Genomic DNA, 115,343 nt, shown 5'->3' on the forward strand with positions numbered 1-115,343 from the left:
TGGTGGTGTCGATCGCGGCCGGGTACTTGGCGAGCTCCGGGTAGGTCCTGCCGTACACCGGGACGGACGCCAGGCCCTGGCGCGGGGTCAGCACGGTCTGCCCGGTGCGGTTGTCGGCGGCGCCGGAGCGGCCGTTCGGGTTGAAGAACCAGGCCTTCTGGCTGCTGTACCAGATCGCCGTCCAGTCGCCCTGCTGGTCGGCCACCACGAAGCTGCTGCCGGCCACGGCCTTGGCCCGGACGTCCGCGGCCTGGGTGGTGCCGCCGTTGACCAAGGCCGCGTCGGCGGCGGGCTGGGTGCGCAGGTAGACGAAGTTCTGCGGGCGGGTGGCGCTCTGGTCGACCGGCGGGGTGTTGCTGGCGTCGAACGCCGGGGCGATGGTCACCTTGCCGCCGACCAGCAGCGGGCCGCCGGTGTTGCCCCGGACGGGAGCACCCAGCAGGTCCATGTAGTGGTTCCAGTCCCAGAACGTGCCCGGGTCCCAGTGCATGCCGGAGATCCGGTCCTGGGTCGGGCCCGGGACGTCGTCGTGGCCGATGATGTGCTGCCGGTCGAGCGGGACGCCGAACCGTTCCGCCAGGTAGCGGGTCAGCGTGGCCGAGGACTGGTAGAGCTGCTCCGAGTACCAGGTCGGCTGGGTGGTCGGGAAGGCGAAGCCCTCGTGCTCGATGCCGATGCTGTGCATGTTGACGGTCTTGTTGCCCGCGTGCCAGGCGACGTCCTTGGTGGCCACCAGCTGGCTGACGTGCCCGTCCGAGGAGCGCACGATGTAGTGGGCGCTGGCCTGGGTCGCGGGGCGCTGGAAGGTCGCGATGGAGCCGTCGAAGCCGCCCTCGGTGTCGTGGATCACGATGTACTGGATCGTGTCGCCGTCACCGGGCCGGTCGGCCACGCTGTAGTTGCCGAACGAGCTCGGGTCGGCGGGGTTGGTCAGCTGGTACGCGGCCGGCCGGGCGTCGCAGCCGAGACCGGGCGGGCACTCCACGCTGCCGGCGTCGAGGGCGGGGGCCGTGCCGAGCGTGCTGCGGCTCACGGCCGTGCCGCGGGAGGCCGGGGAGCTGGTGGCCCGCGAGGGGGTGGTCGACGGGCTCGCCGTCGGCGCCTTGGTGGAGCCCTTGGTGGGGGGCTTGGCGCCGGTCGGGGCCGGGGCGGGCACCGGCGCGAGGCCCTGGCCGTCCGCACTGCTGCGCGGGGTGAGCGCGGTGGCGCTGCCGGCCGGCACGGAGGGGGCGGCGGCGAGGGTGACCAGCTGGCCGTCGGCGGTGGTGCGGACCGCGCCCACCTTGACGGTGTCGAAGACCCGGTCGGCGAAGGCCTGGCCGCCCTCGGCGTCGGTGGACTCGCTGAACCGGGCGACCGCCTCGTACCAGGCGGCGGGGTCGTCCGAGGCCTGGCGGCCGGCGTCCTTCTGGTACTTGGCGAGCAGTGCGGCGGCGCCGCGGATGCTCTGGGCCGGGTCCGACCTCAGCTGGCCGGCGGGCCGGCCGAGCAGCTTCGCGGCCTTGTCCAGGGTGTGCAGCGCGGGGCTGTCCTTGACCTCGACGGCGGGCGGGTCGGTCCGCACCGGTGCGTCGTCGCCGCGGCCGTCGGCCTCCGGACCGGGGCCGGACGCGATCGCCTTGGCCACCGCGGCGGGGTCGACCTGGGTGAGGCCCATGACGTTGTAGTTGCCGGTGGTGCTGGGCTCGCCGCCGTGCGACTCCCAGCGGGTCTGCTGGTAGGAGAGCGCCAGCAGCACGCTCTGCGGCACGTGGAACTCCCGGGCCGCGTCGGCGAATCCGCGCTGGAGGACGTCCGGGCCACTCGCCGTGGGCCTGGTGGTGTCGGCGTCGGCCAGCAGGGCGAAGGCGGTGGTGGAGGCGACCACGCCGGCCAGCACGGCCAGCGGGATCCGCAGGGGCCGTCTGCGTCGGTGGGAGGAGGGCGAGGCGCCGCTTGGGGCGGCGCGGTGGCCGTTCGGCGGGGTGCTAGTCAACGGAGTGGGCAGACCTTCCGGAATCCGTGACCGGCGTTGTGGGCCGGTCAGGGTTGAGCGGCCCGGGGGCGCACTCCGGCGCGAGGCGCCACCACCGTGCGCCGCACCGTCCAGCGGGTTCAGGCGACGCTAGCACTGGCCCGAACCACCCGGTGCGGGTGGGGGCACGGAGGCGGCAAGGTGTCGCCGGGCGCGGCCGGCGGGGTCTCTTACGACGGCCCTACCAAACCGCTGAATAGGATCGGTATCCATGAGTCTCGGTGGGGCATGGCGGAGGTGGCCGAAGGGCCGGCGGGCGGTGGTGGCCGGCCTGCTGCTCGCACTGCTGGCCGCGCTGGGCGGGCTCGGTGCGGTGGCGGCCGCCGGGTCGCAGCAGGCGGTGCGGCAGGAGGACCGCTTCCTCGACCTGCCCGAGACGCCGGGCGGCGCGCAGACGGTCCGGATCGACACCTCCTTCTTCACCACCGGCTCCACCGCGCGCCCGGCCGTCCTGCTGGCGCACGGCTTCGGCGGCTCCAAGGAGGACGAGCGGGCCCGGGCCGAGCAACTGGCCAGGGCCGGCTACGCGGTGCTCACCTGGTCGGCCCGCGGCTTCGGGCACTCCGGCGGGAAGATCGGCCTGGACGCGCCCGACCGCGAGGTGCAGGACGTCCGGCACCTGGTCGACTGGCTGGCCCAGCGCCCGGAGGTCCGGCTGGACGCGCCCGGCGACCCCCGGGTCGGCATCACCGGCGCCTCGTACGGCGGCGGGGCGGCGCTGCTGGGCGCCGCGTACGACTCCCGGATCGATGTGGTGGCCACTCAGATCACCTGGTGGAACCTGGCGGACGCGCTGTTCCCGCAGGGTGTGCAGGGCGGCGGGGCCGCGGACGGCGTCTTCAAGAAGCTGTGGGCCGGGATCTTCTTCACCACCGGTTCGGCCGGTGACCTGGCGGGCGGCGACCGGGCCGGGGCGCCCGAGGGCCCGATCGGCTGCGGCCGGTTCCTGGACGAGCTGTGCGCGATGTACAACCGGGTCGCCACCGCCGGGCACGCCGATCCTGAGGCCGTCGCGATGCTGGAGAAGTCCAGCCCGTCCTCGGTCGGTGACCGGATCAAGGTGCCCACCCTGGTGGTCCAGGGCCAGCAGGACTCGCTCTTCCCGCTCGACCAGGGCGACCGGATCGCCCGCGCGGTCGCGGCCAACGGCGCACCGGTGGCCGTCGACTGGTTCGCCGGCGGGCACGACGGCGGCACCGAGGGCAGCGCCCGGGTGGACGACCGGGTGACCGCCTGGTTCGACCACCACCTCAAGCAGCGGACCGCCGAGGCCACCGGCCCGGCCTTCCGGGTCACCCGCACCGGCGGGGTCGACTCGACCGGCTTCCAGGCCGTGCTGCGCGGGGCCGACGCCGACACCTACCCCGGGCTGGGCGGCACGGGCTCCCGGACGGTCCGGCTGACCGGCCGCGAGCAGCAGTTCGCCAACCCGCCCGGCGGCACCCCGCCGAACATCTCCACCGTGCCCGGCATCGGAGCCCTCGCCCAGGCCTCCGCGCTCGGGGCCGGGCTGGCGCTGGACTTCCCCGGCCAGTACGCGGCCTTCGACTCCGCGCCGCTGGCCGGCGGGCTGCACCTGACCGGCGCGCCCACCACCCGGATCACCGTGCACGCCGACCGGCCGGACGCGGTGCTCTTCGCCAAGCTCTACGACCTCGGCCCGGACGGCAAGCAGTCGCTGCCCCAGCAGCTGGTCGCGCCGCTGCGGGTGACCGGCGCCGACGCGCCCGGCGGCCGCGCCGTCGACATCACCCTGCCAGCCGTCGACCACACCTTCGAGTCCGGCCACCGGTTGCGGCTGGTGCTGGCCAGCACCGACCTGGCGTACGCCTCGCCCGGCGAGAGCGCCACCTACCGGGTCGCCGCCGCCGGGCCGCTGACCGTACCGACGGTGGACGCGCTGCGCACCGAGGCCGCCCCGCTGCCCACCCGCACCTGGCTGCTGCCGCTGCTGGCGCTCGGTGCGGCCGCCGCCCTGCTGCTGGTGCGCCGTCGCGGCGGGCAGCCGGCCCCCGACCCGGCGCTGGCCGGGGTGCCGCTGCAGATCACCGGCCTCGGCAAGCGCTACCGCGGCGCCGCCGACCGGTACGCGGTCCGCGAGCTCGGCTTCCGGGTCGAGCAGGGGCAGGTGCTCGGACTGCTCGGGCCGAACGGCGCCGGCAAGACCACCACCCTGCGGATGCTGATGGGCCTGATCCGGCCCGACGCCGGCGAGATCCGGATCTTCGGCCATGCCGTCCGGCCCGGTGCCCCGGTGCTCTCCCGGGTCGGCGCCTTCGTCGAGGGCGCCGGCTTCCTCCCGCACCTCACCGGCCGGGCCAACCTCGAGTCGTACTGGCGGGCCACCGGCCGCCCGGCCGAGGACGCGCACCTGGCCGAGGCGCTGGCCATCGCCGATCTCGGCGAGGCCCTGGACCGTGCCGTGCGCACCTACTCGCAGGGCATGCGCCAGCGCCTCGCCATCGCCCAGGCCATGCTGGGCCTGCCCGACCTGCTGATCCTGGACGAGCCGACCAACGGTCTGGACCCGCCGCAGATCCGCGAGATGCGCGAGGTGATGATCCGCTACGCCGCCGCGGGCCGCACCGTCATCGTCTCCAGCCACCTGCTCTCCGAGATCGAGCAGAGCTGCACCCACCTGGTGGTGATGGACCGGGGCAGGCTGGTGGTCGCGGGCGAGGTCGCCGAGATCGTCGGGGCCGGCGAGCTGCTGCTGGTCTCCACCCCCGCGGGGTACGGCGCCGACGAGCGGGCGGTGGCCGCCGACAAGGTGGCGGCGCTGGCCGGGGTCGGCTCGGCGGAGGCCGTCGACGGCGGACTGCTGGTGCGCCTCGACGGATTGACGGCCGGTGCCCTGCTGGTCGAACTGGTCCGGCTGGAGGTGCCGGTCGAGCGCTTCGGGCCGCACCGCCGGCTGGAGGACGCCTTCCTGTCACTGATCGGAGGAGCGGCATGACCGCCACCGCCACCCCCGCCGCGCCGGGCTACCGGCCCGGCCGGACCCTGCCGCTGCGGGTGGAGGCCGTCCGCCAGCTGCGCCGCCGCCGGACCATGGTGATCGGCGGGGTGCTGGCCGCGATGCCCTTCATCGTGCTGGCGGCCTTCCAGATCGGCGGTCCGCCCGGCCGGGCGGACCGGACCAGCTTCATCGAGCTGGCCACCGCCTCCGGGCCGAACTTCGCGGCCACCCTGCTCTTCATGGGCACCGGCTTCCTGCTGGTCATCCCGATGGCGTTGTTCTGCGGCGACACGGTGGCCTCGGAGGCCAGCTGGTCCTCGCTGCGCTACCTGCTGGCCGCGCCGGTGCCCCGGGCCAGGCTGCTGGCCCGCAAGTTCACGGTGGGCCTGGCCTTCTCGGCGGCGGCCGTGGTGCTGCTGCCCCTGGTCGGGCTGGGGGTGGGCACCGCCGCGTACGGCTGGGGCGATCTGCGGCTGCCGACCGGGGCCAGCCTGCCGGCCTCGGTGGCGCTGCCCCGGCTGGCGCTCGCCGTGGCCTTCGTGGTGCTCGCCGAACTGGTCGTCGGGGCGCTGGCGTTCTGGCTCTCGACCGCCACCGACGCGCCGCTCGGGGCGGTCGGCGGCGCCGTCTTCATCTCCATCGTGACCGGTGTGCTGGACGCCATCACGGCGCTCGGCGGGCTGCGCGAGTGGCTGCCCGCGCACTGGCAGTACGCCTGGGCGGACGCGCTGCAGCCGCAGCTGGAGTGGGGCGGGATGGTGCAGGGCGTCTCGCTGTCCCTGAGCTACTCGGTGGTGCTGCTGGCGCTGGCGTTCCGGGGCTTCGCCCGCAAGGACGTGGTGTCCTGACCTGCGTGGTCGGCCCCGAGGGTGGGGATCCGGCCGCGGCCCGGGGGGCCGGAGGGTACGGTGGACCGCGCCCACGGGCCCGGTCCCGGGCATTCGGGCGGCTGGTCGGGCAGTCTTGACGGCCACTTTGTTGACGATGCATCAACGTACGAAATACTGTCTTATGTCATGGCCACATCCAATAGGCGACTGCTGATCGGCCGCACCGTCGCGGCGCTGGCGACCGCCCTGATCCCGATGACCCTGACACTCGCGCTGGTGCGCACCGGTTCTGCGGGGAACCTGGGACTGGTCCTGGCCTGCGAAGTCGTCCCGATGATCGTGCTGCTGCCGGTCGCCGGCGTGGTGGCCGACCGCTTCCCGCCCCAGCGGACGGTGCTCACCGCCGACCTGGTGCGGGCCGCCGCCCAGCTGGCGATCGGTGCCGAACTGCTCGGCGGCTCGCCGCGGATCCCGGACCTGGCGGTGCTCGCGGCGGTCACCGGCGCGGCCGTGGCCTTCGGTATGCCCGCCGTGCGGACCCTGGTCGCCGGCGTGGTGGAGGCCTCCGAGCGCCTGCGGGTCAACACCCGGCTCGGGGTGGGGCAGGCGCTCGCCCAGGTGGCCGGGCCCGCGATCGCCGGCACCCTGATGCTGCTGGTCGGTGCGGGCTGGTCCTCGCTGCTCACCGGCGGGCTGTTCGTGGTGTCCGCGACCACGCTCGGCGGTCTGCGGCCCCGGCCCGGGCCGGACCGGCCCCGCCGGGCGCCGTTCTTCGCCGAACTGGCCGAGGGCTGGACCGAGACCCGCCGCCACCCGTGGTTCCTGGCCAATGTGCTCGGGCACGGCGCGATCCACCTCGCGATGGGGATGGTGCTGACCCTGGGCCCGCTGATCGCCGTCCGCAGCCTGGGCGGTGAGACCTCCTGGGTGGTGATCGCCCAGGTCGCCACCGTGGGGCTGGTGGCCGGGGTCTTCGCCGCACCGCGGCTGCCGATCCGGCACCCGCTGGTCGGCGTCGCGCTCGGGGCGGCCGCCTACGCCGTCCCGATGGTGGCTTTCGCCCTACGGCTGCCGATGGTGGTGGTCGCGGTCACCTACAGCGTGGCCGCGTTCGGCATCGGCCTGCTCGGCCCGCTCTGGGAGACCACCCTGCAGCGCCGGATACCCCCGGCGGTGCTCGGCCGGGTGGCCTCGCTCGACACGATGATCTCCATGGTCGCCCGCCCGGTCGGCCTGGGGATCGCGGCCCCGCTCGCCGCGCTGGTCGGCACCGGCGCGCCGCTGCTGATGGGGGCGGCGCTGGTGGCCGTCTCGAACCTGGCGATCCTGCTGCTGCCGGACGTCCGGGAGGCGCCCGCCGTGCTGGCCCCCGGCGAGGGCCGGGCGGTGCAGCAGGCGTAGCGCGTGCCGCGCCCGTGGCCGGGGCCGCCGGAGCCGGATCCGGTTCGGGACCGCCCTGACGGCGGGCGCCGCCGCGAGCGCGGGCGGCGGGGAGGCCCGAGGGGTGCTCCCCGCCGCCCGGGCGTCACTTGACGGGGGAGTAGACGCGCTCGATCTGCTGCGTGCCGGAGCGGGTCCGGTACGAGCGGGTCCACTTGGAGGTGGCGTCCTTGCTGGTGCGGTCGGACAGCACGTAGTAGTCCATCTGCGCGGCCTGCGGGGTGATGTCCAGGACGCCGTAGCCGTGCGAGTCCAGGTCGATCCACTTGATGTGCCGGTTGGCGGCCTCCAGCGCGGCAACCCCCAGCAGGGAGAGGGTCTGCGGGGCGACCTTGAGGATGTCGTCGATGTTGTCGGAGGTGACCGAGGTGACCACGAACTCGGTGGCCGCGCTGCCCGAGGCCGGGTAGGTGGCGGCCTCGAACGGCACGTCGGCGGCCCAGGCGGAGTGGATGTCGCCGGTCAGGAAGACCGTGTTGGTGATGCCGTGCTGCTTGAGGTGGCCGAGCAGCTCTCTGCGGTCGTGGGTGTAGCCGTCCCACTGGTCGGTGTTGACCGCGATGCCCTCGCCGGGCAGGCCGAGCAGCTTGGCCAGCGGGCGGAGCAGGAAGCCGGGCAGCGACAGGAAGGCCACCGGCGAGATCATCACCTCGTTGCCGATCAGCCGCCAGGTGGTCTCGGAGGCGGACAGGCCGGCCTTCAGCCAGTCCAGCTGGGCGCGGCCGGTGATGGAGCGGTCGGCCGAGTCGACGTCGCCGTTGCCCACCTTGACCTGCTCGGAGCGGAACGAGCGCAGGTCGAGCAGGTGCAGGTCGGCCAGCTTGCCGTAGCGCAGCCGGCGGTAGGTGGTGCCGGCGATGGACGGGCGCACCGGCATCCACTCGAAGTAGGCCTGCTTGGCGGCGGCCACCCGGTCCGCCCAGGTGCCCTCGGTGCCCGGGGTGTGGTTCTCCGCGCCGCCCGAGTAGGCGTCGTTGGCGAACTCGTGGTCGTCCCAGATGGCGATCGTCGGAACGGCCGCGTGCAGCGCCTGGAGGTCCGGGTCGGTCTTGTAACGGCCGTGCCGGGTACGGTAGTCGGCCAGGTCGATGATCTCGTGCGCGGGCGCGTGCGGGCGCACCACGCTGCCGCGGGCGCAGAACTCGCCGGACTTGTACTCGTAGATGTAGTCGCCGAGGAAGAGGAAGGCGTCCAGGTCGCCGCGGGCCGCCAGGTGCCGGTACGCGGAGAAGTAGCCGGCCTCCCAGTTGGCGCAGGAGGCGACGCCCAGGCGCAGTCGGGAGAGGGCGGCGTCGGTGGCCGGGGTGGTGTGGGTGCGGCCGACCGGCGAGCTCACGCCCGCGGTGGTGAAGCGGTACCAGTAGCCGGTGTCCGGGCGCAGGCCGCGGACGTCGGCCTTGACGGTGTGGTCGGCGGCGGCGGTGGCGGTCACCGTGCCGCTCGCCACGATGTCGGTGAACGCCTTGTCGCTGGCCAACTGCCAGCGCACGTCGGTGTCCGGGCCGATGCCGGAGCCGGGCACGGCCTCCGGCGCCGGGGTGACCCGGGTCCACAGCAGGATGCCGTCGGGCAGCGGGTCGCCGGAGGCGACGCCGTGCAGGAACTGGGGCGCGGGCGCCGCGGTGGCGGTGGCCCCGCCCAGTGCCAGCGGGACGGCGACGGCGCCGGCGGTCAGCGCGGCGGCCTTGAGGACCCGGCGGCGACGCGGCCGGGCAGCGGAAAGGGCATCGGTAAGCTCAGTCACGTCGCCACAGGCTACTAGCGGGTAATCAGCTGTAAAGCCCCTAGGACTGACTGTTCGTCGACTCTTCACCCGGCGGTCCGGGGCCGGTCGACCGCTGCGGCGCGCGGGTCGACGATCGGTTCGCCCGCCAACTGCTCGGCACTGCGGGCAACTTGTCGTATCCAGGGGCTTCCCAAAGCCATGTGATACGTGCAATTGTACATGTCACACCCCCTGTCGGCCGCGCCGGCGCGGTTCGCTGCCGCGCCGTCCCGCCGAGGTTCCCCTGGCCGCACCCCCACCCGGCCGCCCCCACCTTCCCCCCCACACGGTCGCGTCCGCACGCGGCCATCCACCGGCCCGGAGGCCCCCACGTGAGATCCTTCCGGACAGATTCGGCACGCCTGCTCACCACAGCCGTCGCCGCCTGCCTCGCCTTCGGCCTGTTCTCCCCGCAGAGCCAGGCCGCCACCCCGGGCGCGGGTCGCGCCCCCTCCTCGCCCTCGATCGGCGCCCCGCAACCCGCCACCGGCACCGCGCTGACGCAGGACCAGCACCTGGGCCGCACCGTTCCGCTGTCGGAACGCGCTCCCCGCAGCGCCTCGGTCGCCGCCGTCCGCGCCGACTACGCCCAACCGAAGGCCCTGGCCGCCCCCCGGGCGCTCGACGCCGCGGCCTGCAACGTCTCCGACTTCGCCTCGAAGACCGGCAGCGCGCTGGTCCAGCAGGTGAAGGCGGTCCCGGTCGACTGCGTCAACAGCCTCTTCGTGCTGACCGGCACCAACGCCAACGCGGTCTTCCGCGAGGCCCAGATGGTCAGCGTCGCCAACGCGCTGCGGGACGTGTCCGCGTCCTACCCCGGGAACAACACCACCTCGGCCGGGCAGCTGGTGCTCTTCCTGCGGGCCGGCTACTACGTGCAGTGGAACCACCCGACGGACGTCGGTACCTACGGCAGCTCGCTGAAGACCGCCATCCGCGCCGCCCTGGACGCCTTCTACGCCTCCGCGCACTCGGGCGACGTGACCGACGCGAACGGCGAGACCCTGGCCGAGGCCGTCACCCTGATCGACAGCTCCGGCGAGAACGCCCGCTACCTGTACGTGGTCAAGCGGCTGCTGAACGGCTACAACGCCACGTACAACAGCAGCTGGTCGATGGTCAACGCGGTCAACAACACCTACACGGTGCTCTGGCGCGGCCACCAGAACGCCGACTACCAGGCCGCCGTGCAGGCCGACCCGAGCATCACCGACACCCTGGCCGCCTTCGCCTCCGCGCACTGGGACCTGCTCGGCACCGACCGCGGGTACCTGGCCGCCAACTCCGGCCTGGAGCTGGGCCGCTTCCTCCAGTACAGCGGCCTGCTGAGCAAGGTCCGCCCGCTGATCCGGGACCTGATCGCGCGCGGCAGCATCACCGGCCCGAGCTCCGCGCTCTGGGTCAACCTGGCGGTGGCGACCGACACCTACGACAAGGCCAACTGCGCCTACTACGGCACCTGCGACCTGGGCCCGCGGCTCAAGGCGGCGGTGCTGACCATCAACTACACCTGCAGCCCGAGCATCAAGATCATCGCGCAGCAGATGAGCCAGACCGACCTGGCCGCCAGCTGCGCCAGCCTGACCAACCAGGACGCCTACTTCCACTCCCTGGTCAAGGACACCGGCCCGGTCGCCAACGACGGCAACTCCACCATCGAGGTGGTGGTCTTCCACTCCAGCAGCGACTACCAGACCTACGCCGGCCCGATCTTCGACATGGACACCAACAACGGCGGCATGTACCTGGAGGGCAACCCGGAGCAGGCCGGCAACCAGCCGCGGTTCGTCGCCTACGAGGCCGAGTGGGTCCGCCCGACGTTCCAGATCTGGAACCTCAACCACGAGTACACCCACTACCTCGACGGCCGCTACGACATGTACGGCAACTTCGACGCCGGCATGACCACCCCGACCGTCTGGTGGGTCGAGGGCCTGGCCGAGTACGTCTCCTACTCGTACCGGGGCGTGCGCTACGACGACGCGATCAACCAGGCCGGGCAGCACACCTACAGCCTGCGCACCCTCTTCGACTCCACCTACGACAACGCCGACCAGACCCGGATCTACAACTGGGGCTACCTGGCGGTCCGTTACATGGTCGAGAAGCACTGGGCGGACGTGAACACACTGCTCGCCAAGTACCGCGCCGGTGACTGGAACGGTGCCCGCACCTTCCTGACCAGCACCATCGGCACCCGGTACGACGCGGACTTCGCCGCTTGGCTGACCGCCTGCAACACCGGCGCCTGCGACCCCGGCACCCCTGCCAACCAGCCGCCGGTGGCCGCCTTCACGGCGCTGGTCAACGACCTGTCCGTCACCTTCGCCGACACCTCCACCGACCCGGACGGCACCATCGCCGCCCGCTCCTGGAACTTCGGCGACGGCACCACCTCCACCGCCGCCAACCCCAGCAAGACCTACTCCGCGGCCGGCAGCTACACCGTCACCCTGACCGTCACCGACGACAAGGGCGCCACCGCCACCCGCAGCCAGACCCTCACCGTGGCCGGGCTGCCGCTGTGCAGCGCGCCGGACGTGCGGCAGTACGACAAGAACTGCCGCCGCACCGGGGTCGCGGCCACCACCGGCAACTACAGCTACATGTTCGCCTACCTGCCCGCCGGGGTGAAGCAGCTCAAGCTCACCAGCAGCGGCGGCACCGGCGACGCCGACCTCTACTACAACGGCACCAACTGGGCCACCACCGGCTCCTACCTCAGCAAGTCCGCCACCACGGGCAACGCGGAGAAGCTGACCGTCAACACCCCGCCGGCCGGCTGGGTCTACTTCAGCCTCTACGCCAAGAGCTCCTTCAGCGGCGTGACCATGAAGGTCGAGTACTGACCGGCACCCGCCGGTAGCCGCCTCGACCTGCGGCCGCCGCCCGCCCCCTGCGAACCGGGAGGGCGGGCGGCGGTGGCCGTGCGCCCGCCGGGCGCGGGCGGGATGGGGGATCATGGAGGCGGACCCCTCCCCGCGAGCCGTAAGGAACCGACCCCGTGGCCCAGATCCTCCTGCTGCACTCCGTCTACGGGCTGCGCCCCGCCGTGCACGCCGCCGCCGACCGGCTGCGGGCGGCCGGGCACCAGGTGCACACGCCCGACCTGTTCGACGGGAAGACCTTCGAGGACGTCGAGCAGGGCATGGCGTACAAGGAGGAGGTCGGCAGTGACGAGCTGCTGCGCCGGGCCGTCACCGCCGCCGCCCCGCTGATCACCCCGGGCGGGCCGGGCCTGGTCTACGCCGGCTTCTCGCTGGGCGCCGCGCTGGCGCAGAACCTGGCGCTGGCCGACGAGCGGGCACGCGCCCTGCTGCTCCTGCACGGCACCTCCGACCTGCGGGAGGACGCGGCCACCGAGATCCCGGTCCAGCTGCACGTGGCGGAGCCGGACGCCTTCGAGAGCGAGGACTGGCTGAACGCCTGGTACCTGCTGATGACCAGGGCCGGGGCGGACGTGGAGGTGCACCGCTACCGCGGCGCGGGCCACGTCTACACCGACCCCGACCTGGCCGACTTCGACGCCGAGGCGGCGGCCCGCACCTGGGGCGTCGCGCTCGACTTCCTCGCCGAGCTGGACGGCTGAGCAGCGGTGCCGGCCGGCTACTCGGGCACCCCGCTCGCCCGGAAGCTGGGCATCCGCGCCGGTGACACCCTGCTGCTGGCCGGTGCGCCGGCCGGGTTCGAGGTGCCCGGACTGCCGGCGGACGTCCTGCTCCGGCGGGCGGTCGACCCGGGAGAGCCGTTCGACGTCGCGCTCTGGTACCCGGCGGACCGGGCCGAGCTGGCCGCCCGGCTGGCGGAGTTCCGGGCGGCGATGCGGCCGGCCGCCGGGCTCTGGGTGGCCTGGCCCAAGCGGGCCTCCCGGGTGCCGACCGACCTGACCGAGGACGTGCTGCGCGGGATCGCCCTGCCGACCGGGCTGGTGGACAACAAGGTCTGCGCCGTCGACGCCACCTGGTCGGGCCTGCGGCTGGTGATCCGCCGCGAGCTGCGCGGCTGAGACCTCAGACGCCGGGCGGCCCGGACGGCGCCGGCGGGGTGCTCGGGTAGCCGGGCGGCGGGGTGCTCGGGTAGGCGGGCGGCGCGGCGTACGGGTAGAGCGTCTGGTACGCGGCCTGGTGCTGGGCGGGCGCCGGTGCGGCCGGACGCCGGGTGGCGGCGACCACGGCGGCCACCACGACCGCGATCAGGATCGTCGCCACCACCGTCAGGTTGAGCACCAGGTTGCGCACCGGGGAGGTGAGGTTGTCGACGCCCTGGCTGACCAGCACGGTGCCGGCCCCGTAGGCGTTGACGCCCAGCAGGGCGACCGCCGCCGGCCGGGCCCAGCGGCCGCCGCTGAAGGCGCCGACCACCAGCACCACCAGCGCCACGCACAGCGCGGCGTCCTGGCCGAAGAAGCCGACCGGCGCGGCCACGTAGTGCTCGAAGGTGAAGCCGAGCGCGGTGGTGAGGTAGCCGGCGCCCGCCTGGCTGAGGTCGTAGCCGAGGATGCCGAGCTCGATGGCGAGCTGGGCGAGCAGCAGCACGGCGACGGCGATCAGACCGCCGTCCGCCGGCTGCCGGGCCGGGCCCTGCGCGGGCTGGTAGGACATGGCTCCCCCTTCGAGTGGTCGGCAGCCGACAGTAGCGCGCGCGGGGGCGGGGCGGAACGGGTTCAGAGACCGGGGATCCGCCCGTTGCGGAAGAGGTCCACGAAGATCTGGTGGTCGCCGCGGGCCCGGGCGCCGTAGGCGTGGGCGAACTCCACCAGCATGTCGACAAAGCCACTCTCGTCGGCGGCGACGGCCGCGTCGATCGCGTGCTCGGTGGAGAACGGCACCAGGGTGTGCCCGCTGGAGGACTCGTCGGCGGCCGCGTGCATGGTGGCGGTGGCCCGGCCGAGGTACTCGGTCACGGCGAGCAGGTCGGCCGGCTCGTTCAGGTCGGTCCAGTCCAGGTCGGCCGCGTACGGTGAGACCTCGGCGACCAGCTGGCCCCGGCCGTGCAGGGTGGCGTAGCCGAGCCAGGGGTCGCTGTGCGCCTGCAGGGCGCGCTGGGAGATCACCGTGCGGTGGCCCTCGTGCTCGAAGTAGCCGCGGATCGAGGGGTCGGTGACGTGCCGGGAGACCGCCGGGACCTGGCCCTGCTTCAGGTAGATGATCACGTCGTTCTCCAGGGCGTCGGTGTGCCCCTCCAGCAGCAGGTTGTACGAGGGCAGCCCGGCGCTGCCGATCCCGATGCCGCGGCGGCCGACCACGTCCTTGACCCGCAGCGCGTCCGGCCGGGTGCGGGAGGCGGGCGGCAGGGTCTCCAGGTACGTCGCGAAGGCGGCCAGCACCTCGGCCCGCTCCTGCTCGGCCAGCTCGATCGCGCCGTTGCCCTTGCGGAAGCGCCGGTCGTAGCCGTCGATCACGGTCTCCTGGTCCAGCAGCTCCACCCGGGTCTGCAGCCGGGCCCGGCGCAGGGTGTCCAGGATCGGGCCGGTGGCGGTGTCCAGGGTGTACACCGCGCCCTCCCCGGGCCGGCGGACCAGGGCGGAGATCTGGCCGCGGTAGGCGGCGGCGAAGGCCCGCACCAGCTCGGTGATGGTGGCGTCGGACAGCGCCTTGGCGTGGCCGATCAGGGCCAGGCTGGCGGCCAGCCGCTGGACGTCCCAGGTGAAGGCCCCGACGTAGGCCTCGTCGAAGTCGTTGACGTTGAAGACCAGCCGGCCCTCGGCGTTCAGGTAGGTGCCGAAGTTCTCCGCGTGCAGGTCGCCGTGGATCCACACCCGGCTGGTCCGCGGGTCGAGGAAGTGGGCCCCGTAGCCCTCGAACGGCGGCGTGGTGAGGTCCGCGTAGAAGAGCGCGGCGGTGCCGCGGTAGAAGGCGAAGGCGGAGGCGGCCATCTTGCGGAACTTCACCCGGAAGGCCGCCGGATCCTGGGCGAGCAACTCGCCGAAGGCCGAGTCGAAGACCTGGAGGATGGTCTCGGCGCGGTCGGCGGCGGTGACCTGGTCGGACATGCGGCGCATCCTTTGCAACGGTCAGGAGCCTCGGCGGGACTCCTGCGACAGGAGGCTAGAGTAGTTCCGTGAATGCGTGAGAGGTGGGTCCGGGCCGGTTGGGCGGCTCGGGCCTCTGCTGTTTCCAGCCCCTGTGACCTGCGCGTTCGCCGGCCAACCAGACCGCACCAGCCTCCGGAGGCCCCGCCTTGAGCGACCAGCCGTACGCGCACCTGCACGTCCACACCGAGTACTCGATGCTGGACGGCGCCGCCCGGCTGAAGCAGCTCTTCAAGGAGGTCGAGCGGCTCGGTCAGACCCATGTCGCGATGACCGACCACGGCAACATGTACGGCGCGGCCGAGTTCCACAAGCAGGCCACCGCGGCCGGCATCACCCCCGTGATCGGCATCGAGGCGTACGTGGCGCCCGAGTCCCGCTCCAACACCAAGCGCATCCTGTGGGGCCAGCCGCACCAGAAGCGGGACGATGTCTCCGCCTCCGGCGCCTACACCCACAAGACCATCTGGGCCCGCGACAAGCAGGGCCTGCACAACCTCTTCAAGCTGACCTCGCGCTCCTACGCCGAGGGCTGGCTGGTGAAGTGGCCCCGGATGGACAAGGAGATCATCGCCGAGCACGCGGCCGGCCTGATGGCCACCACCGGCTGCCCCTCCGGCGAGGTGCAGACCCGGCTGCGGCTCGGCCAGTTCGACGAGGCGGTCCGCTCGGCCGGCGAGTACCAGGACATCTTCGGCAGGGAGAACTACTTCCTGGAGCTGATGGACCACGGCCTCGACATCGAGACCCGGGTCCGCGACGGCCTGATCGAGATCAGCAAGAAGCTGAACATCCCGCCGGTGGTCACCAACGACTCGCACTACACCACCGAGGCCGACGCCGGCGCCCACGACCTGCTGCTGTGCGTGCAGACCGGCAAGAACCTCTCCGACCCGGACCGCTTCCGCTTCGACGGCACCGGCTACTACATCAAGTCGGCCGCCGAGATGTACGGCCTGGACACCTCCGACGCCTGGCAGGAGGGCTGCCGCAACAGCCAGCTGCTGGTCGCCGAGCGGGTCGACACCGCCGGCATGTTCGAGTTCAAGAACCTGATGCCGCGCTTCCCGATCCCGGAGGGCTTCGCGTCCGAGGCGGACTTCTTCAAAGCCAAGGTCTGGGAGGGGATGGACTGGCGCTTCCCGAACGGGTACGACGAGGAGCACAAGAAGCTCGCCGAGTACGAGATGGACACCATCATCCAGATGGGGTTCCCGGCGTACTTCCTGGTGGTCGCGGACTTCATCATGTGGGCCAAGAGCCAGGGCATCGCGGTCGGCCCCGGCCGCGGCTCGGCGGCCGGCTCGCTGGTCGCCTACGCGATGGGCATCACCGACCTCGACCCGATCCCGCACGGCCTGATCTTCGAGCGCTTCCTCAACCCCGAGCGCATCTCGATGCCCGACGTCGACATCGACTTCGACGAGCGCCGGCGCGGCGACGTGATCCGGTACGTGACGGAGAAGTGGGGCTCCGACAAGGTCGCCATGATCGTGACCTACGGCACCATCAAGGCGAAGGCCGCCATCAAGGACTCCTCCCGGGTCCTCGGCTACCCCTACGCGATGGGCGACCGGATCACCAAGGCGATGCCGCCGGACGTGATGGGCAAGGGCATCCCGCTCTCCGGCATCACCGACTCCGCGCACCCGCGCTACGGCGAGGCCGGCGAGATCCGCGGCCTGTACGAGAGCGACCCCGACGTCCGCAAGGTGATCGACACCGCCCGCGGCATCGAGGGCCTGATCCGCCAGCCGGGCGTGCACGCGGCCGGCGTCATCATGTCCGCGGAGCCGCTCACCGACCACATCCCGGTCTGGACCCGGCACACCGACGGCGTCACCATCACCCAGTTCGACTACCCCACCTGCGAGGGCCTCGGCCTTCTCAAGATGGACTTCCTCGGACTGCGCAACCTCACGATCATGGACGACGCCGTCAAGGCGATCGAGCGCAACAAGGGCATCAAGATCGAGCTGCTCGAGCTGCCGCTGGACGACCGGCCCACCTACGAACTCCTCGCCCGCGGCGACACGCTCGGCGTCTTCCAGCTCGACGGCGGCCCGATGCGCTCGCTGCTGCGGCTGATGAAGCCCGACAACTTCGAGGACATCTCCGCCGTCCTGGCGCTCTACCGGCCCGGCCCGATGGGCGTCAACTCGCACACCAACTACGCGCTGCGCAAGAACGGCCAGCAGGAGATCACCCCGATCCACCCGGAGCTGGAGAAGCCGCTGGAGGAGATCCTCAAGCCGACCTACGGCCTGATCGTCTACCAGGAGCAGGTGCAGAAGGCCGCGCAGATCCTGGCCGGCTACTCGCTCGGCCAGGCTGACCTGCTGCGCCGGGCGATGGGCAAGAAGAAGAAGGAGATCCTGGAGGCGGAGTTCGTCCCGTTCCAGAAGGGCTGCCGCGAGCGCGGTTACTCGGACGCCGCGATCCAGGCCGTCTGGGACGTCCTGGTCCCCTTCTCCGGCTACGCCTTCAACAAGGCCCACACCGCGGGCTACGGCCTGGTGTCGTACTGGACTGCGTACCTCAAGGCCAACTACCCGGCCGAGTACATGTCCGGCCTGCTCACCTCGGTCAAGGACGACAAGGACAAGTCCGCGGTCTACCTCAACGAGTGCCGCAAGATGGGCATCCAGGTGCTCCCGCCGGACGTCAACGAGTCGGACGCCGACTTCACCCCGCACGGCAACGAGCTCGTCCGGTTCGGCCTCACCGCCATCCGCAACGTCGGCGGCCCGGTGGTGGACTCGATGATCCGCACCCGCCGGGCCAAGGGGAAGTACGCCTCCTTCCCCGACTTCCTGGACAAGGTGGAGTCGGTGGTCTGCAACAAGCGGACCGTCGAATCCCTCATCAAGGCGGGCGCGTTCGACTCGCTCGGGCACACCCGCAAGGGCCTGACCGCGCAGTTCGAGCCGATGATCGACAACGTGGTCGGGGTCAAGCGCAAGGAGGCCGAGGGCCAGTTCGACCTGTTCGGCGGCGACGTGGTCTCCGACGAGCCGAGCTTCGGCCTCGACGTGGTCTTCTCCGAGGAGGAGTGGGAGAAGGCCTTCCTGCTCACCCAGGAGCGCGAGATGCTCGGCCTCTACGTCTCCTCGCACCCGCTGCACGGCATCGAGCACGTGCTCGCCGACAAGGCCGACTGCGCGGTCGCCGACCTCGCGGAGCGCCCCGACGGCGCGATCGTCACCATCGGGGGGATCATCTCCGGTCTCCAGCGCAAGATGACCAAGCAGGGCAACGCCTGGGCCATCGCCACCGTCGAGGACCTGGCCGGCTCGATCGACTGCATGTTCTTCCCCGCCAGTTACCAGCTGGTCTCCTCCCAACTGGTCGAGGACTCCGTGGTGTTCGTCCGCGGCAAGCTCGACAAGCGGGAGGACGTGCCCCGGCTGATGGGCATGGAGCTGTCCGTCCCGGACCTGTCCAACGCGCACGCCGACGCGCCGATCGTCATCTCGATCCCCAGTGCCAAGATCACCCCGCCGCTGGTCGCCCGGCTCGGCGAGGTGCTCGCCCACCACCGCGGCAAGACCGAGGTGCGGCTGCGCCTGGAGGGGGCCCGGCAGACCACCGTGCTGCGGCTGGACCGGCACCGGGTGAAGAGCGACCCGGCGCTGTTCGGCGACCTCAAGCAGTTGCTCGGGCCGAGCTGCCTGGCGGGGTGACGGGTGGGGGGCTCTGCGGTGTGGCCGGCTCGGCCTGGGGGTCCTGTGGGTTCTGTCGGTCCTGCGGCCTGGCCGGCTCGGTCGGTGGTGTGGCCGGGAGCGGCTCGGGGGTGGCGGCCAGCCAGTCCTGGAACTCGCGGTGCCTGAACTGGTAGGCGGGGCCGGTCAGCCGGAGCAGACCGGCGTCCGTCGCCCAGTCCAGGAAGGCTCCCAGCCGCAGCGGCAGGGCGCCCCGGCCGAACAGCAGGAAGGTGAGATACCGCTGCCCCACGCCGCCGACCAGGGCGAACGCGGCGAAGGCCGCCCGCGGTAGCGCCAGCAGGATGCCGTCCCGCACACCGCACAGGCCGATCAGCGGCCCGGTGAGGGCGACGCCGATCGCCGCGCCGAGGACGGCGCCGAAGACCAGGTCGCCGCCGACGAGCCGGCGGGGCCGCAGCACCGCCCCGGGCACGACGGTCAGCGAGCGCGCCAGCAGACCGGGCACCAGCACGCCCAGGAAGGCGAGCAGCGCCGCGAGCCCGCCGAAGGCCACCCAGTTGGCGGCGCCGGTGAGCAGGGCCGCGGCGAGGGCCACGGCCGTGGCCGGCCAGGACATCGACCGCACCGCGGTGCCCAGGCGCAGCGTGCGCGGCCTGGTCTCCATCGGCGGACCCCACCGGATCAGCGCCAGGACGACGGGCAGTACGGCGAGTGCCTGGCCGCTCAGCAGGCCGACCCGGTGGGTCAGCGGCAGCAGCCGGTCCGCCCCGGCGACCGCGAGGGCGGCGAGGACGACCAGCACCGAGCGGACGGCGACGATCCGGGTCGCGCCCCGGTGGCACCAGAGTTCGTGCAGCACGACGGCGGCGCGCGGCCGGGCGCCGCCGTCGAGGTGCCCGGCCAGCTGGTGCAGCCGGCGGTGCACCGCCTCGGGCCGGTTCCCGCGCCGGGGGTGCAGGGCCACGGCCGCCGGAACGAGCCGGGCCAGCAGGTGCCGGTCGAGTGCCCGGGCCGACCGGTACCGGGTCAACTCACCGGGCTCGCCCTCCTCGGCGTACACGGTGGCGACCAGGCACAGCCGCCACGGCGTGGAGAGCAGCGCGGCGAGCGGCGAGCCGGACCGGGCGGCGAGGTCGTCGAGCAGCGGTTGCCAGCGGGTGCGGTCGGTGGCCCGGGCGCGCAGGTAGGCCAGCGCGTCCTGCGGCCCGACCGGGTCGACGGTGATCCGGGCGGCGTCCAGCAGGCGGCTGTCGCGCCCGTCGCCCGGCCCGCCGCTGTGGCCGCAGTCCTGGCCGCCGTCCTGGCCGGATGGCCCGCCGCCCCGTCCGAGCGCCTCGTAGGCGTCGGTGCGGACGGTCAGGACGACGGCCCCGGGGTGCCGTCCGGCCTGGTACGCGTTGAGCAGCCGCAGGGCCGCGCGGGCGCGGGGGGCGGCCCGGTCGGGCCGGCCGTCCGCCCGGGGCGGATCCATCTCGTCCAGACCGTCCAGGACCGGCAGCACCAGGCCGTGCCGGACCAGCGCACGGGCCATCCGCCGGGGCCAGGCGTACGAGCGGGTGAGCTCCTCGGTGAGGTACGTCGTCAACGGGACCCGGGTGTCCCAGCCGGCCAGCTGCAGGCGGACCGGGACGGGGTCGTCGGGCCCCCGGCCGTCGATCAGGGCGAGCATCAGTTCCAGGGCCAGCACGCTCTTCCCGGCCCCGGCGGCTCCGGTGATCACCAGTCGGCGCGGTTCCAGCGCCCGGAAGTAGCCGAGGACGCCGGCCGGCCCCTGCGGCGACCCGAGCAGCCGGCCGCCCTCCGCGGAGTTCCGGGCCTCTCGGCCGGCGGCGGCGGTCCGGGTGTAGCCGAGGTCGATCCGTTCGGTGTCGTCGCCCAGCAGCCGCCGCCACTCGCCCTGTTCGAGCCGCTCGACCTGGTGGGCGAGGGCCTGCGCCCAGCGCTGCTCGCGGCTCGGGGCCAGCAGGACCGTCCCGGCCTGGACGACCTGGCCGTGGAACACACCGCCGAGGATGACGTTCCGGTGGGCCGCCGGCCGGGCCGGTGCCGGGCCCGGCCGGCGGGGTGTCCGCGGTGCCATCCGACTCCCCCCGGGCCGTGGTCGAGGGGGACAGCCTACGGCGTCAGCTCCAGCGGTAACGGCGCTTCAGGTTGTCGACGACCAGGTTGAACCGGGCCCGGTCCAGTGCGCAGGCCTCGCGGCGCATGCCGCCGTCGAAGACCCGCATCACCCGGTCCAGGGCCACCCAGGAGTCCCGGCCGGACTTGTCCCACGGGCCGGCGCCGATCGGCACCCAGTCGGCGTCGTGCGCGTGGCCCTTGCTGGAGAGCATCACGGCGAGCAGCGAGCCGCCGGCCTCCCGGGCCACCACCAGCACCGGGCGGTCCTTGCCGCGCCCGTCGCGCTCCTCGTACGGCACCCAGGTCCAGACGATCTCGCCCGGGTCCGGGTCGCCGTCGTGGTTCGGTGCGTACTCGGTGCGCACGGCGCCGACCTGGTAGGCCTCCACCTCCACGGTGGCGTCGGGGCCGAACCGGCCCGGGGCGTCGTCCTGCTGCTCTGTCCACTGGGTCATGGGGGACAGGCTAGTGGAGCGTCTCAGGGCCGCGGCCCCAGGGCCGTCCTGACCTCGCGGCGGGTGGGCACCCGGAGTTTGCGCAGCACCTTGGCCACGTGCTGCTCCACCGTGCGCGGGGAGAGGAACAGCACCTGGGCGATCTCCCGGTTGGTGCGCCCGGAGGCCAGCAGCCGGGCCACCTCCAGCTCGCGGGGCGTCAACTCCTCGCCGTAGCCGCGCCGGGCGTGCGCCCGCGGGTCGCCGATGCCCTGCTCGCGGAGCACCATCGCACAGCGCGAGCTGTCGGCGACCGCGCCGAGCCGCTCGTACTCCTCGGCGGCCTCCACCAGCCCGGGGGTGGCCGGTCGCTGACCGGCCGCGAGCCGGGCCAGTGCGGCCAGTTCGGTGGCCCGGGCGCGGGCGTACCGGCGGCCGATCCGGCCGTGCACGGCGGCCGCGCGCTGGTAGTGCTCGGCGGCGGCCGCCGGGTCCTGGTCCACCGCCAGGTGCCCGAGAGCGAGTTCGACGCCGGCGGCGACGGCCGGTGCCGGGTGCTCGGCGCAGGCCCGGGCGAACTCCTCGGCCAGCCGCCGGGCCTCGTCGGGATGCCCGGCCGTCAGGGCGGCGAGCACGGCCTCGGGGACGAGCTCGCAGCCCCAGGCCCAGACCGCCTTGGTGCGGTAGAGCTCAAGCACCGGGCCGAGCGCGTGCCAGGCCTGCTCGGCGTTGCCGTTGCCGAGGGCGAGCCTGGTGGCCAGCGCGTGAGTGTCGAAGAACGGCATCGGGTCGGGGCCGTGGCCGCCGGTCAGCACCGGCTTCAGGGTGGCCGCGGCCTCGTCGAACTCGCCGTGCAGCGCGTGCAGATGGGCCAGTACCAGGAGCACGTCGGTGCGCAGGGCGGGCATCTCGGAGATCTCGCCGAGCAGCGCCCGGGCGCGCGCCTCCAGGCCGTCGAGGCGGGCGGTGTGCCAGTCCAGGACCAGGGTCATCGCCCGGCCGACGCCCTGCATGAAGTCCATCCCGGTGGCCTCGGCCAGATCCAGGCCCTCGTCCAGGTAGCGCCGGGCCTGCTCGTTCAGGCCCCAGCCGACCGCGCCGCTCGCCGCGTTGCACAACGCCCGTGCGGTCTGCCGGAGTTCGGCCTGGTCCCGGGTGCTGCGGGGCAGCTCGGCGAGCAGCTCCCAGGCGGTCGGGTCGCCGACGCAGGCCAGCCAGGTGACCCGGCTGGCGAGCACCCCGGTCCGGGCGACCGGATCGCCGCTGAGCCGGGCGGCCCGCTCGGCGCGGTCCAGCCAGCGGGCCTGCTGGGTGGCGTGGACGGCCAGGATCGGCGCCGCGAGGGCGCCCATCGCACGCGCGGCGAGATCCGGCCGCTCGCGCAACTCCGCTACACAGCGCTCCAGTTCGCGAAAGCCGGCCTCGGTGTCGCCCTCCTGGTTGAGCAGCAGCAGGCCGAGCGAGAGCCGTACCTCGCCCCTGGTCACCACCGCCAGGTCGGCCGTGGTGACGATCCGCCGCAGCACCCCGAGCACCTGCTGGTGGTCGAGGGTGTTCACCGACACCCGGGCCAGCGACAGCGCCGCCCGGGAGCGGTGCTCGGGCGGCAGCGAGGGCTCGGCCAGCAGCTGGTGCAGCAGCTCGGTGGCGGCGGCGAAGTCGCCCGCGGCGACGGCCTGTTCGACCGCGGCCTCGGCCTCCTCGCGCCAGCCGGTCAGATCGCCGGCGGCCCGCAGGTGCCGGGCCAGCTCCGCGGCCGCGACCGGCTCCACGGCCAGCAGCGCCTGGGCGGCGGCCAGGTGCGCGCGGCGGCGTTCGGGGCCGGGGACGGCGAGGTGGACCGCCTCCTGGACGAGCGGGTACGGCAGCCCGTACCGGCAGTCCGGCCCCTCGACGAGCCGGCCGCTGCCCAGTGCCTCCAGCAGGGCGGCCCCGGCGGCCCCGGGTGCCAGCCCGGCCACCGTGGCCAGCAGCTCCTGGTCGGCCGGCCGCCCGACCACGGCGCAGGCCGTGACCAGTGCCCGTGCCTCGGCGGAGTCGGTCTCCACCGGGTGCACCAGGGTGGCGGCGGCCCGGCGGGCGGCCTGCTCGACGGGCCGCTCGCCGCTCACGCCGTCGAGCCGGTCGAGCAGTTGGACCAGCAGGTAGGGCGCTCCGCCGCTCCAGCGGTGCAGCTCGGCCACGACCGGGGCCGGCCGGCCGCCGCTGGCCTGGGCGACCTGCTCCTCGTCCAGCGGTGCCAGCGTCAGCTCGCCGCCGCCGACGCCGGGCGGCCGGTGCGGGGCGGCGGCGGTGCGGACCCCGCAGGGGCGTTCGGCCAGCAGCAGTCCGAGGGTCGGCACCGGGTCCAGGGTGAGCGCCCGCAGCAGCTCCAGGCTGTCCGGGTCGGCCCACTGCAGGCCGTCGACCAGCAGCACGGTCGGCCCGAGAGCGGCCAGCACGGCCCGGACGGCCCGGAAGACGCGGTGCCTGGCCAGGTCGGGATCGGTGCTGGGCGCGGGGGGCGGCGGCAGGAACGGCGCCGCCTCGGGCAGCAGTTCGGCCAGTGCGCCGGTGATCGGGTCCAGTTCCGCGGGCAGCTCGGGGCCGACCGTGCGCAGCAGCTCCGCCACGGCGCCGAACGGGAACGGCCGCGCCAGCGGCGGGCAGCGGGTGCCCAGCACGCGCAGCCCGTCCGCGCGCAGCCGTACGGCGGCCTGCTCGACCAGCAGCGTCTTGCCGAGGCCCGCCGGGGCGCTCACCCGCACCACCGCGGGCAGCCGGCGCAGGCCGGCCAGGATCGCGGCGAGCTCCTGCTCCCGGCCGACCATCGGCCGGTCCGCCGCCGGGGCGTGCACCGGCTGGGCGTGCGCTCGCTGGGCATCCGCTCGCAGGGCGTCTGCTCCCGGGGCCGCGTCGAGGCGGGCCACCGGGCGTCTGGCTGTGTCCACTCCGGTCTCCCCGGGACGCGCGGCCTGGCTGGGCGTCAACCGACGCTCGGCGTCAGCCGGTGCAGGGCTCGGGCCGATGCTCCGGCGTCAACCGTTCCCACCGTAGTGGGCCCGAGGCGCGGGCACCGCGCCGGCCGGGACCGGGCGGCCGGGCGCGGGGTGCCGTCCGGTGCGGTCGTACGGCAGTTGGAGCACGGAGGCGCCGAGCACCGAGAGGCGGTGGCAGACCTTCGCCGCGCGCACGTCGTCCAGGTGGAAGACGAACGGGCCGGGTACCAGCACGATGCTGAAGGTGTTGCGCTCGACCGCCGTCAGCAGCTCCAGCAGGCGGGGCTTCGGGCCGCCGGAGGACTCGCCGTTGTCGATGAACCAGACCGGGTCGGCCAGGCCGAGCTCACGGGCCCACTTCTCCATGGCGTGCCGGTGCACCGGCATCTCCCAGGTGTCGAACGGGACGCATCTGAGATAGGCGGCGCAGGAGCGCCGGGAGCCGCTGAGCACGTAGACCTCCTGTCCGGCGAAGAGCCGGTGTCGGGGCGGTCACCGTCGACCACCCGTCTCGACCGGCAGACCCCGGGACGTCCCGTCAGGTGGACGTCCCGGGGCCGGCCGGCCGTCCCCTCGGACCGCGTACCCGCCGGTAGCGGGACGCCCCCGAGGTGAGTACACCGGTCGTACGGGTGAGCGGACAAGCACTACGTAGCGGGCTAGGTAGGACGCTCCCCGGGGGCCGGGGCTACCTAGGGGTACGGTGCCCACGCGGTCACCCGCTGTCGCGGCCGGGCGCGGGGGTGGGGTCGGGCGCGGGGTCGGGCGCCGCTCGCCGGCTCCCGGTGGCGGGGGCTCAGGCGCCGCCGGTCAGCCCCGGCGGGAGCGCCTCGCGCAGCGCGGTGGTGAACGCGGCCACCGCCGGGTGGGCGCCGGCACCGGCCCGGAAGGCGACCCGGGTGCGGCGGTACATCGGGAGCCGGCTGAGGGTGACCGCCGGGTGCGCGGCGGTCCCCAGCTGGGGGATCAGCGCGACCCCCTGGCCGACCCCCACCAGGGCCAGCGCGGTGGCGAAGTCGTCCACCCGGTGCCGGATCTGCGGGGTGAACCCGGCCTGCTGGCAGGCCCGCACCGCCATGGTGTGGCAGAGCGTGCCCGGTGGCGAGACGATCCACGGCGAGTGCCGGAAGTCCGCGAGCGTGCCGGCGGTCGGCGCCGCCAGGTACATCGGCTCGGTGAAGATCGCCCCCGTGGTGGCCAGCCCCGGCTCCGGCTCGGCCGGCACCAGGTCGTACGCGTGCACCAGCGCCACGTCCAGCTCCCCGGCCCGCAGCTGCGCCGCCACCCCGGCCGGGTCGACCTCGGTCACCATCGGCTCCAGCGCCGGATGCCGGCTCATCAGCACCGCGAGCGCCCCGGGCACGATCGCGCGGGCGGCGGACGGGAAGGTGCCGATCCGCAGCGGCCCGGCCAGCCCCTGCCGGGCGCCCGCCAGCTCGGCGGTGGCCTGCTCCAGCCGCTCCAGCACCGCCTCGGTGTGCCGCACCAGCTTGCGCCCGGCCGGCGTCAGCGCGACCCGCCGCCCGGTGCGCTCCAGCAGCGGCACCCCGGCCTCCCGCTCCAGCACCGAGAGCTGCTGGGACACGGCCGAGGCACTGAACGAGAGCGCCTCGGCGACGGCCGCGATGGTGCCGCGGTGGGACAGTTCGCGCAGCAGCCGCAGGCGGCGGAGATCGAGCATCGGCTCAGCTTACGAGAAGCCTCATGAATATGAACTGGACCCGCACGATCACGGCGGGGCAGGCTCGTGCGCATGGAACCTCTCCGCTCGGCACTCCACGGCATCCACGTCCCCCTGGTCACCCCGTTCGCGGCGGACGGCGCCGTCGCCCTGGCCGCGCTGGCGCGGCTGGCCGACGACCTGCTGGCCGCCGGCGCGGCCGGCCTGGTCGCGCTCGGCACCACCGGCGAGCCGGCCACCCTGAGCGCCGCCGAGAAGCAGGCCGTGGTCGAGGTGGCGGGCGCCGCCTGCCGGGCGCACGGCGCGGTCCTCACGGTCGGCGCGGGCAGCGCCGACACCCTGGGCAGCGTCTCGGCGCTGGCCGAACTGGCGGGCGTCGCCGATGCCGCGCTGGTGACCGTGCCCGCCTTCCTGCGGCCGGGGGAGGCCGGCGTGCTCGCGCACTTCGCGTACCTGGCCGAACGCAGCCCCGTCCCGCTGATCGCGTACCACATCCCGTACCGCACCGGGCAGGCGCTGGGTGCGGCGACGCTGCGGGCGATCGGTGCGCTGCCCGGGGTGGCGGGGATGAAGCTGGCCGCCGGGGCGGTGGACGCCGACACCGTCGAGCTGCTGGCCGACCTGCCGCCCGGCTTCGCCGTGCTGGCCGGGGACGACCTGGTGCTGTCTCCGCTGCTGGCGATCGGCGCGGCCGGCGGGATCCTGGCATCGGCGCACCTGGCGACCGAGCACTTCGTCGAGCTGGACACCGCCTGGCGGCGCGGGGACGCGGCGACGGCGCGCGAGCTCGGGCACCGGCTGGCCGGGCTCTCGAAGGCGGTCTTCGCCGAGCCGAACCCGGCCGTCGTCAAGGGCGTGCTGCACGCCCAGGGGCGGATCCCCACCCCCGACGTCCGGCTGCCGCTGCTGCCCGCAGGCGAGGCCTCGGTGGCGGCGGCGCTGGCCGCGCTGGAGAAGCTGTAGGCCGAACGCTCCGGCTCACAGCGTGGGACGACCCGCCGCCGACCGGCGGTGACAAGGCATGATGGGCAGGGTGCGGCGGTGATCAAGCGCAACCTGATCGACCTGATCGAGCACGAAAGCGGAGGAGCAGTCGGATGAGGATCGGCATCGTAGGGGCGACCGGCCAGGTCGGCGGAGTGGTCCGCAGCATTCTGGCGGAGCGCGAGTTCCCGGTGGAGCAGCTGCGGCTGTTCGCCTCGGCCCGTTCGGCCGGGCGGACGCTGCCGTGGGGCGGCACCGAGATCACCATCGAGGACGCGGCCACGGCCGACTACAGCGGCCTGGACATCGTGATCTTCTCGGCCGGCGGCTCCACCTCCAAGGCGCTCGCCCCCAAGGTCGCCGCGGCCGGCGCCGTGGTGATCGACAACTCCTCCGCCTGGCGCCGCGACCCCGAGGTCCCGCTGGTGGTCGCCGAGGTCAACCCGGACGCGATCGGGGAGCGCCCGAAGGGCATCATCGCCAACCCGAACTGCACCACCATGGCGGCCATGCCGGTGCTGCGCCCGCTGCACGAGGAGGCCGGCCTCCAGGCCCTGGTGGTCGCCACCTACCAGGCGGTCAGCGGCAGCGGCCTGGCCGGGGTGTCCGAGCTGCACGACCAGGCGCGCAAGGTGGTCGACGGCGCGGCCGCGCTGACCCACGACGGCTCCGCGGTGGAGTACCCGGCGCCCAACGTGTACCGGCGGCCGATCGCCTTCAACGTGATCCCGCTGGCGGGCTCGGTGGTCGAGGACGGCTCCAACGAGACCGACGAGGAGCAGAAGCTCCGGCACGAGAGCCGCAAGATCCTCGGCATCCCGGAGCTCAAGGTCGCCGGCACCTGCGTCCGGGTGCCGGTCTTCTCCGGCCACTCGCTCCAGATCAACGCCCGCTTCGCCCGGCCGATCACCCCGCAGCGCGCCGCCGAACTCCTCGCGGACGCCCCGGGCGTGGAGCTCTCCGACATCCCCACCCCGCTCCAGGCCGCCGGCCAGGACCCCACCTACGTCGGGCGGATCCGCAGCGACGAGACGGTCGAGCACGGCCTGTCGCTCTTCCTCTCCAACGACAACCTCCGCAAGGGCGCGGCCCTCAACGCCGTCCAGCTCGCCGAGCTGGTCGCGGCCGAACTCAAGGGCTGACCCTCCGGTAGCCCCGAGGCTCCGTCCCACGCACGGCGTGGGGCGGAGCTTCCGCGGTCCTCGCTGACGGTGCCGTCCACCACTGCCGTCCAAATGCGCGCAGCGGCTCCACCGGGACGAATCCAGTGGGGCCGCGATGATCTACCTCATTGACAGTTGCACTGACTGTGATCTCGAGCAGCGCCCGTAGGTGGCTCCCTCCGGCTGCGTTTTCGCAGGTGAGTGGCAATCCACCCGATCCGCCGGCGTCCATGGAAGTGCCCTGTCGTCCGACCCTGTCGCCGTCACCGGTGCCGTCACCGGTGCCGTTGGAGGTGCAGAGCAGTAGGCGTGGGCCGCAGCAGGCGGCAATCACCTACCCGCAGGGCCAACATCCGAGCTACTGTGGATGTCATGACTGCGGCCTACGAGGACGTGCCCTTCAGCGAGCTTCTCCACCATCCCGCCGCGACCACACGCAGGCTGGACGCTGTCCGCGCGCTGCGGCTGCGGCGACGCGACGCGGGAGACCTCGCCCTGATGCGCGTCGACCAGATGGAGCGGGACGCATCAGTCGTCGACTTCACCTCCCGTCTGCTGGCCGGGCTGGTGCGAACCGAGAACATCGCGGCCCTGCGCCAGGCGCTGCCCGAGGCGCTGCCATGGAGCACCTTCCTGCCCGCCGAGGACGTCGACACCCTGCTCTCCGAGCTGGTGGACACGGCTCGCGGTGCGGTGGCCCTGGACAACCTCGCCCCGATCGCTCTCCTGCTCACCCAGTGGCGGCACAGCGCCGAGATCTACGCAGACCCCGCCTTGCTCGCCATCCTCACCCGCGAGCCTGACGGCGACCTCGGACCAGTCCCCATGCCCGAGGCAGCGGAGTGAGCCCGAAGCGCGGAGACCGGGCCGCGCCGCCCCCCACCGGCGACGAGTACGACCTCCGATTCGCCAACACCGAGGCCGCCGACGGCTGGGAACACCTCGGCCGCCAGGCACCGGGAAACCTGCGCCGCGCCTTCGAGAAGATCCGCGCCACTCCCCGCGCCGCCGACAACCCCGACCGCCAGCACCGCCTCAAGGGCAAGCTCGGCACCAACACCTTCAAGGGCCAGGAACTGGAACGCTGGCAGTACGAGGTCACCGGCGGCGGACGCATCTGGTACCTGCTCGACGACGCCAACCGCACTGCCTGGATCACCTACGCTGGCACCGGCCATCCCAAGGTCACGGACTGAGCTTCTCCAAGGGCGCCGCTTCGAACCCCTCACCGCCGACGAAGCCCGCACCTTGCTCGCCGTCGCGCAGGGCCACCGCCTGCACGGGCTGTTCGAGCTCGGCCTCCGCACCGGACTCCGCAAGGGTGAACTCCTCTGCCTGCGCCGGGAGGACCTCGACGCCGGCACCGCGAGCATCCGCCGCACCCTCCAGCGCACCCGCACCGGCGGCCTCACCACCCTGCTGGCCCCCGCAACCACGTCCGCTCCCAACGGGGCGTTCGCCGCATCGACGCACGCCGGGATGGCCGACGCGTCCGCGAACTGTGGCTCGGCTCTTGAACGTCGGGCGCGGCTGACGGCCCGGGTGGCCAAGCTCGCCGCCGCCGGTTACTTCGCGCCCCTGGCACGGCAGATCGGCTCGCTGGGCGGCTGCGCCCGCCCGATCCGCCTGACCGGACACCGCACCCGCCTGGACACCGCCACCGGCCAGATCCTCGACCACCTCGAAAGCCGCCACCTGCCCGCCGGCGAACTCCTGGTGCGCTGCGGCAACCGCCGCACCACCCGCTGCCCCGCCTGCTCCACCCTCTACCGCTACGACACCTACCAGCTCATCGCCGCCGGACTACGCGGCGGCAAGACCGTCCCCACCAGCGTCTCCACCCACCCCCGCGTCTTCGCCACCCTCACCGCCCCCGGCTTCGGCCCCGTCCACAACCAACCCGGCACCGCCCCCTGCACCTGCGGTACCCGCCACGCCGACGGCGACCCGCTCCTCGGCACGCCGCTGACCCCGCAGCGGTACGACTACACCGGCGCGGTCCTGTGGAACGCCCCCGCCCCCGCCCTGTGAGCCCGCTTCACCACCCACCTGCGCCGCGAGATCGCCAAGGCCGCCGGACTGACCCAGCGCACCCTGCGCCACCACGCCACGCTCTCCTACGCCAAGGTCGCCGAATACCAAAAGCGCGGCCAGATCCACTTCCACACCGTCATCCGCATCGACGGACCCACCGGCCCCAACAGCACCCCACCCACCTGGGCCACCACCCAGCTCCTCGACCACGCCATCCGTGCAGCCGCGAACCGCACTCGCGTCCAACACCAACACCCCTCCCGGGCTGGGGAGACCGACCCGGCACAGTCGGCAGAGCCCATGGTGTTTCGCCTCGGGCGGCAGATCGACGTCCGCGCGATCCGCAGTACCGACTTCACCGGCGATGTCCCCGTCACCGACCGCCACGTCGCCGCCTACATCGCCAAGTACGCCACCAAGGGCGCCGAGACCACCACTGGCACCCTCGACCGCCGACTCCGCTTCCTCGCCGAACTCGCCCAGCACGACCTCACCGACCACGCCCGCCGCATGATCCACACCGCATGGCACCTTGGTGCCCGGCCCGAGTATGCCCACCTGCGTCTGCGCCAGTGGGCCCACATGCTCGGCTTCCGAGGCCACTTCTCCACCCGCACCCGCCACTACTCCACCACCCTCACCCACCCCCGAGCCGAACGCACCACCTGGCGCACCCGCCAAGACGACGCCCAGGAGCGAGCTGGCGAGGGGCGGTCGGTCACTGACCAGCAGAGTGACCGCAGTGACCGCGCTGACCTGACCGCCGGTCACACCGACCCCGACTCCGGTCACCGCGCCAGTCAGCGCACAAAGAGCGGGCGGCGCGTCGGCACGGACACGACCCTGGTGATCTCGCACTGGCAGTACACCGGAAGCGGCCTCCTGCCCGAACTCGCCCACCTCGCCGACCTCCTGGCCGCCGCACCGAAGCCCCGACCCGAGCAAGCAGCCCGCCCCCGGCAGGCGCAACGCCCCGGTGACCGGACCGGCCACTCCGCCGACCCGCTGACCGCCACCCCGGCGGAGGTGACCGAGTGACCGCCGACGCCGAGCTCCTGACCGTCCCCGAGGTCATGGCGCGCCTGAAGATCAGCCGCTCCACCGTCTACGACCTCATCCGCACCCGACAGCTCGCCTCCATCACCATCGGCCGCGCCCGCCGCATCCCCACCCACGCCCTGACCGCCCTCGTCCACCACCAACTCGAACAGGCAGCCTGATGACCACCTCCGACACCAACCCCGCCCCCAGCACCAGTTCTCGCAGGGCCCGCGCCAACGGCGACGGCACCGTCTACCAGCGCAAGGATGGCCGCTGGGAAGCCGCCAGCTACGTGCTGGCCGTCGGCGACACCCGCAAGCGCGTCCGCGTCTACGGCACTACCCGCAAGGACGCCCTCGCCAAGCTCACCGAGAAGACCGCCGCCAGCAACCGTGGCGTCCCCGTGGTCTCCGCCCAGGGCAGCCTCGGGGCGTACCTGACGTACTGGCTGGAGAACGTCGCCGTCCATCAGCTCCGCGAGAACACCCACACCCGCTACGCCGCCGTCGTGCACCAGTACCTCATCCCGGGGCTGGGCCGGAAGAAGATCGCCAAGCTTGCCGCCAAGGACGTCCGGACGTGGCTGAACGAGCTGCGGACCGTCTGCCAATGCTGCGCACGCGGCATCGACGCCCGCCGCAAGCCCGACGCGCAGACCGGCCGCCGCCCGCGCTGCTGCGCGCTCGGGAAATGCTGCGGCAAGCACCTCTCCCCGCTGACGCTCGCCTACCTCCACTCGGTGCTCAAATCCGCGCTGGAGCACGCCGTACGCGAGGAGGAGATCCCCCGCAACGTCGCCCGGAACGTCCGCACCGGCACACCCCGCCCCCGCCGCTTCAACCCCCTGACCGCCGAGGAAGCCCGGGAGTTCCTCGCCGCAGCCCAGGGCCACCGGCTCGCCGCCCTGTTCGAACTCGCTCTCCGCACCGGGCTCCGCAAGGGCGAACTCCTGGGCCTGCACTGGGAAGACCTCGATCTCGACAGTGGCACCGCCAGCATCCGCCGCACCCTCCAGCGCACCCGTACCCGTGGCCTCACCACCCTGCCGACCAAGACGATCAGCTCGGAACGCCGCATCGCCCTCCCGGCCGCCTGCGTCGCCTCACTCCGCCAGCACCGTGACCGACAAGCCCACGAGAAGCGACAGGCCAGTGCTGAGTGGGTGGACAACGGCCTCGTCTTCACCCGTCCGAATGGCCACCCGATCGAACCCGCCACCCTCACACGGCACTTCAACGCGCTGCTCCGTCACTCCCGCCTGCGGGCGATCCGGTTCCACGACCTGCGGCACTCGACCGCGACCCTGCTTCTGGAACAGGGGGTCGAACTGGTCGTGATCAAGGAGCTGTTGGGCCATGCCCACATCGGGGTGACCGCGACGGTGTACGCCCACGTCCGACTCCGCCTCCAGCGCCAGGCTATCGACACTCTGAGCTATGCCCTCCGCAACCCCGCGGACGACACCGCCGAGCCCGACGACGGCGACGATCCGCCACGTTGTGCAGCACCCGTCCGCTGACGTTGCCGTCAACTACTGCCGTCAGACACCGCAGCGGCCCCACCGGAATCGATCCGGTGGGGCCGCTTCATAAGCCACGGAAATTTAGCGATTTCACTGCCGGATTAGTTGCACCAAAGCCGCTTCACGACGACTTGGGCACATCACCGTCGATGCCGACAACCAGCGACTCCGACCCCTCGGCCAGATAGTCATGTTCTGGAAAGTAATCCACATGGAGGTGGTCGTCCTGATCCGCCTCCAAGGCAAAACCTTCGATGTTATCGGCAAGAAGAGCAAGAGACTCTAGCCTGCCTTGAACCTCAAGGGTTTCACCGTCTCCCGAAGAAGAAATCCTCACCTTCCCACTCGCTTGCCGAAATTCGATCCTCGACAATGACCTATCGTACGGGAACGGATTTGAGTCCTTCGGGATGCGAAATTCCCCTTGGCCGCTCCGCAGCCCCCGGCCCAAGGCCAGCAGCTCGGAGCGAGTTCCAGAGAGTTCCATTTCCCCGGTCGAATCTTCGCGCAAGACCTTCAACACCATGCCTCCGTCAGTCGCCTACGGCCAGTAGTCGCCCGGCCGGATCGTGAATGGATCGATAGGAGTGTGAGGATCCTTGAGCGGGCCACTCGTGACCGTCCTTCCATTGATCTGGGTTTCCAGATTAAGATGCGGCCCGAGTTTCTGGACATGAGCACTATTGGGGTTCACATCGAACCGCGCAATCTTCCTAACCGCGTTCCCGGCCTCATCGGTCGTCACGCTCATGAACTGAACTCCGCCGCTTCCAGACCGCACCACCGTTGCGTTGTCGCCGACGTGTGCAACGGCACGCTTAACAGCCTCATCCATCGGAATATCGCAGTTGTGGACCAGGACCGGAGTGGCTCCCGCGAGCACATAGTACGTGTGGAGGTCGGCGACGGTCAGGTTGTAGGCCGTGGTGGGTGCAAGCTGGTAGTTGCGCACGGACTCGACGGTGACTGTGGAACCGTCGGATGACCGGAGCCGATCACCTGGCTGGAGATCTGCAGCGTTTGTCCACCGGGAGTTGGTGGCGTCCCAATAGGGATGGTGCTGGGTGGATGTAAGCGGCTTTGCCTCTGTCGTGGTGCCCTCGGCGGTGATGGTCAGGTCGGTGAAGTCCTGGTCATCGGGGGTGACGATGGTGTTGGTGATCGGTCGGGTAGCCGTGGTGCCGGTCTGCGGGTCGGAGGCTGCCACCAGGTCGCCCTCGGCGAGCTGGTCGATCGGCTTTGCTGTGCCGCCTGCGAGTAGGACGAGTGTTCCGGCCGGGAAGCTGTTGCACTTCGCGAAGAATTCCTTGAGGCGGTCGAGGAGGCTCGCTCCTTCCGCAGCTCTGAGACCTCCGCGGGCCTCGGCGCCTTCGCCTCCACCGGCGAGCTGCAGCGCGAGGAATGCAAGTTGCCCGGTGGCAACGCCAGAATTGCCATCTGCGTAGTTGTCGTAGATCTCTTTGCTGTCGGATCCCAGTCCGAGAACGACTCCGGCGTTTGCCTCCGAGTTGATGATCGGGCTGCCCTGCCAGATGATCTTTCCGTAGTCGGTGCAGGAATTCCAGGAGCCGCCGAAGCAGTGATAGACATCGGAACCAGCTCGGGCTTCCAGATTCCAGGCGCCCTTCCCTACGTCAACTGCTTTTTGCGAGAAGCTGCCCCATGCGTCATGGAGGAAGTTGAGCAGTGTCTTGGCCTTGCCACTACCGTTGCTCTTGCTGCTGGCGGCAGCGCGGCGCTCCCTCGCGGCGTCGATACCGTGCTTGATATCCGCGACGATCTCGTTGTACTTGGGGCCCTCGGACACCGGGTCGATGCCGCCCTTGCAGGCGTACATCCCGTTGCCGCACTCCTCGAAGTGCTGGCCGGACGGGTCGCTCAGGTTGACGGGGTTGTTGTTGCTGTAGGCGTAGCCGTTCCACTGCTGTGGGCTGGCGGAGTCGAGGATCGGGTCCGGGTTGAGGAACCGGCCGGTGGTCGGCTGGTACTCGCGGGCGCCGAGGTTGGTCAGGCCGGTGGCGTCGTCCTTGGTGCCTCCGACGAAGCCCTTGTCGCCGGCCCAGGTGCTCGGGTCGGGCTGGGTGCCGCGCGGGTTGCCGAACGGGTCGGTCGGGCGGCGGGTGACGACCTGGGAGGCGTCCGAGGTGATCTGGACCCCGTTGGTGCCGTGCGGGTCGGACACCTGGTAGACGAGCTTGCCGCCGCCGGGGGCGGTGACCCGCGTGATGGTGATGCCGCCCGGCGCACCGTAGTAGCGGACATCGCTGAGTGCGCGGGTGTTGGTGTCGAGGGTGACCTCGTCGGCACCGAGGTTCAGCGTCACCTTTCCGGGGTTGCGCCGGATGAGCTGGTTGCCGTCGGCGTCGTAGAGGTAGCTGGTGCCCTGCGCCTCGCCGGTCCTCTTGACCGAGTCGAGCTTGTCCTCACCGGTCCAGGTCAGGGTGGTGGTACCGGAGGTGTCGGTGACGGCGGTGGTGTTGCCGGCCGCGTCGTACTGGTAGCTGGAGGTCTTCGTACCGGAGGCGGTGGTGACGGCGGAGGTCAGCAGGGCGTGCGGGCCTCCCGTTCCGCCGCCGGTGTTCGGGGCGTCGGTCTTGGTGTTGACCGATCCCGCGGGCCGGAACGTCTGGGCCGTGGTGCTGCCCGGGGCGCCCGGACCCGCTGCGGTGTTGACCCGCTGCCAGGCGGACCAGGTGTGGGCGGTCTCGTTGTGGGTGGCGTAGTTGAGCTGGCCGGAGCCCGCCAGCACGACCTTGAGGTCGTTGCCGGAACCGGCGATGCCGACCGTGGTGGGTGTCGCGACCTGCCCGGCGGACGTGTTGACGTCGGTCCAGGTGGTCCAGGAGCCGGCCGAGTTCCGGCTGACGTGCCACGGCTTGCCTTGGGCGAGCGCGACCGCCTGGAGGCCGGATCCCACGCCGGCGAGGGCGAACTGTCCGATCCCGGTGAGAGGGCCGACCACGCTGTAGACGTCGCCCCAGCCCTGGACCTGCCAGGTGCCGTCAGGCCTGCGGACGGTGTGCCAGAGCTTCCCGCCGTCGTAGACCATGATTTCCAGGCCCGAGCCTGTGGCGGAGGCCGCGATCTGGCTCGGAGCGTTGAGGGCACCGACCACGCTGTAGACGTCGCCCCAGCCCTGGGTCTGCCAGTTGCCGTCCGGCTTGCGGACGGTGTGCCAGACCTTCCCACCGGAGGTGGTGAGGACCTCCAGGCCGGAGGCCGTCGCGGTCAGGGCGAGCTTGCTCGGCTGGGACAGTGGGCCGACGACGCTGAAGACGTCACCCCAGGCCTGCCAGCTGCCGTCGGCCCTGCGAACGGTGTGCCAGAGCTTCCCGCCCGCGATCGCCATGACCTGCAGCTGGCCGTTGCTCACGGCCGCGGAGACGGAGTCGATACCGGTGAGTGGCCCGGCCTGGGCCGTTAGATCGTCGAACAGCGGCCAGCTGCCGTCACCGTTCTGCCGAGAAGTCCAGACCTTGCCGCCGGAGAGGGCCACGGTCCAGGTCTGGGTGCTGTCGCTCGCCATGGCGACCTGGGTGGTCTGGGACGGGTCGAGAGTCGGCGGGCTGGTGATCGCGTGCTGGTTGAGCCCGGTGCGGTTCCCGGTCGAGTCGTAGGTGTAGTCCTGCCAGTAGGGAGCGGGACCGCCGACGCTCGGCCGTGCCGGACTGCCGCTGACGGCAGGACCGTTGGCGTTGACGCAGCCGCCGATGCCCGGGACGGAGGCGGAGCTGCCGGATCCGTTCACCGCGCCGGAGGAGTCGTTCCACTGACCGGTCGGCCGGGTGGTCGTGCCCGCGGTGTCCGTCCAGGCGCTGGTGAGCCGCCCGAGGTAGTCGTAGGTGAAGCACTGGGTGTCGGTCGCCGTACCGCCCTGCACATTGCTGACGGAGGTGATGGCACCCGAGAGGTTGTAGGTGTAGCTGGTGTGATCGACCGAGGCCTTCGGGTCGGTCTGACGGTCCACCCAGGAGTTGATCACGCGGCCGGTGGCCTCGTCGTACTGCTGGGTGGAGACCACCTTCTGGTACGAGGCCACCCCGACATCGGTCCGCGTCGGGCGGCCGAAGGCGTCGTAGATTACCCGGGTGACCAGCGGATCGTTGCCCGCCGAGTCCCAGAGAACACCGGTGTCGGTGTAGTGGTAGCCAACCGTCTCGGCGGGCAGACCGCCCACTGCGGACATGGTGGTCTTGGCCAGCGTGCCGAGGACGGGGTTGTAGGTGTTGCTGGTCGTGTAGGTCCCGGCGAGCTCCTTCTCCTCCTGGGGGATGGTGACGCTGGTGCCCAGCGGGCGGTAGGTGATGTCGTAGCCGGTCACGCCCTGGGTGTAGGCGAGGGTCTTGCCGGAGTCGTGGACGTAGCGCGTCGAGGCGACGGGCTGGCCCTTGGCGCCCGGCAGGCTGTCGAAGGTCCACCCTGCGAGCTGGTTCGCGTCGGAGACGCTGCCGGCGTACATCCCGGTCTTGCGGCCGAGCAGGTCGTAGGAGTAGGCCAGCGTGTTGCCGTTGGCGTCGACCGTGTGGTCGACCTGGGACTTGATGTCGTAGTAGGTGCGGCCGGTGCCGGTGTCGGGGTCGGTTGCCGAGATCTGGCGCCCCCGCTGGTCGTACCCGTACGTCCAGGTGTTGCCTGCGGAGTCCTTCCGGCCGGCGGGCTGGCCGGAAGGCGTGTAGGTGTAGCTGGTGACGTCGGCGTCCGCGGGGTTACCGGTCGGGTTCGCCGTCCGGTACTGCCACAGCGCCGAGGTGCGACCACGTGCGTCGGTGAAGGTGCTGGTCGGGGCCGCGCCCTGGGGCGGCGTCACATCGGTGCGGTCGGCCCCCGGGTAGGAGGTCGTGGTCGCCCACTGCGGCTGTGCGTAGGAGCGGAACTCGGTGCCGGTGACTCGGCCGAGGCCGTCGTAGGTGTTCCAGGTCTGGGCCGGGACCTCCCCGTCCGGGACCAGGAAGACCGTGTCGTCGGGCAGTCGGGCGCTGTCGTAGTACGGCGAGGAGGTCCTGGTGACCCAGCCGTGCGAGTCGTAGAAGGTGTCGGCGAGCAGGCGTCCGGCGCCTCCGGTCGACAGCGTGGACTGGGTCTGCCGCAGCCGGCCGAGGCCGTCGTACAGCTCCTTTTTCCAGGAGAAGTTGTTGCTGCCCGGCAGGGTCTCGCGGAGGGTGCGCGTCGTGACGACGGTCGGTGCGGTGACACCGTTGATCGAGTACGTGTACTGGATGCTCGCGCTGAGGTCGGTGGCGCGGTCAGGGGTCCAGACCTCGCTGAGCCGGCCCAGGCCGTCGTACTTCTCGGTGGTGGTCCGACCGTTGGCGTCGGTGGAGGTCAGCGCGAGCGCGCGGCCGGGATCCTGGGTGACGGTGCTGGTCCACCCCAGCGGCGTAGTGGTCTTGATCTGGGTGGGAAGGGCCCCGGAGGCCGGTGTGTAGTCGGTCCGGGTGGTGGCGACCGCGGTGTTCGCATCGGACAGCCGGGCCCCGTCGCGGCCGTAGGTCGAGCCGTCGGTGGTACCGGCGGTCGAGGGCCGGCCGTAGACGTCGTAGGTGATCGTCCCGGTGTGCAGGAAGACCGGCTCGCCGTTGCCGTCGTAGTGGTCGAGGACCTGGCTGCTCGTCGGCTCCGCGAGGTCCCCGGCCTGTCCGAAGGCAAGACCGTCGAAGAGGGTCCGGGTGTCGCTGATGGTGTTGGCCGCGTTGGCCGTGGTGCCGCACGGACCCACCACCGACGTCTGCTCCGACACTGCGGTGATCAGCATCGGGTTGGTGCTGCCGGCGTAGTCGGTGGTGGTGCAGATCTCGGGGGTGGCGGAGGTGCCGTCACCCTTGTCGTCGACATGGACCAGGCGGTTGCCCTTGGCCGGATCGGTGACCCGGACGGTCGTGGTGGTGCGCCAGGTGCCGTTGGCGAGCTTGGCCGCGTTGACCGAGGTGGTCTGCGACGGGGCGGAGCGGGCGATCAGATCGGGCATGCCGCCGGACTGGTGGTGCGTGGCGGTCTTGCCCTGCTCGTTCGTGGTGGTCGCGGTGCGGCCGACGACGGTGCCGCCGCTACCGGCCTTGTCGTAGGTCTCCGAGGCCAGCACCGTCCCGGCCAGCCACTCGCTGTCCTGGACGTCACCGCCCAGCGGGTTGTGCACCGTGTCAGTACGGGTGGTCTTCCCGTCGGCCTTGAGGTCGCCGAACATGCCGCGCAGATAGGTGGTGGTCGCCTGGGTCTTGGGAGCCTCGCCGGCGAAGCCGCTGCCGGTGGTGGTGGTGACGGATCCGTAGCCCCGGAAGTTGTCCCAGGTGCGGGTCTTGGGGTCGGCGAACTCGGCGTCGTTGCGGTGCCAGGCGGCATCGCCGTTGTACGTGTAGTTCGTGGACTTGACCAGGCTCGCGCCGGTGATGGCATCCTGCTCGGTCACGGCGGTGACCAGGTACTTGCTGAACCAGTCGTTCACCGGATCGGGAGAGCTGGAACCCGGCAGGTACCACTTGACCGGACTGCAGGCGAGCTTGTTGCCGTCCTCGGACGAGGGCATGGTGCCGGCCACCCGGGAGCAGGCCGGTCGGAGGGGGTCGTTCGGGTCGGCGGTCGTCGCGTAGACGACGTTGATCTGACCGCCGGTCTCGGTGGTGATCTGCTGGAGCCGTGGCCGGTTGAACTGCGGCACCGCGACCTTGGAGCCGTCCTTCAGCGTGAGGTTGCCGTCCACGCGGTTGGGCAGCTCCCTGCCCTTGAAGGTTACCGGCGGCAGGGGCGTCGAGGCCCCGCCGGTGGAGCCTGTCCGGACGATCGAGTCGAGCCAGAGCGCGGGCGCGGTGCCGTCGCCGGGCTGGGCGAAGGACTGGTTCAGGGCCCAGGAGTCGACCGGCACGTACGAGGTGCCGGACAGGACCTGGGTGGTGATCCCGGTCAGGCGCTTGGTGGTGAAGAAGGTGGGGCTGTAGTTGTTGCAGGTGGTCGTTCCGTCGCAGAACTGGTCGAGCGGAACGTCCGGCCAGAAGGTCATGTTGGCGCTGGTGCGCTGCGACTCCGCGCAGGTGATGCTGCCGGAGGCGAAGCACCGTTCGGCGGTGGTGAACGAGACGGTCGCGGCCGGCTTCAGCGTCCCCTTGGCCGCGATCTGCTCGGGCAGCCGCTGGCCGTAACCGATCTGCTTCAGGTAGGAGCCGCGGGCGTACGCCGTGAGCGTGCCGTTGCCGCTGTTCTGCGCGCCTCCCCGGACGTACTTGTTGGTCTCCGGAAGGTCGTAGCCGTACGTCATCAGGTTCTTGTGCGGGTCGACGACGTAGTCGAGGTTCCAGCGCCAACCCATCTGGCACCAGGAGCCCTTGTCGGTCGCGGCCTGGTAGCACGGGTCCCCGCTGTTGGGGGAGTAGACGGGTTCGTCCAGCGTCGAGTTGGCGGCCGGGTCGGTGCCGTCGCCGCCGGGAAGGTGGTTGTTGCCGAACCAGTACTGGGTGCCGTCGGTGGTGGTGACCCGCCAGTACTCGCCGGTCGGAAGGTTGTTGGAGGCACCGGAGAGCTTCTCGATCTTCGTGCCGTCGTCGTTCTGGAGGTGCCAGACGCCGGTGGTGTCGTCCAGGACGAGCGTGCCGGAGTGTCCGGCGAGCGACATGGTGGCGTTCTGGCCGCCCCAGCAGAGGTCGCCGCTGCCGGTGATGCCGGCCTTGTCACAGGACTTGTAGGAGCGCTCGATGAAACCGGGTTCGTACCCCCAGCCGTCGCCGATCCAGGACGCCTGCGAGTTCTGCGCGGAGGTCTTGCCGTCGACGGAGGAGGAGTCGTAGGACAGCGAGACTGCAGGTGCGGCGCCGCTGAGCGAGGGCGGGACCTGGATCGGGTACGCGTAGGTGAAGTTGCCGACGTTGGAGCCGGCGGCCCAGGCCGCGGACGGGTTGAGGGAGGTCGCGGCGTAGTTGCCGCCCGCGCCGCCGGGGGCCGGGGCCGCCGAGAGGAAGACGGATGCGCCCGAGGGCGCAGCGGTCATCGGAGCGAGGCGTCCCGCCGTGCTCGGGTCCGCCGAGGTCGCGGTGCCACCGGTGGGAAGGGTGATCTCGGCACTGATGGTGCCCTTGGACACGTCCACCGTGGAGGCGACCGGAGTCTGCTTGCGGCAGTCCGGCTTCTCGGGTGTGGTCAGCGCACAGGCCGGAAGCAGGACGAGCCGCGCCCGGTCCGCCCACAACTGACCGGTGAGGGCGTTGAGGTCGAGTGCCACCCGGACCCGGTTCTCGGTGAGCCCCGCGGGTGCGTCGGACCCGGTGAGGGTCACCAGGGGCATCTGCAGGCCGGCCGCCTTGCCCTTCGCGGCGTCGGAGACCTCCACCCGGACGTCCCGCGTGACCCCTGCTGTGCCGTCGGCCGCGCCGAGCGAGACCGGCAGCCGGCCGGCCTGTGCGAGCTGGCCGCCACCGGAGGCCGGTGCGGCGCCGCCCGTCGCGGAGCGGGCCGCTGCGGCTGCCGAACCGGCCGCACCCACGGTGACGGTGGCAGTGCCGGGGAGGGTGACCGCCTGGTGCGGCTGCCACTTCTCGAGCGCGGGAAGCTGGGCACCCTTGAGCGCCTCCGGCTTCAGGTCCTTGCCCTTGACCGACTTCGTCTGCGGACCCAGCGGAGTGGACGGCGGATCCCAGCCGTCCGCAGGAGTCTGCGTCGCGGCGAAGGCGGGCACCGTCAGCGCCGCCATCAGCACGGTGAGGATGACGATCAGGCTCCCTGGCCGATGTCTGCCCCACAGCCAGCGCCCGATCGGCGTTCGGGCACGCCAAATCCCCACAGTCCACTCCTTGGTGCTCATCACACTGCGTCACTACCGCTGCCAGTAGGACAATCCCGCAAGACGGTAGGCGAACAGTGATCGGTCCTGATAGATCAATTCGGAGCCCCGCATGAGAAATTTGCCAACTCTTTGTACAAGTTGATCGATCATTTCGGACATGTGGCCCAAGTCGCCCATCGAGCTTGACCTTTACCTCGCGATCCCCGCATCGTTCCTTCGATTCGAATGCCTGCGCGACGTGCCGGGCCGTGAGGAAACGAGAAGACCAACGCCATGCACTCCCGACGAACACCTCACGAACCGTCACCGGGAAGGCCCTTGGGAGCGCTGGTCACCCGAAGGCTGATGGCACCTCTGGTGACGGTGCTGGCCGGTGTGCTGATCGCCGCCCCCGGGGCCGGGGCCACAGGGCGGCTGCCCGGTCCGGCCACGGCGGACGCCCCGGTGGGTGGTCACGCGCCCGAGCTCTCGGCCCAGGTGAAGGCGATGCTGGCGGCGAGGGCGGAGGCGAGGGCGGCGGGTGCGCCGGTCGAGGTCGTCGATCTGACCACCGAATCCTCGAAGACCGTCGCCAACCCGGACGGCACGCTCACCGTCACGGACCATGCGGCGCCCATCAGGGTCAAGCAGAAGGCCGGTTGGGCCGAGGTGGACCCGACCCTGCGGGCCAATGCCGACGGCACCTTCGGACCGGCGGTCGCATCGACCACCCTCGTGCTCTCCGGCGGCGGCACGGGTCCGCTGGCGACGCTGACGACCGCCAAGGGTGAGCGGCTCGCGGTCACCGCGCCGTTCCGGCTGCCGAAGCCGGTGGTGGCGGGCGACACCGCGACGTACCCGGGCGTCCTGCCCGATGTCGACCTCCGGGTGAACGCGCTTCCGCAGGGTGGGTGGCGCGAGGTCATCGTCGTCAAGACGGCTGCCGCTGCGGCGGACCCCGCGCTGAGAACCCTTCGGTTCCCCATCTCGACCTCCGGGCTGACGGCCTCGGCCGATGCCGAAGGGAACCTCGCCTTCACGGACGGGTCGGGGCGGGCTCTCATGCACGCGCCGACCCCGCTGCAGTGGGACTCCGCGCTCCCCGCTCCGGTCGCCCCGGGCAAGAGCTCGGCGATGAGCAGCGCCCGCTCGCTGTTCGCCTCGCCGAGTGGCATCGCACCGGTCAGCCCCGGCGGATCGACGTTGGCCGCCCCCGGGGACGGGGCCAATGTCGCTCCGATCACCACCACCGTGACACCGACCGCGATCGAATTGACTCCGGGTCAGGATGTCCTCGGCAAGGGCACCGGGCCCTGGTACATCGACCCCACCATCAGCGCGGACAGTGGCAGTCAGCTCTCCGTGCAGGTGCAGGAGAACATCCCCGGGACCTCCGGGTACAACCTGAGCGAGCTGCACACCGGATACTGCCTGTACCCGAACTGCCCGGGTGCCGGCCGGTACCGGGCCTACTACCAGATCGGCATCAACCCGGCGATCTACACCCAGGGCAGCGGGATGCCGAAGCCGCCCACGGTCTACAGCTCCATGTTCTACGCCCAGAGCGTCTTCGCATCCAGCCCCGGCACGTCCGTGCCACTCGGTCTCTACTCCGTCGGGAGCGGGAGCGGCCGGATCTACAACGGCACCAACTGGGGCAACCAGCCGTGCGGGACCGGCAGCACGATGGCCGGCTGTGCGAAGGTCGGGGGGTCCTCCCGGATCACCGGTACCGGCCCGATAAGTTTCGACGTCACGAGCCAGGTCCAGTCACTGGCGGCGGCTCAGGCTCCGGCTTGGACCGTCGGGATCGCCCCCGACGACGAGCGCAACGCGGCCTACCGCCACCACCTGGCCAACAATCCACACATCGTCACCACGTACGACATCACGCCCAGCATCTGGTCGCCGACGACCGTCCCCAATCCGGGGTTCGCCAACAGCGACGGCAACGGCACGCCGGGCAGCTACGCCTGCACCAGCGGCGGCGCGCACCCGTGGGACAACGCGCCGTGGGTCGGTGCGAACCAGAGCATCATGCTCACCGCGAGTTCGTGGTCGCCCGCCGGATTCAACCTGCACACCGCGTTCCACCTGTGGGACGACAACGACGCCACCTACGGTGTGGCCGCCGACAGCGGCTGGGCGGGCAGCTGGAACCCCAACGGGGTCGGCGTCAGCGTGGGTTCGCTGGTCGACGGGCACCAGTACGGCTGGAGCGCGGCCGCGTCCGACGCGGACCCGGCTTCGCAGGGGCTGACCTCGGCCGACTCCCCGTGGTGCTACTTCAGGGTCGACAAGACGGCGCCCGCGGTCGCGGTGAGCTCCACCGACTTCCCGCCGTCCGGTGCGCCCGGCAAGGCGGGCAAGTCCGCCGGTGAGGCTGGAACGTTCAGACTGTCCGGTTTCGACGCCGCGCCCGCCGTGGGCGGAGCCTCCGGCCTGGCGTGCTACCGCGTCAGTACCGATCCGACGCCGGTCGCCGGGTGGAAGTGCAACGACGGAAAGGCCAAGGGCGTCGTCCTGCCCGCCGACCCGACCTTCCAGGCGACGCCTGGGCACTGGGGGACGAACATCGTCTACGCCCAGGCCCAGGACAACGCGGGCAACTACAGCCAGCCGGCCGCCTACGCGTTCTACGCGCCGTGGAACCCGCAGGCGAAGGCCGTCTACGGTGACACCACCGGTGACGGGAGGCCCGACATCGTCCTTCCGGACCGGTTCGGCAACCTCAAGCTGATCAGCGCCGCCGCCGACCCGCTCAACGCGCTGAGCGCCAATGCCTCCCTCGCCAGGAACGTCACCTCCAGCAACACCCCGGGCTGGGACCGGGTGCAGATCACCCACCGCGGTGCGCTCACGGCGCTGGCGGACGTCGACTACCTCATCGCTCATGGTCCGGGTGATCCCGCCGTCTATGAGTACGCGAACAACGGCAGCGGGGTCTTCACCGCGGCGACTTCGATCGGCGCTGTCCCGCACGACTGCCGCGACGCGTCCGGCGCGGCGCTGCCCGGCGGCTGCCCGGCGGGATTCACCGACACGAACTTCACCTGGACCAAGGTGACCCAGATCGTCGCCGTCGGCACCCCGGAAGGCGAGGACACCGCCCACGGTGTCACCCGGACCTCCCTGGTAGCCGTCGTTGATCGCAAGCTCTGGTTGTTCCACTCCGGGGGCAAGGACAACCTCGACGGCACCGCCCGCCTGCTGTCGTCCGCCGACTGGAGCAACTACGACCTGATGAACCCGGGGCCCGCCGGCGGTACCCAGCAGCCCTCGCTGTGGGCCCGCAACCAGGCCGACGGCACCGTGCACACGTACCCGATCACCGGGGGCGCCACACCCGACTACAGCGGCCTCGCCGACCCGGCCGCAGGCACCGTGTCGGGGATCAACCTGCCGTACGCCACCTATCCGATGGTGGGCTCGTCCGGCGACCTCGACGGTGACTCGCTCGCGGACCTGTGGGCGAGCAACGGAAGCGGCACACTGACCGTCTGGAACGGCGTCAACGGGACCACCCCGGCGAGCAACAAGGTCACCGGCCTGGTCAGCCGATCGGCTGCCACGATCGTCACCGAACCGGTGGGACGCTGGAAGCTCGACGGAAGTCAGCAGGCCGGCGGCCCCAAGACCGCCGATGCCGTGGGGCGGGACGCGACCGTGCCGCTGGGTACCAACCCCGGCAGCCTCACCGATGTCACCTTCGTCGACGACAACCCGGCCGGCACCGCCGTCACGCCCGTGGCGACCTTCGCCGGAGCGAGCAGCGAGGTGGATGTCCCCGGGGTGACCGTGGACACCGGCAAGTCCTTCACGGTCAGCGCCTGGCTCAGGCCCAGCGCGAGCCAGGGCGTGGCGCTGAGCTCCGACGGGGTCAATTCAAGCGGCTTCATCGTGTGGCCCGATGCGGACGGCACCTGGCACTTCGGCATGGCCACCACCGACAACCCGCAGTGGAACTACGACCAGACGCTCATCGGGGTGACCAGCGCGGCACGGTACAAGTTCGACCGCTGGGACCAGGTGACGGCCAGCTACAACGCCGACGCGGGCGTGATGTCGCTGTACGTCAACGGCACCCTCGCGGCCACCGGGATCCACACCCAGAACTCGGGCATCAAGGGGCCGCTGGTCTTCGGCCGGTACCAGGACAACCACGTGCACCAGGCCTTCTTCAAGGGGGCCGTCAGTGACGTGACGGTGCAGGATCGCGCCCTCGACCCGTGGTCCGCCGCCGCGCACCCGATCTCCCTCGCCACCATCGGCACCATGTGCATGGACGACAACTACGCCAGCACGACCAACGGGGCCGTCATCCAGATCGCGGGCTGCAACTCGACGCCCGCGCAGGACTGGACCGTGGCCCCGGACGGCACCCTGCGGGTCAAGGGCGGCTGCCTCGACGCCGTCGGGGGCGGGACGGCGAACGGCACCAGGCTGCAGTACTGGGCGTGCGGTGCTCACCAGCCGAGCCAGAAGTTCGTCCCGCTCGGCAACGGGACGATCTACAACCCGGTCTCGGGCCGATGCGTCGATCTGCCCAACTACGACGCCACCCCCGGCAACCCGCTCGCGCTCTTCGACTGCAACGGCACCTCCGCCCAGCGCTGGAGCGTCACCCCGCGCGGTTGAGCGCCGGGCCCTTCCGCACACCGATATCAACACCATCGTAAGGAACGACCATGACCAAGCCTGCCAAGTCCCCCGCGCTGAAGCCGGTCCGGAAGAACCCGCTGGACGGGCTCTCGTCCTGGCAGCTGCTGCTGACCCTGGTGCCGCTGGCGCTGCTGTTCATCGGTGGCGCGATCGGCGGTGCGATCGGTGCGGTGGCGCTGTTCACCAACGCCACGGTGGCGAAGAAGCCGTTCGCCACCCCGGTGAAGGCGGCGCTGATGGTCGGCGTCGTGGTGGCCGCGTTCGTGGTGTACCTCGCGGTCGCCGTGGCGATCAACTCGGCCGTGGGCAGCTGACCCGCGCGGGCGGCGGGGCGGTGGGCCGCGCGGCCCACGGGGGTGGCCGAACGGGGCCGGGGTGGATTCGGGTGGTTCGTCGGGCGTGCGGGGGGTAAAGGAAGGCCCAATAGCCGCACGGACCGCCAGGGCCGGCCCCCCACGCCGCCCGGCCGACCCGAGAAGAGGTGCGGAGCTGTGGACCGTTGTGTGGTTCTGGTCGATGCCGGATACCTGTTGGGCGCCGCCGCCAGTCTGCTCGCCGGAGAGCCCGGGCGGTCCCGGGTGGCGGTGGACCACACCGTGCTGATCTCGGCGCTGCGGGAGCGGGCCGAGGCCGAGACGGGCCTGCCGTTGCTGCGGATCTACTGGTTCGACGCGGCCCCCGAGCGCCGCCCGCTGCCCGAGCACCGCCGGTTGAGGGTGCTGCCCAGGGTCACCGTCCGGCTGGGCGCGCTCACCCGGGCCGAGGGCCGGTGGGTGCAGAAGGGCGTGGACGCGGCGATGCACGCGGAGCTGTCCGAGCTGGCCCGCAACCACGCCTGCGCGGACGTGGTGCTGGTGACGGGGGACGGCGATCTGCTGCCCGGGGTGATGTCGGCCAAGGAGCACGGGGTGGCCGTGCACCTGTGGGCGCTGCAGGCCGCCGACGGCGACTTCAACCAGTCCGAGGACCTGGTCGGCGAGGCCGACGAGCGGCGCGTGCTGGACCGGGAGTGGATCGAGCGCTGGGCCCGGCAGCGGGAGCAGCCGGTGTTCCACCCGCCGTTCCCGGCCCCGGCGCCCGCCGCGGAGATCTCCGAGCTCGCCGAGCTGCTGACCACCGGGCCCGCCGAGCCGGCCGCCCCCGCCGCGGCCGCCCGGCCCCGCCCGGCCGCCGCGCTGCGGATGATCCCCACCCCCAAGGACCTGGCGGTCCGCTCGACCGCGCCGAGCTCCCCGGCAGCGGCCTCGGCCGGCCTGGGCGGCCCGGTGCTGCGCTGGTCCTCCGACCGGGGCTGGGTGGACCGCCCGGCCGAGGGCGTGCTGACCACCGCCGCCGACGGCCTGCCCACCCTCGCCCAGCTCACCAGCGCCGAGCAGCGCTGGGCCGACCGCGAGGAGGACATCACCACGGTCGGCGGCGACGCCCACGAGGTCGGCCAGGTCTTCGCCCGCCGCTGGACCGACCGGCTGTGCGCGGCGGACCGCTCGGGCGTGGTCGACCCCCAGGGCACCCGGGACCGCCTGGGCGTGCTCTGGACGGACTACCCGCGCATCCCGCACCGCCTCGACGGCGAGCTGCTGCGCTACGCGGCCCGGTTCGGCCTGCTCGCCCACAAGGACGACCAGATCGACGAGCACGACCGCTACGCGATCCGGGCCGGGTTCTGGAAGGAGTTCGCCGCCCGGGTCCCGCAGGGCCAGCAGATCCCGCTGCCGGAGGCCCGCGAGGCCCAGGACGCCCGCGACTGAGCCGAGGACGCCCGCGACGGGCCCACGACGCGCGCGACCGGGCCCACGACGCGCGCGACCAGGCCCCGGGCCGCGCGGCGCCGCCGCCGCGCGCCGCCACCCGGGCCGATTGACCCCGTTGTCCGGATCCGTACCGCCAGCGCGTAGAGTCTTCGACCGTGAGCGACACCGACCGGCAGGCACCCCAGGCCTCGCCGCACGGCGGCGCGGACGGGCCCGGCCAGCACGCGACGGGGCCCTGCTGCACCGTCCGCGGCCTGGCCAAGAGCTACCCGAGCGGGGCCGGGAGGCGCGGTGCCCGCGCGGAGGCGATCCGGGCCAACGACGGTGTCGACCTGACCATCGGCCGCGGTGAGATCTTCGGTCTGCTCGGCCCGAACGGGGCCGGCAAGTCCACCCTGGTGCGCCAGCTCACCGGCCTGCTGCGGCCGGACGGCGGCAGCATCGACATCCTCGGCCACGACGTGGTCCGCCACCCCGAGCGGGCCGCCCGGCTGCTGGCCTACCTCGGCCAGGAGTCCTCCGCGCTGGACGAGCTGCCGGTCGCGCTGGCCGCCGAGACCACCGGACGGCTGCGCGGCCTGACCCGCGCGCGGGCCCGCGCCGAGAGCGCCGAGGTGCTCACCGAACTGGGCCTGGAGCCGCTCGCCGGCCGCCCGCTGGCCAAGCTGTCCGGCGGCCAGCGCCGGCTGGCCTGCTTCGCCGCCGCGCTGGTGGGGGAGCGGCCGCTGCTGGTGCTGGACGAGCCCACCACCGGGATGGACCCGGTGGCCCGCCGCGCGGTGTGGTCCGCGGTGGACCGCCGGCGCGCGGAGCGCGGCACCACCGTGCTGCTGGTGACCCACAACGTGATCGAGGCGGAGACCGTGCTGGACCGGGTCGCGGTGATCGACGAGGGCCGGGTGATCGCCTGCGACACGCCCGGCGGTCTGAAGGCCCTGGTGGACGGCGACGTCCGGCTCGACCTGGTCTGGCGCACCGAGGCCCCGGTGGAGGTGCCCGCGGTCGCCCGGCTGGCCGAGCGCGCGGAGCGCACCGGGCGCCGTTGGACGGTGCGCACCACCCCCGAGGACGCCCGTGACCTGGTGGCGGCCGTCACCACCGGCCCCGCCTTCGCCGCCCTGGACGACTTCACCCTGGCCACCCCCAGCCTCGAGGACGCCTACCTCAAGCTCGGCGGCCGGGGCGGTGGGCTGGCCAAGTGAGAGCCCCTGACCGGACCTGGAGTGTGACCGGGTGACCCTGCTCGACGCCCCCGCGGCCACCGCCGCCCCGAGCGCGGCCGCACCGGCCCCGCTGGCGCCCGCCGCCCGGCTGCTGCCGGCGCTGGCCGCCGTCTACCGGGCCCAGCTCGCCCGGGCCAAGGTGGCCCGGATCCCGCTGCTGTTCGTCGCCACCTTCCAGTCGGTCGGCATCCTGGTGATGATGCGCGGCGTGGTCGACCCCGGCGACAACCCGGCGGCCCGCTCGGTGGTGGCCGGCTCCAGCGTGCTGGTGGTCGCCTTCGTCGCGCTCAACCTGCTGGCCCAGTACTTCGGCCGGCTGCGCGCCACCGGCGGCCTGGACCACTACGCGACCCTGCCGGTGCCGCCGGCCGCCGTGGTGCTCGGCGCGGCCGGTGCCTACGCCTCGTTCACCCTGCCCGGCACCCTGGTCACCGCGGGCTTCGGCGCCTGGCTGTTCGGGCTGTCGGCGGCCAACCTGTGGGTGCTGCTCGCGGTGGTGCCGCTGGCGGGCGCGGCGCTGGCCGGGCTCGGGGCGGCCTGCGGGCTGCTGGCGCCCCGGCAGGAGATCGCCACCCTGCTCGGCCAGCTCGGGATGTCCGCCGCGCTGCTGCTCGGCGTCCTGCCGGTGGACCACCTGCCGACCGTGGTGCGGTGGCTGCGCGACCTGCTGCCGTCCACCTACGGGGTGGAGGCGTTCGCCCGGACCTTCGGCGACCGGCCGGACTGGACGGCGGTGCTGGGCGACCTCTCGGTGTGCGCGGCGGTCGCCCTCGGCTCGCTCACCCTGGCCACCTGGGCCTACCGGCGGGCCACCCGCTGACGGGCTGACCGGACCTCGACGGGCCGGGCGTGAAACGATGGGCCCGTGACCGTACCGAACACACCTGCGGGTGCCGACGCCGGACCAGCCCGGGACCCGTACGCCCCGCCGCCCGCCGGTGGGCCGACCGAGCCCGCCGAGCGGACCGCGCTGCTGCCCGAGCTGCGGATCGGCGCGCTGACCTGCCTGGCCGGGGCGCTGCTGGGCGTGCTGGTGGGGCTGCTCTGGTTCTGGCTGGCGCCCAGGGTGATGTTCCAGGTCAGCGGCAACCAGATCCTCTACATGGACCCGGAGGGCGAGCAGCGGGCCGGCGCGGACGCGGTGTTCGCGCTGCTCGCGGTCGGGGCGGGCGTGCTCAGCGCGGTCGTCGCCTTCCTCGCCACCCGGGGCCGCGGCGGCGGGATCGCGGTCGCGGTCGGCCTCGCCGTCGGCGGGCTGGCCGGCTCGCTGGCCGCCTGGCAGCTCGGCGCCGCGCTCGGCCCGACCGCCGACCTGCCGGCGCACGCCCGGCAGGTGGGTGACGGCGGGACGTTCAGCGCGCCGCTGGAGCTCGGCGCGCACGGGGCGCTGCTGGTCTGGCCGATGACGGCGATGGTGCTGCTGCTGGCGCTGTCGGCGGCGTTCGGCAAGCGCGAGCCCGACCCCCTGCCGTACTGGGCCACCGGCCCGCAGTGGACCCTCCCCGGCCACTCCGCCGCGCCCCAGGACGCGCCCCACCCGCCCTATGCGCCACACCCGCCCCAGGCGCCCCAGGACGCCCCGCGCCCGCCGCAGGACGGGCCCCGCCCGCCCGAGTAGGCCCGGGCCCACCCCCCCCAGCGCCCGCAGCGCCTTCGCAGCGCCCCCTCAGCGGCCGATCACGGCCGTCCGGGCCGAGGTCAGGGCGACCAGGTCGGCCGGGGCCAGCTCGACCTCCAGGCCGCGGCGCCCGGCCGAGACGAACACCGTCGGATGCTCCAGTGCGCTCAGGTCCAGCACGGTGGGCAGCGGCCGGCGCTGGCCGAGCGGCGAGATCCCGCCCCGCACGTACCCGCTGCTGCGCTCGGCCGCCGCCGGGTCGGCCATCGCCGCCCGCTTGCCGCCGACCGCCGCGGCCAGCGCCTTGAGGTCGAGCTTCCCGGAGACCGGGACGACGCCGACCGTGAGCGCCCCGTCGACCTCGGCCACCAGGGTCTTGAACACCCGCGCCGCAGGGATCCCCAGCGCCTCGACGGCCTCGCCGCCGTAGGTGTCCGCAGCCGGGTCGTGCTCGTAGGAGTGCACGGTGAACGCCACCTCGGCGGCCTCCAGGGCCACCGTCGCGGGGGTGGCCTGACCGCCCTTCTTCGCCTTCTTGGCCATCTGGATCCTTGGTCGCGAGCTCAGTTCGGGCTGAACGCCTGGCGAGTCAGGTCGACCGCCGGCAGTGAGGGCAGCTGGGCGAGCAGCGCGCTCTCGCGGCGCAGCAGCTCCAGTTCGAGCGAGAGCCGCCCGGCGGTGTCCGGGCAGGCCAGCAGCTGCTGCTTGACCGGGGCGGGCAGCACGGCGGCGGCCGCCACCAGGTAGGACAGCACCTGCGGGTCGCCCGGCAGGTCCTGCTCGCCGGCCAGGCTGGCCTCGCGGGCCCCGGCCAGCCGCTTCTGGTACGCCCTGAAGGCCCGCACCACCCCGGCGGCGAGCGCGCCGGCGCCCTCGCCCGGCTGCTCCGCGAGGGTCTGCGCCTCGCCGGTCAGGTACGGGCCGCCGGCGTCCACCGAGCGCAGCTTGAACCGGGTGGTGCCGGTGACCAGCAGCTCGTACCGGCCGCCGGGCTGCTCGCGCACGGAGGTGATGTCGGCGACGCAGCCGGTGTCGTGGATCGCCTCCAGCGGATCGCCGGTGACGGTGCCCAGGCCCTCCAGCGGGCCGGCGGGCTCGTCGTGCTCGCGGACCGGGGCCACCTCGCGGCCGTCCCGGATCGCGACCACGCCGAACCGGCGGGGCCGGTCCTCGGGCTGGTCCTGCAGATCGGCCACGAGCCGGCGGTAGCGCTCCTCGAAGACGTGCAGGGGCAGCACCAGTCCGGGGTAGAGGACCGTGTTGAGCGGGAAGAGCGGCAGCCGTTCAGTCACGGCGCACAGCGTAGTTGCCGCACGCCCGCTCCCGCCCCGCGGTTTCCGGTGACGGCCCGCTCTCGCCCCGTTCAGCCGCGCTGCAGCAGCCGGGTGGCGGCGGTGACCACGGTGGTGGCGAGCACCCAGCCGGTGATCACCAGGGCGGCCGCCACCCACTGGCCGTGCTGGTCCGGGTTCCAGCCGCCCTGCCCGAGGTCCACCACCGGGACCACCTTGCTGAGCGCGTACAGCGGCGGGTTCCAGACCGTGGCCTCGTCGGCCTTCAGCGGCGCCGGCGGGTGGGCGGCGAAGTACGCGGTGCCCAGGCCCCAGGCCAGCGCCAGCCAGAGCGCGGCCCGCCCCGGCCGGTAGCCGTAGCCGACCGTGAAGTCCTGCAGCACGCCCCAGAGCCGGCTGGGCAGCGGCAGCTGCGCCCGGCGGCGGCGCTGCTTGGCGTACTGCACCTCGCGGGCGTCCTCGTCCCGGCCGTCCCGGCGCAGCGCGGCGGCCAGCTGCTCGTACGGCTCCGGGCGGTACTCGGGGAGCGCGCCCTCCAGCCAGGCGATCCGCTGCCGGACGCTGAACGGCCGGTCGGGGCGGAGCGAGTCGTAGGTGAAGCCGGTCAGCCCGACCTGTCCGTTGCGCGGCCAGCTCTCGGGGGAGTCGACCAGGTTGCCGACCCGGGCGCGGGAGAGCGAGACCCGGCCGGCCGGCGCGGTCGGGCAGGTGATCCGCAGCTCCGGGGTCTGGATCCGGCGCAGCGAGAGCTCCTGCAGCGGCGAGAGGTGGAACTCGGCGTTGGTGATCAGGCAGGCGTTCTCGAAGCGCCCGTCGACCAGCCGGACGCCGCCGAAGGCGCGCAGCGGGGTGCTCGCGGTGCCGGTCGGGATCGGCTCGCCGTAGCCGTCGCCGTAGATGGTCCGGGAGTCGGCCCAGCCGCCGTCCAGCGAGCCACCGAGGTAGAGGGTGTGGCCGACGCTGATGTGGGCCAGGTTGAGGCAGTTGCGGTCGTCGCCGGCGGCGTGCAGCTGGGCGCCGCGCAGCGAGAGCCGGCCGCCGATCCGGGCCGAGCGCAGGCTGAACTCGCCGTGCGAGGTGACCCGGTCGGCCTCCAGGTCCTGGCTGACGGTGAGGCCGTCGCCGGCCAGCGCCCGGCCGTGCCGGTCGGCGCCGATGACGGCCTGGTTGAGCAGCAGGTCGGTGCCGATCTTGGCGTCGGTGAGCCGCAGGCCCTGCGGGAGGTGGCAGCGGGCCAGGTGCAGGTCGCCCTCGGTGGCCAGTCGGGAGGCCTCCAGCCGGGGTATCAGGCAGCTGATCAGCCGGACGGTGCCGGCCCGGGCCTCGGAGATCAGCACCTTGCGCTCGAACCGGCACTGGTGCAGCTCGATGTAGTGGCCGATGTCGGCGCCGGCCAGCACCAGCGGGCCGGTGATCAGCGCGCCGTTCAGCTTGAGCGAGGAGACCCGCCCGGGGGCCGGCTCCGGCCCGGCGAGCAGCAGCCGGGCGATCACCTCGGAGCGGACGGTGCGCTCGGGGCCCCAGACGGCCGCACCGGCGGCGTCGTCGATCTCCCGGTCGCCGACCCGCAGGTCGTGCACGCTGCCCTGCCGGAAGGCCTGCCAGAGCCGCTGCTCGGTCGGCGTCCAGTTCGCCGGTGCCTGGTCCACGCCGTCTCCCCCGAAGATCGTCCGCTGTCTCGGCTTTCGTATCACGGACTGAAATGCCGGACCGTGGCTTTCGGCCACTCCCTACACTTGGCTCTGTGATCTCTCGAATCGACCTGCGCGGCTCCACCTCGGACCTGCGCGACGTGCTGCCCCGTGCCGAGTTCGACGTGGAAGCCGCCCTGGAGAAGGTGCGGCCGATCTGCGAGGACGTCCGCCATCGCGGGGTCGCGGCGCTGATCGAGATCACCGAGCGCTTCGACGGGGTGAAGCTGGCGACCACCCGGGTCGCCCAGGAGCAGATCGACGCCGCGCTGGCGGGGCTGGACCCGAAGGTCCGGGCCGCGCTGGAGGAGTCGATCCGCCGCGCCCGGCTGGTCCACCGCGAGCAGCGCCGCACCGACCACACCACCCAGGTGGTGCCCGGCGGCACGGTCTCCGAGCGCTGGGTGCCGGTCGACCGGGTCGGCCTGTACGTGCCGGGCGGCCTGGCGGTCTACCCGTCCTCCGTGGTGATGAACGTGGTGCCGGCCCAGGAGGCCGGGGTCGCGGGCATCGCGGTCACCTCGCCGCCGCAGAAGGCCTTCGGCGGGTCCGTGCACCCGACCATCCTGGCCGCGTGCGCGCTGCTCGGGGTCACCGAGGTGTACGCGGCCGGCGGCGCCCAGGCGATCGCGATGTTCGCCTACGGCACCGAGGAGTGCGCCCCGGTCAACCTGGTCACCGGCCCGGGCAACATCTACGTGGCCGCCGCCAAGCGCCTGCTCAAGGGCCGGATCGGGATCGACGCCGAGGCCGGGCCGACCGAGATCGCCGTCCTCGCCGACGACTCCGCCTCGGCCCGCGAGGTCGCCGCCGACCTGATCAGCCAGGCCGAGCACGACCCGATGGCCGCCTCGGTGCTGGTCACCGACTCGCTCGCGCTGGCCGAGGAGGTCGAGGTCGAGCTGAAGGGCCAGGTCGCCGCCACCAAGCACCGCGAGCGGGTGACCGAGGCGCTGGCCGGCCGGCAGTCCGGCATCGTGCTGGTCGACGACCTGGAGCAGGGCCTCGCGGTGGTGAACGCCTACGCCGCCGAGCACCTGGAGATCCAGACCCGCGGCGCCCGCGCGATCGCCGCCCGGGTGCGCAACGCCGGTGCGATCTTCATCGGCGCCCACTCGCCGGTCTCGCTCGGCGACTACGCGGCCGGCTCCAACCACGTGCTGCCCACCGGCGGCTGCGCCTGCCACTCCTCCGGCCTGTCGGTGCAGTCCTTCCTGCGCGGCATCCACGTGGTCGACTACTCCCGCGAGGCGCTCGCCGACGTCGCCGCGCACGTGGTGAATCTGGCCGAGGCGGAGGACCTGCCCGGCCACGGTGACGCGATCAAGGCCCGCTTCGACTGGACGGTACCCGGTACGTGAACCTGAACGATCTCCCCATCCGGGACGAGCTGCGCGGCCAGTCCCCGTACGGCGCGCCGCAGCTGGACGTCCCCGTGCAGCTCAACACCAACGAGAACCCGTACCCGCTGCCCGAGCCGCTGGTGGCCCGGATCGCCGAGCGGGTCGCCGAGGCCGCCCGCCACCTCAACCGCTACCCGGACCGGGACGCGGTGGAGCTGCGCGAGGGCCTGGCCGCCTACCTGACCCGCACCACCGGCTTCGCCCGCACCCGCGAGCAGGTCTGGGCGGCCAACGGCTCCAACGAGGTCCTCCAGCAGCTGCTGCAGGCCTTCGGCGGCCCCGGCCGGACGGCGATCGGCTTCGAACCCTCGTACTCGATGCACGCGCTGATCGCGCGCGGCACCGGCACCGAGTGGATCTCCGGGCCGCGGGGCGAGGACTTCACCATCGACCTCGACGCGGCCGTGGGGGCCATCGCCGAGCACCGGCCCAACGTGGTCTTCGTCTGCTCGCCGAACAACCCGACCGGCACCGCGGTGGCCGCCGACACCGTGCTCGCGCTGTACGAGGCCGCCCAGGCGGCCGGCCCGAGCCTGGTGATCGTGGACGAGGCGTACGTGGAGTTCTCGCACCGCGCCTCGCTGCTGCCGCTGCTGGCGGGCCGCCCCAACCTGGTGGTCACCCGCACCATGTCCAAGGCCTTCGGCGCGGCCGGGCTGCGGCTGGGCTACCTGGCCGCCGACGCGGCCGTGGTGGACGCCGTGCAGCTGGTCCGGCTGCCGTACCACCTGTCGGCCGTCACCCAGGCCACCGCACTGGCCTGCCTGGAGCACACCGACACCCTGCTCGGCTACGTCGAGCAGCTGAAGGCCGAGCGCGACCGGCTGGTCGACGCGCTGCGCGGCCTGGGCCTCGACGTCACCGACTCCGACGCCAACTTCATCCAGTTCGGCCGCTTCGCCGACACCCACGCGGTCTGGCGGTCCATCCTCGACCGGGGCGTCCTGGTCCGGGACAACGGCGTCCCCGGGTGGCTGCGCGTCACCGCCGGCACCCCCGCCGAGAACGACGCCTTCCTCGACGCCGTCCGCTTCGCCCTCAAGGAGCTGTCCCCCGCATGACCCGTATCGGCCGCGTTGAGCGCACCACCAAGGAGACCTCGGTCCTGGTCGAGATCGACCTCGACGGCACCGGGAAGACCGAGATCTCCACGGGCGTCGGGTTCTACGACCACATGCTCGACCAGCTCGGCCGCCACGGCCTCTTCGACCTCACCGTGAAGACCGACGGCGACCTGCACATCGACACCCACCACACCATCGAGGACACCGCCCTCGCGCTCGGCGCCGCCTTCAAGCAGGCGCTCGGCGACAAGGTCGGCATCTACCGCTTCGGCAACTGCACCGTGCCGCTGGACGAGTCGCTCGCCCAGGTCACCGTCGACCTCTCCGGCCGGCCGTACCTGGTGCACACCGAGCCCGAGCGGATGGCGCCGATGATCGGCAGCTACGACACCACGATGACCCGGCACATCCTGGAGTCCTTCGTGGCCCAGGCGCAGGTGGCCCTGCACGTGCACGTCCCGTACGGTCGCAACGCGCACCACATCGTCGAGTGCCAGTTCAAGGCACTCGCGCGTGCTCTGCGCTACGCCTCCGAGCGCGACCCGCGCGCGGCGGGCATCCTCCCCTCGACCAAGGGTGCGCTGTGAGCAAGTCCGCAACACTGCTGATCATCGCCGGGCTCTTCCTGTCCGGCGGCGTGTACTCGTTCTGGAAGCAGAAGCAGTCCAAGAGCGTGATCGCGGTCCTCGCGATCGGCGCCGTGCTGTGCCTCGCCTCCGGCGTCATGCGCCTCTAGAGACCGGAAGAGACGAACCTCTCATGGCCAAGAACGTCGTCGTGCTGGACTACGGCTCCGGCAACCTGCGCTCCGCCCAGCGGGCCGTCGAGCGCACCGGCGCGCACGTCACCGTGACCTCCGACTTCCAGGCGGCACTGAACGCGGACGGCCTGCTGGTCCCCGGGGTCGGTGCCTTCGAGGCCTGCATGCGCGGGCTGAAGGAGGTCCGCGGTGATGTGATCATCGGCCGCCGGCTGGCCGGCGGCCGCCCGGTGCTGGGCATCTGCGTCGGGATGCAGATCCTCTTCGAGCGGGGTGTCGAGCACGGCGTGGAGAGCGCCGGCTGCGACGAGTGGCCCGGCACCGTGGAGCCGCTGGACGCGCCGATCGTCCCGCACATGGGCTGGAACACCGTGGACGTCCCCGCCGGCAGCCGGCTGTTCGCCGGGCTCGACCCCGAGGCCCGCTACTACTTCGTGCACTCCTACGGGGTGCGCAGGTGGGAGCTGCAGGTGACCAACGAGTCCATCGCCGCCCCGCTGGTCAGCTGGACCACCCACGGGCAGCCGTTCGTCGCCGCCGTGGAGAACGGCCCGCTGTGGGCCACCCAGTTCCACCCCGAGAAGTCCGGCGACGCCGGCGCCGCCCTGCTGACCAACTGGGTCAACACCCTCTGAGCCAGGAGCCTGTCCTACCGATGAGCCGCCTCGAACTCCTCCCCGCCGTCGATGTCCGCGACGGCCAGGCCGTCCGCCTGGTCAAGGGCGCCTCCGGCACCGAGACCTCCTTCGGCGAGCCGCTCGCCGCCGCCCTGGCCTGGCAGAACGCCGGCGCCGAGTGGCTGCACCTGGTCGACCTGGACGCCGCCTTCGGGACGGGCTCCAACCGCGAGCTGCTGGCCGAGGTCACCGGCCGCCTCGACATCAAGGTCGAGCTCTCCGGCGGCATCCGCGACGACGCCTCGCTGGCCGCCGCCCTGGCCACCGGCTGCACCCGGGTCAACCTGGGCACCGCCGCCCTGGAGGCCCCGGAGTGGGTGGCCAAGGTGATCGCCGAGCACGGCGACAAGATCGCGGTCGGCCTGGACGTGGTTGGCACCACCCTGCGCGGTCGCGGCTGGACCCGCGACGGCGGCGACCTCTACGAGGTGCTCGCCCGCCTCGACTCCGAGGGCTGCGCCCGCTACGTGGTCACCGACGTCAACCGGGACGGCACGCTGACCGGCCCCAACCTGGAGCTGCTGCGCAACGTCTGCGCCGCGACCGACAAGCCCGTGGTCGCCTCCGGCGGGGTCTCCTCGCTGGACGACCTGCGGGCCATCGCCACCCTGGTGCCGGCAGGTGTCGAGGGTTCGATTGTGGGCAAGGCCCTCTACGAGCAGAAGTTCACCCTCGAAGAGGCCCTGGAGGCTGTGTCCCGATGACCGATACCCCGGCCGCGCCGCGTTCGCACCGAGTCTCCGGCTTCTCCCCCTGGGAGGAGCAGTTCGGATTCTCCCGGGCCGTCGCGGTCGGGGACACCGTCCTGGTCGCGGGCACCACCGCCTTCGAGGACGGGATGGTCCAGCACGAGGGCGACCCGTTCCGGCAGACCCTGGCCGCCTTCGAGGTGGCCTTCAAAGCCCTTGCACCCTACGGCCTTTCGGCCACCGACGTGGTCCGCACCCGGATGTACCTGACGCATGTGCGGGACTGCGACGAGGCCGGCCGCGCGCACAAGCAGCTCTTCGACACGATCCGCCCGGTGGCGACCATGGTCGTGGTGGAGGGCCTGATCGACTCCCGGATGATGGTCGAGATCGAGATCGAGGCCTACCGCGCCGGGCTGGCAACCTCCTTGGAAGGCATGCAGTGACCCTCGCCGTACGAGTCATCCCCTGTCTGGACGTCGACGCCGGCCGGGTCGTCAAGGGTGTCAACTTCCAGAACCTGCGCGACGCCGGTGACCCGGTCGAGCTGGCCAAGCTCTACGACGCCCAGGGCGCCGACGAGTTGACCTTCCTCGACATCACGGCCTCCTCCGGCGACCGGGCCACCACCTACGACGTGGTGCGGCGCACCGCCGAGCAGGTCTTCATCCCGCTCACCGTCGGCGGCGGCGTGCGGACGGCCGACGACGTGGACCAGCTGCTGCGGGCCGGCGCGGACAAGGTCGGCGTCAACACCGCGGCGATCGCCCGGCCCGAGCTGATCCGCGAGATCGCCGAGCGCTTCGGGCGGCAGGTGCTGGTGCTCTCGGTGGACGCCCGCCGCTGCTCCGAGGGCACGGTGACCGCGTCGGGCTTCGAGGTGACCACCCACGGCGGGCGGCGCGGCACCGGGCTGGACGCGATCGGGTGGGCCGCCCGCGCCGCCGAGCTGGGCGCGGGGGAGATCCTGCTCAACTCGATGGACGCGGACGGCACCAAGGACGGCTACGACCTGGAGCTGATCCGGGCCGCCCGCAAGGAGGTCTCGATCCCGGTGATCGCCTCGGGCGGCGCCGGCAAGCTCGCCGACTTCGCGCCGGCCGTCGAGGCGGGAGCGGACGCGGTGCTCGCCGCCAGCGTGTTCCACTTCGGCGACCTGCGGATCGACCAGGTCAAGGGGAGCCTGCGGGAGGCCGGGTACCCGGTCCGCTGAGGCCGGCGGCGGCGCCGGCCTCAGGGCAGCGGCAGGACCCGCCGCAGCGCCGCCACCGCCGTCTCCGCCCCGCTCACCGTGATCCGGGCGCACGCCCCGCGGCCGTACCCGAACAGGACCAACTCGCCGGGCTCGCCGGTCACTTCGACGGTCGGCGCGGTCCGGTGCGCCAGCTCCGCCCGGCGGCCGTCGGGGTGCACCAGCACCAGGCCGACCGGCAGCCGGCGGCCGTGCTCGAAGCGCAGCAGCGAGGGCAGCCGCCGCCACAGCGACTCGGCCAGACCCGGGTCGACCGGCCCGGGGTCGACCGCCGCCCCGGCCCGCCGGACGTCCTCGGCGTGCACGAAGAACTCCACCACGTTGGCCGCCTCGTCCGCCCCCGGCAGCGCGAACAGCGACAGCCGGGGCGGACCGGAGCCGAACAGCCGCACCAGCTCGTCGTACGGGCGCTCGGCGAGGGTGGACTGCACCCGGTGCGTCCACCCCGCCAGCGCCTTCAGCGCGATCCCCGCCGCCGCGTCCGGCCGCCGCTCCCGCAGCACCAGGTGGGCCGCCAGTTCCCTGGTGCGCCACCCGGCACACCGGGTCGGTGCGTCCGGGCCCGCCGCCGCCAGCAGTCCGGCCAGCCGTTCCCGTTCCACCCGTGCATACCTCGTCGCCATGCCGCTCAGCCTAGGGCCAGGCTCCCGTTTCGCGTCCTTGTGGTGCGGGTGGAGCGGGAGGAGGAGAGTGGGAGGCAGCGCGGTCGGCGGACGGAGGCAAGCAGGGGGTGTGACCGGGAGGCCCGAGATGACCTTTGTACAGATCGTAGAGTGCCGTACGCAGCAGCCGGACGAGCTCAACCGGCTGATGGACGACTGGATCGAGCAGACCCAGGGCAGGCGCACGGCCACCCACGCGATGGTGGGCACCGACCGCACGGACGCCCAGCACATCGTGGAGATCGTCGAGTTCCCCTCGTACGAGGCGGCGATGCGCAACTCCGGGCTGCCGGAGACCGACCGGATCTTCCGCGAGATGGTGGCCCTGTGCCAGGAGCCGCCCACCTTCACCAACCTGGACCTGGTCCGGGACGAGCAGTTCCACAAGGAGGCGGCGCGCCGCCTGCTGGTGAACACCGCGAAGGGCGACATGTCCCCGATCGACGAGCTGCTCGCATCGGACTACCGGGACCACGACCCGTCGATGGACGGCGAGACGGTCGGCCCGGCGGCGGTCAAGCAGATGATCGAGGGCTACCGCAAGGCCTTCGACTTCACCTTCGACATCCACAGCCAGACCGCCGAGGGCGACATGGTGGCCTGCCGCTGGACCTGGCGCGGCACCCACATCGGCGAGTACATGGGCATGCCGGCCACCCACAAGAGCATCGAATCCGACGGGATGACGATGTTCCGCTTCGAGGACGGCATGGTCAAGGAAGGCTGGTGGAGCTGGGACTCGGTCGCGATGATGCAGCAGATGGGCATGATGCCCGGCTCCTGACCTCCGGTACCCGAGGGCGCCGGTACCCGGAGGCCGGCCGCCGCGCCCGCGGTCAGCGCAGCGCACCGGTCAGCTTCTGCCCGCCCTGGTGATCGCTCACGGCCAGGGTGCAGGTCGCGTCGTGCATGCCCTGTTGGTAGTACTGCAGGTACGGGCCCAGCGGGAAGCCGTAGTACGGGCCGCCGCCGCCCTGGCGCTGCTGCCACTCGGCCAGCGGGGCCTTGCAGAGCTCGCGCAGCGCCCGGCCGATCAGGGTGTCGCTGGTGAGCCCGTCCGGCAGCACCACGTCGGCGATCGCCTCGGCGTCGTGCGCCTCGGCGCAGGGGCGTGCCTCGGCCCGGGTGACCTGCTCGCTGAGCTGCGGGTGGTCCAGGCAGGTGCCCGGCAGGAAGAACGGGTAGGGGAGCACCTTGGTGGGCGTCGGGCTCGGGCTCGCCGACGGGCTGGGGGAGGGCGGCGGTGGCGCGGCCGCCGGACGCTTCTCCTGCGGCCACAGCAGCACGGCCGCCCCGACCACCAGCACCACCACGGCGACCACCGTCGCCACCACCCGCCGCTGCCGCACCGCTGCCCCCTCGACTCGCTGCCATTGTCGCCGGGCCCGGCCGCCGCCGACAGGGGTTCGGCGGATTTCCGGCTACGCTGGCCGCGGCACGGCCCTGTTCGAGGGGTCAGAGTTTCATGCGTGTGGGGATCATCGGCCACGAAGGCCTGTCGGACCTGACCGAGATGCTGGTCAGGGGCGAGCTCTGGCAGCTGGTGACCGGCTACGGGGCGTACGAGCTGGTCGGCGTGGGCTGTCTTGCGGCGGGCCCGGAGACCTGGTTCGCCCAGGCGGTGCTGGACCACGGCGGCCGGATCGAGGTGATCGTCCCCGCCTCCGCCGGCCGGGCCGGCGCCTTCGGCGTTGCCGGCCGGACCGGGCAGCGGCTGCTGAACGAGGCGAAGGCGGTGCACCGGCTCGCCCCCGTCGAGCACGGCGGCCTCGGCGACGACACCGGCCGGGCGCTGGTCGGCATGATCGACGAGCTGATCGCGGTCTGGGACGGCCGACCGGGCCCGGGGCCCGCCGGGGTGGTCGAGGCGGCGCGGCGCGCCGGGCTGTTCGTGCAGGTGGTCTGGCCGCGGGGGAGTGAGAGCCCTTGATCCGGCAGCCGGGCCCCGGCTGCCACAATGGGAGGCATGTCCACCACGCCCGCCGCCCCCGGCACCACCGACCTCGACCCGGCCGTCGCGGCCCGCCTCAAGCGGACCGAGGACGGCCTGCTGCCCGCCGTCGCCCAGCAGTACGACACCGGTGAGGTGCTGATGCTGGGTTGGATGGACGACGAGGCGCTGCACCGCACCCTCACCACCGGCCGGTGCACCTACTGGAGCCGCAGCCGCCGCGAGTACTGGGTCAAGGGCGACACCTCGGGCCACTTCCAGCACGTGAAGAGCGTCGCCCTGGACTGCGACGGCGACACCCTGCTGGTCAAGGTCGACCAGGTCGGCGCCGCCTGCCACACCGGCGAGCGGACCTGCTTCGACGCCGACCTGCTGCCGCTCGCTCGGTAACCTGGCCCCGACGTCCGTCCGCCTACCTGAACGGTGCCCAACCCCATGGACCTTGAGGCCTTCCGCAAGCTCGCCGCAGACACCCGGGTCATCCCCGTCACCCGCCGGCTCCTGGCGGACGGCCTCACCCCGATCGGCGTCTACCGCAGCCTCGCCGCCGAGCGGCCCGGCACCTTCCTGCTGGAGTCGGCCGAGCAGGGCCGCAGCTGGTCCCGCTACTCCTTCGTCGGGGTGCGCAGCGCCGCCACCCTGACCGTCGGCCCGGACGGCGGGGCCCGCTGGCTCGGCGCGCCGCCGGTCGGCATCCCCACCGGCGGCGACCCGCTGGAGGTGCTGCGGGCCGTGCTCACCGCCCTGCACACCCCCCGGCACGGCGACGACGGCCTGCCGCCGCTCACCGGCGGCCTGGTCGGCTACCTCGGCTACGACATCGTCCGCCGCCTGGAGAAGCTGCCCGACCTCACCCCGGACGACCTGCGGCTGCCCGAGCTGACCATGCTGCTCGCCACCGACCTGGCCGTGCTCGACCACGTCGACGGCAGCGTGGTGCTGATCGCCAACGCCGTCAACCACAACGACCTGGACACCGGCGTCGACGAGGCGCACGCGGACGCCGTGGCCCGGCTGGACGCCATGCAGGCCGACCTGCTCCGACCGGTCGACCCGGGTCTGGCGACCTTCACCCCGACCGCGGCTGACGCCCGGTCACCCTTCGGCGGCGAGCCGTACCGCAAGGCCGTCGAGGAGGTGAAGGAGCGGATCCGGGCCGGCGAGGCCTTCCAGGTGGTGCCCTCGCAGCGGTTCGAGGCGCCCTGCCCGGCCAGCGCGCTGGACGTGTACCGGGTGCTGCGCACCACCAACCCCAGCCCGTACATGTACCTGTTCCGCTTCCCCGGCCCGGACGGCACCGCAGAGGGCGGCTTCGACGTGGTCGGCTCCAGCCCGGAGGCGCTGGTGAAGGTCACCGCGGGCGAGGCGATGGTGCACCCGATTGCCGGCACCCGGCACCGCGGCGCCACCCCGCACGAGGACGCCGAGCTGGCCGCCGAGCTGCTGGCCGACCCCAAGGAGCGGGCCGAGCACCTGATGCTGGTCGACCTCGGCCGCAACGACCTCGGGCGGGTCTGCGAGCCGGGCAGCGTCGAGGTGGTCGACTTCATGGCGATCGAGCGCTACAGCCACGTCATGCACATCGTCTCCACCGTGACCGGCCGGGTCGCCCCCGGCCGGACCGCCTTCGACGTGCTGACCGCGTGCTTCCCGGCCGGCACGCTGTCCGGCGCGCCCAAGCCGCGCGCGATGCAGATCATCGAGGAGCTGGAGCCCACCCGCCGCGGCCTGTACGGCGGCTGCGTCGGCTACCTCGACTTCGCCGGCGACTCGGACACCGCGATCGCGATCCGCACCGCCGTGATCCGCGACCGCACCGCCTACGTCCAGGCCGGCGCGGGCGTGGTCGCCGACTCCGACCCGGCCGCCGAGGACACCGAGTGCCGCAACAAGGCCGCCGCCGTCCTGAGCGCCGTCGCCACGGCCAACACCCTGCGCGCTCCGCAATCGTGAGCACATCGGAGCTGCCGAGGCAGGGAGGGAGGCGGACGGCGTGACCGCGCTGACCACGGAGAGTGCCTGGGACGTCCTGGCGGGCGCCAACTTCCCGAACGGCTACCGCGTCGAGATCACGGACGGGAAGATCATCATGACCCCCAGGGGATGACACAGATGAAGGTCATCTTCACGAATGGCACGACCTGGAGGCTGTCCTGGAGGTCGTCCCGCCCTCGAACCAGGACAACGACTTCGTCAAGAAGCTCAGGCTCTACGCCGAGTGCGGGATCCCGGTGTACGTGGTGGTCGACCCGGCCGAGGGCGTCTGCACCGTGCACACGGCCCCGCAGCGGTCGGGGGCGTACCGCGAGACCGAGCGGATCCCGTTCGGCGAGGATCTGACCGTTCCGCTCGAAGGACGGACGGTGGCGATCCGCACCGACGACCTCCCGCGCGACCCCGCCTGACCGGGGTCGGGTGGGGGTCAGGGATAGTGGACGGGTGACCGGACGAACCGCACCCCGCCCCACCGACCGCCGCAGCCTGGGTCTGATGCTGCTGCTCACCGCGCTCGGCGCCGTCCTGGTGCTGACCGCCGTCGGGCGGGTCTGGGCCCGGGGGGTGGTGACCGGGCTGGACGGTGGTCGGCTGGAGATCAGCGCGACCGGCAGCACGCTGACCGGGCTGCCCGGGGGGCTGGCGCTGGTGGCGCTGGCCGCCGCGGTGGCGGTGTTCGCGGTACGCGGCAAGGGCCGTACGGCCATCGGCGTGCTGACGGTGCTGGCCGGGGCGGGCGCGGCGGCGGGCGCGGTGCTCGGGGCCGACGACACCGCCGGGCTGCACACCGAGGCGGCCCGCAAGCTGGCGCTGGCCGACGCGCACGCGCAGGGCATCACCCACTCGCTCTGGCCCTGGGTCGCCCTCGCGGGTGGGCTGCTGCTGGCCCTGGCCGGCCTGCTGACCGTCCGGGCCGGGCGGCACTGGCCGGCCATGGGGGCCCGGTACGAGGCACCCACCCGCAAGGCCGCGGCGAAGCCGTCGGCGGCGAACTCCCCGGCCGACCTGTGGAAGGCGCTGGACCGCGGCGAGGACCCGACCGGCTGATCGGGCCCACCCGTGCAGCGCGGGTGTGACGAGGGCTACCGGGCCCCCCTTTGGGGCTTGCCGTAACGGCCCGGCACAATGGAAGGCGTCAACCCGCCGAGCGCCACGCGGCCGCCCGCCCGGGACCCGGAGAACCAAGGAGCACCAGCAGATGTCGGCAGCAGCGCACGGCCACACTCCCGCCGCCTGGACCGGCGTGACCATCGCCTTCATCGGCTTCACCGTGAGCGGTGTCGCCATGATCATCCCGAGCATCCCGCTCTTCTGGGCCGGTCTCGTGGTCGTCCTGGCCGCCGGCGTGGTGGGCAAGGCCATGGCGATGGCGGGCCTGGGCAAGCAGCCCAGCCAGAACTTCGCCCCGGCCCCGGCCGCCCTGGAGGTCGAGGAGCGCACCGCGGTCGGCGCCGCCTGACCGGAGCGCCCCAGCGGGACGAGCGGCGGGCGCGCCACGCCCGCCGTCCCGCGTTCGCCCGCGCGGCCCGGCGGGCGGGCACAATCTCAGCGTGAACGCTCCCGCCGCCCCCGCCTCGCCCGGCTCCGCGCTGCGCAGGCTCGGCCGACCGCTCGCCGCGCTCGTGGCGGTCGCCGTCCCGACCGCCTACGTGGCGGCGGTCGACCCCAATGCCCCGGGCCACTACCCGACCTGCCCGGTGCTGCAGGCCACCGGCTGGTGGTGCCCGGGCTGCGGCGGTCTGCGCTGTGTGCACGCGCTGGCCTCGGGCGACCTCAACACGGCCGGCCACGACAACCTGCTGGTCCTGGTGTTCGCGGTGGTGCTGGCGGTGTTCTGGCTGCGCTGGGTCTGGGCCGCGGTCACCGGCGGCCCCGCCCCCAGGTTCTCCTTCGGGCTGCGCCAGACCCTCCTGCTGGTCCTGCTGCTGGCCGTCTTCACCGTCCTGCGGAACCTCCCGCCGGGCGCCGGACTGGCCCCGCCGGCGGTCTGAACCACCGGCCGCCAGGGCGCGCGGGACCGCGCGCGGGAGGTCCGGTCCGCGAGACGCGAGCCGGTCTGATGCGCTGCGCGCCCCCCATGCCCGATACCATCGAAGAGCCGACGGGTACGTGGAAGCACAGGATCCTCACCGATCCGGGCGAACCGTCACCCGAGGCCAGACCCACTGCAAGACCCGGCAGGGCCCGAACCCCGCCGGCTCACAGCCAGCAGAAAATGATGGGGGCGCTCGCGTGAGTGTGCTCGACGAGATCATCGACGGGGTCCGTGAGGACCTCGCCGAGCGACAGGCCCGGGTCACCCTGGACGAGCTCAAGGAGCTCGCCGCCAAGGCGCCCGACGCGAAGGACGGCGTGGCCGCCCTTCGGGGCGACGGTGTCCGGGTGATCTGCGAGGTCAAGCGCTCCAGCCCGTCGAAGGGCGCGCTGGCGGCCATCGCCGACCCGGCCGCCCTGGCCACGGACTACGCGGCCGGCGGTGCCGCCGCGATCAGCGTGCTGACCGAGCAGCGCCGCTTCGGCGGCTCCCTCGCCGACCTCGACGCCGTCCGCGCCGCGGTCGACACCCCGGTCCTGCGCAAGGACTTCATCGTCACCGCCTACCAGCTCTGGGAGGCCCGGGCCCACGGCGCGGACCTCGCGCTGCTGATCGTCGCCGCGCTCGAGCAGCCGGCCCTGGTCTCGCTGATCGAGCGGGCCGAGTCGATCGGCCTCACCCCGCTGGTCGAGGTGCACGACGAGGAGGAGATCGCCCGCGCGGTGGACGCCGGCGCGCGGATCATCGGCGTCAACGCCCGCAACCTCAAGACCCTCGAGGTGGACCGCAACACCTTCGGCAACGTGGTGGACGCCATCCCGGCGCACATCGTCAAGGTGGCCGAGTCCGGCGTGCGCGGCCCGCACGACCTGATCTCCTACGCCAACCTGGGGGCGGACGCCGTCCTGGTCGGCGAGTCCCTGGTGACCGGCAAGGACCCGCGGACCGCGGTGGCCGACCTGGTCGCCGCCGGCGCCCACCCGGCGCTGCGCAACAACGGGCGGGGCTGACCCGCCGGCCATGTCACTCGCCTCCCGTCTCGCCCCCGGCTGCCGCCCGCGCGGCTGCCGCGCGCCCGCACGCCGGGTGCTGGGGCGGCGGGTGCGGTACGTGATCGGCTGCGAGCCCGGGCAGGTGCCGGGGCGCCGATGGCGAAGGACGCACGGCTGACCGCTCAGGTCGCCGCCCGACGTCACCGCACGCCACCCCTTTCACCTCAAGGACTCTCTCCATGTCCGAGAACTACCAGCCGGGTACCCAGGTCCCGGACGTCCGCGGCTATTTCGGCGCCTACGGCGGACGTTTCATCCCCGAGGCACTGGTCGCCGCCGTCCAGCAGGTCGCCGACGAGTACGAGAAGGCCAAGGCCGACCCGGCGTTCATCGCCGAGCTCGACCTGCTGCTCAAGGACTACACCGGCCGCCCGAGCCCGCTGACCGACGTGCACCGGTTCTCCGCCGAGGCCGGCGGGGCCCGGGTGCTGCTCAAGCGCGAGGACCTCAACCACACCGGGTCCCACAAGATCAACAATGTCCTGGGGCAGGCCCTGCTGACCCGGCGGATGGGCAAGACCCGGATCATCGCCGAGACCGGCGCGGGCCAGCACGGCGTGGCCACCGCCACCGCCTGCGCGCTGTTCGGCTTCGACTGCACCATCTACATGGGCGAGGTGGACACCGAGCGCCAGGCGCTGAACGTCGCCCGGATGCGGATGCTCGGCGCCGAGGTGGTCGCCGTGAAGTCCGGCAGCCGCACCCTCAAGGACGCCATCAACGAGGCCTTCCGCGACTGGGTCGCCAACGTGGACTCCACCCACTACCTGTTCGGCACGGTGGCCGGCCCGCACCCGTTCCCGATGATGGTCCGCGACTTCCACCGGGTGATCGGCGTCGAGGCCCGCGAGCAGGTGCTGGAGCGCACCGGCCGGCTGCCCGACGCGGTCGTCGCCTGCGTCGGCGGCGGCTCCAACGCGATGGGCATCTTCCACGAGTTCATCCCGGACGCCGGCGTCCGGCTGATCGGCTGCGAGGCGGCCGGCGAGGGCGCCGAGACGCCGCGGCACGCCGCCACGCTCACCAAGGGCGACCCGGGGGTGCTGCACGGCTCGCGCACCTACGTCCTGCAGGACGAGGACGGCCAGACCATCGAGAGCCACTCCATCTCGGCGGGCCTGGACTACCCCGGGGTCGGCCCGGAGCACGCCTGGCTCAAGGACACCGGCCGGGCCGAGTACCGCCCGGTGACCGACGACGAGGCGATGCAGGCGCTGCGGCTGCTCTCCCGCACCGAGGGCATCATCCCGGCCATCGAGAGCGCCCACGCGCTGGCCGGCGCCCTGGTGCTCGGCCGTGAGCTCGGCCCGCAGGCCACCATCCTGGTCAGCCTCTCCGGCCGCGGCGACAAGGACATGCACACCGCCGCGCAGTACTTCGGCCTCTACGACGACCACGCCGCCGACGGGGGCAAGTAACCATGACCCAGAGCAAGTTGAGCACCACCCTCGCCGCCGCCAAGGCGGCGGGCCGGGCCGCCCTGATCGGCTACCTGCCGGCCGGCTTCCCGACCGTCGACGGCGGCATCAAGGCGATCCGCGCGCTGATCGAGGGCGGCTGCGACATCGTCGAGGTCGGCCTGCCGCACTCCGACCCGGTGCTGGACGGCCCGACCATCCAGACCGCCGACGACATCGCGCTGCGGGCCGGGGTGAAGATCAAGGACGTGCTGCGCACCGTGGCCGAGGTGTCCGCGCGGACGGACGCGCCGGTGCTGGTGATGACGTACTGGAACCCGGTCGACCGCTACGGCGTGGCCCGGTTCGCCGCGGACCTGGCCGCGGCCGGGGGCGCCGGCTGCATCCTGCCGGACCTCCCGGTGGAGGAGTCGGACGAGTGGCGCAAGGCCGCCGACGAGCACGGTCTGGACACCGTCTTCGTGGTCGCGCCGAGCAGCCGGGACCAGCGCCTGGCCGAGGTCACCGCGGCGGGCTCCGGCTTCGTCTACGCGGCCGCGGTGATGGGTGTGACCGGCACCCGGGCGCAGGTCGGCAACCTCGCCGAGGACCTGGTGGCCCGCACCCGGGCCACCACCGACCTGCCGGTCTGCGTCGGCCTCGGGGTCTCCTCCGCCGCCCAGGCGGCCGAGGTGGCCCGGTTCGCGGACGGTGTGATCGTCGGCTCGGCCTTCGTCCAGCGGATCCTGGACGTGGACGGCGACGAGGCAGCCGGCCTGGCCGCCGTGCGCGCGCTGGCCGCCGAGCTCGCGGCGGGCGTCCGCAACGGCTGACCCGCCCGCACCACCGGTGAAAGCCCGCCGGCCCTCGCCCCGCGCGAGGGCCGGCGGGCTTTTCGGCTGTGCGGCGGGTGGCGGCGAACGGCCGATACTTCCTCGAACTTCCCTATCCGCACGCATCGAGTGGTAGTTTTGGTGTGGATAGGTCGGTCGGAGGAGCCTCGGGATGCCCCAGCAGCTGTACTCGGTGGAGCAGGTCGCCGACCTGCTGGGCCTGCATGTGCGCACGGTGCGCGGTTATGTCCGCGACGGGCGGCTGGCGGCGGTCCGGATCGGCAAGCAGTACCGGATCGCCCGGGAGGACCTGGAGTCCTTCACCGGCCGCCCGGTGCCCGGCCCCGCGGTGCGCCCGCGCCGGAGCGAGGCCACCTGCGTGGTGCAGCTGGAGGGGATCGACCGGGCGGCGATGGAGCGGCTCACCACCCTGCTCACGGCCGCCCTGGGCGGCCGGCGCCCGGGCGGCGAGCCGCTGCGGGTGGAGACCGTCCACGACGAGGAGCGGGCCGGCGCCAAGGTCATCGTGATCGGCGGGCTGGAGGACAGCGCCGAGGTCCTCGGGCTGATCGCCCGGCTGACCGAGCAACTCGGCTGACCGGCAGCCCCACCGAGGAGAGGATCGCCCCATGTCGCAGACCGTCCAGGACCTCGACGGCACCCCCGTCCTGCTGTGCGCCGCCGACGGCCCGCCGCTGGCGGGCGAGCAGGACGCGCTCGACCTGATCGGCCAGGCGCTCGGCACCGGTGCCCACTGGGTCGCCGTCCCGGCCGACCGTCTCGCACCGGAGTTCTTCCGGCTGCGCACCCGGGTGGCCGGCGAGGTCGTCCAGAAGTTCGCCACCTACCGCCTGGGGCTGGCCGTGCTGGGGGACGTCTCGCGGCACACCGCCACCGGCACGGCGCTGGCGGACTTCGTCCGGGAGTGCAACGAGGGCCGGCAGATCTGGTTCGTGCCGGACCTCGCGGCGCTGCGCGACCGGTTGGCCCGCACGGCCCGCTGACGCCACCGGGCCCACCGGCCGCCAGCCGAACGAGTGAACACCGGTGCCGACACGCATCGGTGACGGTTGACCGGCGTTGAGCGGAGGGACGACTCTGCGGTGCCCTGGGCCCGTCGTGGTTCGTGCACCGTTCGATCGATGCCGCCTTCGCGAAAGGGCCGCCCGTGCCGTGCCTCCAGCGTTCCGTCCTGCTCCGCGCCGCTGCCGCCGCCCTCGCGCTGAGCGCCTGCGTGGGGGTGGACGCGGCCGTCGAGCAGGCGCTCGCCCGGCGGGGTGTGGAGCGCGCCCGCCAGGACGCGTACGTGTGCGGCGAGGCGGCCCGGCTGGCCGCCGAGGTGCGGGCCGACCGGGCGCTGCCCGGCGGGCGGCGCCCGCTCGACGAGCTCGCCCGGCAGGGCCGCTGCGCCGATCGCACACCGTAGGGCGACCGCCCGCCGAGCCCATCGCCGAATCGGACATATGAGCGCCTATGCTCACTCATTCGGCTTAATTCGTGAAACTGGAGGAACTCGACCTTTTCCCCTACGGTTCATCAGGCAGGACGCCGCGCCCGCTGGGTGGCGGCGGCGAACGTAGGAGGGGGCCTGATGGCCAGTCAGCAGACCGCCGAGCCGGCCGTGAGTTCGCGGCTGCGCCGGGCGGTGGACGGCCAGGCGGCCGAGTGGTTCGGCCTGGCCGTGCGGCTGGCCCTGGCCGTGGTCTGGGGCTGGGCCGGGCTGGCGAAGATCTCCGATCCGGCCGAGGCGGCGCAGGCCGTCCGGGCCTACGAGATCCTGCCCGAGTCGCTGGTCAAGCCGATCGGCTACGGCCTGCCGTTCCTGGAGCTGGCGCTCGCGCTGCTGCTGCTGATCGGCCTGGGGACACGGATCGTCGCCGCGATCTCCGCGCTGCTGCTGCTCGCCTTCATCGCCGGGATCGCCTCCGCCTGGGCGCGCGGCATCTCCATCGACTGCGGCTGCTTCGGCGGCGGCGGCACGGTGGACGCCTCGAAGACCGAGTACCTGCAGGAGATCCTGCGGGACTCCGGCTTCCTGCTGCTGGCCGCGTGGCTGATCTACCGGCCCCGGACGAAGCTCTCGGCCGACGCCTGGCTCGCCGCCTAGGCGCGCCCCGCCGGCCACCCACCCCGGAGACCCGATTCCCTTGGACACAGCACCCATGAGTGAGAAGAACCGAGAAGGCAAGCGCAACGCCCGCGACCGGATGCGGGAGGCGCGCGCGGCCGAGGAGGCGCACGACAAGCGCAAGAAGAAGCTGGTGATCGGCGGTGCGGTGCTGGCGGTGATCGCCGTCGCCGTGGTGGTCGGCGTGGTGGTGCAGGACCAGCGCTCCAAGCCGGAGACCCCGGTCGCCGCCCCGGCCGGCGCGATCGGCGACAAGAGCCTGGTGATCCCGGCCGGTCCGGCCAACGCCCCGTCGGTGCTCACCGTCTACGAGGACCCGCGCTGCCCGGCCTGCGGCTCCTTCGAGCGCCAGTTCTCGCCCACCGTCGACCAGTTGGAAGACCAGGGCAAGCTGTTCGTGAACTACCACGTGGTGTCCTTCATCGACCGCTCGCTCGGCGGCACCGGCTCCAAGTACGGCGCCAACGCGCTCGCCTGCGCCCAGGACGCGGGGCACTTCCGGGACTACCACGACGTGCTGTACCGCAACCAGCCGGAGGAGACCAGCGACGCCTTCGGTGACAAGGCCACCCTGATCGAGCTGTCCAAGCAGGTCCCCGGCCTGGACACGCCCACCTTCGAGGCCTGCGTCAACGACAACACGTACGGCGGCTGGGTGTCCGCGGTGCAGCAGGACTTCGACAAGTCCAGCTTCAAGTCCACCCCGACCGTGCTGCTCAACGGCAAGCCGATCTACCCGAAGAAGGGCGAGGAGCAGATCTCCCCGGAGAACCTGGTGCAGTGGGTCGACGAGGCCAACGCGGGCAAGCCGCTCGGCAGCCCCGGGCCGAACGGCCAGAGCCCCGCGCCCACCAGCACCGCCGCGGAGAGCAACACCCCGCCCTCGCCCTGACCGGCCCCGACCGGCCCCGGCCCGCCGCCGCACTCCCACCCGGGGGGTGCGGCGGCGCCGTGTTTTGCCGCGCGACGCCGTGTTTGGCCAAGCTGTGACCGCCGGCGGTGCCGGAGTGACGGGTGCGACACGGTAGCGTCGACCCTGCCATGGATATCGCTTACATTCCGAGCCCGTCGCGGGGCGTCCTGTACCTGGGGCCGATCCCGCTGCGCGCCTACGCCTTCTGCATCATCATCGGTGTCGTCGTGGCCGTGTGGCTCGGCAGCAAGCGCTGGGTGGCCCGCGGCGGCGCCAAGCACACCGTCGGGGACATCGCGGTCTGGGCGGTCCCGTTCGGCCTGGTCGGTGGCCGGCTCTACCACGTGATCACCGACAACCAGCTCTACTTCGGGGCCGGTCGCAACCCCTGGAACGCCTTCAAGATCTGGGAGGGCGGCCTCGGCATCTGGGGGGCGATCGCGCTCGGCGCGGTCGGCGCCTGGATCGGCTGCCGCCGCCGCGGAGTGCCGCTGCCCGCGTACGCGGACGCGATCGCCCCGGGCATCGCACTGGCCCAGGCCTGCGGCCGCTGGGGCAACTGGTTCAACCAGGAGCTGTACGGCAAGCCGACCACGCTGCCCTGGGGCCTGGAGATCGACAAGGTGCTGCCGGACGGCACCGTGACCACCGGCGTCTACCACCCGACCTTCCTCTACGAGTCGCTCTGGTGCGTCGGCGTCGCGCTGCTGGTGATCTGGGCCGACCGCCGGTTCACCCTCGGCCACGGCCGTGCCTTCGCGCTGTACGTCGCCGCCTACACGGTCGGCCGGTTCTGGATCGAGTACCTGCGGATCGACGAGGCCCACCACATCCTCGGCCTGCGGCTCAACGACTGGACCTCGATCCTGGTCTTCGCCGGCGCGGTCGCCTACCTGGTGATCGTCGGGAAGAAGCGCCCGGGCCGGGAGGCGCCGGACTCCATCGACCCGGCCGCCGCCGAGTCCGAGTCCGAGGCCGATCCGGAGGCCGCCTCCGGGCCCGCCGCCGTGCCGGCGCCTTCGCAGGAGAGCACCGACCTGACCGACTCGGCCGGATCCGCCGGGCCGGCCGATGCCCCGAAGGAGCCCGGGAAGAACTCCGACCGGCCCTCCTGACCAGCGGTTGTCCACCACTTCGGCCACCCCCGCCCGACCCGGCGAGGGTGGCCGTAGACGTGTTCGGACAGCCTTACTTTGCTGGAAACTCGCAGGTCAGGTGGCTAACGTCGGAGCCATGAGCCCTACGGGCAGCCCAGGCTGCACCCGGGGGGAGGAGCTCGACAGAAGGCTGGGACCACCATGACCGCCACCATCGCCGAACCGACCGTCGAAGGTCAGCCGCGGATACCCCACGAGGGGCACCACCGCGACGTCAACGGCGGCTGGCTGCGGCCGGCCGTGTTCGGCGCGATGGACGGCCTGGTCTCCAACCTCGCGCTGATGACCGGCGTGGTCGGCGGCGACGTCGGCCGCAGCGCCGTGATCATCACCGGGCTGGCCGGGCTGGCCGCCGGCGCCTGCTCGATGGCGGCGGGGGAGTACACCTCGGTCGCCTCCCAGCGGGAGCTGGTGGAGGCCGAGATCGAGGCCGAGCGGCTGGAGCTGCGCCGCAACCCGAAGGGGGAGCTGGCCGAGCTGGCGCAGCTGTACATCGCCAAGGGGGTGGAGCCGGAGCTGGCCCACGAGGTGGCCCGGCAGCTCTCGGTGGACCCGGAGCGGACGCTGGCGATCCACGCCCGGGAGGAGCTCGGCATCGACCCGGAGGACCTGCCCTCCCCGGTGGTCGCCGCCGCCTCCTCGTTCGCCTGCTTCGCGCTGGGCGCGCTGCTGCCGCTGCTGCCGTACCTGCTGGGTGCCACCGCGCTGTGGCCGGCACTGATCGTGGCCGCGGCCGGGCTGTTCGCCTGCGGCGCGGTGGTCGCCCGGGTCACCGCCCGCAGCTGGTGGTTCAGCGGGCTGCGCCAGCTGGTGCTGGGCGGTACGGCGGCCGGGGTGACCTTCCTGCTGGGTCACCTGATCGGCGGACAGGTGGGCTGAGGCCCCGGAGCACCACGGCTGTGCGATGACACATGAGGTTGCATGGTTATGCCGCACCATGCGTGATGTTCCGCACATGGGGCGCGGGTGCCGCCTGTCCTAGTCTCGGCCCGAGGGACGGCCGCCCGAGGAATCCCATCTCGTCGGCCGCTTGTCGGGATGGATTCGCAGGCGGGAGTGTCCCGTCATGTGGACACGGCGTTTCGGCCCTGTTTCGGGCCGCGTGCGGACGGGCACACTGGTGGCAGCGTGCGGACCAGGGCCAGTCTCCCCAGCCCAGGGCTACCCACCGGAAACGGCGTCTGACCTGCGGATTATGTCCGCGATGTGGACGCGATATTCCGCTTCTCGGGATATCCGGCATCATGTAACCTGCACGAAATCGCATCAGGGCCAACGTCGTCCCTATTGCTCAGCTTCTTGCCAATGACGACGACGGGAGAGCCGATGCTGTCTGCATCCATGCACTCCGCCAACGAGCCCGAGCAGGCCGCCGCCCGGCCCTACGCGCTCGTTCCGGATGCGCGACCTGTAGCTCAGGGCCTGTACGACCCTCGCAACGAGCGCGACGCCTGCGGCGTCGGCTTCGTCGCCACGCTGACCGGCATCGCCGACCACACCGTCGTCGACCAGGCACTGACCGTGCTGCGCAACCTGGAGCACCGGGGTGCCACCGGCGCCGAGCCGGACTCCGGTGACGGCGCGGGCATCCTGACCCAGATCCCCGACGCCTTCCTGCGCGCCAACGTGTCCTTCGAGCTGCCGGCCGCCGGCCGCTACGCCGTCGGCATCGCCTTCCTCCCCCAGGAGGAGGACGCCGCCGAGCTCGCGGTGGCCCGGATCGAGGGGATCGCCACCGACGAGGGCGCCACCGTCCTCGGCTGGCGCGAGGTCCCGGTCACCCCCGACCTGCTGGGGGCCACCGCCCGCTCGGTGATGCCGCGGTTCCGCCAGCTGTTCGTCAGCCACGGCGAGAAGAGCGGCATCGAGCTGGACCGGACCGCCTTCGTGGTCCGCAAGCGCGCCGAGCGCGAGGCCGGCGTGTACTTCCCGTCGCTCTCCGCCCGCACCATCGTCTACAAGGGCATGCTGACCACCGGCCAGCTGGAGCCCTTCTTCCCCGACCTGTCGGACCGGCTCTACGCCTCCGCGCTCGGCCTGGTGCACTCGCGCTTCTCCACCAACACCTTCCCGAGCTGGCCGCTCGCCCACCCGTACCGGTTCGTCGCGCACAACGGCGAGATCAACACGGTCAAGGGCAACCGGAACTGGATGACCGCCCGGGAGTCCCAGCTCGCCACCGACCTGATCGACGGCGACCTCAGCCGGATCTTCCCGATCTGTACCCCGGACCACTCCGACTCGGCGTCCTTCGACGAGGTCCTGGAGCTGCTCCACCTGGGCGGGCGCTCGCTGCCGCACTCGGTGCTGATGATGATCCCGGAGGCGTGGGAGAACCACGCCACCATGGAGCCGGCCCGGCGCGCGTTCTACCAGTACCACTCCAACCTGATGGAGCCCTGGGACGGCCCGGCCTGCGTCACCTTCACCGACGGCACCCAGATCGGCGCCGTGCTGGACCGCAACGGCCTGCGCCCGGCCCGGTACTGGATCACCGAGGACGGCCTGGTGGTGCTCTCCTCCGAGGTCGGCGTGCTCGACCTGGACCAGGAGACCGTCGTCAAGAAGGGCCGGCTGCAGCCCGGCAAGATGTTCCTGATCGACACCGCCGAGCACCGCATCGTCGAGGACGAGGAGCTGAAGGCCGAGCTGGCCGCCGAGCACCCGTACGAGGAGTGGGTCGCGGCGGGGCAGATCCAGCTCGCCAAGCTCCCCGAGCGCGAGCACATCGCGCACACCCACGCCTCGGTCACCCGCCGCCAGCAGACCTTCGGCTACACCGAGGAGGAGCTGCGGGTCATCCTCGCGCCGATGGCGCGCACCGCCGGCGAGGCGCTCGGCTCGATGGGCACCGACAGCCCGATCGCCGCCCTCTCCGAGAAGCCGCGGCTGCTCTTCGACTACTTCGTGCAGCTCTTCGCGCAGGTCACCAACCCGCCGCTGGACGCCATCCGCGAGGAGCTCGTCACCTCGCTGCTGAGCAACCTCGGCCCCGAGGGCAACCTGCTGGACGCCTCCCCGTCGGCCTGCCGGTCGGTCGGCATCACCTTCCCGGTGATCGACAACGACGAGCTGGCCAAGCTGGTCCACATCAACGTGGACGGCGACCAGCCGGGCCTCAAGGCCGTCACGCTCTCCGGCCTGTACAAGGTCTCCAGCGGGGGCGCCGGCCTGGCCGCCCGGCTGGCCGAGATCGCCGCCGAGGCGGACGCCGCGATCGCCGACGGCGCCCGGATCGTGGTGCTCTCCGACCGCCACTCGGACGCCGAGCACGCGCCGATCCCCTCGCTGCTGCTCACCTCCGCGATCCACCACCACCTGATCCGCACCAAGCAGCGCACCCAGGTGTCGCTGATCGTGGAGGCCGGCGACGTCCGCGAGGTGCACCACGTCGCGCTGCTGGTCGGCTACGGCGCCGGCGCGGTCAACCCTTACCTGGCGATGGAGTCGGTCGAGGACCTGGTCGCCCAGGGCACCTTCCTGACCGGCATCGAGCCGGAGAAGGCGATCAAGAACCTGATCAAGGCGCTCGGCAAGGGCGTGCTGAAGGTGATGTCCAAGATGGGCATCTCCACCGTCGCCTCCTACCGCGGCGCCCAGGTCTTCGAGGCCATCGGCCTGGCCCAGGAGCTGGTGGACAGCTACTTCGCCGGTACCACCACCAAGCTGGGCGGGATCGGCCTCGAGGAGCTCGCCAAGGAGGTGGCCGCCCGCCACGCCAAGGCGTACCCGGCCTCCGGGATCCCGGCCGCGCACCGCGCGCTGGACATCGGCGGCGAGTACCAGTGGCGCCGCGAGGGCGAGCCGCACCTCTTCGACCCGGACACGGTCTTCCGGCTGCAGCACTCCACCCGCTCGCGCCGCTACGACATCTTCAAGCAGTACACCGAGCGGGTGAACGAGCAGTCCGAGCGGCTGATGACCCTGCGCGGCCTGTTCAAGCTGGACGGCAAGGGCCGGGCGCCGATCGCGATCGAGGAGGTCGAGCCGGTCTCCGAGATCGTGAAGCGCTTCTCCACCGGTGCGATGTCCTACGGCTCCATCTCGATGGAGGCGCACGAGACGCTGGCCATCGCGATGAACCGGCTCGGCGGCAAGTCCAACACCGGTGAGGGCGGCGAGGACCCGGAGCGCCTGTACGACCCGGAGCGCCGCTCGGCGATCAAGCAGGTCGCCTCCGGCCGGTTCGGCGTCACCTCCGAGTACCTGGTCAACGCGGACGACATCCAGATCAAGATGGCCCAGGGTGCCAAGCCCGGCGAGGGCGGCCAGCTGCCCGGCCACAAGGTCTACCCGTGGGTGGCCAGGACCCGGCACTCGACCCCGGGCGTGGGTCTGATCTCCCCGCCGCCGCACCACGACATCTACTCCATCGAGGACCTCGCCCAGCTGATCCACGACCTGAAGAACGCCAACCCGGCGGCCCGCATCCACGTGAAGCTGGTCTCCGAGGTCGGCGTGGGCACGGTCGCGGCCGGCGTCTCCAAGGCGCACGCGGACGTGGTGCTGGTCTCCGGCCACGACGGCGGCACCGGCGCCTCGCCGCTCACCTCGCTCAAGCACGCGGGCGGCCCCTGGGAGCTCGGCCTCGCCGAGACCCAGCAGACCCTGCTGCTGAACGGCCTGCGCGACCGGATCGTGGTGCAGACCGACGGCCAGCTGAAGACCGGCCGCGACGTGGTGATCGCCGCGCTGCTCGGCGCCGAGGAGTTCGGCTTCGCGACCGCCCCGCTGGTGGTCTCCGGCTGCATCATGATGCGGGTCTGCCACCTGGACACCTGCCCGGTCGGCGTGGCCACCCAGAACCCGGTGCTGCGCGAGCGCTTCTCCGGCAAGCCGGAGTTCGTGGTGAACTTCTTCGAGTTCATCGCCGAGGAGGTCCGGGAGATCCTCGCCGAGCTGGGCTTCCGCTCCATCGAGGAGGCCGTCGGCCACGCCGAGCACATCGACGCCGCCGACGCCATCACGCACTGGAAGGCCGCCGGCCTCGACCTGGCCCCGCTGTTCCACGTGCCCGAGCTCCCCGAGGGCGCGGCCCTGCACCACACCACCGGCCAGGACCACGCGCTCGACAAGGCGCTGGACAACCAGCTGATCGAGCTGGCCGAGGACGCCCTGGTGCGCGGCGACGCCGTCCGCATCCAGCTGCCGATCCGCAACGTCAACCGCACGGTCGGCACCATGCTCGGCCACCAGGTGACCAAGCGGTACCGCGGCGAGGGCCTGCCCGAGGGCACCATCGACGTGACCTTCACCGGCTCGGCCGGCCAGTCCTTCGGCGCCTTCGTGCCGCGCGGCATCACGCTGCGCCTGGAGGGCGACGCCAACGACTACGTCGGCAAGGGCCTGTCCGGCGGCGTGCTGATCGTCCGCCCGGCCCGGGAGGCGGCCGCCATCGGCGCCGACGCCCAGAGCCACGTGATCGCCGGCAACACCATCGGCTACGGTGCCACCAGCGGCCGGATCCACCTGCGCGGCAAGGCCGGTGAGCGTTTCGCCGTCCGCAACTCCGGTGCCACCCTGGTGGTCGAGGGCGTGGGCGACCACGGCCTGGAGTACATGACCGGCGGCCGGGTGGTGGTCCTCGGCGAGACCGGGCGCAACCTGGCGGCGGGCATGTCCGGCGGCATCGCCTACGTCCTGGACCTGCGCCCGGCGAACGTGAACGACGGCATGGTGGGCATCGAGGCCCCGACCGCCGCCGACCGGGAGTGGCTGCGCGAGACCGTGCAGCAGCACTACGAGGAGACCGGCTCCACCGTCGCCGCCGAGCTCCTGGCCGACTGGGGCAGCGGCGTCAGCCGCTTCTCCAAGATCATGCCGACCGACTACAAGGCTGTGCTCGCCGCCAAGGACGCCGCTGAGCGCGACGGGCTCTCCGAGTCCGAGACCACTCGCAAGATGATGGAGGCGGCACATGGCTGACCCCAAGGGCTTCCTGACCACGCCCAAGCAGCTGGCGGAGCGCCGCCCGGTGGACGTTCGGCTCCGCGACTGGAACGAGGTCTACGTCGAGCGGAGCCTCCTGCCGATCATCACCAAGCAGGCCGGCCGCTGCATGGACTGCGGCATCCCGTTCTGCCACAACGGCTGCCCGCTCGGGAACCTCATCCCCGAGTGGAACGACCTCGCCTACCGGGACGACTGGACCGGCGCGATCGAGCGGCTGCACGCGACCAACAACTTCCCGGAGTTCACCGGGCGGCTGTGCCCGGCGCCGTGCGAGTCGGCCTGCGTGCTGGGGATCAACCAGGACGCGGTGACCATCAAGAACGTCGAGGTCACCATCATCGACAAGGCCTGGGACCGGGGCGGCGTGGCCGCCCAGGTGCCGGAGCGGCTGTCCGGCAAGACGGTGGCCGTGGTCGGCTCTGGGCCGGCCGGGCTGGCCGCCGCCCAGCAGCTCACCCGGGCCGGGCACACCGTGGTGGTCTACGAGCGCGCCGACCGGATCGGCGGCCTGCTGCGGTACGGCATCCCCGAGTTCAAGATGGAGAAGCGCCACATCAACCGCCGCATCGAGCAGATGCGCGCGGAGGGCACCCGGTTCCGTACCGGCGTGCACGTCGGCGAGGACATCACCGGCCAGCAGCTGCGCGACCGCTTCGACGCGGTGGTCATCGCGGCCGGCGCCACCACCGCCCGCGACCTGCCGGTGCCCGGCCGGGAGCTGGCCGGCATCCACCAGGCGATGGAGTACCTCCCGCTGGCCAACAAGGTGCAGGAGGGCGACTACGTCGAGTCCCCGATCAGCGCCAAGGGCAAGCACGTCGTGGTGATCGGCGGTGGCGACACCGGTGCGGACTGCGTCGGCACCGCGCACCGGCAGGGGGCCGCCTCGGTCACCCAGCTGGAGATCATGCCGCGCCCCGGCGAGGAGCGCCCCGGCCACCAGCCCTGGCCGACCATGCCGATGACCTACAAGGTCACCTCCGCGCACGAGGAGGGCGGCGAGCGGCTGTACTCCGTCAACACCACCCACTTCAGCGGCGACGAGGACGGCAACGTCCAGGAACTCCACCTGGTCGAGGTCGAGTTCAAGGACGGCCGGTTCGAGCCGGTGCCGGGCAGCGAGCGGGTGCTGCCCGCGCAGCTGGTCACCCTGGCGATGGGCTTCACCGGCACGGACGTGAAGAACGGTCTGGTCGATCAGCTCGGCGTACACTTGGACCCGCGCGGCAACGTCGCCCGCGACGGGAAGTTCGGCACCAACGTCGACGGCGTCTACGTGTGCGGTGACGCCGGCCGCGGCCAGTCGCTGATCGTCTGGGCCATCGCCGAAGGTCGCTCCGCGGCCGCCGCGGTGGACAAGTACCTGGGCGGCAAGACCCCGCTGCCCGCCCCGATCCGCCCGACCGACCGACCGCTCGTGGTCTGACGGGCCGCCCTACCCTCAACCCGATCCGCCGGGCCGCACCTTGGCCCGGTTGCACCAACCGTGCCCGCCAGAGCCGCCGGGCCCGGTCCTACGGCGCCTGCCCATTTCCCCGACCAAGGTTATGGGGCAGGCGCCGTTCCACTTCCCGGAAGTTGAGATTTCGCCTATTCCTGGCCGCGCGGCACCCCGGGGTGAAAGGATGCCGCAGTTGGAGAACGCGGGTTCGATCGGCGGAGGTCATCCGGGATGAGCGGCCAGCAAGCGGGCAGCGGGACGACCGCGCGGCGCATGGTGCTGGGCTCCCGGCTCCGCCGGCTCCGCGAGGCCAGCGGCGTGACCAGGGAACAGGCCGGATACTCGATCCGCGCCTCCGAGTCCAAGATCAGCAGGATGGAGCTCGGCCGGGTCGGCTTCAAGACCCGCGACGTCGCCGACCTGCTCACCCTCTACGGCGTGCACGAGGACGACAGCCGCGCGGCCGTCCTCGACCTGCTCCAGGAGGCCAATGCCCCGGCCTGGTGGCAGGCGTACGGCGACGTGGTGCCCGGCTGGTTCCAGCCCTACCTCGGGCTGGAGGAGGCCGCCGCCTCGATCAGCAGCTACGAGCTCCAGTTCGTCCCCGGCCTGCTGCAGACCGAGGAGTACGCCCGCGCCGTGGTGCGCCTGGGCAACCCCACCGCCAGCGCGGCCGAGATCGACCGCCGGGTCACCGTCCGGCTGCGCCGCCAGCGGCTGCTCCAGGCCCGGCCCGCCCCCGAGTTGCTGGTGATCGTGGACGAGGCCGCGCTGCGCCGCCCCTGCGGCGGCCCCGAGGTGATGCGCCGCCAGCTGCACCGCCTGGTCGAGCTCGCCGCGCTGCCGCAGCTCACCCTCCAGGTGATGCCGCTCGGCGGCGGCGGACTGGCCGCCGAGAGCGGCTCGTTCACCCTCCTGAGCTTCCCCGAACGGGACCTGCCCGACCTGGTCTACCTGGAGCAGTTCACCGGCGCGCTCTACCTGGACAAGCCCGCCGAGGTCGGCGAGTACCTCGCCGCGGTGGAGCGGCTGCGCGCCGACGGACTCTCGCCCGAGCGCACCCTCGCCCTTCTGCACTCCATCCTCCAAGAGGACTGACACATCAGTACGATGATGTCTCGTCAGTTGGACCGGGCCGCCCCGCGCCCCAGTGAAAGGCATCGGATGTCCTACATCGAGGAACTGTCGCTGCAGTACATCGACGGCCAGTGGCGAGCCGGCAGCGGCTCCTGGGACATCGTCGACCTCAACCCGTACACCGGGGAGAAGCTGGCCGCCATCACGGTCGCCACCGTCGAGGAGGTCGACCAGGCCTACCGGGCCGCCGAGCGGGCCCAGAAGGACTGGGGCAAGCTCAACCCGTACACCCGCCGGCTGGTCTTCGAGCGCGCGCTGCGGCTGCTGGAGGAGCGCGAGCAGGAGATCACCGAGACCATCATCGCCGAGCTCGGCGGCACCCGGCTCAAGGCCGGCTTCGAACTCTCGCTCTGCCGCGACATGCTGCGCGAGGCCATGCAGCTCTCGCTGCGCGCCGAGGGCCGGATCCTGCCCTCCCCGGTGGACGGCAAGGAGAACCGCCTCTACCGGCTGCCGGTCGGCGTGGTCGGCGTGATCAGCCCGTTCAACTTCCCGCTCTTCCTCTCGCTCAAGGCCGTCGCCCCCGCGCTCGCCCTCGGCAACGGCGTCGTCCTCAAGCCGCACCAGGACGCCCCGATCACCGGCGGCACCCTGATCGCCAAGATCTTCGAGGACGCCGGCCTGCCCGCCGGCCTGCTGAACGTGCTGCTCACCGACATCGCCGAGATCGGCGACGCCTTCCTGGAGCACCCGGTGCCCAAGGTGATCGCCTTCACCGGCTCCGACAAGGTCGGCCGGCACGTCGCCCAGGTCGCCGCCGGCCACTTCAAGCGCACCGTGCTCGAACTCGGCGGCAACAGCGCGCTGATCGTGCTCGACGACGCCGACCTCGACTACGCCGTCGACGCCGCCGTGTTCAGCCGCTTCGCCCACCAGGGCCAGGTCTGCATGGCCGCCAACCGCGTCCTGGTCGACCGCAGCGTCGCCGAGGAGTTCACCGAGAAGTTCGTCCGCAAGATCGCCGGTCTCAAGGTCGGCGACCCGCTCGACCCGGCCACCCAGATCGGCCCGCTGATCAACTCGGCCCAGGCCGACTCGGTCACCGCCCAGGTCGACCAGGCCGTCGACCAGGGCGCCACCGTCCTGCTGCGCGGCTCCACCGTCGGCACCCTGATGGACCCGGTGGTCCTCACCGACATCCCCGCCGACGCCCCGATCCTGCACCACGAACTCTTCGGCCCGGTCGTCGTGGTGCTGCCCTTCGACGGCGAGGACGAGGCCGTCGAGATGGCCAACGACACCCCGTTCGGCCTCAGCGGCGCCGTGCACACCGCCAGCGTCGAGCGCGGCGTCCGGCTGGCCCAGCGGATCGAGACCGGCATGATCCACATCAACGACGGCACCATCCACGACGAGCCGATCGTCCCCTTCGGCGGCGAGAAGAGCTCCGGCGTCGGCCGGCTCAACGGCGATGCCACCGTGGAGGCCTTCACCAAGCTCAAGTGGATCTCCATCCAGCACGAGCGCAGCCACTTCCCGTTCTAGGACGGGGCGGTGACGGGGCGGTGACGGGGCGGCGCGGCCTACCGGCCGGGCCGCCCCGGCCTCCGGGTGGCCCCGGTACGGCTCCTGCGCGGCCCCGGCGCGGCCCCGTCATCCCGGCTCGCCCGCCGACGGTGCGGCCGCCACCAGGGTCTCCGCGGCCGCCGTCCGCAGGTAGAGCACCGAACGCCCCGTCCGGTGCCGCGCCACCAAACCCGCCCCGCGCAGCGCCGTCAGATGGTGCGAGACGTTCGGCGCCGACAGGCCGGTCCGCTCCGCCAGCTCCGTCGTCGAGGCCGGCGCCCCCAACTCCACCAGCAGCAGCGCCCGGGCCCGCCCCAGCACCCCCGCCAGACCGTCCGGCACCGGCACCGACCGCTCCCACAGCGTCGCCACCCCGCGCGGCGGATACACCAGCCCCGGCTGCCCCGGCGGATTCGACTGCGAGTACACCCCCGGCCAGGCGAACACCGACGGCACCAGCACCAGCCCCCGGCCGCCGTCCAGCACCCGCTCCGCCGCGAACCACAGATGCGCCACCCGCAGCGTCCCACCCGCCCAGGACACCCGCGGATGCAGATCCTCGAACAGCGCCGCCGGACCGCCCACCGACATCTGCCGCGCCCGGCGCAGCACCTCACCCTCCACCAGCCGCACGATCCGCGGCCAGCACGGCTCCAGCACCGCCGCCCAGTACGCCCGCACCTCCACCGCCAGCCGGGCCAGCCCCGCCGCGGGCTCCGCCCGCAGCCACGCCACCAGCGGCGGCAGCGGCCCCTCGAACCGGTCCAGATCCACCCGCACCTGCGCCGGATCGGTCGCCACCAGCCGCGCCAACTCCTCCTCCAGCGACGGCGACCAGCCCGCCGGCACCGGCGTCAGGAAGTCCGGCGTGTACACCGTCGGCACCGGCACCAGCTGCTCCAGCAGCCCGAAATCCACCCCCGCCAGCCGCGCCCGGGCCTGCCGGACCCACGGCAGGTGCACCGCGTGCTCACCCGGCTCCTTCAGCACCTGCACGCTGTTCACCACCTCCCACAGCGGCGAGCAGGCGAACCGGGTCAGCGCCACGTCCTGCGCCGAGAACTCCAGCGTCAGCACCCAATCCTCCGATGGTTCGATCGGCCGAGGATTCCACCCGGGCGAAATCTCTGGGCGCCCCGGGCCGGCCGCCCGAGGATCGCCGCATGACCAGCACGATCCTGCCCCCGCCCCGCACCCGCCCGAGCACCGCCCGGCAGCGTAACCTCCTCGGCGCCCACCTGATCGACAGCCTCGGCAGCGGACTCCTGCTCGCCTTCACCGTCGTCTACTTCGCCCGCACCACCGCCCTCGGCCTGCCCGCCATCGGCGCCGCCATCAGCCTCGCCCGGCTGCTCGCCCTGCCCACCGCGATCCTGATCGGCCCGCTGATCGACCGCTACGGCGCCCGCCGGGTCGCCGCCACCGCCAACCTGCTCTCCGCCCTCGCCCACACCGCCTTCCTCGCTGCCCACCAGACCTGGCAGATCGTCACCGTGGTCGCTCTCGCCCAGATCGGCACCGCCGCCTACTGGACCGCCAGCACCGGCCTCGTGGTGCTCGCCGGCCAACCCGAGGACCGCCCCCGCTGGTTCGCCCTGATCGGCGCCCTGCGCAACGGCGGCCTGGCCCTCGGCGGCGCCGCCGGCGCCCTGCTGCTCGCCCTCGGCGGCACCACCGGACTGCGCGCCACCGTCCTCGGCAACGCCGTCAGCTTCGCCCTCGCCGCCCTGCTGCTCGCCACCTGGCGCCCCCTCAACGCCCCCACCACCGCCCGCACCGGACCGCAGGGCAGCTACCGCAGCGTCCTGCGCGACGGCCGCTACCTGCTGCTGGTCGCCGTCAACCTCAGCTTCGTCTTCGCCTCGCTCGTGCTCAGCCTGCTGCTCGCCCTCTACCTCACCGAAGGCCTGCACCAGCAGGCCTGGGTGGCCGGCTCCCTGCTGGTCCTCAACAGCGCCCAGATCGTCCTCACCCAGACCGCCGTCGCCCGCCGCCTGAGGCACCTGCGCCCGACCCGGGTGATCGCCGCCGGATCGCTGCTCAACGTGCTGGCCTTCGCCCTCTTCGCCCTGCTCGCCGCCGCGCCCGGCTGGGCCGCCGTGGCCGGCGCGCACCTGGCCATGCTGGTCTACAACCTCGCCGAGACGGTGGCCTCCCCGTACTCCGAGGAACTCAGCGTCCGACTGGCCGATCCGGCGCTGCGCGGCCGCTACCTGGCCGTCTACCAGCTCTCCTGGACCTTCGGCCAGACCGCCGCACCCTGGCTGCTGACCCTGCTGCTGGCCCAGGGCCCGGCCTGGCCCTGGGCCCTGCTCGGCGGCCTCAGCCTCGCCGCCGTCCCGGCCCTGCTGCTGCTGGAGCGGCTCGGCGTGCCCACCGCGGCGGAGCGGCCGTCGGCCGGGGCGGCCTGAGCGGCCGCACCGGGCAGCCGGCCGAGCAGGTGCGGCGGCCTCATCCGGCGGCCAGCCGGAACGCCTCCAGCTCCGTCCCGTACCAGCGGTCGGTCCGCCCCAGCGGCTCCATGCCCAGCCGGCGGCAGACCGCCTGGGAGGGCGTGTTGTCCGGGTACGTCACCGCGAAGACCTCCGGCAGCCCCTCGGCGAACCCCTTCGCCAGGGCCCCGCGGGCCGCCTCGGTCGCATACCCGCGGCCCCAGGAGTCCGGGTGGAAGTGCCAGCCCACCTCGACCTCCCCGCCGCCGCCCGGGATCGGCACCAGCAGCACGGTGCCCGCCACCACGTCCGTCCCGCGCACCTGCACCGCCCAGCAGCCGAACCGCGGATCGGCGCCCCGGCCGCGGAACCGCTCCACCAGCGCCTCGGCCTCCGCCCGCGCCTCCAGCGCCCGGGGCGTCGACCCCAGCCAACGGGCCACCTCCCAGCGCGAGTAGAGGTCGAAGGCGCGGTCCACGTCGTCCGCCGTCCACTGCCGGACGGTCAGCCGCTCGGTCTCGAAGATCATGTCCCCTCCTGGGTCCGCGTACCTGTGCCCTCGTGCCCCGGTCGGCCGGTGTCGAACCGCTCCCGGTTGGCGTCGATCTGCCGGTGGTGCAGCTCCGCCCACCGGGCCAGCGCCCGCACCGGGGTGATCAAGGTCCGCCCCAGCTCGGTCAGCTCGTACACCACCCGCGGCGGGACCTCGGCGAACGCCGTCCGGGTCGCCAGCCCGTCCCGCTCCAGGTGCCGCAGGGTGCGGGTCAGCATCCGCTGGGAGATGCCCGCCACCGCCTGCTGGAGCTCACCGAAGCGCAGCGGGCCGCCGTGCAGGGTGCCGATCACCAGCAGGCTCCACTTGTCCCCGATCCGGTCCAGCAGCTCCCGCACCGCCCGGGCCTCGTCCGGCCCTGGACAGGCCATCGGCGCCGCCACCCTCTCGTCGGCCATCGGGCACCTTCCTGTTCGTCACGCACAGCCGTGTGCCTTTTGTAGGAGTCCTGAAAGTCACGCATCATGCGGCAACGCACTGATGGTAACCAATGGCACCGGGAGCCCCCGTTGAACCTCACGCTCTGGATCGTCGCCGGCCTGCTGGCCGCGCTCTACCTCGCCGCCGGCCTGACCAAGGCCGGACAGTCGCGGGCCAAGCTGCTGGAGAACCCGCGGATGGGCTGGGTCGCGGACCACTCGGAGCGGTCCCTGCGCCTGATCGGCCTGGTCGAGATACTCGGGGCCCTCGGCCTGGTGCTGCCGCAGGCCACCGGCATCGCCCCGGTCCTCACCCCGATCGCCGCCGCCGGCCTGGCCGTGGTCCAGCTGGTCGCGGCCCGGATCCACCAGCGCCGGGGCGAGTACGCCTCGCTGCCGGTGAACGCCGTGCTGCTGCTGCTCGCCGCCTTCGTCGCCCTCGGCCGCTTCGCGGGCTGACGGCCGCGGCGGGCCCGGCAGCTCGCTGCTGCCGGGCCCGCCGCCCACCGGTGCGCGGAGCCGCTAGGGCTTGTCGGACACGCCCTGGAACAGCGGCACGCCCGCGCGCACCAGCCGCCAGGTGCCACCGCTGATCTCGGCCGGGTCGATCACGCCCTTGGCCTTCACCCAGGCGATCATCGTGTTGCGGATCTCGTCCGAGTCGGACCAGACCTTGGTGGCCGCCGCCACGTGCGGGAAGTTGCCGCCGCCGTTGGCCCGGTAGTTGTTCACCGCCAGCACGAACTGCGCCGCCGCCTCGACCGGCTTGCCCTCGTACGACAGCCCGGTGATCCGCGAGCCCACCGGCTGGGTCAGGTCGATGTCGTAGGAGACGCCGTAGACCGAGTCGTAGTTGTAGTCCGGGATGTTCAGCTGATTGGTCAGGGTGTCCAGGTTGACCGGGTCGCTCGGCGCCAGCTGTGCGAAGTACCGGGCGGAGTACTCCAGGTAGTCCTTGATCTGGGCGCCGGTCAGCAGCCGGGCCTCCAGGGTGTTCTCGTAGATGTACAGCCCCGCCGCGTCCCGCAGCTTCACCTCGCCGGCCGGGATCAGCGCGGTCCGGTTGAACGGCGCGGCCTGCGCCAGCACCGGCAGCGCCGCGTACGAGGTCGAGGCGAGCGCCGCCTTCACCGCGTCCGCCTGCACCCGGCCGATCAGGTCGATGATCGGCACGTCCTTGAACCGGGCCTCGGCGATGGACAGTTCGGTCTTGCTGGTGCCGATCACCTGGTTGACGTAGCCGACCACCTTCTTGTGCTGGGCGCCGATCAGCTTCACGATCGCCGGGTCCTCGGCCACCGTGTTGGAGTTCAGCACCCGGGAGGTGACGGCGGTGACCGACCACGCACCGTGCCGGTACTCCACCTCGAAGTCGAAGCAGGTCAGCCGCTCGCCCCAGCACAGCGGCTCGGAGAGCACCACGGTCTTCCCGGTGGTCCTGTTGACCACCAGCCGCTGCGGGATCTCCTTGTGCGCGTGGCCGACCAGCACCGCGTCCACGCCCGGCACGGTCTCGGCCAGCTGCACCGAGGCGTTCTCCGGCCAGGGCAGCTGGTCGCCGTAGGAGGACACCTCGTCCATGCCCGAGTGCGAGGCCACCACCACCACGTCGGCGCCCGCCGCCCGCAGCCGCGGCACGTACTTCTGCGCCATCTCGACGATGCCGGGGAAGACCAGCTGCCCCGAGACGTTGGCCTTGTCCCAGATGGCGATGCCCGGGTTGGTCAGCCCGAGGATGCCCACCCGCAGCGGCCGCCCGTGGCCGAGGCGCAGCTCCTTGATCACGTACGGGGCGAAGGCCGGCCGCTCGCTCTTCGCGTCCTGGGCGTTGGCGCCCAGCAGCGGGAAGTCCAGCTGCTTCTCGTAGGCGCGCAGCAGCGGGATGCCGTAGTTGAACTCGTGGTTGCCGAGCGCGGCCGCGTCGTAGCCGATCGCGTTCATCGCGGCGGCCATCGGGTGCTTCGGCGGGCGCTTGCCGGTGATCGGCTCGACCCGGGCGTAGTAGTACGACAGCTGGGTGCCCTGGATGGTGTCGCCCGCGTCGATCAGCAGGGTGCGGTGGCAGCCCTTCTCCTCGCGGACCTGCTTCACCAGGGTGGAGATCTTGGCCAGGCCGACGTCGTTGTGCGCCTTGTCGTCGTACTCGGAGTCGGTGAAGTACTCCCAGTTCAGCACGTGTCCGTGCAGGTCGGTGGTGCCCATCACGGTGAAGGACTCCTTGACCGGCGCCCTCCCGGCCACCTCGTCGACGCCCTTGGCGGCGGCCGGGGTCGCGGCGGCCACGGGGACGGCGCCGACCAGGGCGGCGCCGGCCGCGGTGGCGGCGGAGCGGGTCACGAAATCACGGCGGTTCAGGGGCATGAACGACTCCAACGTGGGGCGGACGGACCGTCAGCTGCACTGGCGGGACCAGGTCGTGACGCGCGTAGAAGTCTGCCCGCCCGAACGTGCCGGGGCCAGACCCCGGACGTTTCCGGCAGGTGAGATCTTGGCGACCCCGGCGTGACGCGCCGACCGCGCCGGGTCACCGGGGTCGAACCGCCGTACGTCAACCGGCCGGGATTGCTCTCACCCGAACCACCGCCCGCCGGCCGCCCGGACGGCCGTCCGTGCAGCTCGCGGCGGTCTGTCCATCGGCGGTAACTCCAACTCCGTGCGCGGCAAGTCACGATGTGTCAGTTTGTTAATCAAAACTTTCTGCAACCGCCACCGCTCGGCCCGCCGGAACCTCGTTGTTACGCGCCGGTAATGCCTACGCTCTAGAGGTATGCGCCGAGCAAAAATCGTCTGTACCCTCGGGCCGGCCGCCGACTCGTACGACCAGATCAAAGCCCTGGTCGACGCCGGAATGGACATCGCCCGATTCAACCTGAGCCACGGGTCCCAGCTGGAGCACGAGGAACGCTACCGCCGGGTCCGCAAAGCCTCCGACGAGTCCGGCCGCAGTGTCGGCGTCCTCGTCGACCTCCAAGGCCCGAAGATCAGACTCGACACCTTCGCCGACGGACCGGTACTTCTTGAACGCGGTGACGAGTTCACCATCACCGTCGAGGACATCGAGGGCGACCGCGACATCTGCGGGACCACCTACAAGGGCCTCGCCGCGGACGTCTCCCGCGGCGAGCGCATCCTGATCGACGACGGCCGGGTCTGCCTGGAGGTCACCCACGTCGACGGCCCCCGGGTGCACTGCATCGTCATCGAGGGCGGCCTGATCTCCGACCACAAGGGCCTCAACCTCCCCGGCGTCGCCGTCTCGGTGCCCGCGCTCAGCGACAAGGACGTCGCCGACCTGCGCTGGGCCCTGCGGACCGGGGTCGACCTGATCGCCCTCTCCTTCGTCCGCAGCGCCAAGGACATCGACGAGGTGCACCGGATCATGGCCGAGGAGGAACGCGTCCTCCCGGTGATCGCCAAGATCGAGAAGCCGCAGGCCGTCGAGAATCTCGAAGCCATCGTGGACGCCTTCGACGGCATCATGGTCGCCCGCGGCGACCTCGGCGTCGAACTCCCGCTGGAGCAGGTGCCGATCGTCCAGAAGCGCGCCGTCAAGCTGGCCAAGCGGAACGCCAAGCCGGTCATCGTCGCCACCCAGATGCTCGACTCGATGATCAATGCCTCCCGGCCCACCCGGGCCGAGGCCTCCGACGTCGCCAACGCCGTGCTCGACGGCACCGACGCCGTGATGCTCTCCGGGGAGACCTCGGTCGGCAAGTACCCCGTCGAGACCGTCAAGACCATGAGCCGCATCATCGAGGCGGCCGAGGCCGACATCCTCGCCGCCGGCCTGCCGGCGCTCACCGAGCACAACAAGCCCCGCACCCAGGGCGGCGCCGTCGCCCGCGCGGCCGCCGAGATCGGCGACTTCCTCGACGCCAAGTACCTGATCGCCTTCACCCAGAGCGGCGACACCGCCCGCCGGCTCACCCGCTACCGCTCGCCCATCCCGGTGCTCGCCTTCACCTACGAGCCCGCCGTGCGCAGCCAACTCGCCCTCACCTGGGGCGTGGAGACCTTCCTCGGCCCCTTCGTCCCCACCACCGACGAGATGGTCGCCCAGGTCGACGCCCAGCTGCTCAGCCTCGGCCGCTGCCGGCGCGGCGACATCGTCATCATCACCGCCGGTTCGCCCCCCGGCCTGGCCGGCTCCACCAACCTGGTCCGGGTGCACCACGTCGGCGAACTCCACAACTGACCGCCCGCACCCCGCCCCGCAACACCGCACCGGCGCCGCCCCTTTGGGAGGGGGCGGCGCCCTCGTGCGTCCGGCGGCCTTCACGGTCCGGCACCGATCACGGCGGCCGGGCACCGGAACCGTCCCCATCCGGTCACAGCGCCCCCCGCGCCCCGCCCGGCCGGGTACGTTCCCCTCGACCGGCCCGGCAGCAGGGCCGCCCACAAGGGGACCAACCCGCCATGAGCAGCAGCAGACCGCGCAGAACCACCGCCCTCGCCCTCGCCGCAGCCCTCCTCACCGCAGGCCTCGCCACCGCCTGCCAGCCCGACGGCAGCGACGACGCCGCCCCGGCCGCCACCACGGGTGCCACCACCACCCCCGGCGCCGGCTCCGGCACCGCGGCCGCCACCGCGGCGGCCACCGGCAAGGCCGGCACCGTCACCATCGGAAAGACCGCCTACTGGGGCGGCCTGCGCTTCGACGTCAAGAGCGCCACCTACGCCCCGGACCCCGACGGCGAACACTTCAAGGTCACCCTCGCCACCACCGTCACCAACACCTTCAGGACCACCGCCGTCCGCGACTGGCCCGACATCGCCATCGACGTCAACGGCACCCCGCTCACCGGCGACCGCGGCGCCGCCGTCCCGCCCACCCCCGGTGCGAGCAACCCGCTGCCGCTCACCTTCACCGGCACCGGCGCCTTCTCCCTCGACGGCGCCTCCCTGGTCCTCGGCGACGCCGGCCAGGCCCAGGCGGTCGTCCCGCTCGGCACCGGCGGCCGCCCCGCCGTCACCCTCGCCCCCGTCGACCTCAAGCTCCCGGCCAACCCCACCCTCACCTCGGGGCGCCTGACCCTCAACCTCAAGACCGCCCAGCTCCGCGCCGACGTCGGCGGCGGCAACGGCAGCGGCGCCCTCACACTCGGCCAGCGCGGCCTGCTCGTCGTCTTCGACATGACCGGGCAGGTCGGCCCCGCCGGGATGGCCGTCGACGGCGGCAGCCTGCGGCTGAAGCTCCCCGGCGGCGAGGAGATCGGCCCCACCGTCGCCCCGATCGAGGCCATCTACCCCGACCGCCCCGGCCGCCAGGACCAGGTCGCCTGGTTCGTCTTCTCCGGCGCCACCGACGGCGACTACACCCTCTCCGTCACCGACCCCGACCACGCCACCCCCGCCACCGCCGTCCTCCCCGCCACCGGCGTCAAGGCCAGCGGCCCCACCGGCTGACCACCCACCCACCGACCGACGGCGCAGCCCTCCGGGGGGAGGGCTGCGCCGTCACCACTTGGCCCCCACATGCTCGTCCAGCAACGCCACCGACGCCCGCCGGGCGATGGACACGTTGACCTGCCCCTGCGGCCGGGGGACGGACGCCTTCCATGCCACGCCCAGGGTGTCGAGGGTGTCGGTGAAGATCCGCCTGATGTCGCCGGAGGTGTTGGTGAAGAAGTACCTGGGGTACTCGTGGCGGCGCACCACGCCCTCGACGGTCCGGGTGGCCCAGTTGGTGATCCGGCACCCGTCGGAGTGGATCAGCCCGCGGACCAGGCCCCAGGGGTGGGCGTCCACCAGGGCCTGCTGCCAGGGGGCCAGCTCGATCGGACGCTCGTGCTTCTTCCCGGGCCCGTGCTGGGGGAAGTAGCAGGGCAGGTGTTTCGAGTAGACCTTCACGTCATGGCATCCGGTGCGTCGCACCCGGCAGGGGGTGTTGTTGGGCAACACCTGGCGCATGGCCTGCTCGGCGGCGTCCTGGAGGCCCGGCCATTTGTCGTCGCAGGTGATGGCGAGGTTGGGTGCGCGGTGCTGCTTGGGCTGGATGATGTGGCCGTCGCCCAGGTACAGGCCGAGCAGGTACGTGTAGGCGGCGCCGTCCAGGGGATCCCCGTGACAGTGCGGACAGGTGGAGCGTTTGCGCCCGGGGAGGGCGTTGCGCTCGGCCAGATCCCGGTGCTTCCACCAGCCCACCGTTCCGACCGGCACCCCGAGCCGGCGGGCGACCTCGGCATTGGGGCGGCCCTTGCGGAGGAGGTGGAGGGCCTGTTCGCGCGTGGAGTGTTCGACCATGCCGCCCAGGATCGAACGCCGGTCGGTGTGCGAAGGGCTTCGACGTTAAGTGCCACCCAAGGTGATGAACTTCGCCCAATCTCCTGCGGGATTGGATTCAAAGGGAAATCGCTGTGCCGGGTGCGGGATTCGAACCCGCAAGCCCTCTCAGGCAGATGTGTTTGAGACATCCGTGTATGCCATTCCACCAACCCGGCGAGGTTGAGCGTCAGAAGGATACCCTGTGCACGCGATCGGGCGCAGCTAGGTAGGCTCGTGCATGCAGCACCCCGCCGGAACGAGGAGCCCCGTGAGCACCGCCGACGAGCAGCCCCAGCCGCTTGAGACCGACCTGCCCCAGATCACCCGAATTGTCATCGCCGAGGACGAGGCGCTGATCCGCCTCGACCTGAAGGAGATGCTGGAGGAGGAGGGCTACACCGTCGTCGGTGAGGCGGGCGACGGCGCGACCGCGGTGCGGCTGGTCGAGGAGCTCAAGCCCGACCTGGCGATCCTGGACGTGAAGATGCCCGTCCTGGACGGCCTCTCCGCGGCCGAGCAGATCCACGAGGCGCACCTGGCGCCGGTCCTGATGCTCACCGCCTTCTCCCAGCGCGAGCTGGTCGACCGGGCCCGGGACGCGGGCGCGATGGCGTACATCGTGAAGCCGTTCAGCAAGAGCGACCTGGTGCCGGCGATCGAGATGGCGGTCTCCCGCTACACCGAGATGCGCACGCTGGAGGAGGAGATCGCGGATCTCACCCAACGGCTGGAGACCCGCAAGCTGGTGGACCGGGCAAAGAGCGTCCTGCAGACCAAGTTCGGGCTGAACGAGCCGGCCGCGTTCCGGTGGATCCAGAAGACCTCGATGGACCGCCGGATGACCATGGCGGCGGTGGCCGAGGCCGTGATCGAGGAGGGCGACGCGCAGGACCGGAAGAAGGCCGAGACCGAGGCCTGACCGGGCGTCACCACAGGCCAGTGCCCCGCCGGGCGGACCCGGCGGGGCACTGGTGCGTACGGGCGGCGGTGCTCAGTCCTCGCCGAGGTACGCCTTGCGGACCGACTCGTCGTGGAGCAGGTCCGCGCCGGTGCCGGTGAGCACGATGCGGCCGGTCTCCATGACGTAGCCCTGGTCGGAGAGCGAGAGCGCGGCCTGGGCGTTCTGCTCGACCAGCAGGATGGTGGTGCCGGCGGCCTTCAGCTCGACGATGGTCGCCATGATCTTCTGCATCATCAGCGGGGACAGGCCCATCGAGGGCTCGTCCAGCATCAGGAGCTTCGGACGGGACATCAGCGCGCGCCCCATGGCGAGCATCTGCTGCTCGCCGCCGGAGAGCGTGCCGGCGGCCTGCTTGCGGCGCTCGCCGAGGATCGGGAAGAGCGTGTAGGCGCGCTCCACGTCCTCGGTGATGCCGGGGGTGTCCTTGCGGAGGAAGGCGCCGAGGAGGAGGTTCTCCTCGATGGTCATCCGCGGGAAGATGTGCCGGCCCTCGGGGGAGTGGGCCAGGCCGAGCGAGACGATCTTGTGCGCGGGCACCGTGGTGAGTGGCTGGCCCTCGAAGCTGATCTTGCCCGCGGTGGGCCGCAGCAGCCCTGAGAGGGTGCGCAGGGTGGTGGTCTTGCCGGCGCCGTTGGTGCCGATCAGGGTGGTGACCTCGCCCTGGTTCACCGTGAAGCTGATGCCCTTGACGGCTTCGATCTTGCCGTACGAGACGCGGAGGTCCTCGACCTCAAGGAGCGCGGTCACTGGTCTGCCTCCGTGCTGGTGTCCGTGCTTGCTGCCGGGGCCTCGGTGGCCTCGGCGGCGTCGGTGGCGCCCTCGAGCGGCGCACCGAGGTAGGCGGTGATGACCCGCTCGTCGCTCTGGACGGTCTCGCGGTCACCCTCGACGATCTTCTGGCCCTGGACCAGGACGGCGGTGCGGTCGCACAGGTTGAAGATGAACCGCATGTCGTGCTCGATGACCAGGATCGCGATGCCCTTGTCGCGGATCGCGAAGACCAGCTCCTCGGCGGCGCGGGTCTCCTGCGGGTTCATGCCGGCGGTGGGCTCGTCGAGCAGCAGCAGGCCGGGGTCGCTGGCCAGCGCGCGGGCGATCTCCAGCTTGCGCTGCTCGCCGTAGGGCAGGTTGCGGGCCAGGTGCTCGGCCTTGTGGGCGAGGCCGCAGAACTCCAGGAGCTCCATGGCCTTCTCGCGGCTCTCGGCCTCGGCGCGCCGGTAGCCCGGGCCGCGCAGGATGGCGGAGAAGAGGCCTTCCTTGGTGCGGCTGTGCCGGCCGACCAGGACGTTCTCCAGGACGGTCATGTTGGCGAACAGCCGGATGTTCTGGAAGGTCCGCGCGATGCCGGCCTGGGTGACCAGGTGGGGCTTGGGCGGCAGGACGGTGCCCTTGTACCGCACGGTGCCCTCGGTGGGCACGTAGAGGCCGGTGAGGCAGTTGAAGAAGGTGGTCTTGCCGGCGCCGTTGGGACCGATCAGGCCGACGATCTCGCCGCTGTTGACGGTGAGGTCGACGTTGTTGACGGCGGTGAGGCCGCCGAAGCGCATGATGACGCCGGTGGCTTCGAGGATCGGGACGGCGCTCTGCGGGTCGGCCGGGCGCGGGGCGGGGACGGTGCTGGTGGTCATGGTGCGGGTCACGCCCCTGCCTTGGTGAGTGCGGGCTCGGTCGGTTCCGGTGCCGCGTCGGCGGCGTCCTCGTGGAACTCCAGCTGGGCGCGGCGGTTGGCGATCAGGCCCTCCGGCCGGACGCGCATCAGCAGCACGAGGGCGATACCGAAGACGAGCAGCTGGTAGTTCTTCAGGAAGACCAGCTTCTCGGGGATCAGGTACAGCAGGGTGGCGCCGACCAGCGGGCCGCTGATGGTGCCCATGCCGCCGAGCACGACCGCGGCGACCAGGAAGGCGCTGTTGGGCGGCACCGAGGCGGCGAACTGGTAGGGGTCCGGCACCACGCTGTAGCTGACGTGGGCCATCACGGTGCCGGCCAGGCCGGCCAGTGCGGCGCCGAGGGCGAAGGCGAGCAGCTTGAGCTTGAAGCCGTTGATGCCCATCGCCTGGGCGGCGGTCTCGTCCTCGCGGATGGCGACCCAGGCGCGGCCGATCCGGGAGTCGTTGGCGCGGCTGAAGATGACCACGACGAACGCGGTGACCAGGAGCATCAGCAGGAAGTAGTTGGCGAACCGGCCGAGGGTGAAGGACCCGAAGGTGTGCTCGGCGCCGAAGTTGAACCCGAGGATGTCGAGGTCCGGGATGTTGCGGATGCCGTTGGGGCCGTTGGTGACCTTGGGGCCGGAGACGCCGTCGAGGCTGTTCACGGCGATCCGGAAGATCTCACCGAAGCCGAGCGTGACGATCGCCAGGTAGTCGCCGCGCAGGCGCAGCGTCGGCGCGCCGATGACGACGCCGAACACCAGGGCGGCGGCCATGCCGGTCAGGGCGGCGGCCCAGAACGGGAAGTGCAGGCCGACCGGGGAGGAGGTGGAGCCGGAGACCAGGGCCGCGGCGTAGGCGCCGACGCCGAGGAAGGCGACGTAGCCGAGGTCGAGCAGGCCGGCGAGGCCGACGACGACGTTGAGGCCGAGCGCGACCGTGGCGAAGATCAGGATGTTGACGCCGACGGTGGCGAAGTGGTCGTCGCTCTGGGTGAACGGGAACGCGGCGGCCGCGGCGAAGGCGGCGGCGGTGGTGGTGCCGCGGTGGCGCGCGGTGATGGCGGTGAGCTGCGCGAGCAGGCCGCCGCGGACCAGCGCCCAGGTGCCCAGCGCGGTGATGATCAGGAAGCCGATGAACAGCTCGCCGTACTCGGTGGTGATGCCGTAGGTGAAGACGGTGAGGCCGACGGCGGCCGCGCCGATGATGATCAGCGTCTCGACCCAGCGGTTGAGCGGGGCGGCGGGGCGCTGGTCGGGGCGGGCGCCGATCAGGTGGGTGATGGCGTAGCGGGCCGCGACGAACGGGTTCTTGGTGTCGGGGGCCGCGGCCTCGGTGCTGCGCTGGGGCAGGCCGAGGGCGCCGATGAACGGGATCAGCGAGGCGAGGCCGGCCAGGAAGCCGCCCGGTTCGAGGTTGGCGACGCCGCCGAGCTCGACGCTGATGGCGATCAGGGTGAACCAGGTGGTGGCGAGGCCCGCGGCGGCCAGGATCAGCGCGGCGGCCTCGGGGCCGGCCGGGCTGAGCCAGCGGGTGCCCTTGACGCCGTACAGCGGGAGGGCGAACAGGGTGGTGAGCAGGCCGGCGACCAGGGTGAGGATCTGCAGGCCGCCGGGGTAGCCGTCGACGGTGAGGTCGCCGGGGAACTCCGCGGTGTAGGTCCAGTGGATCATGGTGCTGGCGGCGGTGGCGAGGCCGCCGACGGCGACCAGGGCCTTGGCCGCGGCCGGGGGCATCGGGATGACGCGACGCGTGTAGGTGCTCATGGTGTGGGTCTCCCGCTTCCTCAGGCTCGGTCCGCGACGCGTTCCCCGAGTAGGCCTTGTGGCCGCACGAGGAGGACGACGATGAGCAGGACGAAGGCCCACACGTTGGCCCAGGAGCCGCCGCCGAGCTGCTGCATGCCGGGGACGTCCTGGATGTACGCGGTGGCCATGGCCTCCGCGACGCCGAGGACGAGGCCGCCGAGCATGGCGCCGTAGATGTTGCCGATGCCGCCGAGGACGGCCGCGGTGAAGGCCTTGAGGCCGGCGAGGAAGCCCATGGTGGGGCTGACCTGGCCGTAGCGCAGGCCCCAGCCGATCGAGGCGACGGCGGCGAACGCGGCACCGAGCGCGAAGGCGATCACGATGATGCGGTCGGTGTTGATGCCCATGAGCTTGGCGGTGTCGGGGTCCTGCGCGGTGGCCTGCATGCCGCGGCCGGTGCGGGTCTTGCCGACGAAGGCGGCGAGCGCGCCCATGCACAGCGGGGCGGCGACGAACAGGTAGATGTCGGCGGGCTGCAGCGTGATCGGGCCGAAGACGTACGGGCCGCCGGGGAGCTGCGGGAAGCTGCGGCCGGACTTGGCGCCCGGGTAGAACTGCTCGACGGCCTGCTGGAGGGCGATCGACAGGCCGATCGCGGTGATCAGTGGTGCGAGCTTCGGGGCCCCGCGCAGCGGCCGGTAGGCGAAGCGCTCGGCGGCCACGGCGATGACGACGGCGACCAGGACGCCGCCGAGCAGCATCAGTGGCAGGGCCAGCCACAGACTGGTGCCGGACGGCAGGATGATGTAGGTGGTGAGGGCGCCGAACCCACCTGTCATGAAGATCTCGCCGTGGGCGAAGTTGATGAGCTGGACAATGCCGTAGACCATTGTGTAGCCGATCGCGATCAACCCGTAAAGGGCGCCGAGGATCAGGCCGTTGGCCAGCTGCTGCGGCAGTTCGTGCACCGCTGGGCCTCCGAGGGGGTTCGGTGGGTGGGTTCGCTGTGGGGGTGGGCTCGAACCGCTCGCGTACAGGTGGTGTACAGCGGGGGGCGCTGGTTCACAGCGCCCCCCGCCTGGTGGTTCGTGATGTGGTGCCCCGGTACGTCGTCAGTCGGTCCGGCGCGTACCGCGGTGGTGCCGGAGTGTCAGCCGGCGAAGGTGCCGGACTTGCCGACGGTCCAGGCGCCGCTCTTCACGACGTAGACGGTCAGCTGCTTGTTGACCGCGTCGCCGTACTCGTCGAAGGCGACCTTGCCGGTCACACCGTCGAAGCTGACCTTGCTGAGCGCCTCGACGACCTTGCCGCGGGCGCCGTCGGGCAGCTTGCCGCCGTTGGCCGCGGCGACGGCCTTGACGCCCTGGACGATGGCCCAGGCGGCGTCGTAGGAGTAACCGCCGTAGGCGGCGTACGGGTCCGCGTACTTGGCGGCCGCGTAGTCGGCGACGAACTTCTTGGCGGAGTCGAGCGACTCGACCGGGGCGCCGACCGAGGTGGCGAAGTCGCCCTCGGCGTTCTTGTTGGCCTTGTTGATGTACTCGGGGTCGTACATGCCGTCGCCGCCCATGAGCGGGGCGGTGACGCCGGCCTTCTTCAGCTGGTCGCTGAGCGGGCCGGACTGCGGGTACTCGCCGCCGTAGTAGATGATGTCGGCGCCGGCGGCCTTGGCCTTGGTGACGACGGCGGAGAAGTCCAGGTTGTTCTCGTCGATGTGGTCGCTGCCCGCGACCGTGCCGCCGAGCTTGGTGAACTCCTTCTGGAAGGCCGCGACGAGACCGACGCCGTAGGTCTTCTTGTCGTCGATCAGGTAGGCCTTCTTCTTGCTCAGGTCGTTGTAGGCGTACTGAGCGGCGAAGGGGCCCTGGATGGCGTCGGTGGTGGCGGTGCGGAAGTAGGTCTTGAACGGACGCTTCTTCTCGGTGTCGAACTTCTCGCCCTGGGTCAGCGCCGGGTTGGTGTTCGCCGGGGAGATCTCGGCCAGGTTGGCGGTCTCGAAGATCTGCTGCATCGACTGGGCGACGCCGGAGTTCAGCGGGCCGACGACGCCGAGCACGGTCTTGTCCGCGACCAGCGCGGTGGCGTTGGACTGGCCTTCCTGCGGCGACTTCTTGTCGTCGAGGGCCTTGACCTTGAAGGTGACGCCGGGAACTTCCTTGTTGTCGTTGGCGATCTTCGCCGCGAGCTCGGCCGAGTGCTGGATGCCGAGGCCGAGCGGGGCGAGCGGACCGGTGAGCGGCGCGTCGACGCCGATGGTCACGACGGTGCCGCCGGCGGCGTCGTCGCCGGCCTTCTTCTCACCGCGCGAGCCGCAGGCGGAGAGGGTGAGAGCTCCGGTGACGGCAATGCTCACGACAAGGAGTGAACTCTTACGCACGAGGGTCCCCTTCTGGATCAGGAAGGCACGGCGCCAGAGCTGGCGGGTGCCGGGTCGCGCGCTGGGCCAGGCCCAATCGGTTGGCGCGGTGACTGGCCGTGACTCTAGAACGGGTTTGGCGGCTCGGGCAGAGGTCCGGACATGCTGTGATTCTCTTGTTATCAGCACCCCTGGCGAAAATCTCACATGCTGAGCCAACAAGGGTTTTCGGGCTCCGGATAGCGGACCGCGTCTCGTCCTGTGGAAGGGTGTACTGCCGGATCCCCAGCTCACCCAAGGAATGTCCGGTAATCGGACGGCAGTGTCCGGGGGGAGTCGAACGGTCGCCAGTGTCCGGATATCGGAATACGGGCAGCCGATATGGAGGTTTCGCGGCAGATCTCCCCCGCGGGTGCTTCCGGGGATCCGTCCCGGCGGTCGAATGGCCTGCGTGTTACGCAGCGTTACATCCGGAAAAGTTCCCGCCTTCCGGGTGCGCGTCGGCGGGGCCGCACGGCCACTCTGCGGAGCTGCGGGGGAGGGGAGTTGGGCTCCCGGCGGGGTCGCCTCGGGGCCCGCCCGCCCTCGTCGCGCCGTGCCCAGGACATGCCACCGCCCCCTCGTCACGGCATGGCCTGCCCCGGTCCGGGGAGAATCAAACCGGCATTCGAACGAGGGGGCGGTACAAGGGAGTTGCGGCCGGAGCTATAGGTCCCGCAGCATGCAGGTCAGCCGGCAGCTGGTGATCCGGCGGCCGGTGTCGTCGGTGACCGCGATCTCGAAGGTGGCCGCCGTGCGCCCCTTGAAGACGGCGGTGGCCACGCCGGTGACCACACCCGAGGTCGCCGAGCGGTGGTGTGTGGCGTTCAGGTCGACGCCGACCGCGTACCGGCCCGGACCGGCGTGCAGCATCGCCCCGATCGAGCCGAGCGTCTCCGCCAGCGCGGCCGACGCCCCGCCGTGCAGCAGCCCGTACGGCTGCTGGTTGCCGTCCACCGGCATGGTGCCGACCACCCGGTCCGGTGAGGCCTCCAGGACCTTGATGCCGAGCTTGTCACCGAGCAGGCCGCCGGAGAAGGTCGCCGGATCGACGCCGAGCTTGGCGAAGTGGTCGAGCACGTCCTGGGGCACGTTGAGTACGGGGGCCTCGTCGGTCATGGCGCTCCTGCCGCTGTGGGGTGATCGCGTGGTGGTGCTGACTGCGATCGTACGACCGCGCCGCCGGCGGCCGGAGTGCGGCGGTCTGCGTCCTTACGTCCGTTGTCGGCGCCGGGCCATAGGATCTGTTGCTGGCAGTGGAACCGGCAGGACGGACGTGGACGTGGCTACGCAGAGTGCAGGCAAGGGCGCGGGCGAGGGTGCGGGTGGCCGGCCCCGGCTGATGCTGCTCGACGGGCATTCGATGGCCTACCGGGCCTTCTACGCCCTGCCCGTGGAGAACTTCAACACCACCACCGGCCAGCCGACCAACGCCGTGTACGGCTTCGCCTCGATGCTGGCCAACACCGTGCGGGACGAGCGGCCCACCCACCTCGCGGTCGCCTTCGACGTCTCCCGGCAGACCTTCCGCTCCGCCGAGTTCCCCGACTACAAGGCCAACCGCGCCAAAACCCCGGACGAGTTCCGCAGCCAGATCGGCCTGATCCACGAACTGCTGGACGCGATGAGCATCCGGCGGCTGTCCGTCGAGGGCTTCGAGGCCGACGACGTGATCGCCACCCTGGTCACCGCCGCCGAGGCCGAGGACTTCGAGGTCCTCATCGTCACCGGCGACCGCGACTCGCTCCAGCTGGTCACCGACCGCACCACGGTGCTCTACCCGACCAAGGGCGTCTCCGAGCTCACCCGCTACACCCCGGAGAAGGTCGCCGAGAAGTACGGCGTCACCCCCGCCCAGTACCCCGGCCTCGCCGCGCTGCGCGGCGACCCGTCGGACAACCTGCCCGGCATCCCCGGCGTCGGCGAGAAGACCGCCGCGAAGTGGGTCAACCAGTTCGGCTCCTTCGAGCAACTGGTCGAGCGGGCCGACGAGGTCAAGGGCAAGGTCGGCGACAAGCTCCGCGAGCACCTCGATTCGGTCAAGCGCAACCGCGTGCTGACCGAGCTGGTCCGCGACGTCGAACTGCCGCTCGGGGTGGCCGACCTCGGCCGCGAGCCCTTCGACAAGGAAGCCGTCGGCCGGCTCATGGAGAGCCTGGAGTTCCGCAACCCCAACTTCCGCGACCGCATCCAGGGCATCGACCCGGCCGGCGCCGAGCCCGAGACCGCCGCCGAGGCCTCCCCGGGCCTGGCCGTCGACGGCGAGCTGCTCACCGAGCCCGGCGCCCTGGCCGGCTGGCTCGACCAGCACGGCAAGGGCCTGGTCGCGGTCGCCGCGGTGTACCGGTGGGCGCTCGGCTCCGGCGAGGTCCAGGAGATCGCCCTCGCCGCCGGCGAGACCGCCGCCTGGTTCGACCCGGCCCAGCTGGCCGAGGCCGACGACCAGGCCTTCACCGGCTGGCTCGCCGACCCGGCCCGCCCCAAGGCCCTGCACATCGCCAAGCACGTGATGCGCGCCTTCGCCGAGCAGGGCTGGCAGATCGCCGGCGTCACCGCCGACACCGCGCTCGCCGCCTACCTGGAGAAGCCCGGCCGCCGCACCTTCACGTTGGACGTGCTGGCCGAGGAGTACCTGGCCCGCTCGCTGGCACCCGCCGCGGCGGTGGAGAGCGGCCAGCTCTCCTTCGACGCCGAGGAGGAGGACGACACCGCCGCCGCACAGGCGCTGATGGTGCAGGCCCGGGCGATCCTCGACCTGGCCGCGCTGTTCGAGACCCGGCTGGCCGAGGTCGGCGCGGTCGAGCTGTTCCACGACATGGAGCTGCCGATCGCCGCGCTGCTGGCCAGGATGGAGCGCTACGGCATCGCCGCCGACCGCGACTGGCTGACCGGCCTGGAGACGCAGTTCGCCGCCGAGATCCAGCGCTGCGTCGAGGAGGCGCACGCCGCCGCCGGCCACCCGTTCAACCTGGGCTCGCCCAAGCAGCTCCAGGAGATCCTGTTCGGCGAGCTGGCCCTCCCCAAGACCAAGAAGATCAAGACCGGCTACACCACCGACGCCGACGCGCTGCTCTGGCTCGCCGGGCAGACCACCAACGAGCTGCCGGTCATCCTGCTGCGCCACCGCGACCAGGCCAAGCTGCGCACCACCGTGGAGGGCCTGCTCAAGACGGTCTCGCCGCAGGGCCGGATCCACACCACCTTCAACCAGATGGTCGCCGCCACCGGCCGGCTCTCCTCGCAGGACCCGAACCTGCAGAACATCCCGGTCCGCACCGAGGAGGGCCGGGCGATCCGCCGCGCCTTCGTGGTCGGTGCGGGGTACGAAGCGCTGCTCACCGCGGACTACTCGCAGATCGAGCTGCGCATCATGGCGCACCTGTCCGAGGACGCGGCGCTGATCGAGGCCTTCGAGAGCGGCGAGGACCTGCACACCACGGTCGCCTCGCAGGTCTTCGAGGTCGCCCCGGAGGCGGTCGACGCCGAGATGCGCCGCAAGATCAAGGCGATGTCCTACGGCCTCGCCTACGGCCTGTCCGCGTACGGGCTCTCGCAGCAGCTCGGGATCAAGCCGGCCGAGGCCCAGGGCCTGATGGACACCTACTTCCTGCGCTTCGGCGGGGTGCGGGAGTACCTGCACCGGGTGGTGGAGGAGGCCCGTGCGGTCGGCTACACCGAGACCCTGCTCGGCCGCCGCCGCTACCTGCCGGACCTCACCAGCGACAACCGCCAGCGCCGCGAGATGGCCGAGCGGATGGCGCTGAACGCCCCGATCCAGGGCTCGGCGGCCGACATCGTCAAGATCGCCATGCTGCGGGTCGACGAGGAGCTCACCAAGGCCGGCCTGGCCTCCCGGATGCTGCTCCAGGTGCACGACGAGATCGTGCTGGAGCTGGCCCCCGGCGAGCGCGAGCGGGTGGAGGCCCTGGTCCGGGCGCAGATGGCGGGGGCGTACCCGCTGCGCGCGCCGCTCGACGTCTCGGTGGGCGTCGGCCCGAACTGGGAGGCGGCCGCGCACTGATCCGGGCTACGGTCGCAGCGGGTGGCGGGGGCCGCCCGCGGCGACGACGGGGGAGTGGCGGATGTTCGGTGCGGCGAGGTGCCCGGTCGGGCCCAGGGAACAGCGCTGGATCGAGGAGTCGACCGCCTGGCTGCTGGCCGAGTTCGGTCCCGAGGTGCTGCTGCGGCCGCCGGTGCTGCCGACCGCCGAGTACTTCCCCGGGCCCTTCGACGGTTCGGTGGCGCAGATCGGCGAGCTGGTGGGCCGGATCTGCGGCTACTTCGGGGTGGATCCGGGCGGCCTGCTGGTCGAGGTGGAGCCGTACGACCCGCAGGCCGACCTGCTGGTCGCCGAGCTGGGGCTGACCGAGCGCTCCAGCGGGGCGGCCGGCCACTTCCGGATCGAGCACGGCCGGCCGGTGGTCGCGATCGACCAGGAGCAGGCCGCCCGCCCGGTCTCCCTGGTCGCCACCATCGCCCACGAGCTGGGCCATGTCCGGCTGCTCGCCGAGCGCCGGATCGAGCGGGGCCGCTCCGACGGCGAGCCGCTCACCGACCTGCTCACGGTCTTCTTCGGCTTCGGGGTCTTCAACGCCAACTCGGCCTTCACCCGGACCGCCGAGGACGGGCGGATCAGCCGCCGCCGGCTCGGCTACCTGACCCAGGAGGCGTACGGCTACGCACTGGCCTGCTACGCCCAGCTGCGCGGCGAGGGCCGGCCGAGCTGGGCGGCGCACCTGGACACCAACCCGCGCGGCTACCTCCGGCAGGGCCTGCGCTTCCTGCGGCGCCACCCGCTGGGCTTCACGCTCTGACGGCAGGCTCCGGAGGTCGGCGGCACCTCCTGGCCGAGCCCCTCGGTGGACGCCCCGGCGGCCGCCGCCGGGGCCGAAGGCCCGCCTCAGCGGCGCGGGTTGGCCCGGCGGGTGGGTTCCGCCGTGGCGGGGTCCTCCGGCCAGGGGTGGCGCGGGTAGCGGCCGCGCAGCTCGGCCCGGACGGCTCGGTAGCCCTCCCGCCAGAAGCCGGCCAGATCACCGGTGACGGCGGCCGGGCGGCCGGCGGGGGAGAGCAGGTGGACGGTCAGCGGTACCCGTCCGCCGGCCAGGGCCGGGGCGGCCTGCCAGCCGAACAGCTCCTGCAGCTTCACGGCCAGCACCGGCCGGTCGCCGCTGTAGTCGACCCGGATCCGCGATCCGGTCGGCACGGTGATCCGCTCGGGCGCCAGCTCGTCCAGCCGTCCGGCCTGCCCGCTCGCCCAGGGCAGCAGCCGTTGCAGGGCCGCCGCGGTGTCGATCCGGGCCAGGTCCGATCGCCGCCGGGCGCGGGAGAGTTCGGGCTCCAGCCACCGGTCGGCGGCGGCCAGCAGGGCCTGGTCGGACACCTCGGGCCAGGGCTCGCCGAGCACCCGGTGCAGGAAGGCCAGCCGCTCGCGCAGCCCGGCCGCGGCCGGCGGCCAGCCGAGCAGGGTGCCCACACCCTCCCGGGCCAGCCCGTCCAGCAGGGCGGCCCGCACCAGCGCCGGATCGGGTGCCTTCAGCGGCTCGGCGGCCAGTTCGACCGCGCCGAGCGCGAGCACCCGACGGGCCGTCAACTCGCCTTCCCGGGTCGACCACTCGACCTCCTGGCGCTCCGTCAGCAGGGCCGCGCCGGCCTGCCGGGCGGTCTGCTCGTCCAGGGCCACCGCCCGCCGGATCCGGGCCGAGTGCGCGAGTGCCGGCCGGTCGGCGACCGCCACCACCAGCCACTCGGTGCCGGACAGCCGTGCGCCGCCGGGGAGTTCGGCCGCCGTCCCGGAGGCCATCAGGTACCGGTCGGCCGCGCCGCGGGCCCGGGCGATCCGTTCGGGGTGTGCCAGCGCGACCACCAGGCCGGCCGCCGTCCGGTCCGGCACCGCGGTCGGCGGGGTGTCCACCGCGCGCAGCAGCCGCCGTACCTCCTCCCGCCAGCGGCGGGTGTACGGGTCGCTGCCGCCGCGCACCGCCCGCCAGACCTCGGCGAGGTCGTCGCCGAGCGCCTGCGGGGGCTCCTCCGACAGCAGGGCGACCAGTTCGGCGGCGCGCCGGGCGCCGACCAGCTCCGCGCCGTCCAGCAGGGCGCGGGCGAGCCGGGGGTGCAGCCCGGTGCGGGCGATCCGTCGGCCGCGTTCGGTGGCCCGGCCGTCCGGGTCGACCGCGCCGAGCGCCGTCAGGGTCTTGCGGGCGGCGGCCATCGCCCCGCCCGGGGGGCGGTCGGGCAGCGCCAGCGTGGCCGCCGCCGGGTCGCCCCAGCAGGCGCTCTGCAGGGCGAAGGAGGTGAGGTCGGCCAGCGCGATCTCGGGGGTCGGGTAGCGGGGCGCCAGCGCGTCGGCGGCCTCGGCCCAGCAGCGGTAGACGGTGCCCGGGGCCTCGCGTCCGGCCCGGCCGGCCCGCTGGCGTCCGGCGGCCAGCGAGGCCCGTACGGTGACCAGGCCGGCCAGGCCGCGGGCGTGGTCGGTGCGCGGCTCGCGGGCGAGTCCGCAGTCCACCACCACCCGCACGCCGGGCACGGTCAGCGAGGACTCGGCGACCGAGGTGGCCAGCACCACCCGCCGCCGCTCGCCGGCCGCCAGTGCCGCGTCCTGCACCGCCTGCGGGGCCTGTCCGTGCAGTTGCAGCAGGTCGACCGGCTGGTCGGCGAGCTGTCCGGCGACCTTGGCGATCTCGCCGACCCCGGGCAGGAAGCAGAGCACGTCGCCGTCCCGCTCGGCCAGCGCCCGCCGGACGGTGGCCGCGACGTGCTCCAGCAGCGCGCTGTCCACCCGGGTGCCCTGCGGGGGCCTGACGGCCCGCGGCGGGGGCGCCCAGACCGTCTCGACCGGGTACGAGACGCCCTGCGCCTCGACCACCGGCGCCGGGCCGTCCTCGCCGCCGAGCAGCTCGGCCCAGGCCGCGGTGTCGGAGGTCGCCGAGGCGCAGACCAGCTGGAGCTCGGGGCGCAGCGCGGCCCGGACGTCCAGCAGGAAGGCCAGCGCGGTGTCCGCGTCCAGGTGCCGTTCGTGGCACTCGTCCAGCAGCACCAGGTCGACCCCGGCCAGCTCCGGGTCGCGCTGCAGGCGTTGCAGCAGGACACCGGTGGTGACCACCTCGACCACGGTCCGCGGTCCGACCCGGCGTTCGCCGCGCACGGTGTGGCCGACGCTCTCGCCCACGGCGGAGCCGAGCAGCCAGGCCATCCGCCGGGCGGCCGCCCGTACGGCGAGCCGTCGCGGTTCGGCGACCAGCACCCGGCGGGCCGGCCCGTCCAGGCCCGGCGCCAGCCCGGCCAGGGCCAGTGGCACCAGGGTGGTCTTGCCGGTGCCGGGCGGTGCGGCCAGCACCGCGACCCCGCGCTCGGCCAGTGCCCGGTGCAGCGCGGGTACGGCGGTGCGGACCGGTAGTTCGACCCCCACGGAACGCACCGGTCAGCCCCGCTCCGCCACGAAGATCGCGGTGCCGGGGATCAGCCGGCCGCGCAGCGGGCTCCAGCCGCCCCACTCCTGCTCGTGCCCGTCCGGCCACTCGGGCTCGATCAGGTCCAGCAGCCGGAAGCCGGCGCCGGTCAGCTCCCGCACCCGGTCGCCCAAGGTCCGGTGGTGCTCGACGTAGGTGGCCCGGCCCTGCTCGTCCTGCTCGACGTAGGGGGTGCGGTCGAAGTACGAGGCGGCGGCCGTCAGCCCCTCGGGGCCGGGCTCGTCGGGGAAGGCCCAGCGGATCGGGTGGGTCACCGAGAACACCCAGCGTCCGCCCGGTCGCAGCACCCGGTGGACCTCGCGCATCAGCGCGGCGGTGTCGGCGCTGAACGGCACCGCCCCGTACGCCGAGCAGGCCAGGTCGAAGGCGCCGTCGGCGAACGGGAGCACCGCCGCGTCGGCCTGGACCAGGGCGACCGGCTCGCCGCCCCGGCCGAGGTCGATCCGCCGGGCGTGCTGGAGCTGGCGGAAGGAGATGTCCAGGGCGAGCGGCCGGGCGCCCTGTGCGGCCAGCCAGCGCGAGCACTGGGCCGCGCCGGCGCCGATCTCCAGCACTGCCAGGCCCTTCAGCGAGCCGGCCTCGCCGAGCAGCCGGGCCTCGGCCTCGTCCAGTCCCTCGGGGCACCAGACGAACCGGTCGTCGCCGAGGAACGCCCCGTGCTCGTCCTGGTAGTCGTCCGCGTTGCGGTCCCACCAGTGCCGGCTGGCGCGGCTGCTCTCGTGCTCGCCCGCGGTGCGGCGCACGGCGTCCCCGTCGTCCTCCTCGTCCAGGCCCTCGGGGGGCAGGTCGTCGAGATCGTCGGGCCGGAAGTCGGGGGTGGTGGCCAAGGTGGTAGTGCCCGTCGCGTAGGGTATGGGGTGCGGAAGCGCAACTGCCGCGACCGGCCCCGACAGGGTGCCGGCATCGGGCAGTGGCATCCGGGGTGGGCCCCTGCGGCTGCCTGTCTCACACCCAGGTGTGAGGAGCGCAGTTCGGAGGATATGGCCTGATCGATCCCGGCCTCTACCGGTCTCGCCTTCCTTGGCGTTGACCGTGCCCGGCTGTCCCCGTATGCTACAAGTTGCGCTGCGGGCCTGCGCGCCTCGGACGGAGCAGGTCGCGCTCGCATCTGTCGAAGACCCCACGGTCGCAAGACGGACGTCGGTTCTCGTGGTACGGGATCTTGGCGGGCCGTGTTCTTGGCTGTCCGGCTTTCGGTGGGAGCGATACGGGCCCCCCGCGTGGCATTACCTACGACTTCATGTCCGTACCGGAGCCCTTTTCCTAATGACGAGCCCCACCGACACCTCTGTCAGCACCACCCCGCAGGTTGCGGTCAACGACATCGGCGACGCCGAGGCCTTCCTCGCCGCCATTGACGAGACCATCAAGTACTTCAACGATGGCGACATCGTTGAGGGCGTCATCGTGAAGGTCGACCGTGACGAGGTGCTCCTCGACATCGGTTACAAGACCGAGGGTGTCATCCCGTCTCGCGAGCTCTCGATCAAGCACGACGTCGACCCCCACGAGGTTGTCTCCGTTGGTGACAACATCGAGGCCCTGGTTCTCCAGAAGGAGGACAAGGAGGGTCGTCTGATCCTGTCCAAGAAGCGCGCTCAGTACGAGCGGGCCTGGGGCACGATCGAGAAGATCAAGGAAGAGGACGGCATCGTCACCGGTACCGTCATCGAGGTCGTCAAGGGTGGTCTCATCCTCGACATCGGCCTCCGTGGCTTCCTCCCGGCCTCGCTGGTCGAGATGCGCCGCGTCCGCGACCTCCAGCCGTACGTCGGCAAGGAGCTCGAGGCCAAGATCATCGAGCTGGACAAGAACCGCAACAACGTGGTTCTGTCCCGCCGTGCCTGGCTGGAGCAGACCCAGAGCGAGGTCCGCCAGACCTTCCTCACCACCCTGCAGAAGGGCCAGGTGCGCTCCGGCGTCGTCTCCTCGATCGTCAACTTCGGTGCCTTCGTGGACCTGGGCGGCGTCGACGGCCTGGTGCACGTCTCCGAGCTGTCCTGGAAGCACATCGACCACCCGTCCGAGGTTGTCGAGGTCGGCCAGGAGGTCACCGTCGAGGTTCTCGACGTGGACATGGACCGCGAGCGCGTCTCCCTGTCGCTGAAGGCGACCCAGGAGGACCCGTGGCAGCAGTTCGCCCGGACCCACCAGATCGGCCAGGTCGTCCCGGGTAAGGTCACCAAGCTGGTTCCGTTCGGTGCGTTCGTCCGCGTGGACGAGGGGATCGAGGGTCTGGTCCACATCTCCGAGCTGGCCGAGCGCCACGTGGAGATCCCGGAGCAGGTCGTCCAGGTCGGCGACGAGATCTTCGTCAAGGTCATCGACATCGACCTCGAGCGCCGCCGCATCAGCCTCTCGCTGAAGCAGGCCAACGAGTCCCTCGGTGCCGACCCGGCGTCGGTCGAGTTCGACCCGACCCTGTACGGCATGGCTGCCTCGTACGACGACGCGGGCAACTACATCTACCCGGAGGGCTTCGACCCCGAGGCGAACGACTGGCTGGCCGGCTTCGAGAAGCAGCGTGAGGAGTGGGAGCGCCAGTACGCCGAGGCGCAGTCCCGCTTCGAGCAGCACCAGGCCCAGGTCATCAAGAGCCGTGAGGCCGACGCCGCCGCTGCCGCCGAGGCCGGCGAGGAGGCCCCGGTCTCCGGTGGTGGCTCGTACTCCTCCAGCAGCGACGAGGGCTCCGGCGCTCTCGCTTCGGACGAGGCGCTCGCCGCGCTCCGCGAGAAGCTGGCCGGCGGCCAGAGCTGATCGCTGACGCTCCGTCCTTGACGGTAGGTCACTGAGAAACCCCCATCCGGGTCACCGGGTGGGGGTTTCTCGTTCTGCTTATGTGGTCTTTATGTGAAGGAAAGTGTGATATGAGGCTCATGGGACGCCTATAGGCTGAACATGCGGTTGCGCATACGTTTGGGGCAACTGTCCGAAAGGCCTCCTGCACATGCGCCACTCGCACACCGCTGCACCGCACGCGCCCGCCGATCCCAAGGTCGGTGGGCGGCTCGCAGCCCTCGGTCGGGCGTGTTACCGCCACCGTCGCTGGGTCCTCGGGTTCTGGGTGGTGGTGCTCGCCCTCGGTGTGCTGATCGGAGGCCGGGTCTTCGAGGGCACGGTCGCCTCGACCGGCGCCGGCGGTTCCGAGTCCGCCCGCGGCGAGGCGGTCGTCCAGGCCGCCGATCCCGTCCAGGGCACCGTCACCGCGGTGGTGGACGGGGTGGCCGCCACCGATCCGGCCGTACGGGCCGCCGTGACGGCGGCCACCGCCGAGATCGCCGGCCTGCCCGGCGTCGCCTCGGTCGCCGACACCTACGGCTCGGGCGGCTCGCTCACCTCCGCCGACGGGAACGCCAGCCTGGTCTCGGTGCGGATGTCCGACGCCAGCACCGAGGCGCAGCAGGGCGCCGTCACTCACCGGTTGGCCGACATCGAGGCCGCCGGGGCGCACGTCACCGTCGGTGGTGATCTGGTGCTCCAGCAGGAGGTCAAGAGCCAGACCGAGAAGGACACCCGGTTCGGTGAGATCGTCACCCTGCCGTTGACGCTGCTGGTCATGGTGCTGGTGTTCGGCGGCCTCGCCGCGGCCGGGCTGCCCGGGATCGGCGCGATCGCCTCGGTGGGCGGGGCACTGCTGGCGATGTTCGGCTTCAGCCGGATCATGGACATCGACACCAGCGTGCTGCCGATCGCCACCGTGCTCGGCCTCGGACTCTCGATCGACTACGCGCTGCTGATGGTCAACCGCTTCCGCGAGGAACGCGGCAACGGCGCCACCATCGCGCAGGCCGTCGAGCGCTGCTCGGCCACCGCCGGCCGGACCGTGGCCTTCTCCGGCCTGACCGTGGCGGTCGCGCTGTCCGGCCTCTTCGTCTTCACCAGCCCGGTCTTCCGGGCGGTGGCGGCGGCCGGGGTGTCCGTGGTGGTGATCGCGGTCGCCGTCGCGCTGACCATGATCCCCGCGCTGCTCGGCTTCGTCGGCCGGCGGATCAAGGCGCCGAGCGCGCCGGTGTCCGACGAGGGTTTCTTCTCCCGGATCGTCCGGCTGGTGCAGAAGCGCCCCGTCCCGGTGATGCTCGCCTGCGTGGCGCTGCTGCTGGCCGCGGGTGCGCCGTTCCTCGGCTCGCAGTGGCGCAACTCGGGCGCCGATGTGCTGCCGAAGTCGTTCGCCGCCCGGCAGGTGGCGCAGACCGTCGACCAGCGCTTCCCCCAGCAGGCGCCGGCGCCGGTCACCGTGGTGGTCGAGGCCGGCCAGGCCAAGGCACAGGCGTACGCCGACGGGGTGGTCGCCAAGCTGCCCGGGGTGAGCGGGGTGCGGGCGGTCACTCCGGTCGGCGACGGGCTGAGCACGGTCGACGTGCTGGTGCAGGGCGACCCGCAGGGGGCCCAGGCCAAGTCGGTGGTCCAGGAGTTGCGGGCCGACCGGGGCGGGCTGCAGACCTATGTCACCGGTGACGCCGCCTCGGTGGTCGACTTCCAGCACGAGATCTCCAGTCGGGGCCCGTGGGCCCTCGGCCTGGTCGCGGCCGGCACGCTGATCCTGCTGTTCATGATGACCGGTTCGGTGGTGATGCCGGTCAAGGCGCTGCTGATGAACGTGCTCTCGCTGGGCGCCTCGCTCGGCGCGCTCACCCTGGTCTTCCAGCACGGCTACTTCAGCGGCCTGCTCGGCTTCACCCCGACCGGCGGGATGGAGACCTTCATCCCGGTGCTGGTCTTCGCCTTCGCCTTCGGCCTCTCGATGGACTACGAGGTCTTCCTGCTCTCCCGGATCAAGGAACTGCACGACCAGGGGTACGACTGCGCCAAGGCGGTCCAGCTCGGCCTGCAGCGCAGCGGAAAGATCATCACCTCGGCGGCGCTGCTGATGGTGATCGTCTTCGCCGGCTTCGCCGCCGGGCAGATGCTCATGGTCAAGCAGATGGGCGTCGCGCTGGCGGTGGCCGTGGCGGTGGACGCGACGCTGGTCCGCTGTCTGCTGGTGCCGGCCACCATGTCACTGTTCGGCAAGCTCAACTGGTGGGCGCCGGCGCCGCTGCGCCGGCTGCACCGGGTGATCGGGCTGAGCGAGCACATCAAGCTGCCCCCGCTGGGCCTGGCCGCCCGGCTGCCCGCGCCGCGGCTGCCCGGGGTGCGGCTGCCCGCTCCGGTCAGCGATTGACGCAGCCGTTGCCGTAGCTCGGGGTGAGGCCGGTCGCGACGTCCAGCACCCCGCAGGCGGCGGCCGGGCCGGTGCCGGCGGCCAGCAGGCCGAACAGGGCGGCGGCGATGATCAGGGCCGAGCGGGTGGTGCTGCGCATGGGGCTGCCTCTCTGGGTGGACTGCTGCCCAGCACAACGCGCGAGCCCCGGGCGGGGCATGCGGCGTCGCCCGTTCGGCCGTACGGGGGTGCGCTCGGGTCGGCCGTCGTCAGGCCAGCCGTCGCAGCAGGGCCACGCTCTCCTGCAAGGTCCGGCGCTCCGCGGGGGTGAGCCGCTGGGTGATCGCGGCGGCGATCTCGGCCTCGCGGCGGGCCCGCTGGGCGTGCAGGGCGGCGGTGCCGCGCTCGGTGGCGGCGATCAGCACCTTGCGGCCGTCGCTGGCGTGCGGCCGCTGCTCGACGAGCGCGGCCTCGGTGAGCAGCGCGACGGTGCGGGCCATCGACTGGTGGCGCACCCGCTGCAGCTCGGCCAGCTGGCTGGTGGTGCGGGGGCCCTCGCGGACCAGCCAGCCCAGCACGGCGGCCTGGTTCTGCGGCAGCTCGTCGCCGACCCGCAGCCCGCGTACCAGGGTGCCGAGGGCGAGCCGCAGCTCGGCGGCGAGTTCCATGGGGTCGACATCGTCCATGGGGCCAGCCTAGCCGGTCGATCTACAGCAAAACTGTGCAGCCTTGCTGTAGTGTCCGTCCCATGCGACTGACGAAGCTTGGCCATGCCTGTGTCCGGATCGAGCGGGGCGGCTCCACCGTGGTGATCGACCCCGGGATGTTCACCGAGGCCGACGCCCTGCGCGGCGCGGACGCGGTGCTGATCACCCATGAGCACGCCGACCACTTCGCGGAGGACCGGCTGCGGGCGGCCGTCGCCGACAACCCGGGGCTGCGGATCTGGTCCAACCGGGCGGTGGCCGGGGCGCTGGAGGGCATCGGGGCGAAGGTCTCGGTGGTCGGCGAGGGCGATGCCTTCGAGATCGACGGCCTGGACGTGAGCGTGCACGGCGAGTGGCACGCGGTGATCCACCCGGACATCCCCCGGGTCGGCAACATCGGCTTCCTGCTCGGCGGCACGCTCTTCCACCCCGGCGACGCGCTGACCCTGCCGCCGCACCCGGTGGAGACCCTGCTGCTGCCGATCGCCGGGCCCTGGGCCAAGGTCTCCGAGCTGATCGACTACGTCCGGGAGGCCGGCCCCTCGCGCGCGCTCGCCATCCACGAGGCGGTGCTCAGCGACGTCGGCCGGATGGTGCACGGCCGGCTGCTCGGCGAGGGCGGTCCTGGCACCGGCGCGGAGTTCAGCCAGCTCGCCGTCGGCGAAGGCGTCGACCTGGCCGGCTGAACGCCTGCCGGGCCCGGTCCTGCCACCGCGCCGGCCACCGGCTCGCGCGACCGGCGCGCGGCACCGGATTGAACCGGGCGCGCGGGCAGCCGCGTCCAGATCGGTATGGACCATCTGCCCGCGCTGCTCGCCGCCCTGCCCGCCCTCGACCGGGGGGAGGAGGTGGCCGGCCCCTGGCGGCTGCGCCGGGCCGGGGCGCTCGACCTCTCCGACTCCGGCGAGTGCTGGCTGGAGGACCCGCTGGGCGGCGAGGCGTACGGCTTCGGCGGTGGCGTCGCCTACCTGGTGCTGGACGGCGACCGCCGGCGCCCCTCGGTCCTCGCCCTGCTGCTGCACCACGGTGACACCCCGCCGGTCGCGGTGGGCGAGGACGGCGACCCGGTGGAGAGCGACTCGGGCGTCCTGATGCTGCACGCCCTCGCGGCGGCCGACCGGGCCGCGCTGCTCGACCGGGCCCGGGCCGCCCGCTCCGGCGAGGGCCCGGCCGGGGCCGAGTTCGCGGACGGTTGGCTGATGCTGCCCGACCGGGCCTCGGGCGGCCCCGCGCTGGTGCTGCTGGTGGAGGGCGACGGGCACCGCCTGGTCCCCGTCCTGGACGCGGCAGGCCGGGCCACCGCGGCGCTGGTGCACCGCTGAGCGACCCGGCCGGGGCCGGTGACCGCGGGCCTCAGCGCGCCGGCACGGGCTCCTCGGCGGGGGTGAACGGGCGGCCGTCCAAGGTCCAGTGCGGATCCGGGGTGATCTCCAGGGCGGCGTAGACATGGGCCGCGACATCGGTGTGGTGCAGCGGCCGGACCGCCGCCCCGGGGAGGATGCCCGGGCCCTGGGCGGCGATCCACGCGGTGCGCTCCAGCTCGCTGCGCCCGCCGTGGCCGCCCTGGTCGACGTGGCCGTGGTCGGTGACCACGATCACCGTCCACTCCTCCTCGGCCCGGCCCGCCCGGCCGTCGACCGCGGCCAGCAGCCGCCCGAGCCGCCGGTCGGCGGCCTCGGCGGAGCGGCGGTACTCCTCGCCGCAGCCCAGGAAGTGGGCGGTCTCGTCGACCGCGCCGAGGTAGACGAAGGAGGCCTGCGGGTCGTCGTCGCTGCGGCCGAGCACGTACTCGGCCTCGGCGGTGACCCGCTCGTCGCAGACCTCCCAGGCCTCCGGGGTGTCCTCCAGCGGCGCGATGTACGACAGCCGGCCGGGCGAGACGAACAGCGGGCCGCCGCCGCGGGCCAGGAACAGCGGCTCCCAGCCGCCGGCCGCGAAGGTCCGGCGGCGGTGGGTGGCG

92 protein-coding genes, 1 tRNA gene and 1 pseudogene (2 of these 94 running past the window's edge) are annotated in these 115,343 nt (G+C 72.5%); 61 read left to right on the forward strand and 33 right to left on the reverse strand.

The window, feature by feature from the left end; all coding sequences use genetic code 11:
- Positions 1 to 1,975 carry the 5' portion of an N-acetylmuramoyl-L-alanine amidase gene (locus tag AB0K43_RS09650; protein ID WP_363637636.1) on the reverse strand. It extends 1,373 nt beyond the left edge of the window, so the window shows 1,975 of its 3,348 coding nt (coding positions 1-1,975); its start codon is at positions 1,973 to 1,975; its stop codon lies off the left edge, out of view.
- Between the two features lie 250 nt (positions 1,976 to 2,225).
- On the opposite strand from AB0K43_RS09650, the gene AB0K43_RS09655 reads away from it, so the two are divergent.
- From AB0K43_RS09655 to AB0K43_RS09665, 3 genes are all read left to right on the forward strand, one after another.
- Positions 2,226 to 4,970, forward strand: a complete 2,745-nt coding sequence (locus AB0K43_RS09655) for an alpha/beta fold hydrolase (RefSeq protein WP_363637638.1) — start codon at positions 2,226 to 2,228, stop codon at positions 4,968 to 4,970.
- On the forward strand, positions 4,967 to 5,821 hold the full coding sequence (locus AB0K43_RS09660; protein WP_363637640.1) for an ABC transporter permease: 855 nt from the start codon (positions 4,967 to 4,969) through the stop codon (positions 5,819 to 5,821). Before AB0K43_RS09655 ends, AB0K43_RS09660 begins: the two co-directional genes overlap by 4 nt.
- 168 nt (positions 5,822 to 5,989) lie before the next feature.
- On the forward strand, positions 5,990 to 7,204 hold the full coding sequence (locus AB0K43_RS09665; RefSeq protein ID WP_363637642.1) for an MFS transporter: 1,215 nt from the start codon (positions 5,990 to 5,992) through the stop codon (positions 7,202 to 7,204).
- A gap of 124 nt (positions 7,205 to 7,328) precedes the next feature.
- Here the strand turns inward: AB0K43_RS09665 and AB0K43_RS09670 are convergent, their stop codons facing one another.
- The gene (locus AB0K43_RS09670) at positions 7,329 to 8,987 is read right to left on the reverse strand and encodes an alkaline phosphatase D family protein (protein WP_363637644.1); all 1,659 of its coding nucleotides are present in this window, start codon (positions 8,985 to 8,987) and stop codon (positions 7,329 to 7,331) included.
- A gap of 353 nt (positions 8,988 to 9,340) precedes the next feature.
- Here AB0K43_RS09670 and AB0K43_RS09675 point away from each other — a divergent pair, with 353 nt between their 5' ends.
- The 3 genes from AB0K43_RS09675 (at position 9,341) to AB0K43_RS09685 (ending at position 13,014) form a co-directional block, all read left to right on the forward strand.
- On the forward strand, positions 9,341 to 11,857 hold the full coding sequence (locus AB0K43_RS09675) for a collagenase (RefSeq protein WP_363637646.1): 2,517 nt from the start codon (positions 9,341 to 9,343) through the stop codon (positions 11,855 to 11,857).
- Positions 11,858 to 12,012: 155 nt separating this feature from the next.
- The gene (locus AB0K43_RS09680) at positions 12,013 to 12,597 is read left to right on the forward strand and encodes a dienelactone hydrolase family protein (RefSeq protein WP_363637648.1); all 585 of its coding nucleotides are present in this window, start codon (positions 12,013 to 12,015) and stop codon (positions 12,595 to 12,597) included.
- Positions 12,598 to 12,603: 6 nt separating this feature from the next.
- A complete protein-coding gene (locus AB0K43_RS09685) occupies positions 12,604 to 13,014 on the forward strand; it encodes a DUF3052 domain-containing protein (RefSeq protein ID WP_363637650.1) in 411 nt (136 codons plus the stop codon).
- 4 nt (positions 13,015 to 13,018) lie between these two features.
- Here AB0K43_RS09685 and AB0K43_RS09690 read toward each other — a convergent pair whose 3' ends face one another.
- The gene (locus AB0K43_RS09690; protein ID WP_363637652.1) at positions 13,019 to 13,609 is read right to left on the reverse strand and encodes a hypothetical protein; all 591 of its coding nucleotides are present in this window, start codon (positions 13,607 to 13,609) and stop codon (positions 13,019 to 13,021) included.
- Between the two features lie 62 nt (positions 13,610 to 13,671).
- Positions 13,672 to 15,000 (reverse strand): DUF2252 domain-containing protein, encoded by a 1,329-nt coding sequence (locus AB0K43_RS09695; RefSeq protein ID WP_363637654.1) that lies wholly within the window; start codon positions 14,998 to 15,000, stop codon positions 13,672 to 13,674.
- Between the two features lie 188 nt (positions 15,001 to 15,188).
- Here AB0K43_RS09695 and dnaE point away from each other — a divergent pair, with 188 nt between their 5' ends.
- The gene (gene dnaE, locus AB0K43_RS09700; protein ID WP_363637656.1) at positions 15,189 to 18,722 is read left to right on the forward strand and encodes a DNA polymerase III subunit alpha; all 3,534 of its coding nucleotides are present in this window, start codon (positions 15,189 to 15,191) and stop codon (positions 18,720 to 18,722) included.
- Here dnaE and AB0K43_RS09705 read toward each other — a convergent pair.
- The 5 genes from AB0K43_RS09705 to AB0K43_RS09725 all read right to left on the reverse strand — a co-directional run bounded on the left by AB0K43_RS09705 (position 18,685) and on the right by AB0K43_RS09725 (position 25,918).
- Positions 18,685 to 20,706: an NACHT domain-containing protein gene (locus tag AB0K43_RS09705; protein WP_363637658.1), complete on the reverse strand. Its 2,022-nt coding sequence runs from the start codon at positions 20,704 to 20,706 to the stop codon at positions 18,685 to 18,687. The two genes, dnaE and AB0K43_RS09705, sit on opposite strands and share 38 nt — an antisense overlap.
- 121 nt (positions 20,707 to 20,827) lie before the next feature.
- Positions 20,828 to 21,280, reverse strand: a complete 453-nt coding sequence (locus AB0K43_RS09710) for a type II toxin-antitoxin system PemK/MazF family toxin (protein WP_363637660.1) — start codon at positions 21,278 to 21,280, stop codon at positions 20,828 to 20,830.
- Between the two features lie 23 nt (positions 21,281 to 21,303).
- On the reverse strand, positions 21,304 to 24,189 hold the full coding sequence (locus tag AB0K43_RS09715) for an AAA family ATPase (protein ID WP_363637662.1): 2,886 nt from the start codon (positions 24,187 to 24,189) through the stop codon (positions 21,304 to 21,306).
- An 87-nt stretch (positions 24,190 to 24,276) separates the two neighbouring features.
- Positions 24,277 to 24,690, reverse strand: a complete 414-nt coding sequence (locus tag AB0K43_RS09720) for a hypothetical protein (protein WP_363637664.1) — start codon at positions 24,688 to 24,690, stop codon at positions 24,277 to 24,279.
- A gap of 343 nt (positions 24,691 to 25,033) precedes the next feature.
- Positions 25,034 to 25,918: a LysR substrate-binding domain-containing protein gene (locus AB0K43_RS09725; RefSeq protein WP_363637666.1), complete on the reverse strand. Its 885-nt coding sequence runs from the start codon at positions 25,916 to 25,918 to the stop codon at positions 25,034 to 25,036.
- 72 nt (positions 25,919 to 25,990) lie between these two features.
- Here AB0K43_RS09725 and AB0K43_RS09730 point away from each other — a divergent pair, with 72 nt between their 5' ends.
- From AB0K43_RS09730 to AB0K43_RS09760, 7 genes and pseudogenes are all read left to right on the forward strand, one after another.
- Complete coding sequence (locus tag AB0K43_RS09730) at positions 25,991 to 26,881, forward strand: dihydrodipicolinate synthase family protein (protein ID WP_363637668.1); 891 nt, start codon at positions 25,991 to 25,993, stop codon at positions 26,879 to 26,881.
- Between the two features lie 134 nt (positions 26,882 to 27,015).
- A complete protein-coding gene (locus tag AB0K43_RS09735; RefSeq protein WP_363637670.1) occupies positions 27,016 to 28,044 on the forward strand; it encodes an aspartate-semialdehyde dehydrogenase in 1,029 nt (342 codons plus the stop codon).
- A 393-nt stretch (positions 28,045 to 28,437) separates the two neighbouring features.
- Positions 28,438 to 28,911: a hypothetical protein gene (locus AB0K43_RS09740; RefSeq protein ID WP_363637672.1), complete on the forward strand. Its 474-nt coding sequence runs from the start codon at positions 28,438 to 28,440 to the stop codon at positions 28,909 to 28,911.
- Entirely contained in the window at positions 28,908 to 29,261 is a 354-nt protein-coding gene (locus tag AB0K43_RS09745; protein ID WP_363637674.1) for a hypothetical protein, read from the forward strand. The genes AB0K43_RS09740 and AB0K43_RS09745 overlap by 4 nt, the downstream gene beginning before the upstream one ends.
- Positions 29,262 to 29,544: 283 nt before the next feature.
- A pseudogene (locus AB0K43_RS09750) lies at positions 29,545 to 31,137 on the forward strand (replication initiator).
- Complete coding sequence (locus AB0K43_RS09755; protein WP_356281952.1) at positions 31,134 to 31,319, forward strand: helix-turn-helix domain-containing protein; 186 nt, start codon at positions 31,134 to 31,136, stop codon at positions 31,317 to 31,319. Before AB0K43_RS09750 ends, AB0K43_RS09755 begins: the two are co-directional and overlap by 4 nt.
- Positions 31,319 to 32,659, forward strand: a complete 1,341-nt coding sequence (locus AB0K43_RS09760; RefSeq protein WP_363637676.1) for a tyrosine-type recombinase/integrase — start codon at positions 31,319 to 31,321, stop codon at positions 32,657 to 32,659. Before AB0K43_RS09755 ends, AB0K43_RS09760 begins: the two co-directional genes overlap by 1 nt.
- A 124-nt stretch (positions 32,660 to 32,783) precedes the next feature.
- On the opposite strand, the gene AB0K43_RS09765 is transcribed toward AB0K43_RS09760, so the two are convergent.
- Both AB0K43_RS09765 and AB0K43_RS09770 read right to left on the reverse strand, forming a co-directional pair.
- A complete protein-coding gene (locus AB0K43_RS09765) occupies positions 32,784 to 33,188 on the reverse strand; it encodes a hypothetical protein (protein WP_363637678.1) in 405 nt (134 codons plus the stop codon).
- A gap of 15 nt (positions 33,189 to 33,203) precedes the next feature.
- Positions 33,204 to 41,423 carry a polymorphic toxin-type HINT domain-containing protein gene (locus tag AB0K43_RS09770; RefSeq protein WP_363637680.1) on the reverse strand — a complete coding sequence of 2,740 codons (8,220 nt, stop codon included), beginning with the start codon at positions 41,421 to 41,423 and terminating at the stop codon, positions 33,204 to 33,206.
- A 348-nt stretch (positions 41,424 to 41,771) separates the two neighbouring features.
- Here AB0K43_RS09770 and AB0K43_RS09775 point away from each other — a divergent pair, with 348 nt between their 5' ends.
- From AB0K43_RS09775 to AB0K43_RS09800, 6 genes are all read left to right on the forward strand, one after another.
- Positions 41,772 to 46,043 carry a ricin-type beta-trefoil lectin domain protein gene (locus tag AB0K43_RS09775; RefSeq protein WP_363637682.1) on the forward strand — a complete coding sequence of 1,424 codons (4,272 nt, stop codon included), beginning with the start codon at positions 41,772 to 41,774 and terminating at the stop codon, positions 46,041 to 46,043.
- Between the two features lie 50 nt (positions 46,044 to 46,093).
- Entirely contained in the window at positions 46,094 to 46,381 is a 288-nt protein-coding gene (locus AB0K43_RS09780; RefSeq protein ID WP_363637684.1) for a hypothetical protein, read from the forward strand.
- 177 nt (positions 46,382 to 46,558) lie between these two features.
- Complete coding sequence (locus AB0K43_RS09785) at positions 46,559 to 47,815, forward strand: NYN domain-containing protein (RefSeq protein ID WP_363637687.1); 1,257 nt, start codon at positions 46,559 to 46,561, stop codon at positions 47,813 to 47,815.
- A gap of 257 nt (positions 47,816 to 48,072) precedes the next feature.
- A complete protein-coding gene (locus AB0K43_RS09790) occupies positions 48,073 to 49,020 on the forward strand; it encodes an ABC transporter ATP-binding protein (RefSeq protein ID WP_363637870.1) in 948 nt (315 codons plus the stop codon).
- A gap of 31 nt (positions 49,021 to 49,051) precedes the next feature.
- Positions 49,052 to 49,861 carry an ABC transporter permease gene (locus AB0K43_RS09795; RefSeq protein WP_363637689.1) on the forward strand — a complete coding sequence of 270 codons (810 nt, stop codon included), beginning with the start codon at positions 49,052 to 49,054 and terminating at the stop codon, positions 49,859 to 49,861.
- Positions 49,862 to 49,906: 45 nt separating this feature from the next.
- Positions 49,907 to 50,659, forward strand: coding sequence for a hypothetical protein (locus AB0K43_RS09800; protein ID WP_363637691.1), 753 nt, complete (start codon positions 49,907 to 49,909; stop codon positions 50,657 to 50,659).
- A gap of 48 nt (positions 50,660 to 50,707) precedes the next feature.
- On the opposite strand, the gene ybaK is transcribed toward AB0K43_RS09800, so the two are convergent.
- The 3 genes from ybaK to AB0K43_RS09815 form a co-directional block, all read right to left on the reverse strand.
- On the reverse strand, positions 50,708 to 51,202 hold the full coding sequence (ybaK, locus tag AB0K43_RS09805; protein WP_363637693.1) for a Cys-tRNA(Pro) deacylase: 495 nt from the start codon (positions 51,200 to 51,202) through the stop codon (positions 50,708 to 50,710).
- 20 nt (positions 51,203 to 51,222) lie between these two features.
- A complete protein-coding gene (locus tag AB0K43_RS09810) occupies positions 51,223 to 51,951 on the reverse strand; it encodes an LON peptidase substrate-binding domain-containing protein (RefSeq protein ID WP_363637695.1) in 729 nt (242 codons plus the stop codon).
- Between the two features lie 71 nt (positions 51,952 to 52,022).
- Complete coding sequence (locus AB0K43_RS09815; RefSeq protein ID WP_363637697.1) at positions 52,023 to 53,600, reverse strand: oxidoreductase; 1,578 nt, start codon at positions 53,598 to 53,600, stop codon at positions 52,023 to 52,025.
- 95 nt (positions 53,601 to 53,695) lie between these two features.
- Here AB0K43_RS09815 and hisD point away from each other — a divergent pair, with 95 nt between their 5' ends.
- Genes hisD through hisF form a run of 8 tightly spaced genes read left to right on the forward strand, consistent with a single transcriptional unit; the run spans position 53,696 to position 59,448 of the window.
- Positions 53,696 to 55,003 (forward strand): histidinol dehydrogenase, encoded by a 1,308-nt coding sequence (gene hisD / locus AB0K43_RS09820; RefSeq protein WP_363637699.1) that lies wholly within the window; start codon positions 53,696 to 53,698, stop codon positions 55,001 to 55,003.
- The gene (locus AB0K43_RS09825; protein ID WP_363637701.1) at positions 55,000 to 56,106 is read left to right on the forward strand and encodes a histidinol-phosphate transaminase; all 1,107 of its coding nucleotides are present in this window, start codon (positions 55,000 to 55,002) and stop codon (positions 56,104 to 56,106) included. The genes hisD and AB0K43_RS09825 overlap by 4 nt, the downstream gene beginning before the upstream one ends.
- Positions 56,103 to 56,696 carry an imidazoleglycerol-phosphate dehydratase HisB gene (gene hisB, locus AB0K43_RS09830; RefSeq protein ID WP_363637703.1) on the forward strand — a complete coding sequence of 198 codons (594 nt, stop codon included), beginning with the start codon at positions 56,103 to 56,105 and terminating at the stop codon, positions 56,694 to 56,696. Before AB0K43_RS09825 ends, hisB begins: the two co-directional genes overlap by 4 nt.
- On the forward strand, positions 56,693 to 56,845 hold the full coding sequence (locus AB0K43_RS09835; RefSeq protein WP_363637705.1) for a hypothetical protein: 153 nt from the start codon (positions 56,693 to 56,695) through the stop codon (positions 56,843 to 56,845). Before hisB ends, AB0K43_RS09835 begins: the two co-directional genes overlap by 4 nt.
- Before the next feature lie 23 nt (positions 56,846 to 56,868).
- Complete coding sequence (gene hisH / locus AB0K43_RS09840) at positions 56,869 to 57,504, forward strand: imidazole glycerol phosphate synthase subunit HisH (RefSeq protein ID WP_363637707.1); 636 nt, start codon at positions 56,869 to 56,871, stop codon at positions 57,502 to 57,504.
- A 20-nt stretch (positions 57,505 to 57,524) separates the two neighbouring features.
- Complete coding sequence (priA, locus tag AB0K43_RS09845; protein ID WP_363637709.1) at positions 57,525 to 58,250, forward strand: bifunctional 1-(5-phosphoribosyl)-5-((5-phosphoribosylamino)methylideneamino)imidazole-4-carboxamide isomerase/phosphoribosylanthranilate isomerase PriA; 726 nt, start codon at positions 57,525 to 57,527, stop codon at positions 58,248 to 58,250.
- Positions 58,247 to 58,681, forward strand: coding sequence for a RidA family protein (locus AB0K43_RS09850; protein ID WP_363637711.1), 435 nt, complete (start codon positions 58,247 to 58,249; stop codon positions 58,679 to 58,681). The genes priA and AB0K43_RS09850 overlap by 4 nt, the downstream gene beginning before the upstream one ends.
- Entirely contained in the window at positions 58,678 to 59,448 is a 771-nt protein-coding gene (gene hisF, locus AB0K43_RS09855) for an imidazole glycerol phosphate synthase subunit HisF (RefSeq protein ID WP_363637713.1), read from the forward strand. The genes AB0K43_RS09850 and hisF overlap by 4 nt, the downstream gene beginning before the upstream one ends.
- A gap of 20 nt (positions 59,449 to 59,468) precedes the next feature.
- Here hisF and AB0K43_RS09860 read toward each other — a convergent pair whose 3' ends face one another.
- Positions 59,469 to 60,110, reverse strand: a complete 642-nt coding sequence (locus tag AB0K43_RS09860; protein ID WP_363637715.1) for a TIGR03085 family metal-binding protein — start codon at positions 60,108 to 60,110, stop codon at positions 59,469 to 59,471.
- Between the two features lie 127 nt (positions 60,111 to 60,237).
- Here AB0K43_RS09860 and AB0K43_RS09865 point away from each other — a divergent pair, with 127 nt between their 5' ends.
- The gene (locus AB0K43_RS09865; protein ID WP_363637717.1) at positions 60,238 to 60,933 is read left to right on the forward strand and encodes an ester cyclase; all 696 of its coding nucleotides are present in this window, start codon (positions 60,238 to 60,240) and stop codon (positions 60,931 to 60,933) included.
- A gap of 52 nt (positions 60,934 to 60,985) precedes the next feature.
- Here the strand turns inward: AB0K43_RS09865 and AB0K43_RS09870 are convergent, their stop codons facing one another.
- Positions 60,986 to 61,498: a hypothetical protein gene (locus AB0K43_RS09870; RefSeq protein WP_363637719.1), complete on the reverse strand. Its 513-nt coding sequence runs from the start codon at positions 61,496 to 61,498 to the stop codon at positions 60,986 to 60,988.
- Between the two features lie 116 nt (positions 61,499 to 61,614).
- Between AB0K43_RS09870 and AB0K43_RS09875 the strand changes: the two genes are divergently transcribed.
- The 21 genes from AB0K43_RS09875 (at position 61,615) to AB0K43_RS09975 (ending at position 83,625) form a co-directional block, all read left to right on the forward strand.
- Positions 61,615 to 62,079 carry a hypothetical protein gene (locus AB0K43_RS09875; RefSeq protein ID WP_363637721.1) on the forward strand — a complete coding sequence of 155 codons (465 nt, stop codon included), beginning with the start codon at positions 61,615 to 61,617 and terminating at the stop codon, positions 62,077 to 62,079.
- A gap of 36 nt (positions 62,080 to 62,115) precedes the next feature.
- Positions 62,116 to 62,490: a phosphoribosyl-AMP cyclohydrolase gene (gene hisI, locus AB0K43_RS09880; RefSeq protein ID WP_363637723.1), complete on the forward strand. Its 375-nt coding sequence runs from the start codon at positions 62,116 to 62,118 to the stop codon at positions 62,488 to 62,490.
- A gap of 45 nt (positions 62,491 to 62,535) precedes the next feature.
- Positions 62,536 to 64,053, forward strand: a complete 1,518-nt coding sequence (locus AB0K43_RS09885) for an anthranilate synthase component I (RefSeq protein WP_363637725.1) — start codon at positions 62,536 to 62,538, stop codon at positions 64,051 to 64,053.
- 200 nt (positions 64,054 to 64,253) lie between these two features.
- Positions 64,254 to 64,505: a Uma2 family endonuclease gene (locus AB0K43_RS09890; RefSeq protein ID WP_363637872.1), complete on the forward strand. Its 252-nt coding sequence runs from the start codon at positions 64,254 to 64,256 to the stop codon at positions 64,503 to 64,505.
- Between the two features lie 34 nt (positions 64,506 to 64,539).
- Positions 64,540 to 65,142, forward strand: a complete 603-nt coding sequence (locus tag AB0K43_RS09895) for a TIGR02234 family membrane protein (RefSeq protein WP_363637727.1) — start codon at positions 64,540 to 64,542, stop codon at positions 65,140 to 65,142.
- Positions 65,143 to 65,293: 151 nt separating this feature from the next.
- Positions 65,294 to 65,554, forward strand: coding sequence for an HGxxPAAW family protein (locus AB0K43_RS09900; protein WP_363637729.1), 261 nt, complete (start codon positions 65,294 to 65,296; stop codon positions 65,552 to 65,554).
- Positions 65,555 to 65,645: 91 nt separating this feature from the next.
- Positions 65,646 to 66,086, forward strand: coding sequence for a DUF2752 domain-containing protein (locus AB0K43_RS09905; RefSeq protein ID WP_363637731.1), 441 nt, complete (start codon positions 65,646 to 65,648; stop codon positions 66,084 to 66,086).
- Positions 66,087 to 66,327: 241 nt separating this feature from the next.
- Positions 66,328 to 67,140, forward strand: coding sequence for an indole-3-glycerol phosphate synthase TrpC (gene trpC, locus AB0K43_RS09910; RefSeq protein WP_363637733.1), 813 nt, complete (start codon positions 66,328 to 66,330; stop codon positions 67,138 to 67,140).
- 221 nt (positions 67,141 to 67,361) lie between these two features.
- Positions 67,362 to 68,600, forward strand: coding sequence for a tryptophan synthase subunit beta (trpB, locus tag AB0K43_RS09915; RefSeq protein WP_363637735.1), 1,239 nt, complete (start codon positions 67,362 to 67,364; stop codon positions 68,598 to 68,600).
- Positions 68,601 to 68,602: 2 nt separating this feature from the next.
- Positions 68,603 to 69,412: a tryptophan synthase subunit alpha gene (trpA, locus tag AB0K43_RS09920; RefSeq protein ID WP_363637737.1), complete on the forward strand. Its 810-nt coding sequence runs from the start codon at positions 68,603 to 68,605 to the stop codon at positions 69,410 to 69,412.
- 172 nt (positions 69,413 to 69,584) lie between these two features.
- The gene (locus AB0K43_RS09925; RefSeq protein WP_363637739.1) at positions 69,585 to 70,010 is read left to right on the forward strand and encodes a helix-turn-helix domain-containing protein; all 426 of its coding nucleotides are present in this window, start codon (positions 69,585 to 69,587) and stop codon (positions 70,008 to 70,010) included.
- 31 nt (positions 70,011 to 70,041) lie between these two features.
- Positions 70,042 to 70,416 carry a DUF4180 domain-containing protein gene (locus tag AB0K43_RS09930; RefSeq protein ID WP_363637741.1) on the forward strand — a complete coding sequence of 125 codons (375 nt, stop codon included), beginning with the start codon at positions 70,042 to 70,044 and terminating at the stop codon, positions 70,414 to 70,416.
- A gap of 164 nt (positions 70,417 to 70,580) precedes the next feature.
- Positions 70,581 to 70,838: a hypothetical protein gene (locus tag AB0K43_RS09935; RefSeq protein WP_363637743.1), complete on the forward strand. Its 258-nt coding sequence runs from the start codon at positions 70,581 to 70,583 to the stop codon at positions 70,836 to 70,838.
- Positions 70,839 to 71,003: 165 nt separating this feature from the next.
- The gene (locus AB0K43_RS09940) at positions 71,004 to 71,519 is read left to right on the forward strand and encodes a MauE/DoxX family redox-associated membrane protein (protein WP_363637745.1); all 516 of its coding nucleotides are present in this window, start codon (positions 71,004 to 71,006) and stop codon (positions 71,517 to 71,519) included.
- Between the two features lie 55 nt (positions 71,520 to 71,574).
- Positions 71,575 to 72,432 (forward strand): thioredoxin domain-containing protein, encoded by an 858-nt coding sequence (locus AB0K43_RS09945; RefSeq protein ID WP_363637747.1) that lies wholly within the window; start codon positions 71,575 to 71,577, stop codon positions 72,430 to 72,432.
- Positions 72,433 to 72,581: 149 nt separating this feature from the next.
- The gene (gene lgt / locus AB0K43_RS09950) at positions 72,582 to 73,568 is read left to right on the forward strand and encodes a prolipoprotein diacylglyceryl transferase (protein WP_363637749.1); all 987 of its coding nucleotides are present in this window, start codon (positions 72,582 to 72,584) and stop codon (positions 73,566 to 73,568) included.
- A 183-nt stretch (positions 73,569 to 73,751) separates the two neighbouring features.
- Positions 73,752 to 74,489 carry a VIT1/CCC1 transporter family protein gene (locus AB0K43_RS09955; protein ID WP_363637751.1) on the forward strand — a complete coding sequence of 246 codons (738 nt, stop codon included), beginning with the start codon at positions 73,752 to 73,754 and terminating at the stop codon, positions 74,487 to 74,489.
- Between the two features lie 462 nt (positions 74,490 to 74,951).
- Positions 74,952 to 79,535, forward strand: a complete 4,584-nt coding sequence (gene gltB / locus AB0K43_RS09960) for a glutamate synthase large subunit (protein ID WP_363637874.1) — start codon at positions 74,952 to 74,954, stop codon at positions 79,533 to 79,535.
- The gene (locus AB0K43_RS09965; RefSeq protein WP_363637753.1) at positions 79,528 to 80,988 is read left to right on the forward strand and encodes a glutamate synthase subunit beta; all 1,461 of its coding nucleotides are present in this window, start codon (positions 79,528 to 79,530) and stop codon (positions 80,986 to 80,988) included. The genes gltB and AB0K43_RS09965 overlap by 8 nt, the downstream gene beginning before the upstream one ends.
- Positions 80,989 to 81,234: 246 nt before the next feature.
- Positions 81,235 to 82,101 (forward strand): helix-turn-helix transcriptional regulator, encoded by an 867-nt coding sequence (locus AB0K43_RS09970; RefSeq protein WP_363637755.1) that lies wholly within the window; start codon positions 81,235 to 81,237, stop codon positions 82,099 to 82,101.
- Between the two features lie 66 nt (positions 82,102 to 82,167).
- Positions 82,168 to 83,625 carry an aldehyde dehydrogenase family protein gene (locus AB0K43_RS09975; protein WP_363637757.1) on the forward strand — a complete coding sequence of 486 codons (1,458 nt, stop codon included), beginning with the start codon at positions 82,168 to 82,170 and terminating at the stop codon, positions 83,623 to 83,625.
- Positions 83,626 to 83,733: 108 nt separating this feature from the next.
- Here AB0K43_RS09975 and AB0K43_RS09980 read toward each other — a convergent pair whose 3' ends face one another.
- Complete coding sequence (locus tag AB0K43_RS09980) at positions 83,734 to 84,723, reverse strand: ArsR family transcriptional regulator (protein WP_363637759.1); 990 nt, start codon at positions 84,721 to 84,723, stop codon at positions 83,734 to 83,736.
- An 86-nt stretch (positions 84,724 to 84,809) separates the two neighbouring features.
- Between AB0K43_RS09980 and AB0K43_RS09985 the strand changes: the two genes are divergently transcribed.
- Entirely contained in the window at positions 84,810 to 86,057 is a 1,248-nt protein-coding gene (locus tag AB0K43_RS09985) for an MFS transporter (protein WP_363637761.1), read from the forward strand.
- A gap of 40 nt (positions 86,058 to 86,097) precedes the next feature.
- Here AB0K43_RS09985 and AB0K43_RS09990 read toward each other — a convergent pair whose 3' ends face one another.
- On the reverse strand, positions 86,098 to 86,607 hold the full coding sequence (locus AB0K43_RS09990; protein ID WP_363637763.1) for a GNAT family N-acetyltransferase: 510 nt from the start codon (positions 86,605 to 86,607) through the stop codon (positions 86,098 to 86,100).
- Positions 86,604 to 87,029 carry a helix-turn-helix domain-containing protein gene (locus tag AB0K43_RS09995; protein ID WP_363637765.1) on the reverse strand — a complete coding sequence of 142 codons (426 nt, stop codon included), beginning with the start codon at positions 87,027 to 87,029 and terminating at the stop codon, positions 86,604 to 86,606. The genes AB0K43_RS09990 and AB0K43_RS09995 overlap by 4 nt, the downstream gene beginning before the upstream one ends.
- Positions 87,030 to 87,140: 111 nt before the next feature.
- Here AB0K43_RS09995 and AB0K43_RS10000 point away from each other — a divergent pair, with 111 nt between their 5' ends.
- Positions 87,141 to 87,509, forward strand: coding sequence for a DoxX family protein (locus AB0K43_RS10000; RefSeq protein ID WP_363637767.1), 369 nt, complete (start codon positions 87,141 to 87,143; stop codon positions 87,507 to 87,509).
- Between the two features lie 63 nt (positions 87,510 to 87,572).
- Here the strand turns inward: AB0K43_RS10000 and AB0K43_RS10005 are convergent, their stop codons facing one another.
- Positions 87,573 to 89,411, reverse strand: a complete 1,839-nt coding sequence (locus AB0K43_RS10005) for a 5'-nucleotidase C-terminal domain-containing protein (RefSeq protein ID WP_363637769.1) — start codon at positions 89,409 to 89,411, stop codon at positions 87,573 to 87,575.
- A 406-nt stretch (positions 89,412 to 89,817) separates the two neighbouring features.
- Here AB0K43_RS10005 and pyk point away from each other — a divergent pair, with 406 nt between their 5' ends.
- A complete protein-coding gene (gene pyk, locus AB0K43_RS10010) occupies positions 89,818 to 91,245 on the forward strand; it encodes a pyruvate kinase (protein WP_363637771.1) in 1,428 nt (475 codons plus the stop codon).
- Positions 91,246 to 91,466: 221 nt separating this feature from the next.
- Positions 91,467 to 92,456 (forward strand): hypothetical protein, encoded by a 990-nt coding sequence (locus AB0K43_RS10015; protein ID WP_363637773.1) that lies wholly within the window; start codon positions 91,467 to 91,469, stop codon positions 92,454 to 92,456.
- Positions 92,457 to 92,507: 51 nt separating this feature from the next.
- Here the strand turns inward: AB0K43_RS10015 and AB0K43_RS10020 are convergent, their stop codons facing one another.
- Both AB0K43_RS10020 and AB0K43_RS10025 read right to left on the reverse strand, forming a co-directional pair.
- Positions 92,508 to 93,293: a helix-turn-helix domain-containing protein gene (locus AB0K43_RS10020; RefSeq protein WP_363637775.1), complete on the reverse strand. Its 786-nt coding sequence runs from the start codon at positions 93,291 to 93,293 to the stop codon at positions 92,508 to 92,510.
- Positions 93,294 to 93,407: 114 nt separating this feature from the next.
- Positions 93,408 to 93,490 (reverse strand) — tRNA-Leu (locus tag AB0K43_RS10025).
- Positions 93,491 to 93,582: 92 nt separating this feature from the next.
- On the opposite strand from AB0K43_RS10025, the gene AB0K43_RS10030 reads away from it, so the two are divergent.
- Positions 93,583 to 94,233, forward strand: coding sequence for a response regulator (locus AB0K43_RS10030; RefSeq protein ID WP_363637777.1), 651 nt, complete (start codon positions 93,583 to 93,585; stop codon positions 94,231 to 94,233).
- 72 nt (positions 94,234 to 94,305) lie between these two features.
- Here the strand turns inward: AB0K43_RS10030 and AB0K43_RS10035 are convergent, their stop codons facing one another.
- The 6 genes from AB0K43_RS10035 to AB0K43_RS10060 all read right to left on the reverse strand — a co-directional run bounded on the left by AB0K43_RS10035 (position 94,306) and on the right by AB0K43_RS10060 (position 101,189).
- Positions 94,306 to 95,022: an ABC transporter ATP-binding protein gene (locus AB0K43_RS10035; RefSeq protein WP_363637779.1), complete on the reverse strand. Its 717-nt coding sequence runs from the start codon at positions 95,020 to 95,022 to the stop codon at positions 94,306 to 94,308.
- A complete protein-coding gene (locus tag AB0K43_RS10040; protein ID WP_363637876.1) occupies positions 95,019 to 95,903 on the reverse strand; it encodes an ABC transporter ATP-binding protein in 885 nt (294 codons plus the stop codon). The genes AB0K43_RS10035 and AB0K43_RS10040 overlap by 4 nt, the downstream gene beginning before the upstream one ends.
- A gap of 8 nt (positions 95,904 to 95,911) precedes the next feature.
- Positions 95,912 to 97,693, reverse strand: coding sequence for a branched-chain amino acid ABC transporter permease (locus tag AB0K43_RS10045; RefSeq protein WP_363637781.1), 1,782 nt, complete (start codon positions 97,691 to 97,693; stop codon positions 95,912 to 95,914).
- 20 nt (positions 97,694 to 97,713) lie between these two features.
- Positions 97,714 to 98,643, reverse strand: a complete 930-nt coding sequence (locus tag AB0K43_RS10050; protein ID WP_363637783.1) for a branched-chain amino acid ABC transporter permease — start codon at positions 98,641 to 98,643, stop codon at positions 97,714 to 97,716.
- A gap of 182 nt (positions 98,644 to 98,825) precedes the next feature.
- Positions 98,826 to 100,052: a branched-chain amino acid ABC transporter substrate-binding protein gene (locus tag AB0K43_RS10055; RefSeq protein ID WP_363637785.1), complete on the reverse strand. Its 1,227-nt coding sequence runs from the start codon at positions 100,050 to 100,052 to the stop codon at positions 98,826 to 98,828.
- A gap of 684 nt (positions 100,053 to 100,736) precedes the next feature.
- Positions 100,737 to 101,189: a hotdog fold thioesterase gene (locus tag AB0K43_RS10060; RefSeq protein WP_363637787.1), complete on the reverse strand. Its 453-nt coding sequence runs from the start codon at positions 101,187 to 101,189 to the stop codon at positions 100,737 to 100,739.
- Positions 101,190 to 101,412: 223 nt separating this feature from the next.
- Between AB0K43_RS10060 and polA the strand changes: the two genes are divergently transcribed.
- Together polA and AB0K43_RS10070 are read left to right on the forward strand one after the other, a co-directional pair.
- Positions 101,413 to 104,091 carry a DNA polymerase I gene (polA, locus tag AB0K43_RS10065; RefSeq protein WP_363637878.1) on the forward strand — a complete coding sequence of 893 codons (2,679 nt, stop codon included), beginning with the start codon at positions 101,413 to 101,415 and terminating at the stop codon, positions 104,089 to 104,091.
- Positions 104,092 to 104,152: 61 nt separating this feature from the next.
- Positions 104,153 to 104,884 (forward strand): hypothetical protein, encoded by a 732-nt coding sequence (locus AB0K43_RS10070; RefSeq protein ID WP_363637789.1) that lies wholly within the window; start codon positions 104,153 to 104,155, stop codon positions 104,882 to 104,884.
- 86 nt (positions 104,885 to 104,970) lie between these two features.
- Here AB0K43_RS10070 and hrpB read toward each other — a convergent pair whose 3' ends face one another.
- On the reverse strand, positions 104,971 to 107,484 hold the full coding sequence (hrpB, locus tag AB0K43_RS10075) for an ATP-dependent helicase HrpB (protein ID WP_363637791.1): 2,514 nt from the start codon (positions 107,482 to 107,484) through the stop codon (positions 104,971 to 104,973).
- Between the two features lie 3 nt (positions 107,485 to 107,487).
- Complete coding sequence (locus tag AB0K43_RS10080; RefSeq protein WP_363637880.1) at positions 107,488 to 108,321, reverse strand: class I SAM-dependent methyltransferase; 834 nt, start codon at positions 108,319 to 108,321, stop codon at positions 107,488 to 107,490.
- Positions 108,322 to 108,802: 481 nt separating this feature from the next.
- Here AB0K43_RS10080 and rpsA point away from each other — a divergent pair, with 481 nt between their 5' ends.
- Positions 108,803 to 110,293, forward strand: coding sequence for a 30S ribosomal protein S1 (rpsA, locus tag AB0K43_RS10085; protein WP_350636112.1), 1,491 nt, complete (start codon positions 108,803 to 108,805; stop codon positions 110,291 to 110,293).
- 190 nt (positions 110,294 to 110,483) lie between these two features.
- Positions 110,484 to 112,697 carry an MMPL family transporter gene (locus AB0K43_RS10090; RefSeq protein WP_363637794.1) on the forward strand — a complete coding sequence of 738 codons (2,214 nt, stop codon included), beginning with the start codon at positions 110,484 to 110,486 and terminating at the stop codon, positions 112,695 to 112,697.
- Here the strand turns inward: AB0K43_RS10090 and AB0K43_RS10095 are convergent.
- Together AB0K43_RS10095 and AB0K43_RS10100 are read right to left on the reverse strand one after the other, a co-directional pair.
- The gene (locus AB0K43_RS10095) at positions 112,687 to 112,836 is read right to left on the reverse strand and encodes a hypothetical protein (protein ID WP_363637796.1); all 150 of its coding nucleotides are present in this window, start codon (positions 112,834 to 112,836) and stop codon (positions 112,687 to 112,689) included. The genes AB0K43_RS10090 and AB0K43_RS10095 overlap by 11 nt on opposite strands.
- A gap of 109 nt (positions 112,837 to 112,945) precedes the next feature.
- On the reverse strand, positions 112,946 to 113,362 hold the full coding sequence (locus tag AB0K43_RS10100; RefSeq protein ID WP_363637798.1) for a MarR family transcriptional regulator: 417 nt from the start codon (positions 113,360 to 113,362) through the stop codon (positions 112,946 to 112,948).
- A gap of 62 nt (positions 113,363 to 113,424) precedes the next feature.
- On the opposite strand from AB0K43_RS10100, the gene AB0K43_RS10105 reads away from it, so the two are divergent.
- Both AB0K43_RS10105 and AB0K43_RS10110 read left to right on the forward strand, forming a co-directional pair.
- A complete protein-coding gene (locus tag AB0K43_RS10105) occupies positions 113,425 to 114,069 on the forward strand; it encodes an MBL fold metallo-hydrolase (RefSeq protein WP_363637800.1) in 645 nt (214 codons plus the stop codon).
- 105 nt (positions 114,070 to 114,174) lie between these two features.
- On the forward strand, positions 114,175 to 114,705 hold the full coding sequence (locus AB0K43_RS10110) for a hypothetical protein (protein ID WP_363637802.1): 531 nt from the start codon (positions 114,175 to 114,177) through the stop codon (positions 114,703 to 114,705).
- Between the two features lie 31 nt (positions 114,706 to 114,736).
- Here the strand turns inward: AB0K43_RS10110 and AB0K43_RS10115 are convergent, their stop codons facing one another.
- Positions 114,737 to 115,343: the 3' portion of an alkaline phosphatase family protein gene (locus AB0K43_RS10115; RefSeq protein ID WP_363637804.1), read on the reverse strand. Its footprint extends 281 nt past the window's final position; 607 of the gene's 888 nt are visible here — the last part of the coding sequence; its start codon lies off the right edge, out of view; it ends in the stop codon at positions 114,737 to 114,739.

The sequence above is a fragment of the Kitasatospora sp. NPDC049258 genome (assembly GCF_040678895.1).
In the GTDB taxonomy this organism is placed as follows: Bacteria; Actinomycetota; Actinomycetes; order Streptomycetales; family Streptomycetaceae; genus Kitasatospora.

Bases quoted from the DNA above. Each gene is read 5' to 3' on its own strand.
- AB0K43_RS09655 (WP_363637638.1), top strand. From the start codon at position 2,226: ATGAGTCTCGGTGGGGCATGGCGGAGGTGGCCGAAGGGCCGGCGGGCG.
- AB0K43_RS09660 (WP_363637640.1), top strand. From the start codon at position 4,967: ATGACCGCCACCGCCACCCCCGCCGCGCCGGGCTACCGGCCCGGCCGG.
- AB0K43_RS09665 (WP_363637642.1), top strand. From the start codon at position 5,990: ATGGCCACATCCAATAGGCGACTGCTGATCGGCCGCACCGTCGCGGCG.
- AB0K43_RS09690 (WP_363637652.1), bottom strand. From the start codon at position 13,609: ATGTCCTACCAGCCCGCGCAGGGCCCGGCCCGGCAGCCGGCGGACGGC.
- AB0K43_RS09695 (WP_363637654.1), bottom strand. From the start codon at position 15,000: ATGTCCGACCAGGTCACCGCCGCCGACCGCGCCGAGACCATCCTCCAG.
- AB0K43_RS09710 (WP_363637660.1), bottom strand. From the start codon at position 21,280: ATGACCCAGTGGACAGAGCAGCAGGACGACGCCCCGGGCCGGTTCGGC.
- AB0K43_RS09725 (WP_363637666.1), bottom strand. From the start codon at position 25,918: ATGCTCGATCTCCGCCGCCTGCGGCTGCTGCGCGAACTGTCCCACCGC.
- AB0K43_RS09730 (WP_363637668.1), top strand. From the start codon at position 25,991: ATGGAACCTCTCCGCTCGGCACTCCACGGCATCCACGTCCCCCTGGTC.
- AB0K43_RS09735 (WP_363637670.1), top strand. From the start codon at position 27,016: ATGAGGATCGGCATCGTAGGGGCGACCGGCCAGGTCGGCGGAGTGGTC.
- AB0K43_RS09740 (WP_363637672.1), top strand. From the start codon at position 28,438: ATGACTGCGGCCTACGAGGACGTGCCCTTCAGCGAGCTTCTCCACCAT.
- AB0K43_RS09760 (WP_363637676.1), top strand. From the start codon at position 31,319: ATGACCACCTCCGACACCAACCCCGCCCCCAGCACCAGTTCTCGCAGG.
- AB0K43_RS09765 (WP_363637678.1), bottom strand. From the start codon at position 33,188: ATGGTGTTGAAGGTCTTGCGCGAAGATTCGACCGGGGAAATGGAACTC.
- AB0K43_RS09775 (WP_363637682.1), top strand. From the start codon at position 41,772: ATGGCACCTCTGGTGACGGTGCTGGCCGGTGTGCTGATCGCCGCCCCC.
- AB0K43_RS09780 (WP_363637684.1), top strand. From the start codon at position 46,094: ATGACCAAGCCTGCCAAGTCCCCCGCGCTGAAGCCGGTCCGGAAGAAC.
- ybaK (WP_363637693.1), bottom strand. From the start codon at position 51,202: ATGGCCAAGAAGGCGAAGAAGGGCGGTCAGGCCACCCCCGCGACGGTG.
- hisB (WP_363637703.1), top strand. From the start codon at position 56,103: ATGACCCGTATCGGCCGCGTTGAGCGCACCACCAAGGAGACCTCGGTC.
- hisH (WP_363637707.1), top strand. From the start codon at position 56,869: ATGGCCAAGAACGTCGTCGTGCTGGACTACGGCTCCGGCAACCTGCGC.
- priA (WP_363637709.1), top strand. From the start codon at position 57,525: ATGAGCCGCCTCGAACTCCTCCCCGCCGTCGATGTCCGCGACGGCCAG.
- AB0K43_RS09850 (WP_363637711.1), top strand. From the start codon at position 58,247: ATGACCGATACCCCGGCCGCGCCGCGTTCGCACCGAGTCTCCGGCTTC.
- AB0K43_RS09860 (WP_363637715.1), bottom strand. From the start codon at position 60,110: ATGGCGACGAGGTATGCACGGGTGGAACGGGAACGGCTGGCCGGACTG.
- AB0K43_RS09865 (WP_363637717.1), top strand. From the start codon at position 60,238: ATGACCTTTGTACAGATCGTAGAGTGCCGTACGCAGCAGCCGGACGAG.
- AB0K43_RS09875 (WP_363637721.1), top strand. From the start codon at position 61,615: ATGCGTGTGGGGATCATCGGCCACGAAGGCCTGTCGGACCTGACCGAG.
- hisI (WP_363637723.1), top strand. From the start codon at position 62,116: ATGTCCACCACGCCCGCCGCCCCCGGCACCACCGACCTCGACCCGGCC.
- AB0K43_RS09885 (WP_363637725.1), top strand. From the start codon at position 62,536: ATGGACCTTGAGGCCTTCCGCAAGCTCGCCGCAGACACCCGGGTCATC.
- AB0K43_RS09900 (WP_363637729.1), top strand. From the start codon at position 65,294: ATGTCGGCAGCAGCGCACGGCCACACTCCCGCCGCCTGGACCGGCGTG.
- trpB (WP_363637735.1), top strand. From the start codon at position 67,362: ATGTCCGAGAACTACCAGCCGGGTACCCAGGTCCCGGACGTCCGCGGC.
- trpA (WP_363637737.1), top strand. From the start codon at position 68,603: ATGACCCAGAGCAAGTTGAGCACCACCCTCGCCGCCGCCAAGGCGGCG.
- AB0K43_RS09925 (WP_363637739.1), top strand. From the start codon at position 69,585: ATGCCCCAGCAGCTGTACTCGGTGGAGCAGGTCGCCGACCTGCTGGGC.
- AB0K43_RS09930 (WP_363637741.1), top strand. From the start codon at position 70,042: ATGTCGCAGACCGTCCAGGACCTCGACGGCACCCCCGTCCTGCTGTGC.
- AB0K43_RS09940 (WP_363637745.1), top strand. From the start codon at position 71,004: ATGGCCAGTCAGCAGACCGCCGAGCCGGCCGTGAGTTCGCGGCTGCGC.
- AB0K43_RS09945 (WP_363637747.1), top strand. From the start codon at position 71,575: ATGAGTGAGAAGAACCGAGAAGGCAAGCGCAACGCCCGCGACCGGATG.
- lgt (WP_363637749.1), top strand. From the start codon at position 72,582: ATGGATATCGCTTACATTCCGAGCCCGTCGCGGGGCGTCCTGTACCTG.
- AB0K43_RS09955 (WP_363637751.1), top strand. From the start codon at position 73,752: ATGACCGCCACCATCGCCGAACCGACCGTCGAAGGTCAGCCGCGGATA.
- gltB (WP_363637874.1), top strand. From the start codon at position 74,952: ATGCACTCCGCCAACGAGCCCGAGCAGGCCGCCGCCCGGCCCTACGCG.
- AB0K43_RS09965 (WP_363637753.1), top strand. From the start codon at position 79,528: ATGGCTGACCCCAAGGGCTTCCTGACCACGCCCAAGCAGCTGGCGGAG.
- AB0K43_RS09970 (WP_363637755.1), top strand. From the start codon at position 81,235: ATGAGCGGCCAGCAAGCGGGCAGCGGGACGACCGCGCGGCGCATGGTG.
- AB0K43_RS09975 (WP_363637757.1), top strand. From the start codon at position 82,168: ATGTCCTACATCGAGGAACTGTCGCTGCAGTACATCGACGGCCAGTGG.
- AB0K43_RS09985 (WP_363637761.1), top strand. From the start codon at position 84,810: ATGACCAGCACGATCCTGCCCCCGCCCCGCACCCGCCCGAGCACCGCC.
- AB0K43_RS09990 (WP_363637763.1), bottom strand. From the start codon at position 86,607: ATGATCTTCGAGACCGAGCGGCTGACCGTCCGGCAGTGGACGGCGGAC.
- AB0K43_RS09995 (WP_363637765.1), bottom strand. From the start codon at position 87,029: ATGGCCGACGAGAGGGTGGCGGCGCCGATGGCCTGTCCAGGGCCGGAC.
- AB0K43_RS10005 (WP_363637769.1), bottom strand. From the start codon at position 89,411: ATGCCCCTGAACCGCCGTGATTTCGTGACCCGCTCCGCCGCCACCGCG.
- pyk (WP_363637771.1), top strand. From the start codon at position 89,818: ATGCGCCGAGCAAAAATCGTCTGTACCCTCGGGCCGGCCGCCGACTCG.
- AB0K43_RS10015 (WP_363637773.1), top strand. From the start codon at position 91,467: ATGAGCAGCAGCAGACCGCGCAGAACCACCGCCCTCGCCCTCGCCGCA.
- AB0K43_RS10020 (WP_363637775.1), bottom strand. From the start codon at position 93,293: ATGGTCGAACACTCCACGCGCGAACAGGCCCTCCACCTCCTCCGCAAG.
- AB0K43_RS10040 (WP_363637876.1), bottom strand. From the start codon at position 95,903: ATGACCACCAGCACCGTCCCCGCCCCGCGCCCGGCCGACCCGCAGAGC.
- AB0K43_RS10045 (WP_363637781.1), bottom strand. From the start codon at position 97,693: ATGAGCACCTACACGCGTCGCGTCATCCCGATGCCCCCGGCCGCGGCC.
- AB0K43_RS10060 (WP_363637787.1), bottom strand. From the start codon at position 101,189: ATGACCGACGAGGCCCCCGTACTCAACGTGCCCCAGGACGTGCTCGAC.
- polA (WP_363637878.1), top strand. From the start codon at position 101,413: ATGCTGCTCGACGGGCATTCGATGGCCTACCGGGCCTTCTACGCCCTG.
- AB0K43_RS10070 (WP_363637789.1), top strand. From the start codon at position 104,153: ATGTTCGGTGCGGCGAGGTGCCCGGTCGGGCCCAGGGAACAGCGCTGG.
- rpsA (WP_350636112.1), top strand. From the start codon at position 108,803: ATGACGAGCCCCACCGACACCTCTGTCAGCACCACCCCGCAGGTTGCG.
- AB0K43_RS10090 (WP_363637794.1), top strand. From the start codon at position 110,484: ATGCGCCACTCGCACACCGCTGCACCGCACGCGCCCGCCGATCCCAAG.
- AB0K43_RS10095 (WP_363637796.1), bottom strand. From the start codon at position 112,836: ATGCGCAGCACCACCCGCTCGGCCCTGATCATCGCCGCCGCCCTGTTC.
- AB0K43_RS10100 (WP_363637798.1), bottom strand. From the start codon at position 113,362: ATGGACGATGTCGACCCCATGGAACTCGCCGCCGAGCTGCGGCTCGCC.
- AB0K43_RS10105 (WP_363637800.1), top strand. From the start codon at position 113,425: ATGCGACTGACGAAGCTTGGCCATGCCTGTGTCCGGATCGAGCGGGGC.
- AB0K43_RS10110 (WP_363637802.1), top strand. From the start codon at position 114,175: ATGGACCATCTGCCCGCGCTGCTCGCCGCCCTGCCCGCCCTCGACCGG.